Raw genomic sequence first — 112,307 nt, forward strand, 5'->3', positions numbered from 1 at the left:
CACCTCCAACCACCGCGCTGCCCCCGTGAAGGCGTTGGGGCCGAAGTCCAGCAGGGCGGTGAACAGGCCGTTGCTTACCCCCAGGTTGTTGGCATTCACCTGGGGGCCGACCTGGGTGCCTCCTGTGGGGGCATCGTAGAGGCGGAACTGAAAGTCGCAGGTGCCGTTGACGGGGACGCCGTTGTGGAGCACCTGGCCCTGGTAGGTGAAGGCGGTGCCGGGGGTGGAGGCGACGCCTGGGCCGGGGGGTTTAGGCTCGTCGGCCCGCAGGGCGGTGGCCAACACCATCCCGAGGACTAGTGAGAGCCGAACGTCAAAACGCCCAGAAGGAAGCCTCTGCGCCACATAGCACCCTCCTCAACAGGGAGATGACACTGTATATTAGCAAAATGGCGCTGAGGTGTGAGAGAGGTGCAGTTGCGGGGGTGGGGTTAGGCGGTGCGTTTGGCGCGCCTGAGCACGAAGGGTTTCAGGGGCTTGAGGGTGCCGTTCTCGGGGCGGGAGAGGCTCTTGGTGAGCCACACATGGCTGGTGGGGCGGCTAAAGCCGTTCTTCTGGAAGAAGGCCAGGGCCTTGGCGTTGTCCCCCTCGGTGTCCACGATGAGCATGCGCACGCCGGCGTTCCGCATACGCCTCTCGAACTCGCGGAGCAGGCGGCGGGCAACACCTGTGCCCTGGAACTCCTCCTTCACCCCCAGCCAGGCCAGGTAGCCGTAGCGCCACGAGGGGCCGTCTTTGTCCACCGTGCTCCCCAACGCGAAGCCCACGATGGTCCCCTCCTCGTCCTCGGCCACCAGGCAGAACTCGGGGTCGCTGTTGAAGGCGGAGGTAACCTCGTAGGGATCCCAAGTGCGGTAGAGGACAGGGAGCGCCGTGCGGGTGAACAGGCTTTCGCCCAGGTGATAGACGTGTGGCAGGTCATCAATCTCCATCTGGCGGATGGAGATGCGCCGACGGCGTGAGCCGTTCTGGAGGTGTCTTGAACGCATATGCGTGTAGGGGTGTCCCTCCTGCGGGCCAGTGTTGTGAGCGCCCGCATATTCAGCATAGCACAGGAGGGTGGGGGCAGACCAGGGGGGCTAACCGTGCCCCATAGGTTGGGGGCCTTCCCGCAGGAACTTGTCGGGATCTTTCTGGAAGCGCACCTTGCAGCCGGGGGCGCAGAAGTAGTAGGTCTTCCCGTGGTACTCATAGGTGGCGGGGGCCTTTTTGGGGTCTACCTGCATCCCGCAGACGGGGTCAATTGCGGTGGGCTTTTTGCGCAGGAAGAACATGGCGTACCTCCCTCGCAGTGTTAGGAGTGGGAAGAGGGGGTGTTTCTTGCGTCAGGATGCGGGGGCACCTGCCCCATAGGGGCCGCCCCTCCGCGGAAGCGGGGAACCAGGAGAGGCATGAGGATGATGGCGGAGAGGAGGAGCACCCAGCCCGCCCCGATGCCTCGGCTGGCCCAGGAGCCTTCGCCCACCAGCGTAGCCAGGGCGATGAAGCCCCCCGCCATCCCCAGAGCCCCCAGGACAGAGACCAGCACACCCATATTACCTGGCTGCCTCGCCATCGGCTTCACCTCCGGGCGGGCATGGGGGCGGGTGCCTCCTGCCGAGGCGTGATGGGACGCGCCGGGTTGAGACGACGGACAGGGGGCACAAACCCCCGCATGCGTTGGGTGTTGAGGGTCACGGAGAGGGAACTGGTGGCCATCAAGAGGGCGGCCAGTTCGGGGCTGACAATTTGGCGGGTGAACGGATACAGCACCCCCACCGCCAGGGGAATGGCCAGAACATTGTAGCCGAAGGCCCAGAGGAGGTTCTGCTTCACCAGGCGCATGGTGGCCCGCGCCACCTGCAAGGCTACCACCACATCTAGGGGGTCATCCCGCATGAGGATGATGTGCCCCGCCTCTTTGGCCACATCGGTGCCAGCGCCGAGGGCGATGCCCACATCGGCCTGGGCCAGGGCGGGAGCGTCGTTGATACCATCACCGACCATGGCCACCCGATACCCCTGGGCTTGCAAGCGCTGCACTTCCCGCGCTTTGTCGGAGGGGAGCACCTCGGCCAGGACCTGGTCAATCCCCACCTGGCGGGCGATGGCGTGAGCGGTGCGGGGGTTGTCCCCCGTGAGCAGGAGAACACGCATGCCCATGCGCTGCAGTTCTCGCACCGCAAGGGGGGCCGTGGGGCGCAGGGTGTCCGCCACGGCCACCAGTGCGGCGGGACGCCCGTCCACTGCCAGGAACATCACTGTCTTCCCCTCCTGTTCCAACGGGTGGGCTTGTGCGTCCAGGGCATCCAGGGGGATACCCCGCTCCTGCATAAGGCGGCGGTTGCCCAGCAAGAGGATACGCCCTTGAGCGCGGGCCTCCACGCCGCGGCCGGGCAGGGCCTGGAAGGCCTCGGGGTCAGGAGGGGCAAGCCCTTTCTGCTGGGCGGAACGCAGGATAGCCTCGCCCAGAGGGTGCTCGGAGCGCTTCTCGGCGATGGCTGCCAGAAGCAGGGCCTCCTCCGCACGCATCCCCAGGCCTATTACATCGGTGACGGCGGGCGTGCCTGTGGTCAGGGTGCCCGTCTTGTCCAAGACCACGGCATCCACCTTGGTGGCCATCTCTATGGCTTCAGCGCTTTTGAACAGGACGCCATACTCGGCCGCTTTGCCTGTGCCAGCCATAATGGCGGCGGGGGTGGCTAACCCTACGGCACAGGGGCAGGAGATGACTAGCACTGCGATGGACACCAACACCGCAAACCCCACAGCGCTGGCCGAGGCGAGGGTGTAGGGGGTGAGCATCAGGCGGCTGTCCGGGGCGAACCAGAGGGGATAGCCGATGAAGTACCAAAAGAGGAAGGTGGCCAGGGCCAGCCCATGCACCCAGACGATAAACTGGCCAGCCACCCGGTCGGCCAGGCGTTGCAGGGGGGTTTTGGAGGTCTGGGCCTGCTCCACCAAGCGGATAATCTGGGCCAGGGCCGTCTCGTGGCCGACGCGGGTGGCCCGCATGATAAAGGAGCCGGTCTTATTGAGTGTTCCACCGATGACGGCGTCGCCGCCCTTCTTCTCTATGGGTATGCTCTCACCTGTGAGCATGGACTCGTCCACGGCGGAGTAGCCGTCCACCACCACGCCGTCGGTGGGCACCTGCTCGCCGGGGCGCACAATGAGCAGGTCGCCCACCTGCACCTCCTCCACAGGCACTTCGCTCTCCTGTCCGTTGCGGAGGAGGCGTGCGCGGCGGGGTTGTAGGTGCATCAGGCGGCGGATGGCCTCGGAGGCACGCCCCCGGGTGAGGGCCTCCAGATAACGCCCCAGGAGGATGAACCAGGTGAGCAGGGCGGCGGCTTCGTAGAAAGTAGCCATCGGCCCCCCGAAGCCCGCCGTGGGCCAGAAGGTGTTGACGACGGCGATCAGATACGCCGCCCCGATGCCGGTGGCGTAGAGGAGGTTCATATCCGTGATGCCCCGCCGCAGGCCGTTGAAGGCGTGGATGAAAAACTGCCGCCCCGGTCCCAGCACGAGGGGCGTGGTCAGCAGAAAGAGCACGACCTTGTTGTGCAGGATGTCGGGGATGATGCGGGAGAGGCCCCAGTAGGGCTGGAAGGTGCCCAGCATCACCGCCAGGGCTAGGGGCGTAGCCACCAGGAGGTTGATGCCCTGCTGACGCACCTCCCTTTTGCGGGCGTCCCCCTCCTTGTCTCCAGGGGGCGCGGGTGCCTCGATAATGGCTGAATGGCCCAGGTGGCGGAGCACTTCTTGGATGGTTACCAGGGGGGTGATGTCTGGGGCGAACTGCAGCGCAACGCGCCCGGCCGCGGGGTGCACGGTTACCTGGGCGACGCCGGGGAGGGCCAGGAGGGCCTGGGTGAGGCGTGGGGTGTCCTCGGGGGCGGGCGGAGGGATGAGGCGCAGATGGGCTGTCTCGAGGATAATGCTATAGCCTACCTCCTGCACCGCCTGCTGCATGGCGCGGATGGACGCCTGGGCGGGGTCGTAGTCCAAGGAGGCCCGGTGGGTGGCCAGGTTGACGGAGACACGGACAACGCCGGGAACCCTTTGGAGCGCCTCGGTGACGTGCGCAACGCAGGCGGCGCAGGTCATCCCGCGGATAGAAAGGGTGGCTTTTTTCAAGGGGGTGGTCATCGCTGTGCTAGGAGCGGTTGGCCAGGGCGTAAATTTCCGACAGTTCCTTCAGCACCTGGGGGGCACGGTCGCCTCGGATACCCTCGACCACACAGGTTTTCAGATGGTTGTCCAGGATGGTCTGTTCGATCCTATCCAGAGCCCGCTGAACAGCGAAGATCTGCTTGAGGATGTCCACGCAGTAGGCGTCTCGTTCCACCATGCGGCGGATGCCCTCCAAGTGTCCCTGGACGGAGGCCAGGCGCTTGAGGACATCCTCACGGACTTCTGCGAGCATGCTCGCCCTCCCCTCCCCCCTGGGTGGGGGATTCTGCCTCCCAGGGTAACACCTCTAGGGCGCGGAGGCAAGCCCTCGCTGGATGGGGGGCAATGGCTTACGGCTTCGGGGGAGGGTCGCCAGCGGAGGCGGAAGAGGCCTTGCGCCAGGGGGCCAGCAGGCGGGGGAGGAGCCACAGCCCCGCCCATCCCCCCACGAAAGCCCCCAGGGTGTCCACACCCACATCCTCCCAGGAGGGGTACCGGCCCGGGATAAAACCCTGATACCACTCGTCCAGCATGCCCCACAGGCACCCGAGCAGACCGACGAGGACGATACCCAGAAGGGGGTGTACCCTCTGGCGTGCCCAGGGGGACAGGTTCCAGGCTATCAGCAGGCCCAGCACGGCATACAGGGTGAAGTGGACGGCGTAAGGGAGCAACCGATCCAGGAGGGTGGGTGGAGTAATAGGTGCCTGAGGATTGGGCCAGGAGGAGAGGCCTACAATCACGCCCAGCCACAGGAGCAGAAGCAGACGGCGGGGCCAGGTGCGTCCGGCTGGAGGGGACGGAGGTGGAAGCGTCATCTCTCCCCCTTGCACAGGTTTCGGAGCGGTTGTACCCTGGCAGTATCGGATATGCTTTGTGGAAAGGAGGGGTATTTATGCCTGTTGCCTTGTCGGCGGGTGTGAAGGCGTTGTTGGAGAAGCCCGTGTTCGCCCATCTGGCCACCATTATGCGGGACGGCTCGCCCCAGGTCACCCCCGTATGGGTGGACACCGACGGCACCTATATCCTGGTAAACACTGCCCAGGGACGGGTGAAAGAGCGTAATGTGCGCCGGGACAATCGGGTGGCCCTGTCGGCGGTGGATCCTCAGGACCCGTATCGGCGTCTGCAGGTGCGGGGGCGAGTGGTGGAGGTGCGCACCCAGGGGGCGGTGGAGCATATCCATAAGTTGTCCCACAAGTATCGGGGCCAGCCCTACCCCCTCCGCCCCGGGGAGCAGAGGGTCATTCTGGTCATAGCCCCCGAGCACATCAGCGGGAACATCGGGTAAGGGGCCGGCTTACCCTGGGGGCCTAGGGCCACTGCACGAACATGGGCATCACCACATGCACATAGTCGTCCGCCCCGACGGGGCGAAAGACGCCGGGGCTGGAGGGGGTGTTGATGCCGATGCGCACCTGCTCCCCATCTATGGCGGTGAGCACATCCTGCAGGTAACGGCTGTTGAAGGCGATGCGGGCCCCCTCCCCTTCAACGGAGGCCTCCAGTTCCCCTGTGGCGCTTCCCTCCTCCTCAGCTCCGGTGGTGATGGTAACCTTGCCGGGCGGGCCAGGTTCCACCATGAGGCGGACGATTTGGCTCCCCATGCGGGCGAAGGCCGAGCCTGCCTTGACGGTCTGCAGGAAACGGCGGCAGTCCAGCACCACGCGGGTCTGGCTGGCCTGGGGGATCAGTTGGCGGAAGTTGGGGTAGGTGCCCTGCAATAACTGGCTGTAGATCTCTACCCCCTTTAGGCGGAAGAGGATGCCCGCTCCATCCTTGGCGATGTCCAGGGTTACGGGTTCGTCGCTGTCGTCCAGAAGGCTCGCCACCTCTTTGAAGGCTTTGGCGGGGACTACCAGGCCCACGGGCTTCTCCACTGGCTGCAGGAGGCGGCCCGTATGCACCGCCAAGCGAAAGCCGTCGGCAGCGGCCATGGTGAAGCGGTCGCCCTCCAGTTCCAGGCGGATGCCGGTTAGGATGGGGCGGGACTCGTCGGTGGCGGCGGCGAAGGCCACTTGGGAGATGGCCTTGCCCAGGGCTTTATGGCTGATGCGGGCGGTGGTGGCCTCTTTCACCACTGGGAGCGGGGGATAGGCGGAGGCCTCCACGCCTCGCACGACTGCCTTCAGCCAGGCGCAGGAGACCTGCAGGCCCAGGGGGTGCTGGACGCGGGAGAGGTCCACCCGCTCGGGGGGCAGTTGGGCCACGAAGTCCCGCAAGCGTTGGGCAGGGACGGCAATGCCCCCCTCGGCGTCCACCTTGGCCCCCACCCAGACGGTGATGGCCAGTTCCAGGTTGGTGGCCGTCAGGCGGAGCCTCCCCTCATCGGTCTGTACCAGGATGTTCAGGAGCACATCCTCAGACGGCCGGCTGGGCACGGCCCGCGCCACGACCCGCAGGGCTTTGTCCAGGTTCTCTTGAAGGCAGGAGACTTTCATAACCTGTGCACCCCCCTTAGAACGGGGGCCCTCACACTCCTGGGTGGGCCAACCCTTTGGGGAATAGTATAGTCCCCGCTCCCATGCATGGGAAGGGTTGGGGGGAACGGTTGATGTGGCCTTTGTCTAGGTGATAGGGGTGGGGGTGCCCTCAGGGCGGGCCACAGGGATGCGCTGCAGGGCCTGGTCCCACATGCGACAGAAGGCGCAGACGGCGCTGGTGGTGGGCTGGCCACACCGCTGGCACTCCCCCACGGACTGGGTGTCCATCTTGGCCAGGAGGGGGTGCAGGCGCTCCAAGAAGCCCGCCACCAGGTGATGCTTAGATCCGGGGGAGTGGAGTTCTATCTGATTGAGGGCGTCCTTGTACAGTAGGGAGCGTGCCCCCTCCGCATAGGGGCACTCGTCAGGAATATAGTCAATGCGCCGCAGGAGGGCGTAGCTGACCGTCTCTTTCTCGGTCATCAGGAACAGGGGTTTGACCCGCTTCACCAGGCGGGGGTGGTCGGCCTCCAGGACGGGGCTTTGGCGGGCTAGGGCGTCCATCTGCCAGTGGAGCAGGTTGCCCAGCAGGGTGGCCGCCTCGTCGTCCAGGTTGTGGCCTGTGGCCACCACAGTGAAGCCGTGTTCCAGGGCGACGCGGTTGGTAATGTAGCGCTTGCTGAGGCCGCACCCGGAGCAGGCGACGCGCCGCAGGGCCTTGGCCAGTTGGGGGACGCCGAGGCCATAGGTTTCGGCCAGGTTGACGATGAGCAAGGGCAGGCCGCGGCTTTCGGCGAAGGCCTGGGCCTTGGCGCGGGAGGCGTCGGAATACTCCCCGATGCCCAGGTGGATGTGCAGCCCGGTGGGGCGATAGCCCAGGCGCAGGAGCACCTCCCACAGGGTAAGGCTGTCCTTGCCCCCTGAGACGGCCACCAGGATGCGGTCGGCAGGGGTGAACATCTTCCAGCGCTCAATGGTGCGCTGGACCTGGCGCTCAAAGAACTCCAGGTAATGGGGGCCACAGAATGCGGTGTTGTGGCGGCGCAGGTCCACCGCCGCCTTTTGCCCACACTTCTGACACTTCACTGCTGGCCCCCCGAGATGGCGGAGACAATTTCCACGGTGTCGGTGTCCTGGAGCCACTCGTCGGAGGTGAGGAGGTCCTCCCCCCGAATGACCACATGGGATTCGGGGTTGAGGCCCAGTTCCTTGAGGAGGTCCACGACGCGCCGGCGGCCGTGCACCTCCAGTTCGCGCCGGCGGGGGTTGCGGATGATGACTTTCATGGGGAATCCGAGTCTACGGTAGCAGAGGGGGGCGTCAATGCGCAACCCCTAGCCTACCACGCGGGCCGCCTTCCAGCGCACCACCAGGGCGAACAGGAGGGCCAGCAGGGCGTTCACGGCGAACACGGGGCGCAGGCCCAATCCCCCTGCCACCAGTCCCCCCACCAACGGCCCCAACCCGAACCCCAGGGAGTTGGCGCTCTGCAGGAGGCCGTAAGCCGTGCCCATGCGTTCACGGGGGACTACCTGCCCCAAAAGGGCAGAGGTCTGGGCGGCGACAATGCCTTGGCAAATCCCGAGCACGACGATGGCGGCCAGGGCGTGCCACGCCTCCTGGGCTACCAGCAGGCCGATAAACCCCAGCACCGAGACGGCGGGTGCCCCCACCAGCAGGCGGAGCACCCCCACCCGCGCTCCCACGACCCCCGACAGGTATGCTCCCAAGGCCCCCAAGATGCCCAGCAAAGCGAAGGCGCTCCCCGCCAGGGAGGCTTTGGCCTCTGGGGCTAGGGCTCCCAAAAAGAGGGGCAACACGGGGAACATGACATTGGGCACGAACTGCACCAGGAACAGAAGAATGAGCACAACCCCGATGCCGGGCAGGGTGAGTAAGGAGCGGATGTTCTGGACCACGCCTTGCTGGTCCTCTTGACGGGGAGGGGTGAAGCGCTCATCAATACCGAAGGTAACCACCACGCCCATCAGGGCCAGCACGCCTCCGGCCACAAAAAAGGCGCCCCGATATCCTACCCCGTGCACCAGGGCAGCCCCCAGCAGAGGGCCAACGGTGTTGCCCAGGTTCATCATGGCCTGCAGGACACCCATAGCCGTCCCCAGGCGGGGGCGTGGAGCCAAAGAGGCTACCAGGCCCATCATGGCGGGGACGGCCCCCGTCAACAGGCCCATGAGCACCCGCACCGCCACCAGGTGGTAGACATTGGCCACGACGCCGGTGAGCACCATCACCAGCGCCCCTCCATATAAGCCCCGGAGGACGTTCTTTTTGCGCCCGAAGCGGTCGCTGAGGGCGCCCCAAATGGGCGCAGAGAGGAACATGACAATGCCGGCAACACCCGCTGCAATGCCCGACCAAAGGGCTGCACGGCGGGGGTCGGCGATGCCCAGGTCCTGGATGAAGAGGGGCAGGAAGGGGAAGACGAAACTGAAGCCCATGACCGTGATGCCTTGCACCACGGCGGCGATGGCCAGGGTGCGACCCCAGCGGGCGGGCGCAGATGCTGTGCCCGCCGTGTCGGTTGTGTGCACGGCGTGCCCCCAAAAGGGAAGGCCCGACACGCTGGCCGGGCCTGCGCGATGCTCTGCAGGGTTTTCTTTCATACTACCATATAGTGCTATGCGGGGTGAAGGGAGCCGGGCGGGTGTTCGGTAGGGCAGGGGCACTCTGGCGAGGGGGTGTTCCCTTTGGTATGCTGGGGCGTGGGACCGGTGAGGGCTGGTCGTCTGCCCGCCATGTGAGGTGCGTATGGGCCCATTCCCTTCATCGGCGTCCGGCAGTGGCCGCCAGGGGAGTATCCGCCTGCCCTTTGCTGCCCTACGGCATCGGGACTATCGGTTATTCTGGCTGGGCCTGCTGGCCTCGGTGCTGGGCTACCAGATGGCCCAGTTGGGGATGGCGTGGCTGGCCTATGAGTTGACGGGGCGTCCCCGCACCTTGGCCTTGCTGGGGCTGGCCACGGCCGGGCCGGCCATCCTGCTTAACTTGGTGGGGGGAACGGTAGCCGACCGCTGGGATCGGCGCCGGCTCATTGTGCTCACCCAAAGCGCCATGCTCCTCCTGATGGGGGTGTTGGCGGTGCTGACGCTGACGGGGCGGTTGGCGGTGTGGCATTTGCTCACACTGGCGGCGGGTGTGAGCGCCGTGTTTGCCTTTGATGGGCCGGCGCGCCAGGCCTTGTATCCGCGCTTGTTGCCGCGAACGGATTTGACTAGTGGGGTGGCCTTGAATGCGTCGGTGTGGCAGGGGATGCGGGTGGTGGGGCCGGCTCTGGGTGGGGTGCTCATTGCGCGGGCGCATCCGGGGTGGTTGTTTGCGGGGGCAGGTCTGGGGGCGTTGCTCATGGGGTTGGCGGTGCTCCTAATCCGGCCCTTGCCCCCCGAGAAGGGCGTGCGCCAAAGCGCGTGGAGGGAGATTACCGAGGGGGTGCGGTTTGTGCGGGGCAACTCCCTTTTTGCCTTCCTGATTGGCATGGCCTTCTGCAATAGCTTGTTCGGGTTGTCGTATTTCTTCCTGTTGCCGGTGTTTGCCCGGGATGTGCTGGGTGTGGGTGCAGAGGGGTTGGGGTATCTATCGGCGGTTGGGGGTGTGGGGTCGCTGCTGGCGACGCTGGGGTCGGGGGCGTTGGGGAACATCCCGGCGCGGGGGAAGGTGCTCATTGGGGGGGCGGTAGCCTTCGGTCTGTTGCTCATCGCCTTCGCCGTGTCGCCCTGGTATCCCCTGTCGTTGGTGCTGTTGTTTTTGGCGGGGGTGGCGGGGGCGGTGTATATGGTGCTCACCCTGAGCACTTTGCAGGAGCGGGTGCCGGACCGGTTGCGGGGGCGGGTGATGGGCATCTTCAGCATGACCTGGAGCATGATTCCTTTGGGGGCGGTGCAGAGCGGTTTGCTGGCCGATTGGGTGAGCGCACCCTTTGCGGTGGCTCTGGGGGGTGTGCTGACGGTGGTCTTTGCGTTGGTGCCGGCGGTGGTAAGCCCCACTCTGTGGCACCTGCGCCCTTTGGGTGCCGAGCCTGCGCCTATGCCTGCCTCGGCGAAGCGATGACGACCGGGCATCCCTCCGGCCTGCGGGCGTGGGCCCGTTCTGCCTATGAGGGGGTTCTTCTGTGGCAGAGGCGGCATCCCCGGGTGGTGGTGGGGGTGTTTGTGGTGGTGGGGGTGGTGCTGGGGGTGTGGCTGGGATGGGAGGCGGTGCAGGGGGTCTCCTGGCGGGCGACGCTGGCGGCGTTGGGAGGGTTCTCGGCCCTGCATGGGATAGGGGCGGTGGCGTGTTTCCTGGCCAATAACTTCCTGCGCTCCACGGCGTGGTACATCCTGTTTCCCCAGCGTGCGCCCCCGGTGTGGAGGCTGTTTTTGGTGGAGAACACGGGGATTGGGGTGAACAATCTGTTGCCTATGCGCTGGTTCAGTGAGGCGGTGCAGTTCGCCATTTTGCGGGTGCGGGACCAGGTGCCGGAGGGGATAGCCTTGGCCACTTTGGGGATGACGCGCGTCTTGGACTTTCAGGCGAACTTCCTTTTGTTGGCGGTGAGCATGCCGTTGGTGCCGGGGGTGCGGGAACATGTGGCGATGGGGCCTGTGCTGGGGGTGGCTTTCTTTCTGGCGGCGGGGAGCACTCTGGGGCTGCACGGGCTGGGGTGGGCCTATCGGCGGTTCCCGCGCTTCCGCCGGCTGCCGGTGGTGGCTGGGGTGGGGGAGGCGGTGCTGGCTCTGGAGGAGCGCCCGCGCCGGCTGGTGGTTGCCCTGGTGTTGACCCTGGGCCAGTGGACGGCTTTGGGTGGGGCGGCGTGGTTTTTAGCGCAGGGGGTCGACATTGATATCTCCCTGGCAGGGGCGGTGGCGCTGGTCATTCTGGTAACCTTTTCGGCCACCACCATCCCGGGGCTGTTGGGGGGGCTGGGGGTGTTTGAGTTCGCCAGTGTGGGGCTGCTGGTAACCTTTTTCGGGGTGGAGAAGAGCGTGGCCCTCTCCTGCGGACTGCTGATGCACGCCCTGTGGTGGCTCCCCCCGGTGCTCATTGCGTTGGTGATGCTTCCGTTGGAGGGGTGGGGAGCCCTGCAGATGGTGCGCCGGGGGCCACTGCCCGGGACCCACAATGCCCCACCCTAAAGGGTATGGGGCCGGGTGGTTGCACCCCTGGCACCGACTTGATATCGTGAGGGGGAGGGGGCTATGCGCATCGTTTCGCTTCTGCCCAGCGCCACGGAGATCGCCTTTGCCCTGGGTCTGGGCGACCAGGTGGTGGCGGTGAGCCACGAATGCGATTATCCCCCCGAGGTGCGGGGGAGACCGGTAGCCGTGCGGTGTGTGTTTGACCCCTCGGGGATGACGGCTGCTGAGATAGACGCCACGGTGCGCTCGCTGGTGCTGAAGGGGCGGCCGATTTATCAGGTGGAGTGGGGTGTGTTGGAGGCGGTGCATCCTGACCTGGTGCTCACCCAGGGGTTGTGCGAGGTGTGCGCGGTGCCCGAGCGGGAGGTGCTGAAGGGGTTGGAGCGCCTGTATCCCCGGCCACGCATCCTGTCGCTGGATCCCCACGGGTTGGAGGATGTGCTGCAGGACATTCTGCGGGTGGGGGAGGCGACGGGCACCCTCGCCCGCGCCTCTATGGTGGTAGCGAATCTCCGCCGGCGCATCCAGCGGGTGGCGGAGGCGACGCGGGCGGTGGCCACGCGCCCGCGGGTGGTGTGCTTGGAGTGGCTGGATCCTCTGTTTGTAGGGGGGCATTGGGTGCCGGAGATGGTGGCCCTGGCGGGGGGTGTGGACGTGCTGGGGAAGGTGGGGCGTCCGTCCTTTACTGTGTCCTGGGAGCAGGTGGTGGCGGCACAGCCCGAGGTGCTGGTGCTGATGCCGTGTGGATACAGCGCCTCCCAGGCCGCGGAGCAGGTGCACCTGTTGGCGCAGCGGCCGGGATGGGGGGAGTTGCCAGCGGTGCAGGCGGGGCGGGTGTTCGCCACCAACGCCCACGCCTACTATAGCCGTTCGGGGCCGCGCCTGGTGGACGGGTTGGAGATGCTGGCGGAGATGCTTCACCCCCAGGTGTTTCAGGGCTTTCTGGGGCCCGAGCGGGCGTTTGCGGTGCCCCTGCCTGCTCTGGTAAAGTAACGCGCCTCGTCCTCGACGGCGGCGTTGGGTTTTTTTCCTTCCCCTGTGTGCCCCTGCCACCTCCCTCTTCCCCGAGTAGAACACATGTTCTACTGTTGGAGGCGAAGGTGCAACGGAGGTGGCGCTATGGCCTTGACCCTGGCGGAAGCCAGTAAACTCTCCAACGATGTGCTCCTGCGGGGGGTCATTGAGACCATCGTGCAGGAGAGCCCCGTTCTGCAGATGCTCCCCTTTATTGAGGTGGTGGGCAACGGCCTTACCTATGTGCAGGAGAACACGCTCCCCTCGGCCCACTTTTACGATGTGGGCGATACCTGGGCCGAATCCACCCCCACTTTCACCCAGGTAACGGCCACTTTGCGCATCCTGGGGGGTGATGCGGATATCGATAACTTCCTGCGCACCACCCGCTCCAATATCCAGGACCTGGAGGCGGCAGTGGTACACCTGAAGGCCAAGGCCCTGCGCATGCAGTTTGAGGATGCCTTCGTCAACGGGGATACGGCCACCAACCCCAAGGCCTTTGACGGCCTGGATAAACTCACCCCCGCCAGCCAGACCGTTAGCATGGGGGCCAACGGGGGGAGCCTGACCCTGGAGAAACTGGATGAACTGATTGATAAGGTGCGCGGGGGCAAGCCCCACGTGCTCCTGATGTCCCGCCGCTCCCGCCGTAAACTCTCCGCCCTGGCGCGGGGTGCTGGATCCGGCCTGTTGGTCACGGATCGCAACCAGTTTGGCCAGATGGTGGACTTCTACGACGGCATCCCCGTGGCGGTGAACGACTTCATCCCCGATAACAAGACGGTGGGCACTGCCCATGATTGCTCCACGATTTACGCCCTCCAGTTTGGGGAGGGGGCGGTGATGGGTCTGACCGCCCCGGGGGGCCTCACCATTGAGCGGGTGGGCTCCCTGGAGAGCAAGGATGCCACCCGTATCCGGGTGAAGTGGTATGTGTCCATCGCCGTGTTCAACACGCTGAAGGTGGCCAAACTGGTGGGTGTGCGGCCCTAGCCCTAGCCGCCGAGGGGGGCCTGGCGCATCAGCACCACCAGGAGAAAGAGGGCGATGGTGAGCATGCTGAGCACGGTGAGCACCACGGATGCCCCCACCAGAGCAAAGGAGGAGGCCCACCGCATGGGGGGCAGGAGCAGGGGGACGATGCTCACCCCCCACAGGGGGAGGGGCAAACGACGCACCTCCTGGGCCTGGGGGATGAGGGCGAGGAAGGCGCTGGCGGCCCAGAAGGCCAGCCCCGCCGCCAGCACCCCCAAACCCCGTGCCACCACCTCGTCCACAAGGCTGGGGCGCCTACTACCCCGCAGTAAGCGTCCCTGGGCCACAAATAAGGCCCCCCATACCAGCACCCCCCACCCGGCGATGAACAGCAGTGTGGCGAAACTCACAGTGTTAGCATACTCCGCCGCCGACCATCATAGGGAGGTGTCCCATGCCCAATGTGCGCTTGGATGCCAATAGCATCCCCAAGGGGCCGGTGTATGACCCCACCCCCTCAGCCATCCATCGTGCGGGGGTAACAGCAGTCGACACCTCGGATCCCCCAGGCACGGCGGGTGTGGATACCGACGGCTATGAGGAGTGCCGTTTTGACCTGGACATTGGCGGGACAGGGCTTCAGTCCCTGGAAGTGCAGGTGCTGTTCTGGAACCCGCGCCTGAACGCCTGGTTCGGGGGTGGGCGACGTCTCTTTACCGCTCCCGGGCGCTATGCTCTTACGGTTCCTGTGCGCGGGCAAAGGGTGTTCCTGAAGGTAACCGCTTTCACCGGCACATCCTTCTCTTTGAGCGTGGACTACACCTTGAGTTAGGAGGGAGAGCATGCCTCTGCGCTTGGCCGGCGAGGTATTGGAGGTTCACGGGGTTGACTCTGGGGGGTGGCTGCGGGAGGTGCGGAGTTGGGATAGCGCTCCAGGGCTGGTGGTGGACCAGCGGGGATCGGGACGCATCCTGGAGCTGCGCAAGAACGGCGCACCGGTATGGTTCGTGGACAACACGGGGGGCCTGCTGGTGGGGGCAGATAACGCCTATGACATCGGTTCCACGAGCCTGCGCCCCCGCAACCTGTATTGGGGCACGCAGGCTTTAGCCCCCCCAGGCTCTGCCTCGGCCCCCGCCTACACTTTTGCAGGTTCTGCGGGGACAGGGCTGTTCTCCCCTGCCGGCAACACCCTTGCCCTGTCCACAGGGGGGACGGAGCGTTGGCGCATTAGCAGCGCGGGGCACCTGCTGGCCGGGGCAGACAATGCCTATGACATTGGAACAAGCGGAGCCCATCGCCCTAGGGACGTGTTCATCACGGGACGCTTTCGCACAACGTATGTGGGTTCGACGACAGACCCTGCCATCGGTATAGTATGGGGGAGCTCTGCCGCAGGACTAGAGTTCACTCCCGGCGCAGGGATAATGTACCTCGTAGCAGACAACAAGCGCATGATGATGTTTTGGGGGTCGGGGCCACACATTTGGGTATTGAACCCAGGCCCTGCCACATCACACACCCCGATCGTCAATAGTTTCCAGCTTATGTTTTCCTCTAACTACTGGGACGGGACGCAGAGCGTGATGGTGCGCACGGCCATTTTTAGCAGACCCTTTTCCCCCACGGACCACCGCACAGTTTTCGAAGACACAGCAACACACTGGGTTTTCACTATCCGCAATATGCACTCCCTGACGTCCGACGGGCAGACGGTGCTCCATGTCATGCGCCGTGCCGGGGGGAGTAACGCGCTAGTGGAGGTGCGGTGGAAGAACCGTGCAGACTTGGCCGATACGGATAAGGTGCTCATTCTCGCCAGTTAGGGGGTGCAGGATGCCTAAGCACGTGGTCTTTGATGCAGTAGAAGTGGACTACGCACGGGTAGAGGTGCGGGAGGACCAGGTGCGCCTGCTGGTGCACTACGCAGTGAGGGCGTCGGCGACAGGGGAGACCCTCTGGAGGGACCGGGATGTCTCGCACCTGCTGACAGCCGGGGAGAAACAGACCATCCACAGCATGGCCCACAGGCTCCAGCGGGCCCTCGAGGCGGAGGAACTGGCATGAGGCTGGCTCCTCAAGACCTGGTCCGTCTACGCCGGCTCCATTTGGCCGTTCAGGAGGCACGGGTGCGCCTGGCCCAGGCTCAGGTGGAGTGGGATAAGGCCGTAGAGGAGATTGAGGAGGCCTATGGGCTAGTGGGCACCCGCGCCCAGGTGGACATCGCCACGGGGGAGATCACTGAACACCAAGAGGCGTCCAAGGAGACCCCATGACCCTACCTGCTCTGCGTGCCCTGCTCCGTCAAGACCTGCGGGACACCGACCCCACGGCCTACCGCTGGAGCGACGCCGACTTGGACCGCCATCTCCAGCACGCCGCCCGCGATTTGTCCCTGGCGGTGCCCCGGGAGGCCACGGTGGAGTTCACCACCACTCCCGGGAGCCGCACCCTCTCCCTGGCCTCCCTGCCCGACCTGGTGCGGGTGGAGGCGGTGGAGTATCCTGTCGACCGCTGGCCGCCCTCCTATGTCCTTTTCAGCCTGTGGGGGACTACCCTGACCCTCCTGGTGGACACGCCCCCCGCCGGGGCCGAGCCAGTGCGCCTCTACTATGGACGCCTCCATACCCTAACGGCTACCACCTCCACCATTCCCTCCTATCTGGAGGAATTGGTGGTCATGGGGGCCAGTGGCTACGCTGCCTTGGAGTGGGCCAGTTACGCCACCAACCGGGTCAACCCTGGTGGTCCGGAGACCTGGCAGCATTTCCTGACCTGGGGGAAGGAGCGTCTCACCCTTTTCCAGCGCTCCCTGGACCGCCTCTCGGCCCGCAACCGCGTGCGCCCGCGCCGTCTGTACACCCCCGCCCATACCGGTGCGGCCCGCACCCACATCCTCACGGGGTAAAAGCCCCTTTCCCCCCGACCCCGGTGACGGTCGCGGGTGTGCCCTTCCCTACCAAGACGGGAGCCCACGCCGTAGGCGTGCGCCCGTGGCCCCGCGCTTTTCAAACCCCGCCCCATCGGGTATGATACGGGCAAAAGCGCCAGGGGGTGCACCGTGCCCGAGGTAGAACTGCTCCTGACGGGGTTCACCTATAACACCGACCAGGGCAGGTTGGGGTTTTCGACGGTGGTGCTCATCCGGGGCCAACGCACCATCTTGGTGGACACCGGCCCCTTCGGCCGACGCGACCTGCTAATCAACGCCTTGCGTCAGCGGGGCCTCACGCCCGAGGCCATTCAGATGGTCGTCCTCACCCATGCCCACTGGGACCACACCCAGAATGTGGACCTCTTCCCCCGCGCCACTTTTGTGATTCATCCCGCCGAACTGGACTACGCCCGCAACCCCAAACCCACCGACTGGGCCACCGCCCGTTACTTCGTGGATACCCTGCGCGGCAAGCAGATTCGGGAGGTAACCGAAGGGGAGGAACTGGATCCCGGCGTGCGGGTGTTGGAGACCCCCGGCCACACCAAAGGGCACATCTCCCTGCTGGTAGAGACCTCGGGGGGAAAGGTGGCCATCGCCGGCGACGCCATCGGCGATGCCTATGCTGCCCTTCAGGGGAAGCCCTTCCTGATCTTTTGGGACGAGCAGGCAGCCATGCAGAGCGTGCAGAAAATTTTCACCCACACCCGCACCCTCTATCCTGGCCACGACCGCCCCTTCCGCCTCCACGAGGGGAAGGTGGAATACCTGGGTGGGGATACGGGCATCCGCATCTTTGGGAACCTGGGCTGGCCCTATGGCGATGCCCAGGTTACCTTGGGCGCCTTGGTGCCCCCCCGGCAGGTGCTGGTGGTCCGCTAGAGGGGCGTGGGGGCAGGCCCTGGCGCACCTGGTAGACCAGGAACGCCAGCCCCCCGAACACCACTACACTCAGGTAACTGACCGAGCGGTCCAACACCGCTACGGCCACAGCCGACTCTGTGGGCAGGGTGAGCACCAGTAGGCCCACTACCCCCGCCTCCACAAAGCCCAATCCGCCCGGTGAAAGGGGGATGGCGGTAAGCAGAGCGTTGGCCAGCGCCACGAACAGCACCATCCACGGGGAGAGGTCCACCCCCAGGGCGAGGGCGACCATCCCCAGGCGCAGGGCCTCCAACAGCCACCCCACCACCCCCAGGCCCAGCACCGCCCCCATCCGCCACCGCACCCCCTGCAGCGCACCCTGGTGGAACCCTTCATACAGGCCCCGCAAGGCACTGGGGAGGCGGGCGACCAGGCGCATGCCCCACCGGGCCATGGCTGCCAGCACCACCGCCCCGATGGTGGTCAGGCCTGCTCCCACGGCCACAAACCACATCCCCAGGCGTCCGCCCTGATGCAGAAGGGCCAGCGCCCCCGCCGACACTAGCAACAGCACGACCATTGCCCCCAGGTCCATCACCCGCTCCCCAGCCACGGTGCCCAGCACCCGCGCAAAGGGGCTCCCCGAGGAGCGGGCGAAGGCATACGCCCGATAGGGGTCGCCCACCCGCAGCCATCCTACGGCGTTGAGGAACCAGGCCTGCAGAATGTAATACCCCGCCTCCAGCGCCGAGGGGAGGCGTTCCCCCGGCCCCGAGCCGATGCCCGCCCCCTGGGCCATCAGCCTCCACCGCAGACCCCGGGGCAGGAAGGAGAGGTAATACGCTACAAAGGCCAGAGCATACCAGCCGGGGTTACTGGAGCGCACCAATCGCCAGGTGGCCCCCAAGTCCACATCGAAGCGCACCACGAGGAAGCCCAGCACCACCCCCGCCAGCACCAAAGAGACAAGGGTTGGCAAAAGGGTCTTGGCTCCCAGGGCGATGCGGGGGGGCCGTTCCTGGACGGGGGCCGAGGGCCGGCTCACCGGCTCACCCCCAAGGGGCGTTTGGCGGGCATCCCCGCCCGCCGCGGATACCTGGGGGGCGTGGGATGCACCTTCGGCACCACCACCAACACTCGCCCCGGTCCTAGCAAAGAGGGGTCAACCTCCAGCACCTGGGGCACAGCACCCCCCAGGGCCTCTGCAGCGGGGCGGGCCAGGTCAACTTCGCCCGCCCAGTCGCCCTTCTTGGGGAAGACCGCCCTCCCCCCCACTTGGACGAAAGGGAGCACCAGTTCCAAAGCCACGGCCAGGGGCCCCACAGCGCGTGCCACTCCTAGGGAAAAGCCCTCCCGCAGGCCGGGCTGGTGGGCCAACTCCTCTGCCCGCCCGTGGAGCACCTCCACCCGCTCCTCCAGGCCTAAAGCCTCCACACACGCCCGCAGGAAGGCCACCTTCTTCCCTACCGATTCTATCAGGACAACCCCCAGGCTGGGGAAGGCGATGGCCAGGGGCAAGCCCGGGAACCCCGCCCCGCTCCCCACATCCACCAACCGTCCCCCCTCCCGCACCTCCGATGGCATGGCCATGGCTATGGTGAGGGAGTCCAGGAAATGCACCCGCTCCGCCTCCTCTAGGGCCTGGGCAGAGGTGAGGTTGACCCGCTGGTTCCACTCCCGCAGGAGGTCCCAATAGAGGGAGAAGGCATCTACCTGCCCCGAGGTCAAGGGGATGCCCAGGCGGTGCGCCCCTGCACGCAGGGCTGACAAGGGCAGGGGCGCACCAGAAACGCCCATAGGAGAAGGGGGCTGCGACAAGCGCACGCCCTTACAGCCTGCTCATCGGGGCTGGGTGTGCTCAAAGTCCTTTACTGGGCGAGCCACACATCCCAGAAGGTCAGGAAGATGGTGGGCTTGAAGTTCTGCACCTCCTGACGGGAGGCGCGCAGGCCCGCCTGCTCCCCCAGGATAATGTAGGGCACATCCTCCCAAATAGCCCGGGCCAAATCCTTGCTGGCCGCCAACTGGTCTTGCAGGGTCAGGGCGCGGAGGATGGCCTCCCGAGCGCGGGTAACCTTGCCCGTGTCGTCAGCGTAGCGGTTGAACCACCCCATCCGGGCGTGGGTGGGGTTCACCAGGGGATGCACGAAGTGCCAGGTAACGAAGGAGGTGTGGTGAAGTTCCCACAGTTCGGGGTTGGTGCGGCGGGTCTGCACACCAGCCCAGTCCATCACTTGCAGGTCTACCTTGAACCCTAACTGCTCCAACACTTCCTTGGTCACTAAGGAGGGGTTGGCCACGATAGGGTTGTCTTGGGCGCTGATAATGCGCACGGTGGTGCCCTCCAGACCGGCCGTCCGCACCAATTCGCGCGCCTTACTGATATCCTGCACATTGTAGCGGCCGGCCGAGCCTTCCCGCCCCACCTCCTCCCACATGGTGCCGCAGGCGTATGCGCTGGGGCATAGACGCCAGAAGCGGGGGTCGCCGATGGCGGCCCGCATGGCCCTGTCCACCGGGTAGGCCAGTTGCAGGGCCTGGCGTGCTCGCAGGTCGTTGAAGGGCGGGCGGGAGTGGTTCAACTGGGCGACAAGTTTAGGGCCGGGGCCAACCACATGCAGGCGTAGGGCGGGGTTACGCTCCACCTGGGGGGCCAAGTCCGCCAAGAATTCATCCAAGAAGTGGACGAGGCCCGTGTGGATGGCGGCGAAGCGGGTGGCGTGGTCGGGCACCTCCAGGGCCTCTATCCGGTCCACATAGGTGGGGCGGGCACCCGCCAGGCCCGAGGGGGGCTCGGTACGGGACTTATACCCCGGCCAGCGCTCCAACACATACTGGTTGCCCGGCGTCCAGGAGACGAAGCGGAAGGAGCCCGTCCCGATGGCCTCCCGCGCCCCTTGCCGAACGGGGACGCGCCAAATGCGCTCGTGGACGATCACCGAGCGGAAGCCCGAGGGCACCGACAACTGGTTGAGGAGCACACTGGTCGGTTGCTTCAAGCGCATCACGACGGTGCGGTCATCGGGGGTGTCCACCCGCTCAAAGTTTTCCCACATCTCCCGGCCCCAGGCATCCTGGTTGGCCCAGCGTTTGAGGGACTCCACCACATCCAGGGGGCGCACTGGGTCGCCGTTGTGGAAGGTAAGGCCGGGGCGCAGCACGAAGGTCCAGGTAAGGCCGTCCGGGGAGACATTCCACGACTCCACCAGGGCCGGCTGGGGGGTGAAGGTGGCGTCCAAGGCGAACAGGCCTTCGTAGACGAAGTTGGCGAAGTCCTTCACCGTTACCGTGGCCGTTGTCCACATGGGGTCAATGGAGGCCATGCTAGCGTGAGGGATGAAGCGGAGGGTGCCGCCGCGCCGAGGGGCGGGGGTGGGTGTGGGGGGCGGCCCGGCGGGGATAGGCGTAGGTGTGGGCGTAGCTTGCACGATGGGCATGGGCATGGGTGTGGGGCCGGCTGGGGCGGGTGCGGGAGCAGGGGTGGGGGTGGCTAAAGCCACAGGGGTAGGGGTGGGAACAGGTGTGGGGGTAGGAGCCGCCGTCGGGCGACACGAGAGTATGAATACCAATCCGAGAATGATACCGAAAAGCACAAGTATCCCTTGCCTCATGGCTGCCTCCTCAGGCGGTATTGTATACAGTGGCGTAAAGGCTATGTCAATACACCCTGCGGGGAGGGCCTGTGTATGGCGGGGAGTCCTTGACGCGTGTACCCTGCTCGGCTACAGTACAACGGTTTTGCGCTGGAAGGGCCATGGCTTCAAGAGGAAAGGAGGACGCATGGCAGCCCCGGCTGTGCACTTTGTGAAAGGGCCGATAGATTACATCTTACGGCGCGTGGCGGTCTATTTGGGAGTGAAGGAGGCCCTGTTCCCCCACCTCATCGCCCAGGGGGCCCGTGCCGATGGATGGCTGGCGGTGGAGGCTTTCAACGCCCTGCGCCAGCCCTATATTGCCAGCCAATACTTTCAGGATGTGCGCCTGACAGGCGCCACCCAGGGCGGCTCCCCCGACGACCCTGACCTGGAACTGACGGCGCAAGGCCAGCCCCTGCGTTTGCAAATCCGCTCCGTCCCCCTCACCGCCCAACGGCCCCTGGCCTACTACTTCACTACTCCCACGGAGTTGCCCCGCCGTTTCCGCTTCCTCCACGCTCATCCGTCCACCTCTGCCCTCCTGCTGGTGGCCTATCCCCTGCGGATGGACAACCCCGACTGGGAGAACGCCGTCAAGGAGGCGGAGCAGGCTCACCAGGTGCGCCGTCTGGACCAGGTGCAGTTTATCCTGCCAGGGCCGGACCGGGTTACCGTCTCCGTCTGGCGGCACGTCTCGGCGGGCTTCTGAAGGCCTTTAGGTGATGCTCAACCCGCCATCAATGACAAAGGTCTGTCCCGTAACATAGGCTGAGGCGTCGGACGCCAGGTAGGCAGCCAAAAGCCCCACCTCCCGCAGGGTGCCCAGGCGCCCCAGGGGCACCTGCTGGACGGCCCGCTCCTGGCGGCGGCGGTACTCCTCGGGGGGAAGTTGCTCGGGGTCGGGGAACAGGCCGGGGGCGATGGCGTTGACGCGGATGCCATAGGGTGCCCACTCCAAAGCCAAGGAGCGGGTGAACTGGGTGAGGCCCGCCTTGGCGGCGTCGTAGGCGGAGCGCAGGGGGCTCGCCTTATACGCAGCGAAGGAGGAGATGTTGATGACATTCCCCCTGCGCTGGCTCAAGAAGTACGGCCCGAAAGCGCGGCACCCCAAAAAAGCTTCTGTCAGGTTGATGTCCACGATGGTGCGCCAGTCGGCCAGGGTCATGCCCGCCTCGGTGCGTCCCGGCAGGGCGACCACGGGCTTCTGAATGGCATCCCCCACGCAGTTGATGAGCACATCCAGCCCGCCCCACTCGGCCAGGACACGCTGCGCCAGGCGGTCCATATCTTCCTGCTTGGTGGCATCGGCCACCAGGCCCAGGGCACGGCGTCCGCGGCGACGCACCTCCTCGGCCACCCGTTGGGCGTTGGCCTCGGTGAGGGCGGTAACGGCCACGTGGGCACCCGCCTCGGCCAACACCAGGGCGATGCCCTTCCCAATACCGCGCCCCGCCCCTGTGATGAGCACCCGTTTGTCCGTCAGGTCATATTCGGGAAGCATTCTCAACTCCTTTATGAGCCTCTGGGGGCCGGTGTGATCTGTCTTATCCCTCCCGCACCTGGCCGTTGCCCAGCACCACCCACTTGTAGGAGGTGAGTTCCCGCAGGCCCATGGGCCCCCGGGCGTGGAACTTGCTGGTGGAGATGGCCACCTCGGCCCCGAGCCCGAACTGCCCTCCGTCGGTGAAGCGGGTGCTGGCGTTGACCATCACCGCTGCCGCATCCACCTCGTCCAGGAAGCGCAGGGCGGACGAATAATCCTCGGTAATGATGGCCTCCGTGTGGCCCGAGCCATAGCGCTCAATGTGGGCCAGGGCAGCGTCCAAAGAATCCACCACCTTTACCGCCAGGATAAGCGCCAGGAACTCCTTGCCCCAGTCGTCCTCGGTGGCGGGCACCACTTTGGCCTCCTCCAGAGGGCCCAGAATGCTTAGCGCGCGGGTGTCGCACCGCAACTCCACCCCGTCCTGGGCCAGCAGTCGGGCCAGAGCGGGCAGAAACTCTCCCGCGATAGCGCTGTGCACCAGGACGCAGTCTAAGGCGTTGCACACCGAGGGGCGCTGAACCTTGGCGTTCCGGACGATGCGCAAAGCCTTGTCCAGGTCGGCGGAACGGTCCACATAGGCGTGGCACACGCCGATACCCCCGGTAACGGCGGGCATAGTGGCGTGCTGGGCCACGAAGCGGATAAGGTCAGCCCCGCCCCGCGGGATGAGCAGGTCAATGTACTCTTTTGCTTGGAGCATCTGCAGGACGATGCCCCGGTCAGTGCTGGGGATGAACTGCACCGCATCGGCGGGGATGCCCGCGTGGACGATGGCCTGACGGATAAGGGTGGCCAGAGCACTGTTGGAGTGGAAGGCTTCGCTCCCCCCACGCAGGATGCAGGCGTTGCCCGACTTCAGGCACAAGGCGGCGATGTCCACCGTGACATTGGGGCGGCTTTCGTAAATGGCCCCTATGACGCCCAGGGGCACCCGCTTACGCCCCACCACCAGGCCATTGGGCAGGGTGCGCACGTCAAACATCTCCCCCACCGGGTCGGGGAGAGCGGCCACCGCCCGCACATCCCGCGCCAGGCCACGCAGGCGTTCGGGGGTCAGCAGGAGGCGGTCCAGCAGGGCGGGGGACAGGCCCGCTCGCCGCCCCGCCTCCATATCCTTGGCGTTGGCCTCCAGCACCTGCCCCTGCTGGCGCTCCAGGGCCTGGGCGATGGTCTCCAAAGCGGCGTTCTTCACATCGGTGCGCAGGCGTGCCAAGAGGCGGGAGGCGGACCGCGCCGCTTGGCCGATGGTCTCCAGGTCAACGGTGGTCTGCACCATGCTCCACCTCCGTGGGGATGCCGTGGCCCATCAGGAGGGCTTCCACGGGCACCAGGCGCTGGCCTAACGGGTCGGGGGCCAGGGAGAAGGCTGCCAGGGTGAAGGCCCCCAGAAGCATCTGGGCGCCGGGGTCGCCGAAGACCACAATGGTGGTGCGCCGTGCCCCGTCTATGCCCACAACGACCTCGCCAGCCCCCCGCTCTATGACGCGCCCGTCGGCCAGGCGCAGGCGTTGCCGAAAGGAGGGGTGATGTCCCAGGGACTCCAGGATAGGGCTGGGCACCCAGGTATAGGTTGCGCCCGTGTCCACTAACGCTTCTACCGTTACTTGACGGGTCAGGTCGGGGCTATAGAGGGTAATGGGATACAGGAAAGTCGCCATAGAGGGGGCCTGCCTAGCGGGGGAGGCGGGTGAAGTAGGTAACCAACATGGCGGCCAGAAGGGTGGCCCACATGGTCAACTGGATGCCGATGAGCCAGCGGAACATGGAGAACATGTCGCGACGCAGTTCTATCATCTCGCGACGCAAGTCCCGAATCTCCTGGCGCACCTCCCGCAACTCCTGGTCGTGGCTGTCCAGGCGGGCGGTGATGTGTTGTAGGACCTCCCGAAGGCCGACCTCTTGGGCCACCGCGTCCTCCTTCCCGTGGGGGCGGGTTAGAGCAGGGCCATGTTGTTGCTATGCACCACCTCCTGCCCGTAAGTATAGCCCAGGAGGGAGGCGATGCGGTCGGAGCGCTTGCCCTGGATGCGGCGCAGGTCGGGGGCGCTGTAGTTGGCGATGCCTACCGCCACCCGCTTCCCATCGGGGCCCAGGATGGAGATGACCTCCCCCCGGGCGAAGTCGCCCCGCACCTCAATAACCCCCACGGGGAGCAGGCTCTTATGCTGGCGCAGGGCTTCTACGGCTCCTGCGTCTATCACCACGGCGTCCTTGGGGGAGCAGGCTCCCAAGAGCCAGCGCTGCCGACTCTCCCGGTGGTCCACCCGCGGGGGGAAGAAGGTGCCGATGCTCTCCCCTTCGGCCAGGCGCACTAACACCTCAGGCTCTTGGCCGTGGCAGATCACCACCCCCGTGCCGGCGGCGGTGCACAGGCGGGCCGCCTCCAGTTTGGTTACCATGCCCCCCCGCCCGCGACCCGAGGCGGAGCCCCCTGCCATAGCCAGAACCTCCTCGTCGATGTCCTCCACGCGGGGGATGAGGCGCGCATCGGGATGCAGGTGGGGATCGGCGGTGAACAGCCCTGGCACATCCGACAGGAGCACCAGCAGGTCGGCGTCCACGATGGTGGCTACCAAAGCCGACAGAGTATCGTTATCCCCGAACACCTCCCCCTCGAGTTCCTCCACCGCCACCACATCGTTCTCGTTGAGGATGGGCACCACCCGCAGATCCAGCAAGGCCAGCAGGGTGTTGCGAATGTTCAGGTAACTGAGGCGGTCGGTGGTGTCGCGGCGGGTGAGCAGGGCCTGGGCGACGGTGATGCCCTCCCAGGCGAACAGCTGCTCCCAGGCGTGCATCAGTTTGCTCTGACCCACGGCCGCCAGCACCTGGCGAAAGGGGGTATCCCGACGCTTGGCGTCGGTAATGCCCAAGGCGTGCCGGCCGGCGGCCACCGCCCCCGAGGAGACCAGGAGCACCTGCGCCCCCCGACGGTGCAGACGCCCAATCTGGCTCACCAGGGAGGCCATCACGCCGAGGTTGAGGCGCTCTGTCCCGCCGGTGAGAAGGGTGGTGCCTGCCTTGGCCACGATGCGCCGGTAGCGCAGGGGCCGCGTCTGGGGGACGGGAGAGGGATTGGGTTGCCCTTCCATCTGGCAGAGTCCTGTAGGGCCTCTGCCTCTATGATACCAGGGCTACGAAAGGCGATAAGGAAGGCGCTTCGGTGTCTCTCCTACACCGAACACTCCCCCTCGCCCCGCTCCACCTTGAACAGGGTGGTGCGAGCCCAGTCCATATACAGGTCTACCGTGCGGTCGCTGAGCGGGGGGATGTCCTTGAAGGCGGTGGCCACCTCTTCCAAGGGTTTGAGGCCAATTCTGGCTACAAACTGGGGGAACTCCTCCCCTTCCAGGCGCTTCTCCTTGTAGAAGGCCAGCAACGCACGCATAAATTCGGGGACGCGCTTGGCGGGGATTTTGACCCCCGGCAGGCGTTGCCCAAAGCGGGTGCCTTCAATGTCGGCTCCCCCGTACACACCTCCCAAGAACACCTCATAGGCGGGCACCTGCTCCCCCCCGGGCCCTTTCATGGCTGCGCCGTGCAGGCCAATGGAAGCGATGTGGTGCTGGGCGCACCCGTTGGGGCACCCGCTGATTTTGATGTGCAGCTTCTGTATGAGGGGGTCCTCCAAGAGCCCGTTGCTCGAGGCGAAGGTCTCCCGCAGGGCCTTGGCCACTCCCATGGCCGAGGTGATGCCCAGTTTACAACTGTCGGTGGCGGGGCAGGCCACCACATCGGTGATGGTGTTAACGCCCGGCTCTGCCAGGTTGATCTCCTTCAAGGCCTTCCACACGGCATACAAGGAGCCCTCTGGCACCCAGCGCAAAGCCAGGTTCTGCTCCTGGGTTACGCGCGCCCGCCCCCCGGTATACCGGCGCACGATGTCCGCCAGGACGGGGAACTGGGGGGCATAGATATCTCCCAGGGGGATCTTGACGAAGGCCACATAGTAGCCCTTCTGCCTCTGCTCCAGGGTGTTGGTGCGTTTCCACTCTTGGAAGGCGGGGTCATCGGCTCCGTCCGCCTTGCCTGTGGGGGGTGGGGGAGGCGTTTCTCGATACAACTCCTCCACATCCATCAGGGGTGTGGGGTCAATGGGGCCGATGCTCTTGAGTTCCTCCTCCACCAACCCGCGGAAGGCATCTATCCCGATACGGTCTAGGAGTACCTTGATGCGGGCCATCATGCGGTTCTTGCGCAGGATGTCTGCCTTGTTGAAGACGGTCCATACCGCCAGGGCCACCCGCAGGTAATCCTCCACCGGGACGAAGTCGTAGAGGGGCTTAGCCAGACGGGGGAAGATGGAGGTGCCACCCCCCACATACACCTTGAACCCCTTGCGGAGGGTGCCGTTCTCCGGGCGCACCTGGGCCACAAAGGAGAGGTCGTGGATGAGGGAGGCCACGGCGTCGTGGTCGGGGCAGCCGCTGAAGGAGGTCTTGAACTTGCGGGGGAAGTCCTGGGTGATGGGGTGGCGCACGCCGAAGCGCACGTAGGCCACCAGGTAGGGGGTGGGGTCAAAGAGTTCGTCCGGGCAGACCCCTGCCAACGGCGGCCCCACCACGTTGCGCACCGTGTTCCCGCACGCCTCCCGTGAGGTCAATCCCCCCTTCCCCAGGATGCGCATAATCTCGGGCGTCTGCTCCAGGGGGATGTGGTGGAACTGCATGTTCTCCCGGGTGGTGAAGTGGCCCTTCTGGAGGGGGGCGAAGCGCTGGGCCACCTCTCCCAGGGCCTCCAGGGCCTCGGGGGTGAGGATGCCCCCGGGGATTTTCACCCGGAACATCTGGCGGTTGGGCTGGCGCTGGCCGTAGACCCCCTGGCGCAGGCGGAAGCGCATGAAGGTGGCCTCGTCCACCTGCCCCGCCCGAAACTTGGCCACCGCCTCCTCAAAGCGCTCCACCTCCTCCTCCATATAGGGGATGACGGCCTTTTTGGTATGGCGGGCCAGTTCCAGGCTGCGCTGGTAGACCTCCTCCTGGGGGGGACCAGCCAGGGCGGCTATGCCGGCTGGTGTAGCCTCGACGGAGCATCCGCACACCTTGCACATGGTGCACCTCCGTTGCGTTAGATGTGGGGGGCGCTGCTCCCTATGGGCAGGAGGCTCGCGCTCCTTGTGGGCGGGGGGTTGCCGATGCCCGAGCGCTTTTCGGCCCAGGCGATGCGCTCCCGCAGGCGCACCACCTCCCCCACCACCATCACGGCGGGGGCCTGGAGGCTGGCGTTACGGGCCGTCTGTATCGCCTGGCCCAGGGTGGTGACCAGTGTCCTCTGGGAGGGGAGGGTGCCCTGCTCAATGAAGGCTACTGGTGTCCCCTCTGTCCAACCCTGGTGGCGCAGGCGCTCCACCACTTGGGACAGCGCCCCCACAGGCATCAGCACGACGACTGTTTCCTGCTGTGGAGGCAGGGTAGTGCCTGCCCCATGCCCGGCGATAATCCGCAGGCCGGCGGCGTAGCGCCTATCGGTAACGGGGATGCCGGCATAGGCGGGGACGGCGATGGCGGAGGAGACGCCCGGCACCACCTCAAAGGGGATGCCCGCAGCGGCCAAGGCCTCGGCCTCCTCGCCTCCCCTTCCGAACACAAAGGGGTCGCCCCCCTTCAAGCGTACCACCCGTTTCCCCCGGCGGGCGTAGCCTACCAGCAGGGCGTTGATAACCTCTTGGGGGTAGGTGTGGTGGCCGGGCTCTTTCCCCACGGGCACCTTCTCGGCAGCGGGCGGGGCCTCGGCCACCAGGTCGGGATGTACCAGGCGGTCGTACACCACCACCTCCGCCGTGCGCAGGAGGCGTAGACCCTTGACGGTTATCAAGCCCGGGTCGCCCGGCCCCGCTCCCACTATGTAGACCGTCCCCAGCCTCATATCTTCTCTCCCTCCTGGGAAAGGGGGTGTGTGCCCGTCGCGGTCAAACGGGTCAGCAAGTGCTCCCACAGGCCCTCCCAGTCGTGGGCCGACAGCAGGCGTTGGGTCTCCGGACTGTGGAGGGCCTCCTGCCAGGCTTGGGGGGAGGGGTGTATCCCCCGACGGCGCACCTCCCGCCGCAGCAGGGCCACCATGTCCAGCAAAGTTCCCCACTCTTCGGGGAGCAGGTGCTCCAGGCGCTCTCGAATGAAGCGCGCCAGCGCCGGGGAGAGGCCGTTGGTGGAGATGGCGATGGTCAACGCCCCCCGCTGGACAATGGCGGGGGCGATCCAGGTGCACAGGTGGGGTGTGTCCACCACATTCAGGAGCACACCTTCCCTTTGGGCCTCCTGGGCGATGCGGCGGGAGAGGGGGTAGTCGGCGGTAGTGGCAGAGATGGCCAAGAAGGCCCCGCGCAGGTCGCCCTCCTGGTAGGGGCGTTGATGGAGGGTGATGTGCCCCGCCTCGGCCAGAGCCACCAGTCCCGAGGTCGGATGGGGGGTGAGCACCGTAACCTGGGCACCCGCCTCCCGCAAGGCGCGCACTTTACGCTCCACCTCTTCCCCCGTGCCGATGACCACACATCGCCGTCCTTGCAGGTTCAGGAACACGGGGAAGTAGGCGATGTGGGCTGGAGAGGGGGGTAGTTTCCCCCGCTCCCATCGTGTCTGCTCCTGTGTCTCCTGGTGTGCCACGGTGGGCTCCCCACAAAAAAGATTGCGCCCCGCTCTGCCACAAACGCCGAGCGGGGCGCAGCGCTGGTCTTCCCTATGCGCTGGCCCCTATGGAGGGCAACAACACCCTGCAATTCCCGAAAAGCGTGTCAGCATATCAACTACTCTTTACCAGCCCCCACAGGAGCTGTCAATAGCCCGCAGTCATAGGAAAACGCCTCTCAAAGGGCTGATGTAGGTTGTTATCAGCGGAAACGGGGCTATAAAAACGCCTATCGTCGCCACAATAAGTTTGTGTGGAGTATCCTGGAAGACAGGCATGGGCAATGCCTATCCCCGTAGGCCCATCCCCACAGCCCCCCAGGAGGGCACCGCCACACCCAACACCCCTCCAAAGGTTACCCGGGTCATCTGCATACTACACAGCAATGTCTCCTAAGCTGAGCGGAGCAGGACACCATCTTATACAAAGCCCCGCAACTGGATAGCCCGCGCCACACGGCTCACCCCGATGATATAGGCCGCCTCCCGCAGAGAGACACCGTGAAGGCGCGACGCCTCCACAACGGCACGCGTGGCGCGGGTCATCACCTTATACAGTTCCAGGTTGACCTGATCCTCGTCCCAGCGGAACTGCTGGATGTTCTGCGTCCACTCAAAGTAGGAGACCACCACGCCCCCGGCATTCACCAGGATGTCGGGAAGGATGATGGCTCCCCTCTCCCGCAGGATAATATCGGCTCGGGGGGTAAGGGGGTGGTTGGCTGCCTCCACGATGATGCGGGCCTTAATGCGGGAGGCGTTGCCCTCGTGAATCACATGCTCAATGGCGGCAGGAATCAGGATGTCGCAGGGGAGTTCCAGGAAGGTCTGGTTATCCACCGCCTCGGCCTCGGGGAAGCCCACGACCGATCCCGTTTGGCGGGCGTGCTCCAGGAGACGGGGGATGTCTAAGCCGCGGGGGTTATAGACGCCCCCCTGTATATCGGCCACTCCTATCACGGTGCATCCTAAGGAGCCGATGAGGCGGGCCACCCACGAGCCGACTTGCCCAAAGCCCTGGATAAGCACCGTGGCCCCTCGCAGATTGGAGGAGGTGAGGCGGGCCCACTCCTCCATGCAGTTGACTAACCCCCGCCCGGGGGCGGCCTCCCGCCCGGCGGAGCCACCCAGTTCCACCGGCTTGCCCGTAACGATGGCGGGGGTATAGCCGTGCAGTTGGCCGTAGGCATCCATCATCCAGGCCATCACCTGGGCGTTGGTGCCCAGGTCGGGGCCGGGGATGTCCCGATGCACCCCCAGGATGTGGTTAATGCTCTGAATGTAGCGGCGGGTGAGACGATTGAGTTCGGCCGTACTCAACTGACTGGGGTCGCAGGCGATGCCCCCCTTGGCCCCGCCGAAGGGCACATCGGCCACGGCCGTTTTCCAGGTCATCAGAGCGGCCAGAGCGCGCACCTCGTCCAGGTCGGCCTGGGGGTGATAACGCACGCCCCCTTTGTAGGGGCCGCGGGCGGCATTGTGCTGGACGCGGTAGCCTACGAACACCTTCACCTGCCCGTTGTCCAGGCGCACCGGCACCTGCACAGTCAGTTCCCGCCAGGGCAAGCGCAGCATGTCACGCAGGCTGCTCTCTAGACGCAGGCGTTCGGCCGCCTGGTCAAAGAACCAGCACACCGCCTCGAAGGAGGATGCATCATCGGGAGGGGGAACGGACACGGCCATTGCGCTACCCTCTGGGCACGCCCCTCATGCCACACTCCATGCGGGAACGCCCCTCATGGGGGGGGATTATGAGGTGCGGAACTTGTAGGTGAGGGGGTTCTCCTCGGCCCGTAAGCGCTCCAGGGCCTCCTGGGCCGCCTCCCGCACGGTTTCATCGGACGACTTCACAAGGGTGAGGAGGGTCTTTTTGGCGAGGGTGCCGCCGATGGCCCCCAAAGCATGAATGGTGGTGAGACGCACCTCTGGGTCGGTGTCTTGGAGGAGGGGGAGCAGGTGCACCACCAGGCTTTCCTCCCCCAGTTCGGCGCACGCCCCGACCGCCTCTTTACGCATGGCGGGGTCGGTGCTGGAAAGTTCCCTGGTGATGATGGCTTTCCATTGGCCGTCGCCGTTGCGTCCCATGGCGTAGACGGCGCTGCGGCGGAGGCGGGACTCGGCACTGTCGTAGGCCTGGCGGATAAGGTCGTGGACAATCATGTCGGGGAAGACGGCCAGGGATTCCAGGGCACGGCAGCGCACCTCCACCTCCTCCCGGGCGTTGCGGAAAGCGGCGACCAGGGCGTCCAGAATGCGCTTGCCTTCGCTGGAGGGAAGTTTATTCTCCGAGGCCATGCTGGCGAAGGTACCCAACCTCTGGGCGACCGCTGCGCGCACCTCGGAGGAGGTGTCGCACTTCAGGAGGTGCAGCAGGGGTGTAATCAGGGAGCGGTCTTCACACTCCCACAGGCCATGCACAGCCTGGGCACGCACCTGGGGGTCGGGGTCCTTCAGGGCTAGACGAAAGAGGGGGGTGAAGTCCATCTCCACCCGCTCTTCGGCCATGTCGGCAAGGCGCTGGAGGATTTGGCGTCGGCGCTCCAGGGGGATGGTGGGCCACACCCGCTGGATGATCTCCATCTCCTCGGGGGCGAGGCCCGACAGGCTGGCCAGCACGGTCTGTTTGAGGGGGCGCGAGGGATCGCTGATGTCCGCCAAGTATCGTTCCAGCGTCATACGTCGTCCTCCCTACTGCTTCGCTGCCACGGTGACGCCGGCACACACGAGGGTAGGCGTCAGAAGCCCGCCACCTACCCAGCGTCGCTCACGGCTGACGGCGATGAGCCGTTGGAACGCATGATACACATTCCCCGACACCATAGTGTTCTTGACCCGTCCGACCACCTCTCCCTTCTCTAAACGGAAGCCCAGGAGCACATTGGCGGAGAAGTCCCCCGCCAGGACGTTGCCCTGGCCAGCCCCTAGTACCCCCTCCACCATTAGCCCCTCGGGGATACTGCCCAGGGCGTCGGCGAGGGGTGTGTCCCCCTCGGCGATGACCACCACGCTGGCACCCGGGGCGGGCAGGGTGCCCACAGAGCGGGAGGCACTGGCGGTGCTCTTGGTGCGGGCCAGGCTGGCCGTCTGCAGGTCAAAGAGGAAGCCCTTCAGAACCCCCCGTTCTATGAGGGGCAGGGGCTGACTGGGGAGGCCCTCGTCGTCGAAGGGTCGGCTTCCCGGTGCGTAAGGGAGGGTGGGGTCATCCACCAGGGTGAAGCGGGCGTCGGCGATAGGTTGACCCACCTTCCCCTCCAGGGGCGAGGCCTTGCGCACCAAGGTGCGTCCGTTCAGACCCGTCAGCAAGGGCATCATCAGCAGGTTGCCCACGGCTTTAGGGGTGAACACCACGGGCACCCCCCCCTGGGGAGCGGGCACCAGGCGTTGGGCGCCCTGCAACTGGGCGTCCAGCGAGGCCACCACCTCCCGGCTGTGGGGGATGGGCCGACAGGAGACCTGGGACTCCCACACGAACACCATGTCGCCGTCCTGAATCCAGGAGCCCTCCAACACCAGGCTGGTGGTGGTGCGGGTGCAGGTGGCGTGGAGGCCATGGGAGTTCAGGATGGTAACGGTGGAGACGGTCTTGCCCACCCGACACTCCCAGAGCACCTGGGGCCAGCGGGCGTAAAGGGCCTCAATGGCCTCTTGTCCCAGGTCGACCAGGGAACGGGGAGGTAGGGACTCCACCGCCGGGTCGTACAGGGGCACCTCGGGGTAAGTTTGGGGGCCGGGGAGGGTGAAGGTGGCTTCTGGTCCCAGGGCCAGAGTCTCCAGGGCCCGCTCTACCAGGCCTTGAGGGTCGTCCTGGCGGTTGGTGGAGGCCAGGCCGATGCGCCCGCCCTTGAGGATGCGCAAGCCCACTGCCCAGGTCTGGCGTTCTTGCACGCTCTTCAGGCGGTTGGCCTCAAAGTGCACGGGGGTATCGTGGCTGGCCACGGCGAACACCTCGGCCTGGTCGGCCACCCGCTGGGCGCGCTGGAGGATGTCTTCCAGGATGCTCATCGTCCCACCACCAAGACATCACGGATGCGGATGTGGGGACTGCCGTTGGAGACGGGGAGGGGGAACTGCCCCCCCTTGCCGCACCCGCCCCCCTCGTTCATCTCCAGGTCGTTGGCGATGCCATCGATGTGGTGCAGAGTGGTGAACAGGTTGCCCGTGAGCATGACGGGGCGCAGGAGTTCCTCCACCCGCCCGTTGCGGATGCGGTAGGCCTCACCCGCCGAGAAGGTGAACTGCTCCATGCTGGTCATGCCCCCATACCAGTTCTTACAGTAGATGCCGTCCTTGATATCGGCCAGCAGGTCGTCCAGGCGGTGGGGGCCAGGTTCAATGAGGGTATTGGTCATACGCACGATGGGGGGGAAGGCGGCGCTGACGGCCCGGGCGTTGCCGGTGGGCTGTTCCCCCATGCGGGCGGCTGTCTCCCGGGAGTGCAGCCGCCCCACCAATACCCCCTCGCGGATAAGGTAGGTCTTCTGGGCGGGGACACCTTCGTCGTCGTAGGCGTAACTGCCCCGCAGGCCGGGGATGGCTGCTCCGTCCACCACATTCAGGATGGGGGAGCCGAACCGCCGCCCCAGAACCATAATCTGCTGGAGGCGGGGGTCTTCGTAGACATGGTCGGCCTCGGAGAGGTGGCCGAAGGCCTCGTGGATGAACACGCCCGCCAAAATGGGGTCCAGGAGGACGGTGTAACGGCCGGGGGTAATCGGGGGGGCAGAGAGCATGCCCACGGCCTTCTGGGCGATGGCGCGCACCTCCTTCTCCAGGCGTTCCACGATGGAGAAATCCCCCAAGGAGCCGACGCTGATGCCCACCTGTTGCACGTCCCCCCCGTTGCGAGCCACCGCCGTGATGCGCAGGGTGATGTCTATGCGCTCCTGCTGGATGTAGGAGCCCTCGCTATTGGCGAACACTACCTTGCGCCAGGTGTCCACATAGGCGATGGTGGAACTCTGGACGCCCGGGACGCTCCACAGCACTGTGTTGTAGTCGTCCAGGAGGCGCTTCTTCTCGGCAAGGGGGATAGGGCGCGGGTCTTTGACAATGCGGGGGGGCACAACCGCTTGGGCGGGGGGCACCGGGGCAAGCATGGTGCGCTCCCGCCCCACCATGCGGGCGTAGGTAACGGCGGTGGCTACCTTCTCTTTGAGGCTGTGCAGGTCTTGGAAGGAGACAAAGCCCCACCCCCCCGCCACCGCAGCCCGCACGCACCCCATCAGGCCTTGGTTGCGGCCAACCTCCTCCAACTCCCGACTGCGGAAGAGGAGGTGGGAGGAGTCGGTCTGCTCCAGGCGCACCTCTACATAATCGGCCCCGTGCTGGCGCAGGGCCTCGGTGAGGAGATCGCGTAGATGGCCGTCGGTGCTCATAGCATCCCTTTGCAGGTGCTGGTGGGACCACGGGGCGAGGGGTGTTTCCCCGTCTGATACTATACCCTAAGGGAAAGGTCTGGGGAAGGCAAGCCCCCCAATGGCACACCGCCAAGCCGTCGCCCCATCTGCCGACGCCACCGCCCGGGCGGGGGAGGTGCTCCGACGTCTGCAGGATGCCTATGGGCCAGTGGCCTGGCAGCCCCGCATGGCCCCCCTGGACGAGTTGGTCTTTACTATCTTGACCCAGCACACCTCGGATGTCAATGCGGGGAAGGCTTTTCGGCAGTTGCGGGAGCGCTTCCCCCGCTGGGAGGATCTGCTGGAGGCCCCCCTGGACGCCATTGAGGAGGCCATCCGCGTGGCGGGATTGGGACGGCAGAAAGCGCTCCGCATCCAGGAGGCGTTGCGGGGCATTATGGGGCGGCGGGGGCTGTTGGAGTTAGATTTCCTGCGGGACATGCCGTTGGAGGAGGCGAAGGCCTGGCTGAGGGCGTTACCGGGGGTGGGGCCCAAGACCGCCGCCATTGTGCTGTGCTTCGCATTGGGCCGCCCGGCTATGCCGGTGGACACGCATGTGCATCGGGTGGCGCGGCGGTTGGGGCTTCTGCATCCGAAGGATAACGCCGAGAAGGCCCACGCCCTTTTGGAGGGGATGGTGGCCCCGGAGCAGGTGTATCCCTTCCATGTGTACCTGATTACCCACGGGCGGAGGGTGTGCAAGGCCCAGCGCCCCCGCTGTGGGGAGTGTGTGCTGCGGGATATGTGTCCCTCGCGGCGGGTGTAAAAAAAGCGGGGGCGGCGCCTGGCCGCCCCCGCTAGGGTGTGCCCTGGGGGTTAGTATTCCATGTGGGGTGGTGGGGTGGGCGTGGTCTCCTTCTTCTCGGGGATGTCGGTAACCAGGGACTCGGTGGTGAGGATCATGGCGGCCACGCTGGCGGCGTTCTCCAGGGCGGAGCGGGTGACCTTGGCGGGGTCGATGATGCCCCGATCAAAGAGGCGGCAGAACTCGCCCTTCTCGGCGTCGTAGCCCCAGTCCCAGGTGGTGGCCTTGCGGACCTCCTCCAGCACCACAGCCCCTTCGGCCCCGCTGTTCTCGGCGATGACCTTCAGGGGCTCCTCCAGGGCCTTGGCGACGATTTGCACGCCGGTGCGCTCGTCGCCCTCCAGTTTCTTGAGGAGGGGCTCCAGGGCTTTGCTGGCGCGCACGAGGGCGACACCCCCACCGGGGACGATCCCCTCCTCCACGGCCGAGCGGGTGGCGGAGAGGGCGTCCTCCACGCGGTTCTTCTTCTCCTTCAGTTCCACCTCCGTGGCGGCCCCCACCTTGATGATGGCCACCCCACCGGCCAGTTTGGCCAGGCGCTCCTGCAGTTTCTCCCGGTCAAAGTCGGAGGTGGTCTCCTCAATCTGCTTCTTGATCTGCTTGATGCGGGCCTGAATGTCGGACTCCTTGCCGCGGCCTTCCACGATGGTGGTCTCGTCCTTGTTGGCCACCACCCGGCGGGCACGCCCGAGGTCGTGCACCGTGACGCTGTCCAGTTTGCGGCCGGCCTCCTCGGAGATGACCCGCCCGCCGGTGAGGATAGCGATGTCCTCTAGCATGGCCTTGCGGCGGTCACCGAAGCCGGGGGCCTTCACCGCCAGGGCGTTGATGGTGCCCCGCAGTTTGTTGACCACCAAAGTGGCTAGGGCCTCGCCCTCCACATCCTCGGCGATGACCACGATGTTCTTGCTCACCTGGAGGATGCGCTCCAGTGCGGGGAGGATGTCGTTGATGGCGGAGATCTTCTTATCGGTGATGAGGATGTAGGGGTCCTCGACCACGGCCTCCATGCGCTCGGGGTTGGTGATGAAGTAGGGGGAGATGTAGCCGCGATCGAACTGCATCCCCTCCACATACTCCACCTCATACTTGATGCCCTTGGACTCCTCTACGGTGATGACGCCGTCCTTGCCCACCTTCTCCATCACTTCGGCGATGAGTTTGCCAATCTCCTCCTCGTGGGCGGAGAGGGAGGCCACCTGGGTGATTTGCTCCTTGCCCTCCACGGGCTTGGCCATGCGCTTCAGTTCGTTGCGGATGGCGTCGACGGCTTGCTCAATGCCCCGTTTGATGGCCATGGGGTTCGCGCCGGCGGCGATATTCTTGAAGCCCTCGTGCATGATGGCCTGGGCCAGGACGATGGAGGTGGTGGTGCCGTCGCCGGCCACATCGTTGGTCTTACTGGCGGCCTCCTTGATGAGTTGGGCCCCCATGTTCTCGAAGGGGTCTTTGAGCTCAATCTCTTTGGCGATCGTTACGCCGTCGGAGCAGACCTGGGGGGGGCCAAACTTCTTATCCAGCACCACATTGCGCCCCTTGGGGCCCAGGGTGACGCGGACGGCCTGGGCCAGGGTGTCGGCCCCCGTCTTCAGGCGCTTGCGGGCCTCCTCGGCGAATACCAACTGTTTGGGCATACCTCTCCTCCCTTACTTTTTGATTTTGGCGAGGATGTCGGATTCGCGGATGATGAGGTACTCTACGCCGTCCTCTTTGAACTCGGTGCCGGCGTATTTAGCGAAGAGGACGCGGTCGCCCACTGCAAGTTCCATGGGGATGCGCTTGCCATCGTCGGTGAGGCGCCCGGGGCCAACGGCCACCACTTCGCCCTCTTGGGGCTTCTCTTTGGCGGTTTCGGGAAGGACAATCCCACTTTTGGTCATCTCTTCCCGCTCAATGGGGCGCACCACCACGCGGTCGCCGAGAGGTTGGAACTGCCGTGGCATACACCCTCCTTACACCCGTTTTAGCACTCGGCACCGCCGAGTGCTAAATTCTGATTTTTATGCTACCTAGGGGGAGGGGCGTTGTCAAGGGGGTGCCGATGGCGTTGACACCTGGGGGGATGACGACCTAGGATAGGGAGTGAGCCGAGGTAGCTCAGTGGTAGAGCAGCGGACTGAAAATCCGCGTGTCGTCGGTTCGACTCCGACCCTCGGCACCACGGCGTGCGCCCTGCTATCCTTCCGCTTTGTTCCGTCGTCTTGACGTTGTAGTCCCTCTTGGTTACCCTACCCCCTAGCACGGAGGCCCCATGAGCAGTGCGCTGTCCTGGGCCATGCGGGGAGGGTTGGCTCTCCTGCTGGTGATGCCCCTGGTGGTTACCTTCCAGACCATCTTTCCCTATGTGGTGGGCAAGTCCCTCTACGCCCGGGGGCTGATAGAAATCCTGGTTGCCTTATGGCTGGTGCTGGTGATATGGGACCGCTCCTACTTGCCCCAGCGCTCGTGGGTGCTGTTCGCTTTCTACGGGTATGTGCTTGTGGCGCTGATAGCGGGTGCCTTGGGGGTCAACTGGATGCGGAGCCTCTGGTCCACCTACGAGCGCATGACGGGGGTGTGGGATTTGATGCATTGGTTCCTGTTGGTGGTGGTGGCGTCGGCGGTGTTGCGCACGCCCCAGCAGTGGCGCTGGCTGTTGAACATCAACTTGGGGGTGGGGTTGGTGTTGGCAGTAGTGGCCCTGGGGCAGACTGTGGGGGTGCGCCTGCTCCCTACGGTGCTCCCGCGGTGCGATGTGGATGCCACTTTGGGCAACCCTTCCTATCTCGGGGCGGTGATGAGTGTGATGGTGCTGGTGGCGGTGGGAATGCTCGCTCAATCTTTCGCCCCAACGACGGAGGACGGTACCGCTCCCCCACCCAGTCCTTCTCCGCGCCGGAGGCGTGCACACAGGCCTCCCCAGGGGGCTTCGGCCCAGCAGCGATGGGGGGTGCTGGCCTTACGCCTGTTCTGGGGTGTAACAGCGGTGTTGTGTCTTCTGACGTTGTATCAGACGGGGACACGGGGGGGCATGTTGGGGTTGGTGGCCGGAGCGGTGGCGATGCCTTTGGGGGTGCTGTTGTTGGGGAACCGCAAGGCGCTGAAGCCGTTGGCCGTTGGGGGCGGTGCCCTGATCCTTGGGGTGATGGCCCTGTTCGCCCTGGATCGCAGTGTGGGCCTACCCTGGGCGCTCCGGTGTCGGGAGGCGACGGTGGGTGCCCGCGCCGCTGGGCTAGCGGAAGGGGTCCGCACTGGGGGGGCGATGGCCAACGCCAGCCTGGCCACGCGGGTGCTGTCGGCGGGGTATGTGCTCCAGGCGGTGCGGGAGCGTCCCTTGCTGGGGTGGGGGCCGGAGAACTACATCGTTCCCTTTACCCGTTTCGTGGAGCCCCGCTTCTTCCAGTACGGTGCGGAGGTCTTTGACCAGGCCCACAATAAGGTGCTGGAGGAACTGGCGACGAAGGGGATCGTGGGGCTGCTCTCTTACTTGGCCCTTTGGGGTGCGCTGGTGTGGGCGGTGGTGCGGCGGCGGCGTCCTCCACGGGAGGAGGTGCTAGCCTATGCTATCCTGGGGGCGTTAGCGGGGTACTTTGTGCAGAACCTGTTCCTCTTTGACACGCCGGGGATGATGCTCCAATGGGCCATCCTGGTAGGGTGGGTGGTGGCCCAGGAGCGCCCCCCTGCAGACACAGCAAGGCCCGCAGATGATACACCAAAGCCCCTTCTCTCCTCACCCCTTTTGCGGGGGGGTGTGGCAGTCCTCGTGGGCGGCGCTCTGGTCTTCTCCCTCATCTTTTTGAACTATCGGGTGTTTGACAGCGCTCGCTATGTGGTGCGGGCTGTGGCCGAGCCCCGTCCCATAGGGGAGCGCCTCGCTTTGGCCGAGAGGGGGGTTGAGACTTTTCCGCCTTTGGCCAACCTGGGGCGCGCCCTTGTCTTCGAGGCGTTTCTCTCCGAGTGGCCTCGCCTGCCCCCCGAGGAGCGCATGCGCGTCTTCACTTTCATTGTGACCCAGGGCGATCAGGCGCTCCAGGAGGATCCCCGGGATTTCCGTATCTTGGCCGACCTCGTGTACCTGTTGCAGATGACGGCGGGGGCGCCCGAGCAGGTGCAGCAGGTGGAGCCCCTTTTGCAACGGCTGCGCCACCTGGGGCCAGGGAGGCTGGAAACCCACCAACTCCTGGCCAACCAGGAGCTGCTGAAGGGCAACTACGAGGAGGCGTTGAAGATCGTGGATGCCTTTGTCGCACAGGCTCCTACTACGGCCAACCGCTTTGCGAGCATCCGCCGCGCAGCCGAGGAGGGGCTGAACAATCGCCAGGCGCAATGAGGGGTTAGGCGTCGGGCAGAAGTCGGCCCCCCTCGAGGCGAAAACGGGTGCACCCCGCAGGCAAGTCCTCCTCCCGCTGGGTGGAGGTGAGCACCACCTGCTCTGCCCCCTGCACCGCCTCCAGCAGGAGGCGACGCCGATGGACATCCAGTTCCGACAGGGCGTCGTCTAGGAGCAGGATGGGGGTCTCGTGCAAGGTGTGCTCCAGAAAGCGGGCCTCGGCCAGGCGCAGGGCAAGGGCCAGAGATCGGGCCTGCCCCCGCGAGGCGAAGGACGCCTCCCGCCCCTGCAGGCGCAAAAGAATGTCGTCCCGATGGGGGCCGACGAGGGTCTGGCCCAGTGCCCGTTCCCGTGGATGGAGGGCCTCCATCTGGCGGGCCAGGGTGGAGGCGATGGTCTCGGGCGCAAGAGGGACAAGGCCCTCCCCCGCCCACCGGTAGGACACCTCCACCCGCTCCATCCCCGCCAAGCCGCTGTAGGCGGCGGCGATGAGGGGGGCTAACCTTTGCAGGGCCGAGAGGCGTTGGGCCGTGATGCGCCCCCCTTCGGTGCACACCTCTTTGTCCCAGTAGGCCGTCTGGTCAGGGTCGGCTCCGGCCTTCAGCAGGCGATTGCGATGGGCCAGCAGGCGCTGGTAGCGCTGAAGGGCCAGCAGATACCGCCGGTCGGTCAGGGAGAGGAGGATATCCAGCCAACGCCGGCGCAGGGCGGGGGGGCCGAGTACCATATCTATATCGTCGGCCTGGAACAAAACCATGGGCGCTTGTCCCACTGCTTGACTAGCCGGACACACCACCCCATTGAGGCGCACCTGCTTCTGGAAGGGGCGGGCTGTCCCGCGGAGCCCTTCCCCCGACGGGCGCAGGAGCAGGTCCACCCGCATCGTGAGGCGTCCCCCATTGCGCCGTTGGAATGTCCCCTCCACATAGCCCCAGCCGTCCTCCTCCGCTGCCCAGAAAGAGAGCAGGTCTTGGTCGTGGGGGGTGCGGGGGGACTTGGTCAAGGCGAGCAGATACACGGTTTCTAAGAGGTTGGTTTTACCCTGGGCGTTCGCCCCCCAGATCAGGGTGAGGCCACGGGGGAAATCCACCTCCAGGGAGCGGTAGGTGCGGATGTTGCGCACCGAGAGGTGAATGAGACGCACCTTTTCCCCTTCTCCGCCCGATGACCCGTCGCTCCCTTTTATCGTAGCAGGCGTGGCGGAAGGCGGGGGGCTCCGCTTGTACGGCGCGGGGGTGTTTAAACGCAGGGCAAAGTTAAAACTGGAATTTTTTGTCTTCCGTCTAGACAAGTGCTAACCGAATGGATAGCATAATGGGATGTTGACATAAGGGGATGGGGATGCCCCTGGCCCAGGTGTGGGAAGCGGTTGTCCACTTGGTCGCCCCGGCCCGGTGCGTGGGGTGTGGGAGGGGAGGCCCTCTGCTCTGTCCCCTCTGCCTGGAGGCCAGCACGCCACTGAAGGAGCCCTTCTGCATCCGATGTGCCCAGCCCTTGCGGAGTCTATGGCAACGAATGTGTGGCATGTGCGGGCATCTGCAAGCTCTGGATGGTGTGCGTGCCCCTTATGTTCTGGAGGGGCCGATCCGCCGGGCGGTGCACGCCTTCAAGTATCGGGGGATATGGAGTCTAGGGGATGTGCTGGGGGAATTTCTCCTCCCCACAGCCCAGAGCATGCCCGTGCTTCCCCACGTGGTGGTGCCGGTGCCCCTGCATGCCCGTCGGCTCAAGGAGCGGGGGTATAATCAGGCCCTGCTTCTGGCACGGGTGGTGGCGCAAGGCTTGGGCATTCCCCTGGAGGAGGGGATGCTGGTGCGTCGGCGGGCCAGTGTGCCCCTGGCGCAGTTGGCCTCGGCACGGTTGCGTCGGGAGGCGGTGCGGGACGCCTTCGCCTGTACCCGGCAGGGCTTGGGGGGAGTGGCAGTGCTCCTGGTGGACGATGTGTGCACCAGTGGGGCGACGCTGGATGCCTGCGCCTCGGTTCTGAAGGGGGCTGGGGCAGGCCCCGTGTGGGGGCTCACCCTGGCGCGGGAGCCTCTGTAGCAGGGGGCGACGATGAGGAGGGAGCACCCTGGGTTTGTGGAAACCCTTGCTCAGATGACTTTGCTGTGCCTTTTTGTGGCGGTGCTGACGGGGGCCGTGGTGGTGGTTATCAAGGCGAACAGGCCGTCGGGGGTGGAGGTGCTCCTCCCCACGCCGACACCCCAGCCCACCCTGCAGGTGCACATAGCGGGTGCGGTGGCCAAGCCGGGGCGCTACATCCTCCCCCTGGGCGCACGGGTGGGGGACGCTTTGACCGCCGCCGGCGGCCCCTTGGAGGGGGCCGACCTGGAGCAGGTGAACCTGGCCCGTCCCCTATCCGACGGGGAGAAGGTAACCGTTCCCCTTGCAGGGCAAAAAGAGGGCGTCCTGGCACGGGAATCCCTGACCATGATGGAGAGGAATGCTCTGCTGGACCTGAATACGGCCGATGCCAGCGCCCTGGAGGCCCTGCCCGGCATCGGGCCGGTGCTGGCGCAGCGCATCGTGGAGTATCGGATGCGCTATGGCCCCTTCGCCCAGGTGGAGGACTTGCTGAAGGTGCAGGGTATCGGCCCCAAAATTCTGGAGCGCATTCGCCCCCTGGTTACGGTGAGGTGAGGTGTGGGGAGATGGGTGTGGGCGGGGGCGTGGGGTGCGGTGGGGTGGACGGCTGGGCTGGTGCTGGGGGGCATGGCCGCGGTGCCCTGGACAGCCTCCCTGTTGGTAGCGGGCAGTGGGCTGGTCCTGGGCATGCTCCTGGTGGTGGTGGGGCGTCCCCTTGCCCCGGCCATAGTGCTGACCCTAGGGGGCCTGGGCCTGCTGCGGGTGAGCCTCTCCCCTGCGCTTCACCCTCTCCCCGTCTTGCGAGAGGAGTGCCCCGTTGACCTGGTGGTCAGCGCCCATGCCCCCGAGCAGATCGGCGGGCTGTGGCGCTTTCGGGCAACAGTGCACTCCACGCAAGGGTGTCCTCTGAAAACGGGGCAGAAGGTGCTGGTGTATCTGCCTGGTCCTCCACAGGGGCAGAAGGGGCGCTGGCCTCCTCTCCAGCGGGGCGACCTCCTGCGGGTGGTGGGGCGGGTGGGGCCTCTCCCGGAGGGAGGGGCAGGCCGAGCTTTGGCCCAACAGGGCCTTGTGGGGGTGCTCCGCGCTAGGGAGGCTCATCTGCTGAAGGCGGGGGGAAAGGGTCTCCTGGGAGCGGTAGACCGGGTGCGGTGGCATCTGGCATTAGCCCTGCGCCGCGCCCTGCCCCAGCCCGAGGCGGGGCTGGCCCAGGCGCTCCTGTTGGGCCTGCGGGGCGACCTCCTCCCTGAGGAGTGGGAGGCCTTCCGCCAGGCTGGCACAGCCCATCTGCTGGCGGTGTCGGGCCTCCATGTGGCCCTGGTGCTGGGCGTCCTGGAGGCTATAACGGCAGTGGTCTGGGGGCGACGCCCGTGGACGCTGGTGGTTCCTGTGGCGGGGATGTGGGGATATGCCCTGCTCGCAGGCATGGGACCGCCGGTGGTCAGGGCGTCTCTGATGGGGAGTATGGCCCTGGGTGCGCGTGCCCTGGGGCGTCCCTATGCGCCGGTGGCGGCGCTGGCGGTTACTGTGGGGGTGATGGCGGGCCTCTCCCCGAGCCTTTTAGGACAGCCCTCCTTTCAGTTGAGTGTAGCGGGAATGGCGGGGTTGGTGGCTCTGGGGCCACGCATCCACGCCCTCCTGCACCACGCCATCGGCCGGTGGGAGACAGGCAGGCCCTGGTTATCCGCCCTGGTGGGGAGCACGGCGGTCTCCCTGGGGGCGTCTTTGGGGGCGGTGCCGTTGGCAGCCCTGACTTTTGAGCATCTGCCCACCCTCGGGGTGGTGGCGACCCTGGTCTCCCTTCCTCTGCTGTTGCCCTCCCTGGTCTTGAGCGGGGCAACGGCACTGACGGGTTTGGCGTGGGAGCCTCTGGGGGTCGGCGTTGGGTGGGTGGCGTGGCTCATGGTGGCGGGACTGCGCCTGCCTAGCGCCCTGCTCGGGGATATGGCCTGGGCTTCGGTGCAGGTAACGGATGTGGGGGTGTGGGTGTGGGGGTTCTATGGGGTGCTGGTGGTGGTGTGGGCGTGGCCTTTCCTGCGGGAGGCGGTGCCCCAATGGGTGGGAGGACGCCCCTTGGCTTTCCGCTGGGCTTTTCCCCTGCTGACAGGGGCGACGGCGTTGGTGTGGGCCGTCGCCTTCCAATGGCCTCCCCCGCGGCTGACGCTTGAGGCCTTTCCCGATGGCTCCTGGATGCTCATCGGCCCCCGGGGGCAGGCAGTGGTCAGCCTTGGGGGGCCTGATCCCCGCCCCATTCTGCGGGCGTTGGGGAGGGGTCTGCCCTTTTGGGAGAGGCGCATCGTCCTACTTATAGTGGCCACACCCCAGGCGGCCGAGGCAGGACGGGAAATTCTTCGCCGGTATAGCGCAGAAGCCATCATGGTGACCCCTTCCGTGCAGGGGCTGACCTCTGCCGTCCCGCTTCAGAAGGGCCTCTCGGCTGACCTGGGAGGGGGGCTGTGGCTGACGGTGGAGCAGGGCGAGCCGCGGCCCTCCGTGCGTGTGCTATGGGGAAACATCGCTTGGCTTCTGCACGGCTCCTTCAAGACGCACGAGGCGGAGGGGGCGACGCTGGCCCTTCGGCGGGAGTGGGGGGTGCAGGGGCCGTATCTGGTGGTTACAGGTGTCGGACAGGAGTGGAAAGCGCCCCCAGGGGGGACGGTGCGCCTCACCGCCGAGCAGGGGCGCATGTGGGTGGAGGTGCGTTCGGGAGTTCCCTGAGGGGCGGATGTCAGGATAGGATAGAATAAGTCATTCCAGGATGTACCAGGCAAGGGGAACCGCTCTATGCCCAGACGCATTGACGGACGCGCCCCTGATGAATTACGCCCTGTGCGGATTATCCCTGGCTATCTCCTGTATGCGGAAGGCTCTGCTCTGATAGAGACGGGCAACACCCGTGTGCTGTGCGCCGTGTCGGTGGAGGAGCGGGTGCCCCCCTTTCTGAAAGGCACGGGTCGAGGGTGGGTAACGGCCGAGTATGGGATGCTGCCCCGCTCCACCCTGACGCGCACGCCCCGGGAGGCGCAAGGGAGGGAGCGGGGGCGCACCTACGAGATCCAGCGCCTCATCGGGCGGGCTCTGCGGGCTGCCGTGGACCTGGAGGCCCTGGGAGAGCGGACTTTCATTGTGGACTGCGATGTGCTCCAGGCCGACGGGGGAACACGCACCGCCGCCATCACGGGGGGCTATGTGGCCCTTTACCAGGCTTTCCTGAACCTCCTGAAGCGGGATGTGCTCAAGACCCTGCCCATCCGCTCAGCGGTGGCGGCGGTGAGTGTGGGCTTGGTGGACGGGGAGATGCTGTTGGACTTGTGCTACGAGGAGGACTTCCGCGCCCAGGTGGATTGCACGGTGGTGATGAACGAAAGGGGGGAACTGGTGGAGGTGCACTGCGCCACAGAGGGGGCGCCTTTTGCCCCTGCTACTTTACAGGGGCTGCTGGCCCTGGGGGAGCAGGGGGTGCACAGGCTGTTGACCCTGCAAGGGCGGGTTATCCAGACGCTGCAGTAAGGGCAGATTTGGCCACCGCCACCACCTGGGCGAAGGCGGAGGGGTTGCGCACGGCCATATCGGCCAGCACCTTGCGGTTGAGGCGCACACCCGCCTTACGCAGGCCGTTGATGAGGCGGTTGTAGGGGAGGCCCAGGGCGCGGGAGGCGGCGGCGATGCGCAGAATCCACAGACGGCGCATATCGCCTTTGCGGTCCCGGCGGTGCTGGTAGGCGTAGTCCCAGGCGTGGATCAGGGACTCGTGCGCCCGCTTGTAGTGGCGGTGGCGGACGGAGTAGTGGCCCTTGGTTTGCGCCAGGACTTTCTTATGGCGACGGCGTTTGACGACACCCCTTTTCACACGGCTCATAGGCGCGGCTCCTTGCTAAGCGTAGGGCAGGAGGGCGTGGATGCGCCGGGCATCGGCGGAGGAGACGGGGAGTTTCTGGTGATAGGTGCGCTTGGCACGGGGGGACTTGTTGCGGCGCAGGTGGTTGGCCAACTGTTTGCGCCGCAGGAGTTTGCCCGACGCCGTGACCCAGAAGCGTTTGGCGGTGGCGCGGTGGGTCTTGAGTTTGGCTCTAGGTGCCTTCTTGGGCATGGGCCATCTCCTTTGTGGGTGGGCGGGGAGGGCGGGCCTCCCGTTTGGGGAGGGGGGCCAGCACCAGGGTGAGGAAGCGCCCCTCCAGGGCGGGGGGGGTCTCAATTTTGGCCAAGTCTTTCACCTGCTCCACTACCGTCTTCAAGAGGGTCAGCCCCTGTTCGGGGCGTCCCAGTTCCCGCCCCCGGAACATCACCGTCAGTTTCACCTTATCCCCCTCCTCCAGGAACTCCCGCACGCGACGCAGTTTGGCCTGGAGGTCGTGCTCGGCGATGCGGGGGCGCAGGCGGATTTCGCTGATGTCAATCTCTTTCTGGGCCTTACGGGCCTCCCGCTCCCGTTTGGCCTGCTGGTAGCGGAATTTGCCGTAGTCCATCAGGCGGCAGACGGGGGGGACAGCCTGGGGGGCCACCTCCACCAGGTCCAGACCCCGCTCCCGCGCCAGATCCAGAGCCTGGCGGATGGGCATGATGCCCAACTGCTCGCCCGTTTCGCTGATGACCCGCACCTCGCGGACGCGGATTTGCTCGTTGACCCGGTGCTCCCTAGCGATACTGGTATCCTCCCTGCTGGAACTGGAACCTAGTGTAGCATAGCGACGGGGCGTCGTAAAGGGCTCCCGTGCATTGCGGAGGAGCATCCTGCTTGACAGTCCTCTCTCTGCATGCTATGTATGCTATCGTCCCAGTTTGCTAAGGATCCTACTGCTCCGATGGGGATGGAGGTGGCACGATGCGTACTCTGACCCTGGGTGTGCTGCTGGTTGCTGTGTGCATTTTAGTCTCGTGCCGGGGTGCGGCTCCGGCTCCCACGCCAACACCCCCTGCGGCCCCGCGCCCGACGCCCACGCCCCAGGTGGCCGCGCTTCCGACCCCTACGGCGACGCCCACGCCCCGCCCCATCATCGCCCCCCCGACACCCACACCCATCGGGGCTGTGCCGACGCCCACGCCTACACCCGTTCCCGCCGAGCGGCCGCGGCGCGGGGGCATCTTGAACTGGGTGGACTACGCCGACCCGGCTCGCCTGGATGTGCACGGGGAGTCGCCCCTATCGGTTCAGCAAGTTGTGGCCGGCATTCACAGCGGTCTTATCCAGTATGACCCGCGCGACCCCTTCAAGATCGTGCCTGACCTGGCCGAGCGGTGGGAGGTCTCCCGCGATGGGGTAGAATACACCTTCTTCCTGCGCCGGGGGGTCCAATGGCACGACGGCCGGCCCTTCACGGCGGCGGATGTGAAGATGAGCCTGGACCGCGTAGTGGGGAAACTGGATCCCAACTTCCGCAGTCCCCGCTGTGGAGCCATGCTGACCCCCCTGGTAGAAGAGACTTCCATTGTGGATGATTACACCGTCAAGGTGCGCCTGAAGTTCCCCACCCTGGTGTTTATTCCGTCGGTGGCCTCGGCCTGGTGTCGGATTTTGCCCAAGCACATCCTGGAGCGGGATGGCAACTTCCTAGAGCCGAAGAGCCAAATTGGTACGGGCCCCTTCAAGTTCAAGCGCTATGAGCGGAGCATTGTGGTGGAGTGGGAGCGCAACGATAACTACTACGATCGGGAGCTCCCCTATTTGGATGGGGTGCGGCAGTACATTTTGGTCGGCCTGCCGACCCAAGTGGCGGCCATCAAGACGGGGCGGGTGCATCTGGCGCCCAGCACATGGCCCGGCTTCACCAAGAGCCAGGCCCAGGAAATTCGGCGGGTGCGGGGGGCGGATGTGGAGATGTGGCAGTGGCCCATTAACACCATCGCCGCTGTGCAGGTCAACGCGCGCAAGGCCCCCTTTGACAACCGCGACCTGCGGCGCGCGGTGTTCCTGGCTGTAGACCGCCAGGCCATCGTGGAGAAGGTGTGGGAGGGGTCGGGAGTGCCCTGCGCCATCCTGCCTCCCAACCTCTACGGCGAGTATGCGCTACCACTGGAGGAGGTCCTCCAGTCGCCCGGGTGCCGCCAACCCAAGGATGCAGATATCGCCGAGGCGCGGCGATTGGTGGCCAAGCACTATCCCCAGGGCCTGGATATCGAGGTGGCGGTGCGCCAGGTGGGGGATTACTTGGACCGGGTGCAACTGGTGGTGCCCCAACTGGCCGCCATCGGCATCCGGGGCACCATTCGGGTTTTTGAAAGTGCCGCGGGCTTCGCCTACTTCGGCCGGGGCGAGCATACCCTCATCGGTGCCCAGGATACGGCTATGGTCCTCGCCGAGCCCTACAGTGTCTACGCTGCCCAGTTCAGTGTTGGCGGAGGGCAGAACTTCTCGGGCTGGAGGGACGATACGGTGGAGCGGCTTATCGGGGAGGCTCTACGGGAGTTGGACCCCAAGAAGCGGGTGGCCATTTTCCACGAACTGCAACGCTACCTGTTGAACCAGGACGCGCCCCACGCCATTGTGGGGTGGCTGGAGGGGTGGTTCGTGCGCGACCGGCGGGTGCGGGGTTACAAGCCTGCTCCCACCGTGTATGACAACAACACTTTCATGACGGTGTGGCTGGCGGAGTAGCCTGTGCAGGCGTATATCCTCCGGCGCCTCTTGCTGTTCATCCCCTCTTTGGTGGGGGTCACGGTGGTGGTGTTCGCCCTGGTGCGCCTTTTGCCCGGGGACATCGCCACCATCCTAGTGTACCAAGCGGGGGGGCAGTTCGACCGCCCCGCCGAGGAGATGGTGCAGCAGGTGCGGCGGGAACTGGGGCTGGATAGGCCCCTGGTGGTGCAATACGGGCTGTGGGTGTGGGACCTGCTGCGGGGGGACTTCGGCTACTCCTATTGGGAGAAGCGCCCCGTGTGGGACATCATCGTCGAGCGGTTCCCCCGTAGTATGGAACTGACGGTGTTGACTATAGCCCTGGCGATGGTGTGGGCTATCCCTTTGGGGGTGATCGCCGCCGCCAAACGGGACACCTGGATAGACCATGTGGCCCGTCTTGTGACCATCAGCGGGTTGAGCCTGCCCATCTTCTTCATCGGTGTGCTGATTTTGTATGTTTTGGTGCGGGTGTTTCGGTGGATGCCCCCGTTGGAATTCGTCCCTTTGTGGGAGAGGCCGGCCGAAAACTTGATGCACCTGATCTGGCCTGCCCTTGCCCAGGCGTACTACATTAGTGCCCCTGTTACCCGCTTGACCCGCTCCCAGATGCTGGAGGTGATTCGGGAGGACTTTATCCGCACGGCGCGGGCGAAGGGGTTGCGGGAGGTGGTTATCCTCTATCGCCATGCGTTGCGCAACGCCTTGTTGCCGGTGGTTACCTTTTTGGGGTGGTGGGTAGGGCGGGCGATGGGGGGCATCGTGGTGGTGGAGACCATCTTTGCGGTGCCTGGGATGGGGATGGGGCTCATTGAGGCGGTGGCCCACCGGGATTATCCGGCTGTGCAGGCCTACATGCTGGTGCTGACGGTGGTGTTCCTGGTGGTCAATCTGCTGGTAGACCTTCTGTATGCGTGGCTAGACCCGCGCATCCGCTATACCTAGAGGGACGGGGATGGACCGGCCGCGATCCGTTGCCTCGGCCGTTTCGGGGCCTTTGCGGGGGCGCCCGTCTGTGGTGAAGGGGATAGCCCGTTTCCTGCGTCAGAAGCCTGTGGGGGCAGTGGGGGCTGTGCTGGTGCTCCTGCTGGTGGTTACGGCCGTGTTTGCCCCCCTGGTGGCACCCCACGCTCCGAAAGAGACCGCTTTCCCCGCTTACCTTGCCCCCCAGCGGGACTTTTGGATGGGCACCGATAATCTGGGGCGGGATGTGCTGAGCCGTGTGCTCTGGGGGGCGCGTTTGTCCTTGTATGTGGGGTTGGTATCCGTGTTGGTGGGGGTCACGGTGGGTGCCCTATGGGGGGTCATTACGGCCTACTTTGGGGGTGCAATTGATGCGGTGAGCCAACGGGTGGTGGATAGCCTGATGGCCTTTCCGCCTATCCTGCTGGCCTTGGGCCTGATGGCTATCCTGGGCCAGTCGGTGAACAATGTGATCATCGCCCTGGTGGTGTTGCTGGCTCCGACGGCGGCCCGCACGGTGCGCGCTTCGGCCCTGAGTGTGATGGCCATGCCCTATATTGAGGCGGCTCGGGCGATGGGGTGTTCGCCGTGGCGGATTATCTTCCGCCACGTGGTGCCCAATGTGACCGCCCCTTATCTTATCCTGGTGAGCGTCAACATCGGCTACGCCATCGTGGTGGAGGCGTCCCTCAGTTTTCTGGGTGTCGGCGTGCCCCCGGACGAACCCTCTTGGGGGGGTATGGTCACGGCGGGGGCAAAGGTGCTGGAGCGGGCCCCGTGGATCGCCCTCTTCCCTGGGGCTGCTATCAGCCTGACGGTGTTTGGTTTCAACCTGTTCGGGGATGCGGTGCGGGACTATTTTGACCCGCGCCTACGCGGAGCATAAAGGCGCACTCCTACACCCAGGCCGTGCCGGTCGGTAGGGGATCTCTTCGCCCCATTGAGGGGACATCCCCCAACCTTTTGCGCCTCGGTGCGTTATTTTAGAGTGCCAGGAGGGGTTCCTTTCCAAGTGAGCAAGTATGCACAGGTGGTGTGCCCCATGGGCAGGCACTGCTCCTGGATCGGCTCCACCCCCAGGGCGGATGCGATAAGGCCCCGGTCTAGGGCGCAGACGGCGGGATGCCCGCGGGCGACGGCGCGGAAAGGGCAGTTGGCCAGACGGATGCGCACACCGTTGGGGAGGGGTTCCATGTGGGGGGCGAAATGGTAGGCTTGCAGGAGACGATGCAAGGCGCGCAGGCGGTCCAACATGGGAGCATCCGGGGGCAGGGGTTGGAGGAAGGATCCCAGCAGGCGTTGGGCGATGCGCGCCAAGGCGGCCTCCAGGAGCGGAGAGGTATGGGTATTGGCTTGCAGCTCCTCCACCAACCAGGCCAGCAGATCCGGGTAGGCCTTGGGGAGGGCCTCCTGGCCCCGCTCGGTGAGGTAATAACGGTGTTCAGGACGCCCGGTCTTTTGCCTCCCCAGGCGATAGGCCACCAGCCCGTCCCGTTGCAGGATGTCCAGGTGGCGGCGGACTGTGGGGGGCGTCAGCCCGAGACCGCGGGCCAAGTCATCCACGCTGGCGTGACCCCAATACTGGAGGAGTTCCAGGAGGCGCTGGCGGGTGTCTTCCATACAGCCCTGCGGGCGCGGCTGGCAAGGCCAGTATAGCGCCCCCGGGGACGGGTGTCAATAAGAGGGGCTAACAAGGGTTTTTATGAAAAAAGCGTGAAAATGCTTGACAAACTTCTCTCCCCGTGCTAATGTAGGGTGGCTACACACCAAGGGTGGAGGCACCAGGAAAGGAGGTGAAGCATGCGCCCGATGCGGAAGGCAGCTCCTGAACCGGCCCCCGTGGCTGTGGCCGAAGGGGGGTGCAGGCATAAGTGGGTTTTGGAAATTCCCAACGGCCCCACATCTCGCGGCACCTGCCGGCTGTGCGGGGAGGTCCGGGAGTTCCGCAACTACCTCACGTCCTCCTACTGGGAGGACATGACAGTGGCCGAGGAGCGCCCCATCGGGGGGCATCTGCCCATTGAGGTGGACCCCTCCGAGACCGAATAAGGGAGAGGCCTGGCACATCTGCCAGGCCTTTCCCGTTGAAGGCGTCTGTTTATCCCCCGCTTGTCGCCTCTGCCCACCCCCGAGCCCGCTCCACCGCCCGCAACCACCCCCTGTACCACCTCTGGCGCTCCTCACCCGATGCCGAGGGCACATAGCGCCGGGCACACACCCACCGCCGCTCCACCTCCGCAGGCCCCGCCCAGACCCCTACCGCTATCCCTGCTAAGTACGCCGCCCCCAAAGCGGTCGTCTCCTGGACAAGGGGCACCTCCAACGGCACCCCCAAAAGGTCTGCCTGGAACTGCATGAGGAAGGGGTTGCGGCTCCCGCCCCCGTCGGCGCGCAGAAGGCGCACCCCGCGCCCCGTATCGCCCTGCACCGCCTCCATCACATCCCGCACCTGATAGGCGATGGCTTCCACAACGGCCCGCACCAGGTGGGCCTTGCTGGTGCCCTGGGTCAAGCCCACAATCGTGCCCCGCGCATACATGTCCCAATGGGGTGCACCCAGCCCCACAAAGGCGGGCACCACATACACGCCCCCCGTGTCGGCGACGCTCTGGGCTAAAGAGACCGTCTCCTCCGGCCCGCCGATAAGCCCCAGTCCATCGCGGAGCCACTGAATAGCCGCCCCCGCCGTGAACACGCTCCCTTCCAGGGCATAGGCAGGCTTATCCCCCAGGAGCCACGCCACCGTGGTCAGAAGACCGTGTCGAGAGGGGGTGGGTGTCTCCCCCGTGTGGACCAGCACAAAGGCCCCCGTGCCATAGGTTACCTTTGCCATCCCCGGGTGGAGGCACGCCTGGCCAAATAAAGCCGCCTGCTGGTCGCCAATGGCGCTGGCCAGAGGGATGCGCACACCCCCGAACACAGCGGGGTCGGTATACCCGTAAATGACGCTGGAGGGGAGCACCTGGGGCAGAAGGCTGGCAGGAATGGCAAAGGCGTGCAGGAGGTCCTCATCCCAGCGGAGGGTGCGCAGGTTCAGAAGGAGGGTGCGGCTGGCGTTGGAGGCGTCGGTGGCGTGGACGCTGCCCCCGCTTAGGCGAAAAAGGAGCCAGGAGTCCACCGTGCCGAAGCAGAGATCGCCCCGCTCGGCACGGGGGCGCAAGCCGGGCACCGTGTCCAGGAGCCAGCGGATTTTGCTGGCCGAAAAGTAGGCGTCGAGCACCAGGCCGGTGCGCTCCCGTATGAGGGGCTCCAGCCCCTGCTGACGCAGGCTCTCGCAGAGGGGAGCGGTGCGCCGACACTGCCACACGATGGCAGGGGCGACGGGACGCCCCGTCCCCCGCTCCCATAGGATGGTGGTCTCCCGCTGGTTGGTGATGCCGATGGCCGCCACCTGGTGCCAAGTGATGCCCGCTTGGGCAACGGCGGAACGGGCGGCCTGTAGGGTAGCCGTGTAGATGTCGTCGGCATCTTGCTCCACCCAGCCGGGCTGGGGGTAGGTGCACCGCAGGGGGATGTCGGCGGTGGCAACCACCTGTCCTGTCTCGTCCAGGAGGAGGGCGAAGGTACCCCCCGTGCCCTGATCCAGGCCCAAAATGTAGCCCGTGCGGGATGGGGCCACGCTGTGTCCTTTCTAGTCGTCAAAACGGCGAATCACCCTGCCGGGCCTGCGGCCAGTGTATTCGCCGTTGCGCACCACGGGGATACCGTTCACCACCACGTGGGGGATGCCCTGGGGATAGCGATGGGGGTCCTGGAAGGTGGCGGTGTCGGCGACGGTGCGGGGGTCAAAACAGACAATATCCGCCCAGTAGCCGGGGGCGATGCGTCCCCTGTGGGTCAGGCCTAGGCGGGTGGCAGGGAGGGAGGTCATCTTGCGCACCGCCTCCTCCAGGCTGACGCAGCGCCGCTCGCGCCAATAGCGGGCCAGGAAGCGGGGGAAGCACCCATAACTGCGGGGGTGGGGTTTGCCCGCCGAAAGGGGCCCCTCCGCCCGTAGGGAAGAGCCGTCGCTGGCCACCGCCGACCAGGGATAGGCAGCGATGCGCTCCACATCCCGCTCCTCCATCTGGTGGATAATCACAAAGGCTTCCCCCTCTTGGTAGATGCGTAGGGTGGCTTCCACTGGATCGACGCCCCATCTCTCGGCGATCTGGGCGATGCTGAAGCCCTCCAGGTCGCGCCGAGACGGCAGGTAGGCGATGACCACCCGCTCTGCACCCCCGCGACGGGTGTAGTTTTCGGCAGTGGCGGCGCGCAGGCGGGCCTGGAAGGCAGCGTCCTGAAGGTTGTGCAGGAGCGTCTCCCGTCCGCCCACCTGGGCCCAGCGGGGGAAGGCGATGGCGGCCAGATAGGTGCTCCCCGCTGTGTAGGGGTATTGGTCGCCGGCTACATCCACCCCTTCGGCACGCCCCTTCTCCAGGCGTTCCAGAAGCATATCGGCCTTGCCCCAGGCGAAAGGCCCCATGCACTTCAGGTGCGACACCTGCACCCGCACGCCCGCCATACGCCCAATTTCAATGGCCTCCTGCACGGCGCTGAACAGGCCCACGCTCACATCCCCCTCGTCGCGGATGTGGGTGGAGTAGATCTTGCCCCGTTTCCCGGCCTCTTTGGCCAGTTCTATGACCTCCTCCGTGCGGGCATAACTGCCGGGGGCGTAGAACAGGCCCGTGGAGAACCCCAAAGCGCCGGCCTCTAAGCTGTCGGCCACCAGGGAGCGCATGGTATCCAGTTCCTGGGGGGTCGGAGCCCGGTCGGCCCAGCCCAGCACCGCCATGCGCACCGAGCCGTGCCCCACCTGGCATGCCACGTTGAGGGGTGGGCGCGCTTTTTCCACCCGCTCCAGATATTCCCCGAAGGTGGTCCAGTCCGGGGTGAAGGGCACGCCGTAGGCGTTGACCCTGTCCTGCAGGGAACGGCGGGCCTCCCCGATAAGGGGGGCGCCCATGCTCATCCCGCAGTTGCCGGCCAGTTCCAGAGTCACCCCCTGGCGCACCTTGCTCTGGGCGTCGGCGTCCACCAAAAAGGAGATGTCGCTGTGGGTGTGCACATCAATGAAGCCCGGGGCTACCGCCAAGCCGGTGGCGTCTAGGGTGTCGTGGCTGGGGGACTCCAGCAGGCCAATGGCGACGATGCGCCCCCCCACGATGCCAATGTCGGCGCGGAAGGGGGGAGCACCGGTGCCATCGTAGATATCGCCGTTGCGGATGAGCAAGTCGTACGGCATACCCTCCTCCTCAACCTTCCCTCCTCTCTACGGGCTAGACAGACCCATGGGAAGGCCCACACCGTGTTGGCGGGCCTTCCCCCCGAGGGGGATACCTCGTCTTCTCACAGAGAAGGAGGGTCGCCTTACGACAACCCTCCCGAGATGCACCGGAGTGCGCCGATGGTGCTAGCGCACCCGCGCCGTGTTCATGCTCCCGTCGTTGATAGGCTCGTTGATATAGACGTCCCCGTTGCGGATCTTGAGGTTGAAACCGCAGCCGGGGTTGGTGCACACCCACGCCTTGAAGTGAATAGGAGCCCCTTGGCTCCCGAAGTCGGAGAGAGGAACCAGATCACCCACCTCGCACTTGAGACACTTGGGAAAGGTCATATCCACTGATGCCTCCTCCACCTCTGCGGTTGTCATGAGGGTCGTGGATACTATAGCATAGTCCCTTGCCTCTGACAAGGGGCTTTGCTAGGCTGCATGTGTGGCAGTGCCTTCGGTGATGTCCCTGGTGGAGCGCATGCGCAAGGGCGACCACCGCGCCCTGGCACGGCTCCTCTCTCTGGCGGAGCAGGGGGGGGCGGCCACGGCGGAGGTGCTCCAGGCGGTGCACCCGTATACCGGCCGGGCGTATGTGGTGGGTGTTACAGGACCGCCCGGAGCGGGCAAATCCAGCTTGGTAGACCGTTTGATAGCCCTTTACCGCGCCCAGGGTTTGCAGGTGGGGGTGCTGGCGGTGGACCCCACCAGCCCTTTCACGGGGGGGGCGGTGTTGGGCGACCGCATCCGCATGCAGGCGCACACTGGGGATCCGGGAGTGTTCATCCGCAGTATGGCGACGCGCGGCGGAGTGGGGGGGCTGTCGCCCATGGCCCGGGCTGCGGTCAAGGTGCTGGACGCCTCAGGCAAGGACATCGTGTTGGTAGAGACGGTGGGGGTGGGCCAATCGGAGGTGGAGGTGCTGGGGCTGGCCGATACGGTGGTGGTGGTGCTTACCCCCGAATCGGGGGACGCCATTCAGACCCTCAAGGCCGGCCTGCTGGAGACGGCGGATATCTTTGTGGTGAATAAGGCGGATCGGGAGGGGGCGCCCCGCTTGGCCGCCGATCTCAAGGCCATGCTCACCCTGGGGGGGCGTGCAGCGGGGTGGATGCCCCCCATCGTCCTCACCCAGGCTCAGACTGGGGAGGGGGTGCCCCGCCTGGTGGAGGCCATCGCCCAGCATCGCCAGTTCCAGGGGCAGGCAAGCCATCTCCAGGAGCGTCGCCGCCAGCGGGAGGCCCGCGCGTTCCGCAAGGCCCTGGAGACGGGTTTGGCCCAGGTGGTGCAGCACCTCCTCCACCGCAACGGTGCCGTGGCCCAGGCGCTGATGGGGGTGGAGAAGGGGGAGGTGGATGCCTATGCGGCGGCCTATACCCTCCTGGAACGGGGGGGCATCCTGGGGGAATGGTCTGCCCTCCTTCAGGAGCGCAACGCCAAGCCTCCACCCTAACACCCCTGTGTCCGTGTTCTTAGGGATTGACCCCTCCAATGGCTCTGTGCGCCCCTGGGCGTGGGCTGTACTGGATGCCCATCGCACCCTGGTGGACGCCGGATGCACCGCAGGACGCGCCGGCGCCTGGGCGCTGGCTGTGCGCCTGCGCCCGGCGGTGGTGGCGGTGGATGCCCCCCTGGGCCTCCCCCGGGGGATGGACTGCTTAGAAGCCCCGTGCCCGTGTCGGCCGGTGGCACCTCTGGCGGGGCGAGCGTGCGAGCGGGAACTGGCGCGGCGGGGGATGGGCCTGTTTTTTACCACCAAGCGTTCCCTCATCAAGCGCATGGTGTACGAGGCGATAGCCCTGAGCCGTGCCCTGAAGGAGCAGGGCATTCCCGTCATAGAGGTCTATCCCTCTAGCCTGCGCCGGCTCCTGCTGGGACGCCACGCCGTCAAGAAGCAGAGCGTCCAGGGGCAACGCCTCCTGCGGGAAGCCCTGACGCCCTTGGTCGCGGGTCTGGAGCGTCTGCCCCTTTCTTTGGGGCACGATGGGTTGGATGCGGTCGTATCGGCGCTGGTGGGGTGGTTGTGGGCGCGGGGTCTCACTGAGGCTCTGGGAGAGCCCGAGGAGGGGGTTCTCCACATTCCTGTGGATGGTTGGCTGCGCCTATTGGGGTAGTTTTGTACGGGTGAGGGGTTGTCCCCAGGGCGTGGTCCCCGTGGCGTCGGTGGAGCGTGCTTGACACCCTTGCGCACGCATGATAGTTTTGCGGTAGCGTGTGGTGGTAGCCCCTCGCTGTGGTGCACAGAGAGAGAGGAAAACACCGGGGCACGGCCCCGTCGTGGATGAAAGGCGATGACGACGGTCTCCCCTCCTGCCAGTAGCGACCCCCTCTTCAACCTGTGCCAAGAGGTTTTGTCCAAGCGACGCCTCCTGGTGGTGAGTAACCGTGGCCCCCTGGAGTATGTGCTCGGGCCTGACGGGCAACCCCAGCCTCGACGGGGTGGGGGAACCGTGGTAACGGCTCTCTCCTACTTGCTGCAACGCTTCCCCTTTACTTGGATAGCCGGCGCTATGGGCGAAGGCGACCGGAAAATGTTGGAGCAGAACCCAGAGGGGCGGGTGCGTTCACCTCTGCCGGGGCAGAAGGTTACGGTGCGCTTCGTGGCCACCCACCGGCGGGTCTACCACAAGTTCTACAACATCTTTTGTAATCCTCTTTTATGGTTTCTGCACCACTACATGTGGAATGCCCCCCATACGCCCAGTGTGGACGCCGTTGTGCGGGATGCGTGGGAGACGGGGTATGTCCTGGTCAACCGCGCCTTCGCCGAGGCGGTGATCACCGAGGCGGGCCTGGAGGAGCGTCCGTGTCTGGTGATGCTCCACGATTACCATTTGTATTTGGTCCCCCCCCAGGTGCGCCAGGCGGTGCCGTCGGCGGTGGTGCATTACCTGGTGCATTTGCCCTGGCCCGAGCCCCGCATGTGGCAGTTGCTGCCGCGGGATATGCGGGAGGCTATCTTCCAAGGGCTGGTGGCGTCCCACATCGTGGGCTTTCAGACGCGCACGGATATGCTGAACTTCTTGCAGGGGTGTGCGCTGTTTCTGCCCGAAGCGCAGGTGGACTTTGCGGGGCAGACGGTAACCTATCGGGGGCATAGGGTGGTGGTGCGGTGTTACCCGTTGTCCATTGATGTGGAGGAGGTGCGGCGCATTGCCGCCTCGTCCCGCGCCCAGGAGTATTACCAGCGCCTATTGCCCTTGTGTCTCCAGCACACCATTGTCCGTGTGGACCGGGCGGAGCCGTCCAAGAACATTGTGCGGGGCTTCCGTTCCTACGCCCTGCTGTTGGAGAAGCACCCCGAACTGCGGGGGAAGGTGGTGTTTCTGGCTTTTTTGGTGTCGTCGCGCACCCATATTCGCCAGTACGAGCGGTATATGGAGGAGGTGCGTCAGACCATAGACCAGATCAACGCCACCTACGGGGCCGAGGGGTGGAAACCTATCGTGCTGTTTGAGGAGAACAACTATACCCAGGCGGTCGCGGGCCTGCGCCTGTATGATGCCCTGTTGGTGAACCCGGTCAGCGACGGGATGAGCCTGGTGGCGAAGGAGGGGCCGGTGGTCAACGGTAAAGCGGGCGTGCTGGTGCTCTCTGAAACTGCGGGCGCCTATGAGCAGTTGCACGAGGGGGCGGTGGGGGTAGCTCCCGCCGACCTGGAGGGCACTGCCGAGGCCCTATACACGGTGTTGACCATGTCCTCCGAGGAGCGCCAACGCCGCGCCGCTCTGCTCCGCCAGGCGGTGGAGGGGTATGATCAACACCGCTGGTTGCAGGAGCAGTTCACCGACCTTCTCCCGTTGCTGTAGCCGTGTCCCGCGATCCGGGGGAGGCCCGCTTCCTGCCCGTGCGCGTGTCGTATAAGTGGCTCGTCCAAGTGGTGGTGGCGTTGGCCACCTTGACCACCACCCTGGATGGGGGCGTGATGGCCATCGCTTTCCCCGCCCTGGCCCGTGCCTTCCAGACCGATGTCTCGGCCGTCATTTGGGTCAGCATTCTGTACTGGTTGGTGAGCACGGGTCTGGCCTTTACATTGGGATGGATGGGGGATGTGTGGGGGCGCAAGACCGTGTACTTGATGGGGTTTTGGACTTTTACCCTGGCCCTGGGCTTGGCGGCGTCGGCCCAGAACCTCCCGTGGCTATTAGGTGCGCGGGTGCTGCAGGGAGTTGGGGCGTCGGTGCTGGTAGCCAACGGCCAAGCGTTGTTGACGGCTGCTGTCCCCCCTCGCGAGCGGGGGCGGGCGTTGGGCATCAATAGCGGTGTGGTGGGGTTGGGGTTGGGGTTCGGCCCCATTCTGGGGGGTTTTCTGCTGACGGTGGGGGACTGGCGGGCGCTGTTTTGGGCGCGTCTGCCTTTGGCGATGGCCAGTGCCCTCCTGGCAGGTGCGGTGTTGCGGCGGGAGCCTCCTCTGGAAAAGCGGGTGCCTGTGGATTGGTGGGGAGCTGGGCTTCTCTTTGCGGTGTTGGGGGCGTTCCTGTTGGCGGTCAACCGCGCCGGGGCGTGGGGCATTGGTCACCCCCTGGTGTGGGGTTTGGCGGGGGCCACGCTGGCGCTGGTACCGATGCTGGTGTGGGTGGAGCGCAGGGCTGTGCGCCCCGTGGTCGACCTGGCCATGCTGGGCGACCCCGCCTTCGGGTGGGCGATGTTGGCGCTGGTTCTGCACTATTTGGCGTGGGGGGCGTACAACGCGGTGGGGGCGTTTTATTTGCTCGAGGGGCGGGGCTTGTCCCAGGAGGCGGCGGGGGCGGTGCTGGCGGCTCTGCCGTTAGTGCGGGTGGTGGTGGCTCCTTTGGCGGGGATGCTCTGTGAACGCGTTCCTCCGCACTATGTGATGGGTGTAGGCAACCTGTGGATGCTGGCGGGGTTGGCGGTGGTGGGTGGATTGGGGGTGGGGGGTGGGCTGGGATGGGTGGTGTTGGGGTTCGCGATGATGGGGCTGGGGTCGGCCTTCTACGAGCCGTCCTACAGCACACACATTATGAGCGCCGCCCGCCGCGACCGTTTGGGCACGGCCAACGCCTCCATCAGCACCGGGAGGCAGATCGGCTTGTCCGGGGGACTGGCCTTGGCGGGGGCGGTGTATGCGACCCGCTTGGGGGCCTATGTGGACTCTGCTGCCACCGATGCGCGCGCCATCGCCTGGGCGTTTCGGGATGCGTCGTGGGCGTGTGCGGTAACGGCGGTGGGGTCGGTGCTGGCGGTGGGGGCTTTGGTGCGCGCCGTGGCTAGCCCTTCTCCCCGTTCCTCGAGGTGAACAACGTCTCGTAGGCCAGCGCTGCGAGGGACGCTCCCACCAGAGGCCCTACCCAGTAGACCCAATGGTCTGCCCACACGCCGGCGGCCACGGCGGGCCCCAGGGTGCGGGCAGGATTCATGGATGCCCCCGTGAGGGGCACGCCGACCAAAGCGTCCACGACGATGGTGAGGCCAATAGCCAGGGGGGCCAGGGTCTTCGGCCCCCGCCCATCCATAGCGGTAGCATACACCACAAAGGCGATGGCGAAGGTGAACACAGCCTCGGCCAGAAGCCCAGCCCCGGTGCTCATTCCCTCTCCCAAAGTGGTGGCTCCCAGGGACCCCTGCGCAGGCGCGGGGATGACCAGTTTCAGGAGGTAGGCGCCGAGCACCGCCCCTCCCAGTTGGGCGACGATGTAGGCCAGCGCCCGCCCCGCCCCCAGACGGCGGGTCAGGGCTGCGGCGATGGTGATGGCGGGGTTGAGGAACCCCCCCGAGATGTGCCCCGTGGCCCAGGCGAGCAGGGCGATGCCCAAACCGTGGGAGAGGGCGATGGCGATGATGCGGGCGGGGGGAAAGGGGGCCTCCGGCGCAGCCAGGAACATCCCGCTCACCACGGCCGATCCAGCCCCCAGAAAGACGAATAGCAGGGTAGCAATGCCCTCAGCCAGGGCGGCGCGCCAGGTGGACATAGCACCTCCTTCCCCAGAGGCGGAGGATGTGCGGACGGGGATGCGCACCCTCCGGGGGGTTGTGCGGGGGAAAGGGCCAGGGGTGAGCCGCACCAGAACCTCGGGGCGGATGGGCACACGCAGGGGGTGGCCCAAGCTCGTGCTAGGTGCCAAAGCGCACCTGCGCCACGGGGTCCGAGTACTGGACGCCCTTAGTCGCCCAGAAGATTTCGGCGATGCGGTCTACCGCAGCAACCAACTCCTCAGCCGCTTTGCGATCAACGGTCTGCTTGCAGCGAGAGGCCAGTTTGAGGGTCTTCCAGAAGATATCGTGCAAATCGGGATATTTCTGCAGGTGCTCAGGGCGGAAGTAGTCGTGCCAGAGGATGTCCAGTTCCCGCTTACACAGTTCGGCATGGTGCTCTTTGGTGGCGATGTAGCGGGCCAGGGAATTATAGTAGGCCAGCACGGAGGCGGGGTTGTTGGGGTCGGGCTTGGGTAGGGATTCCATACGCATGACCATCTTGAGGACGGTTTGGGCGGCGATCTTGGCGGAGATGGGGTCGTATATGCCACAGGGGATGTCGCAGTGGGCGTGGGCCTCCTGGGCCGGGAGCAGGCGATTGAGTAGGCCAAAGGCCAAGCGCGTGAACATAGGCACCTCCCCCTGAATGCTCACCTGCCAGTTTAGGGCAAAGGCAAGGCTTTAGCAAGGCGGTCGTTTAGCGCCCGAGCAGGCTTTTCACCACCCGCACGATGCGCTCAGCGTTGGGGATATACAGGTCCTCCAGGGGCCGGCTATAGGGGACGGGTGTGTGGGGTGGGGTAACCTTGCGGGGTGGGGCGTCCAGGTAGTCAAAGGCCTCCTCGGCTACCATCGCCTCAATCTCCGAAGCGACGCTGCAGCGGGGGTTGTCCTCATCCACGACCACCAGGCGATGGGTCTTGCGCACCGAGTCCAGCACGGTGTCGTAGTCTATAGGGGCGACGCTCAGGAGGTCTATCACCTCGGCGTCTATGCCCTCTTTGGCTAGGGTTTCGGCGGCCGACAGGCACTCGGAGGTCATAAGGGAGATGCCCACCAGGGTGATGTCCCTCCCCTCTTTGAGCACCCGCGCCTTGCCGATGGGGACAGTATACGGCTCTTCGGGCACTGGCCCTGTGCGCCCGTAGAGTTTCTTGTGCTCAAAGACGATGACGGGGTCGTCGTCGCGGATGGCGGAGATGAGGAGGCCTTTGGCGGTGTAGGGGTCGGAGGGGGCCACCCCCTTCAAGCCGGGGAAGTGGGCGAAGATGCTGTAGAAGGACTCGCTGTGCTGGGCGGCGGAGCCGACCCCCGCCCCGATGCGGGTGATAATGGTCACGGGCACCTTCACCTGGCCCCCATACATATAGCGCATCTTGGCGGCGTTGTTGATGATCTGGTCTAGACAGACGCCTGCAAAGTCCACGAACATCAACTCCACCACAGGGCGCATGCCCACGCTGGCGGCCCCAATCGCCGCCCCGATGAAGCCCGCTTCGCTGATGGGCGTGTCCCGCACCCGTTCGGGGCCGAAGCGGGTGATCAAGCCCTTGGTGACGCGGAAGGCCCCGCCCCAGGCGTCTATGATGCCCAGGTGGGCGCGCCCGGCTCCGCCGGCAATGTCCTCCCCCATAATGAACACGGTGGGGTCGCGCTCCATCTCCTGGCGTAGGGCCTCGTTGATGGCTTCGCGGAAGCGTAGTTCGCGGACGGCCATCCCTCCCTCCTGGGGCAAGGATAGCCCGGCGAGGCGGGGTTGGCAAGGCGGCAGGGAGGGCATTCTCCTGATATCTGTATACAGGGCCTGCCCCATAGTCGTTTCACCTGCTGTGTGGCATCATGGGGGAAAAGGCCTGTGAGGATGCGCCGATGGCTGTAGACGCCGTCTCCCTAGAGGTGTTCCGCAACCTGTTCGCCTCGGTGGCGGAGGAGATGGGGGTCTCCCTGGGGCGCACCGCCTTTTCCCCCAACATCAAGGAGCGCAAGGACTACTCGTGCGCCGTGTTTGACCCCCAGGGAAATATGGTGGCCCAGGCGGCCCACATCCCCGTGCACCTGGGATCCATGCCCGCCTCGGTGCAGGCGGCCATCGCCAACTTCACCTTCTCCCCCGGGGACATCGTCATCCTCAACGACCCATATATGGGAGGCACGCACCTCAACGATGTCACCCTGGTGGCCCCTGTGTTTGTGGGGGATACTCTGGTGGGGTTTGTGGGCAACCGGGGGCATCACGCCGACATTGGGGGGATGACGCCGGGCTCCCTGCCCCTGTCCACCGAACTGTATCAGGAGGGGTTTATCTTCCCACCTATCAAGCTGGCCAAGGCGGGGGTGCTCAACGAAGAGGTGATTACCCTGTTCTGTCGGAACTCTCGCACCCCCGAGGAGCGGAAGGGGGATCTGGCGGCCCAGATCGCCGCCTGTAAGACGGGGGAGCGCCGCCTGCAGGACCTGGTGCACCGCTACGGGTGGGAGACGGTGCGGGAGCATATGGCGGCCCTGTTGGACTACGCCGAGCGCCTGACCCGTGCCGCCATTCGCCAGATGCCCAAGGGCACCTACACCTTCCGCGACTATATGGACGACGATGGACTCAGTGACGAGCCGGTGCCCATTCAGGTAACGGTGCGCATTCTGGACGATACGATAGAGTTTGACTGGACGGGCACCAGCCCGCAGCGCCCCGGGTGCACCAATACGCCGTTGGCGGTGGCAGTGTCGGCGGTGCTGTATGTGGTGCGGTGCATTGTGGGGGAGCAGGTGCCCGCCAATCAGGGTATCCTGCGGGCCGTGCGCATCATCGCTCCCGAAGGGTCGCTGGTGAACCCCCGACCCCCTGCTGCCGTGGCAGGAGGGAATGTGGAGACCTCCCAGCGCCTGGTGGATGTGCTGATGGGGGCCTTGGCCCAGGCCCTGCCCCATCTTATCCCCGCCGCCAGCCAGGGGACCATGAACAATGTGCTGGTGGGAGGGCACGACCCCATTCGCAACAAGTCCTTCGCCTACTACGAGACCATCGCGGGGGGGATGGGAGCGCGCCCCACCAAAGACGGTATCTCGGCTGTGCACACCCATATGACCAACACCATGAACACCCCCATAGAGGCCTTGGAGATGGTGTATCCGATGCGGGTGCGCCGCTATACGGTGCGGCGGGGGTCGGGGGGGCGCGGCAAATACCAGGGCGGGGACGGCATCATCCGCGACCTGGAGTTTTTGGCTCCGGCGACGGTCACGGTGCTGACGGAACGCCGGCGGATGCGTCCGTGGGGCCTGCAGGGGGGCGAGCCGGGCCAGCCGGGGGAGAACATCCTGCTAAAGGGGGGCGAGGAGGAGGTGCGCTTGCCTCCCAAGGTTACCCTGCGGGTGGAGCCTGGGGATGTGTTGAGCATCCGCACGCCCGGAGGCGGCGGATGGGGCACACCTGACGAGCCCACACCAGAGGCAAGGGGTGAAGGATGAGCACCAGCCGTATACGGACTGTTACTGTCCGCTCCCTGTCCAACTATCGGGTGCAGGTAACGGCGCGGGGGCACACCTTTTTGGGGGATGAGCCGCCCCCCGAAGGAGAGGACGCTGGCCCCTCCCCCTACGAGTTTCTCTTGGCCGGCCTGGGCACCTGAACGGTCATCACGCTCCTCATGTACGTGAGGAGGAAAGGATGGGCAGTGGAGTCTATCACCGCCCAAGTGTCTCACCAGAGGGTGCCGGTGGAGCAGAAGGTTCCTTCTGAAGGCCCCCCTCCTCTGGAGGAACTCATTCGCGTGGAAGTAACCGTGCGGGGCAAACTGGACGAGGAGCAGAAGGCGCGCCTTCTGGACATTGTGAAACGGTGCCCTGTGCATCGCACCCTCTCCACTCCCCCACGCTTTGAGGAGACCCTCACAGTGGTCTCGTGAGGCGACAGGTTGCACCCTGGACCGCAGGGCTCTACACTGCAACGGGGGTGCTGGCGTGGCCCGTAATGCACAGCGTTCCCTGGCTGCCCTCCAGGGTCTTTCAGAGGCGTTGGTGGCCCTGGCAGAGCGGGTGCGTCCCTCGGTGGTGAGTCTGCACCTGCTACGCCATCCCCGGCAGGGGGATGAGGAGGCCGTTGTGGGGGCTGGGTCTGGGGTGGTGCTCTCCTCCGACGGCTTTATCCTGACCAACAGCCATGTGGCCCGCTCCGCCTCGGGCTTTCGCGCCCTTTTTACCGACGGGCGCACTCTCCACGCCGAGGTGGTCGGAGCGGATCCCCATACCGACATCGCCGTGTTGCGGGTGCCCGCCAGCGACCTCCAGCCCGCCCAGTTGGGGGACTCCGATGCTCTGCGGGTGGGGGAGATTGTGCTGGCCATCGGCAATCCCCTGGGCCTGGAGGCTACCGTAACCATGGGTGTGGTGAGTGCTCTGGGGCGCTCTTTACGGAGCCTTACGGGGCGCCTTATTGAGAACATTGTGCAAACCGATGCGGCCCTCAACCCGGGGAGCAGTGGGGGGGCTTTGGTGGACACCAAAGGGCAGGTGGTGGGTATTACCACGGCCATCGTGGCGGGTGCCCAGGGGATTTGCTTCGCCATTCCTATCAACACGGCCCAGTGGGTGGCTGGGGAACTGATGCGGGAGGGGCGGGTGCGCCGGGCGTGGCTGGGCATCGCGGTGCATCCCGTTGCCCTGGCCCCAGAGGTGGTGGTGCGTTGGGGCATTCCCGAGCGCACCGGCGTGCGCATCGTGCAGGTGGTGCCGGGTGGCCCCGCCGATCGGGCCGGCCTGGCGCGGGGAGATGTTATCATCGGTTTGGGCGATACCCCCATCCCCAGCGTGGACGCGGTGCATCGCTTGCTCACCCGCAACGCCATTGGAAAGCGCATGCCGGTGGCCATCCTGCGGGAGGGGGAGTTGTTCCGCACCACGGTGGTGCCTATTGAAGAGCCCGTCGAGTAGATGGACGGTGGAAGCCCCGTACCGGGGAGGGAGGTGCATATGGCTTTCGCTCACATCCTGGTTGGTCCACGCTCAGGTGTTGCCGGGGAGCGCCAGACGCCTGCTGCGGCGCGTTTCCTGACCCGGGCGCGCGCACTGGGGCTGGAGGTGCGCCCCCTGGCTCTTACCCTCCTACGCCAGGAGGAGGGCCAGCCCCCTCTGCTTCGCGTCTCCTGGCAGAAGGTTCTCAGTGTGCGCCTGCTGGGCTGGCAGGTGAGCCTGGCTCTGCCCCAGCGGGGGCGTTTCACCTTCCACCCTGTCGACCGCGTGATCGGCACGGTGGAGGCGGAGCGCCTGGCCAGTATGCTGACCACCCTGCCCGAGGTGGACGAGGTGGCGGTGCTGGTGGAGGAGCGGGTGGACCCCATTCTGGCGGTGCGCATTGGGGAGCGGTGGTACGAGTGCTACCGCTGGCTCCGCCGCCCCTACATCGTTACCTCCGAGGAGACCCTCCCTCTGCCCACGCGCGTTTCCTTCTACCAGAGGGCGGCCTAGCCTCGGTCTCCTTTTTCCCCAAGGGGTAGGCAGGTTGCCCCCCGCGTGCCCTCGGGGGGTAGGTGGGGTCTGCCTGGGATGTGTCCCCTAGGGGGAGTGAGCCCTTTCTACGTGGGACGTGGTCAACCGGATGGCGGCGGGCTGTGGGCACCCGGAGGAGGTCTATGAGGGGGTGCACCGATGAAGCCAAAGGCTCCTGGGAGCTGGCAGCTTGTTGGGGGTGCTGTCCAGGAGCACCTGGCGGGCCGTCTGAATCGCCTCTGGGGGTAGGCTCTCCAAAGCGGTCGGGGCCATATTGCGGGCGAGGGTTTTAGTAACGCCCATAGGCCATTCTGGGTAGGACTTGCTGACCTCCGTCAGCCCTTCTACCGTAGCATCCGTTGCTCCTTGTGGGTGTGTCGGGAAAAAGGGGTGCCCCTTCCCGAGGGGGGAAGGGGCACCTAGAAGGGGGTCAGCGGTGCGGGCCGTTAGCGGGCCAGCCACACATCCTGCATGCGCCCGTGGTTATAGAGCACGTGCTGGGGCACGTAGCCCTTCACGTGGGGCCAGAACAGGAAGTAGTCCACAGTCCAGCCCGTCACGGGGCGGGCGCCATCTATCTGCAGTTTCTCGTCAATCTGCCACACCAGTTCGCGGCGCTTCTGGACATCCAAGGTGGCCGAGGCCTCGTCCATCATGCGGTCCACCTCGGGGTTGCAGTAGGCGCTGTAGTTGCGGGGGGAGCCGCAGCGGTAGTTCTCATAGAAGTTGGCGTCGGGGTCGTCAATGCCCACGCCGGTGAGGTTGGTGCCCAGGGTGTATTCCAGGCGGGTGACCTTGGGGTGCCAGACGCCCGTCTCCACCAATTCAATGGTGGTGCGGATGCCCACCTGGCGCAGTTGGTCGGCCACGAAGTTGGCGAAGTCAATGTAGAGGGCGATATTGCGGGTGGACATGACGACATCCAAGCCGGTGGGGAAGCCGGCCTCGGCCAGGAGGCGCCGGGCCTCCTCCTTGCCTGCGCGGGGATCGCCGTAGCCGGGGAGTTTGCGCAAGCGCTCCTCGGGCAGGCCCCAGTAGCCCCAGGGCTGGGGGAGCATGGCTGCACCGATGATGGCCCCTCCCTCCCGCACCGCCTGCACATAGGCTTCGCGGTCAATGGCCAGGGTTACGGCGCGGCGCACGCGGGCGTCGGTGAAGGGCGGGCGCGTGAAGTTGGTGAGGATGTTGTCATAGACATTGGTGGAGACCCGCACCTCTACCATCTGGGGCACCGCCGCCTTCACCGTGTCCCGCAGGGACTTGGTGGTCTCGCCGGGGAAGGCGATATCCAACTGGCCGGCCCGTAGGGCGGCGTAGCGGGTGGCCCGGTCGGTGATGATGATGTAGCGGATGCCGTCCAGGTAGGGTCGGCCGGGCACCCAGTAGTCCTTGTTCTTCTCCAGTTCCAGCAGCTCGCCCGGGCGGAAAGTCTTCAGCTTGAAGGGGCCAGTGCCGATGATGTTGGTGCGCAGGGCATCCAGGCTGCCGGGGTGAGCGGGCATGACGGGCGTGTAGCCCGAGGCCAGCATCTGCAGCAGGGCAGGCTGGGGACGGTTCAGACGGAAGATGACAGTGTAGTCGTCGGGAGTATCTATGCTGGCCACATTGGCATACCAGTCGCGCCGGGGGTTGACGGCGATGCCCCGGTCCAGCCGGATGCTGTCAAAGGTGAACTTCACATCCTTGGCGGTGAAGGGGGTGCCGTCGTGCCACTTGACATTCCGGCGCAGTTTGAAGACCAGGGTTCTCCCCCCATCCTGCCACTCCCAGGACTCGGCCAGTTCGGGGACGATGTTCTCGGGGATGGAGCGGTCCTTGCTCTGGTCAAAGATGACCAGGTTGTTATAGGCGGGCATCACCGGCCAGGAGGTGGAGATGGTCGCCTCCCGGTGAATCAGAAGGGACGGGGGGTTATCCCGGTGCATGGCCCGCAGGATGCCCCCGTAGCGGGGCTGTTCCACCACGGCGGGGGTGGGGGTGGGTGTGGGGAGGACGACGGGTGTGGGGGTGGGGGTAACACCTGGGGCAGGGGCGGGAGCGGGGGCCGGGGCTGGGGTGGGGGTGGCAACGGGGGCGGGGGCCGCCGGTGCCCGCGTCGGGGTCGGGGTGGCAGGAGCGGGCGCCGCCCGACATCCCACCAGCGCCAACAAAGCCAAAGCCAACAGACCGCCCAAAATCACTATCGGGGATAGTCGCGCACGCACCATAGCCTCCTCTCCTGTGGGCATGCAAGCCCTTTTAGTGTAACCCCCCTGGTGCAGGGCGTCAAGCATCGCCTGCGTGCTGTGCCGAGGGCCCGGGGCAAAGCCCTATGGCCGCAGGGAACCTTCCTCTTGTATATACGCCTCAGCGGGCATGGGGGATTTGTGCCGGCCTCACCTCGGCATGCTCGCGTCCCCCTCTAGGATGGCGGGGAAGTGGGTCAGGATAGGCGGAGTGCCCTTCTCCCAGCTTACCGTTACCAGGTCCACCCTCCAATCGCCCGAGAAGCCCAAATCGTGCACCACCTGTTGGGCCGAGCGCAACAGGTGCATCCGCTTGCGGTGGGTGAGGGACTCCTCGGGGGAACCGAAGGCGCGACTGCGCCGTGCCCGAACCTCCACCAGCACCAGCACCGCCCCATCCCACATGACCAGGTCTATCTCCCCCCAGGGGGTGCGATAGTTGCGGGCGTAGGTGCTCCATCCTTGCGCCTCCAGAAAACGGCGGGCCAGGTGTTCACTGCGCTGCCCCAGGGCGAGGCGGGGGGGCTTCATCCCTTGCCTCCAGACAGCTTGACGGCGCGGACGGGGGCGAAGGATGCGCGATGGGCGGGGCAAGGCCCCAAACGGCGTAAGGCGTAAAGGTGGGCGGGTGTGGGGTAGCCCTTGTGTTGCCGGAAGCCATAGCCGGGATACTGGGCATCCAGGGTCTCCATGAGGGCATCCCGTTCCACTTTGGCGATGATGGAGGCGGCGGCGATGGAGAGAGAGAGGCGGTCGCCCCGCACAAGGGGCCAGCAGGGGATACCCTGAACGTCCAGGGCGACAGCGTCTACCAACAGGGCCTGGGGGCGCACGGGGAGTGCGCTGATGGCCCGCTGCATGGCTCTGCGGGTGGCCCCGAGAATGCCCAGGCTATCGATCTCCCCCACGCTGGCGACGCCCACGCCGACCCCGAACGCTGCTTTCCGAATGAGCACGGCCAACGAGGCCCGTCGAGAGGGGGAAAGGCGCTTACTGTCGTCCACCTGGGCCAGCCACGGGGAGCTCCAGCCCGGAGGGAACACCACAGCCGCCGCCACCACTGGCCCCGCCAAAGGTCCCCTCCCTGCCTCGTCTATCCCCGCCACCCAGCGCAGACCATCCCGCCACAGACGCTCCTCCCACGCGAAGGTGGGGCGACTCTGATGCACAGACCTAGCCATGTGAGATGCGCCTCTGCGGGAACAAGCCCTTCAGGTAGTCTATCTGTCCCTGGTGTTCGGCCTCGTGGTGGCTGGCCTGGTAAAGGTAGTAGGCGAGGGTGAACTGGGGGCGGTCGGCACGGGGGGCATAGTCCAGGCGGGAGAAATCCAGGCCCTTCAGCACCGTGATGGCGCTTTGGCGCACCCGCTCCCCATACCGCAGGAGGGTCTCCATCGGGGGAGGCACCCACGCTTCCACATCGGCAGCGGTCCAGGAGTTGCCCGTCGTCCAGACGGGGTCAACCCCAGGGGAATGGGGGGGCAAGAGGATGTGCCGTTCCCATCCCTCTTTTGTCCACACCTCCCCCTCCGCTGAGAGCCAGCGGTGAAAGTAACGGTCCTCCACACGGAAGATGTGGAACACCAGGAAGGCGATGGAGTTGGCCCCTGGGTAGGGACGCCAGTGCCACTGCTCGGGTGTGAGGCCTTGGAGGGCTTGAAGGGTGCGCTGGCGCGTGCGTTCCAGAGACGCCCGCACAAACTCCCGCAGGTCCATAGGGCCTCCCAAGGGGAGTTGCCTTTACTCTAGCATAGCTCCTTCGGAGGGTGAGGTGCCCATAGCAGGGGTTAGGAGGCCCCGACGGTGCAGACCCCTGCCGAAACTGACGGTGCAGGGGTATCCTGGGGGTAGGGGCTGGCGATGAACCCCCCTCCCAGGACACGCTCCCCCTCGTAGAACACTACCGCCTGCCCTGGGGTGATGGCCCTCTGAGGCTCGTGGAAGGCGACCATGGCGGTATCGGAGCCGATGGGGGTGATGGTGGCCGCTACGGCCGGGGCCTTGTAACGCACCTTGACCTGGGCCTCAACGGGGGCTCCAGGAGGCCCCTCCACCCAGTTCACGCCCTCAGCCCGCAGGCTCTGCTGGTAGAGGGCCTCCTCTGGCCCCACGATGACCCGGGCGCGTGGGGCGTCGATGCCTACTACATAGAGGGGCGTGCCACGGGCCACGCCCAGCCCACGCCGCTGGCCGATGGTGAAGAACTCCACCCCCTCGTGGCGCCCTAGCACGCGTCCCTCGGTGTCCACGATGTCGCCTGGGCGTCCCACGCCGTGCTGACGCAGGAACTCCCGGTAGTCCCCGGAGAGGACAAAGCAGATTTCCTGGCTGTCGGGCTTGCGGGCCACGGGCAGGCCGGCCGTCTGGGCTATCTGGCGCACCTCCGCCTTGCTGTACCAGCCGATAGGGAACAGCAGGCGGGCCAACTGCTCCTGCCCGAGGCCGAACAGCACATAAGACTGGTCTTTGCTCTCGTCCACTGCCTTGAGGAGGGAATAGACGCCGTGGCGCTCTACCACACGGGCATAGTGGCCTGTGGCCACCAGGTCGGCCCCTAAAGCCATGGCCCGCTGAAGAAGGAAGGCGAACTTAATGCGGTCGTTGCAGGCGATACAGGGGTTGGGCGTGCGCCCCCGCTGATATTCACCAACGAAGTAGTCCACCACAAAGGTGCGGAACTCCCGCTCGGCGTTCAGCACATAATGGGGGATATCCAACACCTGGCACACCCGCCGGGCGTCGTGGATGTCCTCCAGGGAGCAGCAGGAGCGACTGAGGGGGGCGGCGGTGGGCCGATAGAGGGTGAACAGGCGCAAAGTCACCCCCACCACCTGGTAGCCCGCCTGCTTAAGGAGCAGGGCGGCCACCGAGGAGTCCACCCCACCGCTCATGGCGACAATCACGCGCTTCTGGGACATAGCCGTTGTTCCCCTTTTTAGGATAGCATGGATACTATCGGTAGCGCTGGGGGCGGACAGGGGGGAACCCCACCCATGCCCCAGGCGTTTTCTCAGGGGAAGGGGAGCGATGCGTGCTCTAGTGCTTAGCGTGTTGCTGGGGTGCGTGGTCCTGGCTCTGGGCTGGACGCCCCACCCCCAGCAGCCCCCGAGCATCACTCTCACTGTGGACAGGGAGTGGGTGTCGGCCGTCGCCGGGGGCTCCAGCGCTCAGTTCACGGTTACGGTGCGGGCTCCGGGGGCCAACCAGCGCCCCGATGTGGTGGATGCCCTGGGTGTGGTTGTGCGCAACCTGGACTTGGGTCTGGCGTGGACGGTGGTAGCCCCGGAAACCGGCCCCAATACGGGCGTGTTCCAGGCCCAGGTAACAGTGCGCAATCAGGTGGCGGGCCTGCAACCGACAGAGGTTGGGGGGTTCCATCTCAACACCTTGGAGGTCTTCTATCCCGGGGCTGCGGGGGCACGGGTGCGGGTGGACGACCAGCCCCCTTTAGTGCGGGTGGTGTCCCCGCCCCCTGGGGCCATTCTGCGCCCTGGGGAGGTGCAGATGGTGGTGGAAGTGGCGGATGCTTTGTCTGGCTTCCCCACTACCGTGGAGGCCCTGCAGGCCAACGCCGTGCGGCGCGCGCCGGGCTTTATCACCCTGGAGGTGGGGGCCCAGCCCTTCCTGCCGTCTGCCTTGGCTCTGGAGCGTATCCCGCAGGGGTGGCGGGTGCGCCTCACCCTCTTTATTGGAGGGCCAGGCTCGGTGGTGAGCTTGCCCTGGAGTGTGGTGGCGTTGGACTTGGCGGGCAACCGGGGCGGGCCGACGGAGGCCCTGCGGAGCGTCAGCACTGTTGACGGCTCCCCCGACGGCACCTCTTTGGTAGATGCCAACTGGGTGGGCACCCGCACCGAGTTTTGGGTGGGACGCCAGGTGCAGGTGCTGACGGGTCCCGCGCGGGGCCAGGTGCGCACCGTCTCCGCCTTCACGCCGCAAGAGGGGCGTCTCACCTTCGCTCAGCCGTTCACCGACCCCTCGGGACGCCCCGTCCCTATCGCGGCGGGTGTGCTCTACGAGTTCACTCAGACCTTGCTCCTCTCGGTGGACGGGGTGCCCCCCATTCTGGTGTCGGCCGAGACAGGCTCCTGGTGGGATGCCACGGCTCCCCCGGGCGAGCGCCTGAAGCGCCAGGCCGATGCCAGGCGCACCAGCATCCGCTTGACCTTCTCCGACGATAGTGGGCTGGACGAGGCCAGCATTCTGCCGCGCCTGTTCCGTGTGGGTGGGGAGACCCCCATTGGGGTGCAAGTGGTGGACATCCGCAACGAGTCCCTGCCCAGCCCCCAACGCCTGCGCCCTCTGGATGTATTCCTCACCCTTCCCCGCCCCCTGCCCTCGGATGCTCTGCCTGTGGTGACCATCGCCGAAGGCATCAAGGACAAGGCGGGGAATGTGGCCTCTGTGGGGCAGGTGGTGGCCAATGATGGTATCGGCCCCAGCCTGACGGCCACGGTGGATAAGACCCTGACGCGGGACAGCGTGACCATCCGCGTGGTGGCCGATGAGGCTCTGCGGGGTGTGCCCCAGGTGGTGTTGGGTGCCCAGCAGGATGCGGCGGGTACGGTGGCCCCGGCGGCTCCCCTGGCGATGACGCCCGCAGGGGGTGGGGCCTACACCCTGCAAGTGGTGGGAAGTGCCCACCCCTTGGGCAACGCCGTGCCCCAGCGGGTGCATGTCCTGGTGCAGGCGGTGGACATCCCCGGCAACCCGGGCTGGGCAGGTTCCTCTAGGGTAGGCCCCTCGGCGCTAGTGTACGAGTTTGACCCTGTGCTCAATGGGGGGAGGGAGCCAGTGGTGAAGGTGGGCGACACAGTGGTAGAGGGGGGACGGTTCCCCACAATCGCCCTCTCCGACCCCTTGTTTATCAGTGTGGACTGGTCAGCGGAGGGGGCGGAATACCTTGGGGACTCCCATGCCCGTGTGGAGATGGTCGGTGTGGATGTGCGGATAGGGGATACGCCCCTGTCGGCCGCTGTGAGCACTCAGGACGGGGTGCGCTACCTGATCGTGGTGGCTAATCCCCAACCTGGGGACTATATCCTGGCATTTAGCGGGCGCGATGCGGCGGGGAATCAGTCCCTGTTGCCCGGAGGGCCAGAGACGACGGTCTTTCGGCGGACGTTTCGCCTGCAGGTGCCCACGCCGATGGTGATTCCACTGACACCGGGCTGGAACATCATTAGCCTGCCCTTTGCCCCCGCCTCCCGTGCTGTCAACTCGGTGCTGGCTGATACGGATGTGGATATGGTGATGACCTGGGACGGGGTGGCGGGGACATTTCTGGTGGCCCGGCGCAACCCGACGACACGCCTCTTTGAGGGGGATATCTCCACTCTAGAGGTGGGGCGGGGTTACTATGTGCGCTCCACTTCCTTCCGTCCCTTACGCTTGACCCCCGCCCCGGCTGGGCCTGGCGGCCCTCCCCCCCAGCCCCCAGCGGCCATTAGCCTGCGCTCCGGCTGGAACCTTATCGGCATCGTGAGCGGGGCGCGCCCTCCTGTCGCATCGTTGCCCGCCGATGCCTACTTTGCCACCCTGCGGACAGCGGCGGGCACACCCGCCTGGAGCCGTGCCTACTGGTATGACAGTGTTACCCAGACCTGGCACTCCCTCACGCCGGGGCAGGTATGGCCAGCGGGGAGCATCCATCCCTGTACGGGGGTGGTGCTGACCGCTCCCCAGCCGGCGGAGGTGTGTGTGGGGAAAGGCTATTGGGTATTCGTGCCCCAGGACAGCATCCTTGTGCCGTAGAGGGGGGTGGCGGGCGCGCTATGTGCCCGGCGCGCTGCGCGCTGTCAGGACCACCACTTGAGGCTCGGAGGGTAGGGAGGAACGGCTGACCGCCAGGCGCGGCTGGGGTGTCGGGGTGCCGACCCCCGCCTCTTTCAGGAAAGGCTCCAAGGGGTGCAGGGAGACCGCCACTCCCGGCAAGGCGTAATGCATGGGGATGATCGCCCGCGCCCCCAGTAGGCGGGCTGTCTCCACCGCCTCCCGGGGGGAAAGGGTGCACATGCCACCCACCGGCACCAGCAGGATGTGGACACCTCCTATCTCCTCCACGAGATGGCTGGCCGGCACGGATGCCAGGTCGCCCAGGTGGGCGATAGCCAATCCTTCCATTTCGATGACGAACACGGTGTTGCGGCCGGAGGGGCCCGCCTTTTTGGACAGGGGTGTGCGGTAGCCACGGATATATACCCCCGCCACTTCGTATTCCCCCGGCCCCAGCAGGGCCTTATAGTTTCCTTGGCATGCCTCCAGCCAGCGATGATGGGGATGATCGTGGCTAGAGGTTACGATGCGCACCTCCAGGGGGGACAGGCTCCACCCCAAGGAGGGGGCAAAGGGATCGGTAACCAGGGTGACCTCGCCCGATCGGATCAGGAAGCAGGAATGGCCCATCCAGAGAATGTCCACGGCGCTTCTCTCCTATGGAGAGAGTCATTGGCTTCAGTATATACCGTGTGCTCAGTGGGGGGCGTGCGTGGGGTGCCCTGTGGGTTGGGGCGGAGAAGGGGGTAGAGCGCCCCGCGGGGGGTGCGCGCACGTGGGGGACATACACGCCAAGTCGGCCTCTGTATGGTATCCTAAAAGGTCTACTGCACCACACTAGGGGGTGGCGTGTGTGTGGCATCGTCGGCTACACGGGCGCGCGCGCGGCCGCACCCATTCTTCTGGAGGGTTTGGGCCGACTAGAATACCGGGGCTACGATAGCGCCGGCCTGGTGGTGGTGTCGCCCACGGGTGCCCTGACCGTGCGGAAGACACCGGGGAAACTGGTCAACCTCGTTGCGGCTTTGCACGAGGGAGGGATGCCCGTGGGCACCTGGGGTTTGGGCCACACCCGTTGGGCTACCCACGGTGCCCCTACCGAGGTGAACGCCCACCCCCATCTGGACTGCACGGGCACCATCAGTGTGGTGCACAACGGCATCGTGGAGAACGCGGGCGAACTGGCCCGCCAGTTGGAGGACGCGGGGCACCGCTTCGTCTCGGAGACGGATACCGAGGTGATCGCCCACCTGCTGGAGCAGGCCATTCGGGACGGGAAAACCTTGGAGGATGCCCTCCGCTGGACCGCCCAGCGCCTGCGGGGGGCCAATGCCATCGCCGTGCTCTGGGCACACCAAGCGGGGCATGTGGCAGCGGTGCGCCTGGGCTATGCGGGGGGCATCATAGTCGGCTATGGGCAAGGGGAGATGTTCCTGGCCAGCGATTTACAGGCCCTTCTCCCCTATACGCGGCGCGTGGTGCACCTGGCGCATGGAGAGATGGCCATCGTCACGCCCAGCGGGGCTTCCTACTGTACCCTGGACGGGCGTCCCTTGCAGAAGGAGCCGGTGCTGGTCCCGTATACGGTCGCCACCTCGGGCAAAGGTTTCTACCGCCATTTCACTTTAAAGGAAATTTGCGAACAGTCGGAGGCCATGACCAGTGCCTTGCGGGGACGCCTGCACCTCCACGCCCGTGCGGATGTGGCGCTGGAAAGGGAGATGCATCCTTTGGAGGCCGTACTGCCCCATGTGTCGCGGGTGGTGTTGGTGGGGATGGGTACCAGTTTCCACGCCTGCCAGGTGGGGCGGGTCTTTGTGGAGAACCTGGCGGGTATCCCCGCCGAGGCCGACAACGCCTCGGAGTTCCGCTACCGTAACCCCGTTCTGGACCGCCGAACCCTGCTGGTGGCCGTGACCCAATCGGGGGAGACGGCCGATACCCTCAGTTGCATGGCCGAGGCCCGCCAAAGGGGGGCTTCGGTGCTGGCCCTGTGCAATGTGGAAGGCTCCGAGGCCACCCGCCAAGCTGATGGGGTGCTCTACCTCAAGGCGGGGCTGGAGGTGGGTGTGGCCTCCACTAAGACCTTTCTCAACTCGCTCCTGACCCTCTATTTGCTGGCGCTGCACCTGGGCAAGGTGCGGGGCACCCTCTCAGCTGCCTCCCGGAGCGAGGCCATTGGGCACCTCATACGCTTGCCGGCCCTTGTGGGGGAGTTGGTGGAGAACACCCAGGCCGTGTGCCAAGCCTTGGCCGAGCGTTACTTTAAATACCACTCCTTCCTGTATCTGGGGCGGGGGGTGTTGTATCCCATTGCGTTGGAGGGGGCTCTCAAACTGAAGGAGTTGAGTTACATTCACGCCGAGGGCTACGCCGCCGGGGAGATGAAGCACGGCCCCATCGCCCTATTGGATCCCGAGGTGCCGGTGGTGGCCCTGGCCCCCCAGGGGCGCCTATACCCCAAGATGCTGTCCAACATTGCGGAGGTGCGGGCGCGGGGAAGCCCCGTCATCGCCATCGGCACCCAGGGCGATACGGCCCTGGCCCAGAAGGTGGAGCACTTCCTGCCCATTCCACCAGTGCCCGAACTGCTGACGCCCTTTGTGGCCGTGGTGCCCCTGCAACTGCTGGCTTATTACATCGCCGTGCGGCGGGGATGTGATGTGGACCAGCCCCGTAACCTGGCCAAGTCTGTTACGGTGGAGTAGGGGCCAGCCTGAGGTGTCCCTCGGGCTTCCCCGGGATGGGGTGAGGGCCCCCCTTGACAATGTTGATTTGTTGACGCATTATTCCTTTGTAGGAGTGTGAATGCTTCTGGACGGGGGGAGGGCGTATGCGGGTCTCTATGAAGGTGGACTACGGGGTGCGGGCGTTGGTGGAGTTGGCCCAGCGCTACGGCGAAGGGCCCGTGCCCACGGCCGATGTGGCCGCCCACCAGAATATCCCGGAGCCCTACCTGGACCAGCTGCTGAGCATCTTGAACAAGTCGGGGTTTGTGCGGAGCCGGCGCGGCCCCCAGGGGGGGCATATGCTGGCCCGCCCACCCCACGAAATCACATTGGAGATGGTGATGCGCACTCTAGAAGGCACGGCGGCCCCGCTGGACTGTTTGGACGAGCCCTCGGAGTGTATCCTCTCCAGCGCCTGCGCCCAGCGGCAAATCTGGCGCTCGGTAGAGGAAGCGGTCCAGAGCGTGCTGAGTTCCACCTCTATCGCCGACCTGGCCAACCGCCAGAGGCAGCTGTCCACCCGGGGTCTGTATCAAATCTAACCTCTCGGCACAAGCCGGTGCCCCGCTTCCCGCGCCAGCCCGCGCTGGGGACGGGGCTTTTTCCTTGTCAACGAGGTGAGGGGAGATGACAACGCAGACCACCCAGCCTATGATCCTGACCCCCGAGCAGGTGAAGCGCTATAGCCGGCATATCATCATGCCCCAGGTGGGGAGCGCCGGCCAGCGCAAAATCCGCCAGGCCCGGGTCCTCATCGTGGGGGCAGGCGGACTCGGCTCCCCCGCTGCCGTCTACCTCGCCCTGGCGGGTGTGGGCACCCTGGGCATCGTGGACTTCGATGTGGTGGATCTGTCCAATCTCCAGCGCCAAATCCTCCACCATACCGATGATGTGGGGCGCCCCAAAGTCCTCTCGGCAGCCGAGAGCATCCGCGCCTACAACCCCGATGTGCAGGTGGAACTTCATGAGACCCGCCTCACGTCGGAGAACGCTTTGGACATCATCGGGCGCTATGACATCGTGGTCAACGGGGCCGACAACTTCCCCACCCGTTACCTGCTCAACGACGCCTGCTACTTTCTGAGGAAGCCCTTGGTGGACGGGAGCATCCTGCTCTTTGATGGCACCGCCACGGTGTTCGTGCCGGGGAAGGGGTGCTACCGCTGCCTGTTCCGCAATCCGCCCCCGCCGGGGGCTGTGCCCAACTGCGCCGAGGCGGGGGTGTTGGGAGCCATGACGGGCATCGTGGGGAGCATCCAGGCCGCCGAAACCCTCAAACTGATTCTGGGCATTGGCCAGCCCCTGGTCTCCCGCCTGCTCCTGATTGACGCCTTGGCTATGGAGTTCCGCATCATCCGCCTACGGCGGGACCCCACCTGCCCCTTGTGCGGGGACAACCCCACCGTTACCCAGTTGATTGACTACGAGGAGTTTTGCGGACTGCGCCCGCCCACCAGAGAAGGGACGACGGGATAGAACGATGACTGCAGCGGCACGCTTCACTCCCGACCTGGCCGGCTTCCGCAGTGGTCTGCTGAAGCGGGACATCTTGGACGCTATCGGCAATACGCCGATGGTGCTCCTGCGGCGCATCAGCCCCAACCCCCGGGTGCGCATCTTCGCCAAACTGGAGGGGCAGAACCCTTCGGGAAGCGTCAAGGACCGCATCGCCAAGTATATGATTGAGCAGGCCGAGGCCCAGGGCCTCTTGACGCCTGACAAAATCGTTTTGGAGCCCACCAGCGGCAACACGGGCATTGCCCTGGCCATGGTGTGCAAAGTGAAGGGCTATCGTATGGTGGCGGTGATGCCCGAGTCCGTCAGCCCGGAGCGGGTGCAACTCCTCCGGGCCTATGGGGCCGACATCGTGTTTACCCACGGGAGCCGGGGCACCAACTACTCCATCTTGGTGGCGCGGGAGATGGTGGAGCGGGAGCCGGAGAAGTACTTTATGCCCTACCAGTATGGCAACGAGGCTAATCCCCGCGCCCACTATGAGACCACCGGCGCTGAGATCCTGTCCGCCTTGCCGGAGGTGGATGTGTTCGTGGCGGGGCTGGGCACAGGGGGCACCCTCATGGGCGTGGGACGACGCCTGAAGGAGCATAACCCGTCGGTGAAGGTGGTGGCCGCTGCCCCCGACCCGGAGGAGACCATTGAGGGCCTGCGCCGCCTGGAGGACGGCTTCGTGCCGCCCATTTTGGACCTCTCCCTGCTGGACGGGCGCATTATGGTGAAGAGCCAGGAGGCCTTCGCCACCACCAAGGAACTGATGGACAAGGAAGGCATCTTCGCCGGCGTCTCCTCGGGTGCGGTGGTGGCGGTGGCCAAACGCCTGGCGACCCGTATGCAGGGGGGAAACATCGTCTGCTTGTGCGCCGACGGGGGCTGGAAGTATCTGAGCACCAGCCTGTGGACGCGGGAGTATTCCGCCCTGGAACCCGAGGTGCGGGGGAAGGTATGGTGGTAACCCCTCCGATGGGCACTCCTGGTAGGAGCGTGCGCCCCTTGAGGGGGCCCGCAGACACCCCTCCTCCACCCGTGTGGGGGATACAGGTGAGGGGAATGCTTTCCTCCCCGTGCACAGAACACATCAGGAAAGGAGGGAACATGGGCCTCTGTTGTAGGTGTTGTGGCGTTGCCAGGGGGCCATAAGGCGGGCGCTTGGGCGTAGCGCCTTTGGGCCCCCGAAGCACCCTTCGGGGGCTTGCTGTTTCTTAATGCAACTCACATCACGCAAAGGAGGCGTGGATGACAACGCAGGTCAACGAGCATCAGACCGTGGACACCTCCGGCACCTTGTGTCCTCTGCCGGTGATCGCCGCCAAACAGGCCATGGATAAACTCGGCAAGGGCCAGGTGCTGAAAATCATCGCCACCGACCCCGGCGCCAAAGCCGACATTCCCAGTTGGGCACGGGCGTCGGGGCATACCCTCCTCAAGCAGGAGGTGCAAGGCAAGCGGTTCGTCTTCTGGGTGCAGAAGGGATAGGAGGTGCCTATGGCCACAGCCGTGCAGACAAGACCCCTACAGGAACTCCTGGAGCAGTTCGCTGCGCTCCACCGCCAGGCCCACGAGCAGGAGACCAAGCGGGTGGCCATCGTGGCCTCAAAGGGCACTCTGGATATGGCCTATCCTGCCCTCATCCTGGCCACCACGGCCGCCTCTATGGGGATGGAGAGTGCGGTCTTTTTTACCTTTTATGGATTGAACATCCTGCACAAGCGCAAATCCCGCTCCCTGCGGGTGGCCCCTCTGGGTAATCCTGCTGCCCCCATCCCTGTGCCCAACATCGTCGGGGCCATTCCCGGCATGACCCAAGTGGCCACCTGGGTGATGCAGTGGATGATGCGTCGGCAGAACATGCCCTCGGTGCAGACCTTGCTGCAGACGGCCAAGGGCATGGGCGTCAAGCTCATCGCCTGCTCTACCACTATGGGCGTGATGGGGGTAAAGGAGAGCGACCTGATAGACGGGGTGGACATCCAGGGGGCGGCATCCTTCCTGGAGTTCGCCTCCAAGGCGCACATTACACTGTTCATCTAGGCTACACACAAGGGAGGGAAACATGAGTACCACTGCCGGCTATGCCCATCCTGTCTTGGTGGAGACCTCGTGGGTCGCCGAGCATCTCAACGACCCGAAGGTGCGCATCGTGGAGGTGGATGTGGACACCTCCGCCTACGAGCAGGGGCACATTCCCGGGGCGGTGGGCTGGAACTGGAAGACCCAATTGCAAGCCTCGCCCCAGCGGGATGTGGTCTCCAAGGAGGGGTTTGAGGCCCTCTGCCGCGCCTCCGGCATCGCCAACGACACCCTGGTGGTCTTCTACGGGGATAACAACAACTGGTTTGCTGCCTACGCCTACTGGCTGGCCCGTTATTACGGGCATCCCCGGGAACTGCTGCGCCTGCTGAACGGCGGACGGGCCAAGTGGGTGGCCGAGAAGCGCCCCCTGACGCGGGAGGTCCCCTCGTATCCGCCCACCACCTATACCGCCCAGGCCCCCGACTTCACCGTGCGGGCCTTCCGGGACTATGTGTACCTGTCGGTGGTCAATAAAGCGCAGGTGGCGCTGGTGGATGTGCGCTCGCCACGGGAGTACTCGGGGGAGTTGCTGGCGCCCGAGAACCTGCCCCAAGAGGGCTCCCAGCGGGGAGGCCACATCCCTGGGGCGATCAACATCCCCTGGAGTCTGGCGGTGCGGGAGGACGGGACCTTCAAATCGGCCGAGGAGCTGCGGGCGCTGTATGCGGGGCGGGGCATCCTCCCCGACAAAGAGGTGGTAACCTATTGCCGCATCGGCGAGCGGAGCGCCCACACCTGGTTCGTGCTCCAGGAGTTGCTGGGCTACCCCAAAGTGCGCAACTACGACGGCTCGTGGACGGAGTGGGGGAGCGTGGTGGGGGCCCCCATCCGCACCGGCCCCCAGCCCTAAGGGGCAGAGAGGGGTGCGCTTCTCCGCACGGGGAGGAGCGCACCCCCCTTCGTCCTACGGATGCGGGGTGGTGGCGTAGGACAGAGTGCGCTGGCGCACGGCGTCCATGTCCACGATACGGGCTTGCACCAAACTCTCCAGAAAGGCGGCGCGTTGGGTAACCTCGGCGCACAAGGCGGGATGGGTGAGCCCTAGCCGCTGGGCCCAGACTCGCCCCGGGGGGCCGTCCACAGCGTGGCGGAAGGTGGATGCCCGTCCATCCCACCAGGCTAGTCGCGCCGTGGGGGGGTACCGACTGGATGGGGTCGGGGGGAGCACAGCATACACTTGGGACAACCGACGGACGATGCCTCTCGGCTCGTAGACCACATCCACAAAGCCCAACAGGTGCAAGGAAGAGGCCAACTCGCAACTGACGCTGTTGGGCAAACCCATCAGTTGTTCAAAGACCTCCTGGGGGGTGGTGGCGTGCATGGTGGCACCCAGGGAGTAGCCCTTGCTCAGGGCCTCAAAGACGCGCCGCACCGCCGGCCCCCACAGGTAGGAGGGAAGATGGTCGCTAATCTCATTCACCATAATGTAGGTGCGGGCGGGGTCGGTCTCCTGAAGCCAGGCGAAGTCCTCCCGCCAGCCCCAGGTGTAGACCACTTCGTAGTGAGGGGGGAGGAGGGCAATCAGGGCGGTGAGGAGGGTGGTCTTGCCGGCCATTGGGGGCTCGGAGGCGAAGATGAGGGAGGCCTTGCGCTCCACCGCCAGCCACAGGAGGGCGGCCAAAGGGGTATCTAAGGTGCCAGCCTGCACCAGTTCCACGATGGAGAGGGGTTGGGCCAGCCAGGCGTGGCCCCCCCACCAGCCATACGGCCGATGCCACCGCTTTCCGGCGTGCACCCTGCCCCCTTTTAGCGCACCACCCGTTTGCGCCGATTGACCACATAGTCCACAAGCACATACTGGCCCAAGCGATCCGGCGTGGTGTAAAAGGCCCGCCCCCGGTTGATGCGGGTCATCCGCTCCACGAAGTGCACCAGGTGGTAGTTGCTCTCCAGCATGAAGGTGTTGATGATGATGCCCTCCTGGGTGCAGCGGCGCACCTCCTTGAGGGTCTCCTGAATGGTGCGCCACGAGGGGGGATAACTGAACCAGGCCTGCCCCTCTTCTATGTGGGCTGTGGGTTCCCCGTCGGTGATGACCACAATTTGACGGGTGGCGCTCTTGTGGCGGGTGAACAGCTTGCGGGAGAGCATGAGCGCATGGTGCAAGTTGGTGCCCGACACCCAGGCGTTCCAGGTTATCTGGGGTAGGTCTTCGGGTTTGATCTGCATGGCATAGTCGGAGAAGCCGATGATGTACAGGACGTCTCGGGGGTACTGGGTGCGAATGAGGGTGGAGAGGGCTAGGGCGACCTTTTTGGCAGCCTGGAAGGAGCCGAACAGGCCCATGCTCCGGCTCTGGTCGAGGAGGAGGCAGGTGGCGGCCTGGGTGAGGTGCTCCCGTTCGTTGACCTCGAAGTCCTCCACGCGGAAGCGGACGGGAAGGGTGGGGCCAGTGCGCCGCAGGGCATTGAGGATGGACTTGCCCAGGTCAATATCCAGGCCGTCGCCGAACTGGTAGGGGCGGGTGCTCCCGCTCAGGTCGGGGCCGGTGCCTTTGCACACCACGTGATGCCCGCCGGGGCGGTCCTTCTTCAGGTGCAGGAACACCTCTTTCAGGGCCTTCTGCCCGATGCGGCGCATGCCCTTGGGGGTCAGTTCCAGCCGCTTGCCCCTGTGCTGCAGGTAGCCTTCCTCCGCCAGTTGCCGGAGGATGCGGTGCATCTCCTCCACGATGCGGCGGGCATGGGGGCCCAGCACCTCCTCCACCTGGTCCAGGTCTATCCTGTCCAGGTCGCCCGTGCGCATGGCCTGCTGGATGTGCTCCTCCAGTTCGTCCATTGCGTGGAGGGTGCGCATCATCTCCATGGCCTGGTCCAAATCCAGGCTCTCGTCGCCTGAGAAGGAGAAACGGTGCCCCCATTCGTCCACGGGGAACAGGGCGTTCAGGTAAGCCGCCAACTCGGCCAGGTCGCGCATGGTGGCCTCGTCCAGGACGGAGCGCAAAAGGTCGTCCAGTTCCTGGCGCTGGGCAGGGGAAAGGCTCTCCAAAAGGGATCGGGCCATAGCCATCTGGCGAGCCAGGCGCTCCAGCAGTTCGTCCAGGGAGCGGGGGGGATTGGGGCCGAAGAAGTGGCCGAAGCGGCGCATAAACCCCTGAAAGTCGGGCTCCTGGCCCTGTGCCCGCTGGCGGAGCATCTGGTTGAGGGCCTGGAGCATCTCGCGGATTTGTCGCCACTGCTCGGGGGTCATGCCCTGCAGGGCTTGACGCAGGCCCTGGACGAAGTTGTCCAGAACCCGCCCGCGCAGCATCTCCAGCAGCTCCTGGAACTCCCGCTGGGCTTCGGGGGAGAAGAACTCGTAGGAGGAGAGTTGCTGGATGGCCCCCGCCAGGCTCTTAGGGAGATTGTCCAGGAATTCCCTGCTCTTTTGGGCGCGGGCCAGCACCATATCCCGCATGCGTTGGGCCAGGGGGTCGTCCTTCTGCTGGTCGGCCTTGCGGGTAACCTCGTCCACCCTCTGGTCAATGGCGTGGCGCTCGGTCTGCAGGATGTGGTCCAGACGCGTGCGCAGATCCTCCAGGATGCTGTCCAGGTTGTAACGCTGGAGGCGCTCCTGGCGCAGACGGCGGAGGCGCTCCAACAGGTCGCGTAGCCCCTCAAGACGCTGTCCTTGAGGGTCGCCGATGCCGAGCCGAAGCAGGTCGGTTAGGGCGCGGGACAGGTCGCCGTGATCCAGGTAATCCTTAGCCAACTTGTCCAGAACCTGCTCCAAATCCGGGGCGAACACCTGCTGGGTGCCATCCCATCGTGCATAGCGATAAAAAGTCGGCATACCCCACCCCGCCTTTGGGAGATGTGTTGGCAGGCCTAGGCCTGAGGCTATGATACTCCGTATGCTCGCCCTGTCAATGGGCGTGAGACGTCGCCGTGCGCTGTTGCGGATGCTCCGTATCCGTAGCGCACTTTACCCACGCCCACCCGTGACCTGTATATCCATGCTGATATCTAGGGCTTTGGCCGAGTGGGTCAAGGAGCCGGAGGAGATGAGGTCTACCCCCGTCTCGGCCACGGCCCGCACCGTTTCCAGGGTAATGCCCCCCGAGGCCTCCAGGACGGCCCGCCCCTTGGCCAGGGCTACTGCCTTGCGCATATCCTCCAACGTCATGTTGTCCAACAGAATGAGGTCGGCTCCCGCTTCCAGAGCCTCGTGCACCTCTGCAAGGGAGGTAACCTCCACCTCCACGCGGAGGGTGTGGGGGGCATAGCGGCGTGCGCGCTGGACGGCGTCCCGCAGGGACAAGCCCTGGGTGCGCAGGACGGCCAGATGGTTGTCCTTGATGAGTATCCCATCCCCCAGGTTCATGCGGTGGTTGCGCCCGCCGCCGATGCGCACGGCGTATTTCTCCAGCAGGCGCAGGCCGGGGACGGTTTTGCGGGTATCCACAATACAGGCCTTGGTGCCGCGGAGGGCCTCGGCGAACTGGGCGGTGGTGGTGGCGATGCCGCTGAGGTGCTGGAGGAAGTTCAGGGCTGTGCGTTCCCCTTTCAGGAGGGAGGCCACCCGCCCCCGCACTTCCAGAATGCGCTGGCCCGGCCGCAGGCGCTCTCCATCCCAGGCGAGGATGGTGCCCTCCACCTCGGGGTCAATCTGGCGGAACACGGCTAACGCGATGTCTACACCGCACAGGACGCCCTCTTTTTTGGCGAAGACGATCCCTGTGCCCCGCAAGTCGGGGGGGATGAGGCAGTCGGTGGTGGGGTCGCCCAGGCAGAGGTCCTCCTGGACGGCGCGCCGCACCAGGTCTTGGACTTCGGGAAGGCCCAGGAGCCACACGGTCCACCTCCTCACTGCACCAGAACGATGTGCTTCTGCCAGGCGGGGTCGGTGTGGGGGTAATCGGTGCGGAAGTGGGCGCCACGGGACTCGGTGCGGCGCACAGCCGCCTCGGCCATCAGCCGTCCCACGACCACCATGTGAGCCAGTTCCTGGCTGTGGCGTTCGGTGGGTGGGGGAAGGGTGCGCTCCCAGGCGGCCAGGACACGGCACGCCCGCAGGAGGCCTTCGCCGTTGCGCACCAGGCCCACCATCTCCCACATCAGATCCTGCAGGTGGCGCAGGGTCAAGGGGGGGATGTCGGCACAGGGGACATCCCGGCGCTCCAGGCGGTAGACCACCTCGGGGCGGTGGTGCGGAGGGGCGTCGGCCCCCTCGCCCAGGGTGCGGCGGACTACGCGGTGGGAGAACACCACTGTCTCCAGCAAGGAGTTGCTGGCCAGGCGGTTGGCCCCGTGCACGCCCACACAGGCGCACTCCCCACAGGCATACAGGTTGGGGATGGTGGTCTGGCCCCACAGGTCGGTCTTCACCCCGCCCATCATGTAGTGGGCGGCGGGGGCCACGGGGATGGGCTGACGGGTGATGTCCAGGCCGTACTGCAGGCATGTGCGGTAGATGGTGGGGAAGCGGGAGGTGATGCGTTGGGGGGGCAGGTGGGTGATGTCCAGGAGCACGTAGGAGGTGCCGGCCTTCTGCATCTCGGTGAGGATGGCACGGGCGACCACATCGCGGGGGGCCAGATCGCCCTGGGGGTGGTAGGCGTGCATGAAGGGGGTGCCGTCGGGGGTGCAGAGGCGTCCCCCCTCGCCCCGCACCGCCTCGGAGATGAGGAAGGGGGGTGCCCCGGGCAGACGCAGGGCGGTGGGATGGAATTGAAAGAACTCCATATCCATCACCTGGGCACCGGCGCGGAAGGCCAGGGCCACGCCATCCCCGGTGGCCACATCGGGGTTGGTGGTGTAGCGGAAGAGGCGCCCCGCTCCCCCAGTGGCCAGGACGATGTGTCGGCCCCGATACTCCTGGCGCACACCCGTGCGGGAGTCCATCGCCTCTACCCCGATGGCTACCCCGCTGGCCTCGTCCACCAGGATGCGGGTTACCATGCTCTGCTCCACGATATGGACGGTGTGTCCCCGGATGGCCCCCACCAGGGTCATCTCTATGTAGGCTCCTGTGGCGTCGCCCCCGGCGTGGAGAACGCGGGGTCTGCTGTGGGCACCCTCGCGGGCGAGGGCAATTTCCCCGTGCAAAGTGTCAAAGGGCACGCCCAGGCGAATCAGGTCGGCGATGCGCTGGGGGCCTTCTGTGACCAGCACCCGCACCGCTTCGGGGTCGCACAGGCCCGCCCCGGCCTGAAGGGTGTCCTGCATATGCATGTCTGGCGAATCGTCGGGACCCAGGGCAGCGGCGATACCCCCTTGCGCCCAGCGGCTGTTGTTGTCCTCCAGGTTGCCCTTGGTGATGACGAGAACTCTCCCGTGCTCCCGGGCGTGGAGGGCGGTAAAGAGACCAGCAATCCCGCTCCCGATGATGATGTAGTCGTAGGACGGGGGCATGGGGCCTCCTGGGTACGAGTACGCCTCGGCGGACAGCCCTGCCGATATCTTCTAGACCACCTGGAGCATCTTGTCCAGGGCCACCTTGGCCCAGTAGGCGATGTGGGGGGGAACCAGGATTTCGTTGACCACCTCGCCCCGCAGGAGGGCATCCGTTACCCACAGGAGGTAGGCGGGGTGGATGCGGTACATGGTGGAGCAGGGGCAGATGATGGGGTCCAGGCAGAAGACGATCTTATCGGGGTTCTCCTGGGCGATGCGGGTTACCAAGTTGATCTCGGTGCCCACGCCCCACACGGTCCCCGGCGGGGCGGAGGAGATGGTCTTGACAATATACTCGGTGGAGCCCACATAGTCGGCGCTTTGCACCACTTCCATGACGCACTCGGGGTGAACGATGATCTTGATATTGGGATACTTGGCTCGCGCTTGGCGGATCTGCTCCACCGTGAAGCGGGTGTGGACGGAGCAGTGGCCCTTCCAGAGAATGAGTTTGGCGCGCCGAAGGGCATCGGGTGTGAGGCCTCCCAAGGGCTTGAAGGGGTTCCACACGACCATATCGTCCAGGGAGAGGCCGAACTTGAGGCCGATGTTGCGTCCCAGGTGCTGGTCGGGGACGAACAGCATGCGGGGGGCCTGGGCGTAAGACCACGTGAACACCGCCAGGGCGTTGGAGGAGGTGCACACGATGCCCCCGTTCTCCCCGCAGAGGGCTTTGATGGCAGCGGTGGAGTTCATGTAGGTAACAGGGAGCACCTGGCCGGGGCCCAGCACCTCCTGGAGGCTCTGCCAGCAGTCGTAGACATCCTCGGTGGGGGCCATGTCGGCCATACTGCACCCCGCCATGAGGTTGGGGAGGATGACCCGCTGGTGGGGACGGCACAAAATACGTGCCGTTTCGGCCATGAAGTGCACGCCGCAAAAGATGATAAACTCGGCCTCCTCCTGCTGGGCGGCCAGTTGGGAGAGTTTGAAGGAGTCGCCGCGGAAATCGGCGAACTGGATAATGTCGGGGCGCTGATAGTGGTGGCCGAGGATGACCACCCGTTTGCCCAGTTTGCGGCGGTTGTCCCGAATGCGGGCGACCAGTTCCTCGGCAGTAAGGTTCATATACTCGGGGGGGAGGCGTTGCCAGCGGACACCCGCCTTCCACTCCTCCTTGAGGGGGAGGGTTTTCAGGTCGTCGGTGCGGCAGAAGGCCGATTGTTCCAGTTCCGTCAGGGGCACCCGGGGCGTCTTGACCCGCACTTCTACAGCCATGCCGACCCCCCTTTTTACCGTCCAGCGCCCACAGGCTCTCCCTGCAAGGCCCAGGGGCTGGTCTTGGTAATGCGCACATCCACCAGTTTGCCCAGGTAATCCCGTTGCCCGTCGGCGAAGAACACCAGTTTATCGGTATCGGTGCGCCCGCGCCACTTGCCCCGCTCCTGGCCGTCCACCAGCACCTCTACCGTCTTGCCCAAGTAGCGGGCGTTGAGGGAGGCGGCGATGCGCTCCTGCAGGCGCTCCACCTCTTGGACGCGGCGGCGCTTCTCCTCGGGGGGCACATCGTCGGCCATCTTGCGGCTGGCGATGGTGCCCGGGCGCTCCGAATAGGGGGCAATGTGCACCTTATCAAACTGCACCTGGGCCAGCAGGTCCAAAGTCCGCTGGAACTGGGCCTCCGTCTCCCCGCAGAAGCCCACGATCACATCCGTAGAGAGGGCCACAGCGGGAACGGCGGAGCGGATGCGCTCAATGAGGCGCAGGTAGTCGTCTCGGGTGTAGCCCCGATGCATGCGGGCGAGAACCTCATCGTCGCCCGCCTGGACGGGGATGTTGATGTGCTTGCACACCTTCTCCAAGCGGGCAACGGCCTGAATGATGCGGTCGGTCATGTCGGCGGGGTGGGAGGTGAGGAAGCGGATGCGCGCGATCCCAGGGACGGCGTGCACCGCTTCCAGAAGGTCGGCCAGGTCGGGCTTGCCGGGGAGGTCGTGGCCGTAGCGGTCCACGATTTGCCCCAGGAGCACCACCTCCCGCACGCCCCGCTGGGCCAGCAGGTGCACCTCCCGCACCACCTCCTCCAGGGGACGGCTCACCTCCCGCCCCCGCCGATAGGGGATGATGCAAAAGGTGCACATGCGGTCGCACCCGTGGATCACCGGGATGTAGGCGCTGACAGTCGGGCGCGGGGGAACGAAGGAGGTGAGGCATCCCTCCCAGGCGATTCCCAGGCGTTGGCTCACCAGATCTAGGATGGGCTTATACTCTTGGGGGCGTGCAAACACATCCACGTAGGGGAACCTTTGGCGGAGGGCGTCGGTTTTCGGGCCGACCATACACCCCATGAGGGCGATGATACGGTGGGGGAAGCGCTCCTTGAGGGGCTTGACCAGGCCCAGGGTGCCCACCACCTTGTCCTCGGCGCTCTGCCGCACCACACAGGAGTTGAGGACGATGACATCGGCCTGGCGCAGGTCGGGGGCCTCCTCCAAGCCCAGTTGGAGCAGGGCGCTGGCCAGGCGCTCCGAATCCGCCTTGTTCATCTGGCATCCGATGGTCCAGATGGCGAAGGTGCGCAGATGCCCCAGGCCAGGGGAGGCCGGGGCCTCTGCGCCAGAGGCAGGGGTGCGCCACTGTAGGGGGGTACTCATCCCCATCCTCGTCCACAGCGGAGGTGGCGGAGGGAACGGGATTCGAACCCGTGAGGGGCCTTTTGGGCCCCCAAGCGCTTAGCAGGCGCCCGCACTAGACCACTATGCGATCCCTCCGCTACAGCCAGGATAGCAAGGGCCAGGCCCCCTGGCAATACCGATTTCGTAGGCAATTTCGTATCTGGGATGGTGCGTTCTTTCACAATCCAGGGGCGTAGGGGTGTCCGTCTGGGGAGGGGGTGCTTCCCCGTCGGCTTCCAGGGCTGCGGAGGCCCCCTGTGGGCGGCCAGATGCCCTTGGGGCTGGCTTGTCCGTTCCCCGTGTTCGTCGGTGCGTGACGACGGTTTTCGGACTTCTATGACGCTTGGAGGTGCGCAGTCTGTGGGAAGGGGTGCTCCCGGCGTCGGAAGCCTTGACAAGGGGGCGGGAGGGTGTTATTCTACACTCGGCGTCACGGGATGGCTGGGGGTGGAGCGCGCCGCGGCGGGCCATCTGCCGAGGGGGCTTCCCCAGGAGGGCATCCCGTGAGGCCACCGGGGGATACGGCCCTCAGGTCTCGCACAGGAGGCCCGGGCCCGTCGGCCTGGGGTGCGGGGGAAGCGCCGAGACGCCGACAGGGGCGGAGCGCGGGGACACGCACGGCGGACCTTGGGGCACGGTCTCCCTCCCTGCGGGGTGGGATGCCCCGCAGGTCTTTTTCGCCCCTGCGTCCCGTATCTGCTACCCTTGCCAACCCCTACCTGTGTGCCGCGCCCAGTCCTGCACCACCCGCTCGTCCCGGGGGAAGGCCAGCATCGGCAAAGCGTAGGGCGGGAAGAATCCCAGCGCTTCCACCTCGGGGCCGGGGGACAGGCTCCCCCGCACCACGCGGGCCAAGTACACGGCCAGCACGACGGGGTTGCCCTCCTCCGAGTAGAGCCCCAACAGAGGGCCCACCTCAATCTCCAGGCCGGTCTCCTCCCGCACCTCGCGGCGGGCCGCCTCCTCCACCCGCTCCCCTCGGTCTACATACCCGCCGGGCAAAGCCCACAGCCCCGCCCCTGGCTCCGTCTTCCTGCGGACGAACAGCAACGCCCCGTCGCACTCGACCAGGGCCACCGCCACCAGTTTGGGGTCTTGCCAGCAGACGACCCCACAGGCGGAGCAAACCATGCGCTCCCGCCCATCCACGACCTTTCCCCGCAGGGGGGCTCCACACTGCTGGCAGTAGACAGGCGGTGGGGGTGTCATATCGCCCCTACTCCTCGTCTTCCTCCTCTTCTTCCTCGGAGCGGGCGGCGGTGGGCACAGTTACCTGGGGGAGGAGCGGATGGGGGCGGTCCTTGGACGGACGGCGATGGGCAAGGCTCTGCAGGCGCTGGCGCAAATCCTGGAGGGCCGCCGGCTTCATCTGAGCGCACGAGACCACCACCCCGCTGATGCCTATATCCCGCAACGTCTCCAGTTCCCATGCCGAAGGGGGATGCTCTACCGGCACTAGCACCGGGCGCGGGATTTTCCCCCGCCACACGGCCAACTCCACCGCTGTTGCCAGGGAAAGGGGGGGCTTCACCGGCTCCGCCAGGATCACCCCATCCACAGGGAGGGGTTCCAAAGCGTTGGCCACCTCCTCGGGCACATCCTTTGGAAGGTGCACCACCCGTCCCAGGTCCTCGTGGTTCAAGGCCTCCAGGGGGGCACCCATGTCCACCACCAGGAAATCGGCGCCGTGCTGCAGGGCCTTCTCGGCCAGGGAGGCAGACCACGGCACAACCTCTACCCCCCAAGGGATACCCTGCGTCGCCTCCGCAAGGGCCTCTAACCCTTGCGGTGTCGGGGAGGGGAACAGGAAGGCATCGGGGTGTACGGCTCGAGCAGCGGACATGTCTTCGGGGTGGGACGCCGCAAGGATCAACAGGATGGGGGGAATCCGCTCCTCACGGCGAGTGGCAAACCCCAGCGGAGCGGGGGTGCCCTTGCTTGCCTGCTCTATCTTCTGAAACAGTTTGCTCATCCCTGGGCTCCGTTGGTGGACAACAAAGCCACCGGTCGGATTCGAACCGACGACCCGCGGTTTACGAAACCGCTGCTCTGCCGCTGAGCTACGGTGGCGTGTGGGAGAGGTTTTCCCCCTTGCTCATCATATCACCCCTGTGATGCGTTCGGAAAGCGTGTTCCCCTCCACGGTTTGAGGGGTCCTGAAGGCATCCTTGCACCCGTTCCCACGCCTCCCACAGGCCGGGCACCGTGGGCAGGGTGCGTATCGCCTCGGGGTCCACCCAGCGCATCTCCGTATGCTCCCAGTTCAGGCGGATGGGTGTGGGGTCGGCGATGCGGAAGGCGAAGGGGTGCACCCGCCACGCCCCTCCCTGTTCATGCTGCACTGTGAGGGGTGTGCCCTGGGCGCATAGGGTCAACCCCTCTGGGAGGAGGCCGGTCTCCTCCTGCACCTCCTGGTAGGCCTGGGCGAGGGGGTCAACCCCTGGCGGGATGGAACCACTCACCCCCGCCCACCTGCTGGGGCAGGTGCGCACCAGGGCGCTGCGGCGGAGCAGGAGCACTTTTCCCCCGTGAACCAGGAAGGCGGTAACCACGGGGCGTGGGCTGGTCTGGGAGCACATGCCTTTCTCTACTCCTTGCCCAGGAAGTCCAGAAGGAGGCGCGCGAAGGTGTGGGGTTCCTCGTAGTGGGGCCAGTGCCCGCTTTGGGGGAAAATGACTACCTGAGCATGGGGGGCTATCTCCCGCACGCGGAGGGCCTGGCGTACGGGGAAGATAACATCCCTCCCGCCCCAGACCACCAGAAGGGGGCAGGCCACCTCCCGCAGGCGATGGGCGAGGAGCACGTGCCGTTTCACACCCCAAAGATTGATACCATAGCGGAGGGCTTCCAGCACCGTCTCCCGGGCCCCGGGGCGGGCGCGGACGCGAGTGAGTTCGTCCACCAGGGCGGGGGTGATGTGGCGTGGGTCGGCGAAGATGAGGCGACGCAGAAGGCGCACCGTTCCCTGACGGGAGGGCTTTTCCAGAAATGCGCCCATGCCGGGCAGAGTTGCGAGGCGTAACGCCCAGGCCACCTCCCGACCCAATCCGGCGGGGTCCACCAAGATCAGATGGGAGACCTGCTGGGGGTGGTCGAGGGCGAAGCGCAGGGCGATGAGGCCACCCAAGGAGTTGCCCATCAGGGCGATACGGGGGATATCCAGAGCGTTCAAAAGGTCTTCCACCCAGGGGGTGGCGTAATCCAGGCGATAGGGATGGAAGGTCTCCGAGTCGCCGTGGCCAGGCAGGTCGGGGGCGATGAGGCGGCAGCGAGGGGTGAGCAAAGGGAAAAGGGGTTGCCACGTGATCCAGGATGCCCCGAGCCCGTGCAGGGCGAGGAGGGGACGCCCCGCCCCCTGGGCGACCAGGTGCACCTTGCGTCCCAGGAGGGTAACCTGGTGGTGGGCCTCAGCCGGGAGAGATATCGCAGCCATAGGGGTGGGGTGCCTCTGGGGGCAGGCCCCCTTGACAGGCGTCCCTCGCCCTCCTAGTGTACTAGATGGAGCGGGCGGGCGTAACTCAGCGGCAGAGTGTCTGCTTCCCAGGCAGAAAGTCGGGGGTTCAAATCCCCTCGCCCGCTCCACTGTCTTTTCCCCTTGTCTCTTGCCCCCGTCGCCTGACAGGAGGGCAATCCATCGTTCTATAGTGTTCGGCTTTTCAATCCCAGCATGGTTGGATGGGCGCGGGATTCACACCCCGGCGCGCTGCACGAGGCGGTCAGAAGAGACTGGGGGAGCCAGCGCTGACAGGAGGCGCAGGTGCTTTTACCCATGAGGCCAGGGGTGGGGAGGGGGTGCTCCGCCGCGCCTCTGGTCATCCCTTTGCTGGCTAGGAAGGTGAGAGAGTTCTCCGTGGGATGCGCACCGTGCCCCCCACCCGGAAAGTGGGGGAATGCCCTGGGCAAGGTAGCGGTAGACCGTCTCGGGGGCTATCTGGAGAAGGTCGCTACCTTTTCAGGGGTCAGGAGCACAGTGTCCAGGAGCACAAGGTCTTTGACCATAATTGTTTTTGTTTGCCCCCTCCGAAAGCAGACATACTTCGTTGGGTCGTGGGGATCTTTCAGTTTTTTCAAGCATTTGTCTCCACGATCGGAACGAAGAACAAGGAAGATGAGCCAGGAAGATGGGATTTAGGATGGCCCCGTCCAAACCACATAGCCGGCGCAGATGGTCAACCACAACCCTGGGGATCGGGAGCAGCGCACCAGTAGGGACGCCTCCATGGGCTAAACCCGTAACGCTTCACCATCCTCAGGCGAGGCCTCTCGCTTGTGCGCCTGTCTGAAACCCCACAGAGGGGCACTCAGCCGCCAGTGTCCCCTACTAAGCGCTCCCCCCTGTTACAATACCCCAGCAGGAAGGTTCGTTTATGCTCTCCTCCAAGCGCCTGGACATCGTCCGCCGGTCCAAACTCCTCCTCCCTGCCTCTGCCCTGGTGCGCACCCCTCTCCACCACCTGCGGGGCAACGCCGACGCCCTTATCGTCGACCTTCGCGACGCCCTGGACACCCGCCCCCTTATGGAAGAAGTCGCCTCCCGCCTGCGCGCTGTTGCTGGCCTGGGAGTAGACCTGTTCGTGTGCATTCCCTACGATGGCTTGTCTCGTGCCCTGGACCGTTTGGGCGGTGTGCGCCTGGACGGAATAGCCCTCTCCGCTCGTTCGCCCTCTGCCGTCCAGGAGGCCGACCGTGTCCTGTCTGCCTATGATGTCCCCGGCACTCCGCCCTTGCAGATAGACCTTTTCCTGGATACCCCCGGTGCCCTCCTCAACCTTTACGAGACGGCTACCGCCAGCGCGCGGGTGGTCTCCTTGACCGTGGACGAAACCGCTTTGGCACACGCCCTGGGTATCACCCCCTCGGCGGACATAGACCAGTTCTTTTACCCCCGAGGGCTGGCCCTGCTGGTGGCCCGCCTGGCCGATGTGCAGGCGCACGGTTTAGCCTTCGTCCCTCCTCATGCCGACGGCTCCCCTCCCTCCCTGGAGGAGCGGGCGGTGGTCGCCCGCAAGATGGGGCTGACCGGTGCCCTGTGCTCGACTCCCGAGGAAGCGGTCATCCTAAACCGTGCCTTTACTCCACCTGTGGAGGAGGTGCAGTGGTGCAGGAAGGCCCTGTGGGTGCTGGAGGACGCCCTGCGCCACGGCCTCGGCTCGGCCACCCTGGACGGCAAGGAGATGGTGGACATCGCCATGCTGAAGCACATCCGCACCCTCTTGGCACGAGAGTCGGCCATCTGTCGCAAGGACGCCCAGAAGGCCTGGGCTTTGGGGGAATAGGCGTGTCTCCCCTGCGCTCTTTGGTCCTGGTACCCGCCCACCAGACGGCACAGGTGGACTCCGTCCTCACCTGGGGAGCCGATGGTGTCGTGTTGGACTTGGATACCCTCGTCCATCCTCAACGCCGAGAAGAGGCGCGACGCCAGGTGGCCCGGCGTCTCCACAACCCCCCCGCAGCAACCGCTCTGTGGGTGCGCCTGCCCGCCGAGGCGTCGGCCGAGGATTGGCAGGCGCTACAGGGCAAGGGATTGGAAGGGGTCATCCTTGGGTGTGTAGAGGAGGTCTCCCAGGTAGCCACTGGTGCTGACCGCCTGCAGGTGCTGGAGAGGGAACATGGCCTGCCCCCGCACGCCGTCAGCCTTTTCCTTTCTCTGGACACGGGCAAGGGCTTGTGGCATCTGCCTGACCTGGTGCGCGCCAGTGCACGGGTGCGGGGGGTGGTGCTGGGCCTGGGCGACTGCGCTTATGACCTGACCGATGCGGAGGAGCCTGTGCCCTTCTACCGATTGCCTTTCCCCCGCTACGCTGCGCCCCTGTTCGTCTACAGCCGAACGGTTTACCTGGCCTGCGCTTTGGGCATACAAGGCTTTGTCTGTCTGGGCACTAGCATGGCCCCCACTGCCCCCGACAAGGGGCTTCTCGAGGCAGGGGCGCGGCGCGCAGCTGCCCTGGGCTTTACGGGGGCCCTGACCCTCCACCCCGAAGGGGTTATGGCATGCCACACCGCCTTTCCACCCCGCTAAACTGGGAACCAGGAGGCCAGCGATGGCCCAGAACCTCCCCCGCGTTCGACGCTCAGTCCTCATCATGCCGGTGAATGTGCCCCGCTTCATAGAGCGCGCCTGGACACGCAACGCCGACGCTATCACTTTAGACCTGGAGGACGCCGTCGCCCCCACGCAAAAGGCCCATGCGCGCACCTTAGTGAAGGATGCCATCCCCACCGTGGCCGCCGGCGGGGCCGAGGTGGGGGTGCGCATCAACCACGGCACGCCCCGCGAGGATTGCCAGGCCTCGGTGTGGCCCGGCCTCGCCTATATCGCCTTCCCCAAAGCCGAGTCCGCCCAGGAGGTGCACAGCCTGGACGCCATCCTCACCGCCCTGGAGCAGGAGCGGGGCCTCCCCCCTGGCTTTATAGAAATCCAGGCCATGATTGAAACGGCGCAAGGGGTCTGGAACGCTTACGCCATCGCCAGCGCCAGCCCCCGCATCCGCCAGTTTGGGGGCGTCTCCCCCGGGGATCTCACCGCCGACCTAGGCATTCACTTGGAGGCAGAGGTGGATGTGCTGGCCTTCGCCCGGGGGTGGACCGACCTGGTGGCCCGTGCGGTGGGGAAGGAGGTTACTAGCGGGGTGTGGTCGCCCGGCCCCCCTTTCGGCTACGCCGACCGGGAGGCCCTCCGGAAACGGGAGGAGGTTAAGCGCCGCGCCGGCTTCCGCACCGGTGGGGGCATTCACCCTGCCCAGGTAGAGGCGGCCAACGCCGGCCTCACCCCCACACCCCAGGAGGTCGCCCAGGCCCAGCGCATCCTGCACGCCTTTGCGACGGCCTGGGCACAGGGCGAGGCCTATGCTGTCGTGGATGGACGTCTGGTGGACAGGCGCGTCGCCGAGGCGCTACGCGAGTATCTCGCCTTCGCCCAGGCCTGTGCCCGCAAAGATGCGCACAAACGCCAGATGCAAGAGGCCATGCGCCAGAAGGAGAAGGCATGACCGACGGTCTTGTCAGCGATCTGCGGGTATTAGACATGTCCCAGGGCATTGCTGGCCCTCTGGCGGGCAAACTCTTGGCTGACCAGGGAGCGGAGGTGGTCAAGATAGAGCCCCCCGAAGGCGACTACGCCCGCCGGCGAGGCCCCTTCCCGCATGATATCCCCCACCCCGAAAAGAGCCTCACCTTCGCCTACTACAACACCGGCAAGAAGGGCATTACTCTGAACATCCGCACTCCCACAGGGGCCACCCTGCTGAAGGAGTTGGTGCGTCAAGCCGACATCCTCATAGAAGACCTGCGCCCGGGGGAGTTGGCGTCTTTAGGTCTTGGCTATGAGGCGTTGGCCCAGGTGAACCCCCGTCTGATTCTGGTGTCGGTTACCCCCTTTGGACAGTATGGCCCCTATAAGGACTTCGCTGCTGAGGACATCACCCTTCAGGCCATCAGCGGGTTCCTCTACCTCAGCGGGGATGCCGACAAGCCCCCTGTGCAGGTGGCCCTGGAGCAGGCCCAGATTATGGGCGGGCGGTGCGCCGCCATCGCCACCATGCTGGCGGTGATGGAGCGCTGGGCCTCGGGGCGAGGCCAGCATGTGGATGTCTCCATCGCTGAAGCGGTGGCTAGCCAGCCCCCCATGCACATCGTCCAGTACGCCTACGTGGGGGTGGTAACCACCCGCGGTCCCCGCACCCCTAATCCCACCGACGGCGACTACCTGCCCTGCAAGGATGGCTACATCTGTCTGACTACGGGCGGGGGCAACCCCTGGGAGAAATTCGCCCAGTTGTTCCAGGCTCCGGAGCTTTTGGACCCCCGCTTCGCCACGCGGGAGGGGCGCGCCCGCCACGGGGCCGAAATCCAGCGTCTTCTGGTGGAGCGCCTGCGGGAGCGGGGCAAGTATGAGGTGTTCCACACGGCGATGCAAGACCGTTTCGTCTTGGGGGTGGTGCAGACGCCTGAGGAGGTGCTGGCCTGCCCCCATCTCAAGGAGCGGGAGGCGTGGCAGGAGGTGAGCCACCCCTTTTGGGGCACCCTGCGCTACCCCCGTAACGGCTTTCGCCTCAATGGACGGCCCGCGGGGGATATCCGCCCCGCCCCCCTGCTGGGCCAACACAACGCCGAGGTGTTCTGCGAGTGGGTGGGACTGCCTCGAGACATCCTCCCCCGCCTGCGGGCGGAGGGCATCATCTAACAGACTTTCAAGGGCGCAATGAGACCAATCCTAGCGTGAGGGAGCACAGCATGATCGGTCAGGGCCAGACCACTGCCCCGTTGCAAGGGGTTCGCATCGTAAGCGTGGAGGACTACCTGCAACTCCCCTGGTGCACCGTCCTTCTGGCCGATATGGGGGCGGAGGTGATACGGGTGGAGTCCCTGGCGCGGGGCGAGACGCGCACGATGGGGCCCTATCCCGATAACCGCATCGGCCAGCGCTTTTGGGACCAGGGGGGCATCCATCATCTGTGGAACCGTAACAAGATGAGCCTCACCCTAGACCTCACCACACCCCAGGGGGTAGAGGCCTTCAAGGCTCTGGTGGCCATCAGCGATGTGGTGGCCGAGAACAACCGCGCTGGCGTGATAGAGCGCTTTGGTTTGGACTACGAGGCCCTGCGCCGCGTGCGCCCCGACCTGATTATGCTCCGCACCACCGGCTACGGGCAGACGGGGGCCTGGCGGCGGTATGGGGCCTTCGCCCGCACAGTGGACGCTGTTACGGGTCTTTCCCACCTGACGGGATATGCCGGAGGCCCCCCAGTGCGGGCCAATCCCTCCTATATGGACATCACCGCCGCCTGGAACAACGCCCTGGTCATCCTTATGGCTCTGCACTACCGCCGCCGCACTGGGCGAGGGGTGTTTATAGACATGTCTATGTATGAGACCGGGATTACCTGCATCGGGGTGGCCTTGCTGGAATGCCAAGCCTCTGGCACCTACCCGCCCCGCATAGGCAACGGGCACCGCTGGATGGTGCCCCACGGCTGTTACCCCTGCGCCGGGGAGGACGAGTGGGTTACCCTGGCCGTCCGCACCGAGGAGGAATGGCGCCGCCTCTGCCAGGTGATGGGTCGCCCCGACCTGCTCACCGACCCCCGTTTCGCCACATACCCTGCCCGCTGGCAGAACCGGGAGGCGTTGGATGCCCTCATCGCCGCGTGGACGCGCACCTTGGATAAGCGCACGGTGATGCATCGCTTGCAGGAGCAAGGCATCCCCGCCGCCGCCGTGTTCCACGCCAAAGACCTGCTGACTGACCCCCACTTCCGTCAGCGGGGCTTTTTCGAGCGCTACACCCACCCTCCCGAGGTGGAGGGGGTAGGCACCCGTGTCTACACGGGGCGTCCCTATCAGTTCTCCCGCTCTAAGGGCTCCATCCGTTTCATCGCCCGTCTGGGGGAGCACAATCACCCCATTTTGGGCGACCTGCTGGGTCTGGATGCCGCGCGCATTACGCAGATGGAGCGGGAGGGGATTATCGGCACCGTGCCGGTGGATGCAGAGCGCCTGCGCCCCAAGCCCGCGCCCCCCGAAGAGCAGGTGCGCATTGGAGGAGTTGCCTTCCGCGACCCCCAGTACCGCACCGTTTTGGGATTAGACCAGGGATAAGGAGGTGTCTATGATGGCCAAACCCAAGGTCGTGGTGCGTCCCGAGGAGTTCCGTGGGGGAGCCCCCATGGAGGCCCGCCCTGGGGTGCGGGATCTCAAACTCATCTACCCCGAACTGGGGGTGCCCACCAAGACCCTCATTATGGGCATTGTGGAGATTGCCCCCGGTGCCCACTCCCCTCTGCACAAGCATAACTGCGAAGAGGTCTACTATGTGCTCCAGGGACGGGGGGTGCTGGAGAGCGGGGGGGAGCGCTATGACATCGCCCAGGGGTATGCTGTCTACAACCCGCCCGATGTGCCCCATCGGGTGTTCAATACCGGCGATATCCCCATACGGCTGGTGGTGGTGGCGGGCATCATGTTTGTGGGGCTTCTCCCCGAGTGGCCCACTCCAAGTCCCTATGTCATCCTAGAGAAGTGATGCACCTGGCGGCCTGTGCTCACATGCGCCCCCGCAGTTTGGGGTCCAGCAGGTCGCGCAGAGCATCGCCGAACAGGTTAGCTCCGAACACGGCGGCGCTGATGGCGATGCCGGGGAAGATGGCCAGCCAGGGCATCAGTTCAAAGTAGCGCAGGGCCTCCAGGGAGAGCATGCGTCCCCACGAGGGGGCTGGCGGAGGCACCCCCATCCCCAGGAAACTCAAAGACGCTTCAGTGAGGATGGCTGTGCCCAGCCCTGCGGTGGCGTAGACAATGAGCGGGGCCAGACAGTTGGGCGCCATATGCCGAAACATCTGGCGGAGGGGGCTGGCTCCCACTGCCCGCGCCGCCTCCATATAGTGGGCCTGGTTGACCGCCAGGGCTACAGACCGCACCAGGCGCACCGTCCCCGGGATGCGGGGGATGGTGATGGCGACCAGCACATTGTTCAGAGAGGGCCCCAGCATGGCCACGATGGCCAGGGCCAGCACCAACGGCGGCAAAGTGAATACAATGTCCATCAAACGTTGGATGATGTTGTCCACCCACCCCCCATAGTACGCGCTCACGAGCCCCAGCACCAGGCCCAGCATCGTTACCAGCACTGTGGATACTATCCCTACATACATGGAGATGCGTGCCCCATACACCACCCGGCTATACAGATCCCGCCCGAAGGTGTCTGTGCCGAACCAGTGGGTTGCCGAGGGGGGCTGGAGAATGCGGGTGGCATCCTGGCGGTTGGGGTTGCCCGCCCCGAAGAGGCCGGGAGCCAGGGCCATCAGGGTGAACAGGAGTAACACGCACGCCCCCGCAGCGCCCAATGGCTTGCGCCGGGCGAAGCGCACCAGCGCCCCTGCCCACTTCCACCGCCGTTGCAATGCCAGGACGCTCTCCCCCTGTGCCTGAACCGGCGCTCCCGCCATCCCCGCCTCCTAGCGATAGCGGATGCGCGGGTCCAGCCACGCATACACCAGGTCCACCACAAGGTTCACCACCAGCACAAACAGGGCAAACACGAACACCAGCGCCTGCACCGAGGGGTAATCCCGATGGAAGATGGCGTCCACCAGAAAACGCCCCATCCCCGGGATGGTGAACACCGTCTCCACGATGACAATGCCCCCGAACAGGGTGATGACCTCTAAACCGATGAGGGTAACCACGGGGATAAGGGCGTTTTTGAGGGCGTGGCGGGAGACCACCACCCGCTCCCGCAGGCCCTTGGCGCGCGCCGTGCGAATGTAGTCCTCCCGCAGGACCTCCAGCATACTGGAGCGGGTCAAGCGCGCCCCCACTGCCGACAGCCGATATCCCGTGATCAGGGCGGGAAGCATCAGACGCTGGAAGTTCAGCCACGGGTCTTCCCAGAGGGGGCGATACTCTAACGGGGGTGTCCAGTGGAACAGGAGCACCAGCCCCACAATCGCCAAAATGGCCAGGAAAAAGTTGGGGATTGACAGCCCCGCAATGGTGAAGATCCGCAAAAGGTAATCCACCCAGGTGTCCTGCTTGAGGGCCATCAGGATGCCTGCGGGCAATGCAATGGCGACGGACACCGCCAGGCTCACTACCAGCAGGCTAATAGTAACCGGGTAGCGCAAAGCGAACTCCGTCCTGATGGGTTGGCCCGTCCAGAGGGAGTGGCCGAAGTCAAAGCGTAGCGCCCGGCTGAACCAGTCCCAAAACTGCACGGGAAGGGGACGGGTCAAGCCCAGCTGCTCCCGCAGGCGGGCGATGTGTTCTTGGGAGGCGGCGCTTTCGCCCCCGGGCACCAACACGGCCACCACATCCCCGGGCAACAGGCGCATCAGCACAAACACCAGCACCACCGCCCCGAGGAAGGTGGGAACGGCGAGCAGAAGGCGCTGGAGGATGTAGATGTGCACCGCACCTCCCGCCCACGGCGGTTAGGCTACTGGCAGCGGCCCCCCAGACACCAGACGGTCTCCAGACGCCGGAAGTTGAACACCTGGTCGCCTGTGGTCAGGCGCCACCCCTGCACCCGGTTCCAGTAGGCCATCGCCGCCACCCAGTAATAGGTCCGCACATCAGGCACATCCTCCAGGAGGATGCGCTCCAGTTGGCGGGTGAGCAAGGCGCGCTTGGCGGGGTCCAGTTCCTTATTCTGCTCTGCCCAGATGCTGTCGAACTCGGGGTTGCAGTAGCGGGTGATGTTCACCGAGGGAGGCTGGGTGCACAGGTAGGAGAAGGTGTAGGCGCTGGGGTCATCCACCACCGTTACGGCCGCTGCGTGAGCGGAGATAACGAAATCCCCGCGCATATTCAAGTCGCTGAAGGCGGCCGTGTCCAGCATGCGGATGTTCAGGCGCACCCCCACCTCCTCCATATCCGCCTGGTAGACGGGGTAGGCGCGGTGATACAAGGCTCCGGCGCGGGCGTTCATCTCAAAAGTGGAGTTGTCGGGCAGGCCCGCCTCCCGCAGGAGTTGACGGGCTTTGGTGCGGCGGGCGGCCATATCGGTGCTGAAGAGGGGGTGCTGGAGGAGTTCCGCCTCGGGCAGAGCGTAGGGGGTCAAATGGGGAGGGATATACCCGCCCAAAACGCCCCATCCGTCGGAGACCTTTTGGATGGCTGCCCGCTGGTCAATGGCATAGGCGAAGGCCTGGCGCACCCGCTTATCGTTGACGGGGGGCTTCTGCGTGTGGAAGAGGATGACATGCCAGGCCCCGCGGGGGGCTGTTTCATACATCGCCTCGGGGTAACGACGCTTCAGGATCTCCGCTTCGCTGGGCTCCAAGTTGCGGGCTATGCCTGTTACCGTCAACTTCCGTGTGCGGAAGGCGGCGAAGATGGCCGAGAGATCCGGCATAATCACCACATGCACCTGGTCCAGGTAGGGCATGCGGTTGCCCAGGGTGTCGGTTTTCCAATAGTTCGGGTTGCGCTTGAACCAGTAGTCCACTCCCGCTGTCCAGCGCTCGAATACAAAGGGGCCGGCCCCCACCAGCACCTTTTCGGGGGTTTTGGCCAGGGTTGAACGGGGGCGCCCTTCGGCGCGCAGGGCGTCGGCGATGGCCTTGCGGTAGATGGCTGTTCGGCTTCCCCCCAGGGCGGGGAGGAACATGGCATTGGGCTCCTTCAGAGTAACCACCAGGGTCGTGGCGTCGGAGCACTCCACCGACCCTATCCCCAGATAGGGATGCAATGTGGAGATGGCCGTATCGGACATGGCCTCTAAGGAGGCTTTGGCATCGGCGCAGGTTACGGGCGTGGCGTCGTGGAAAAGGACGCCTTGTCGCAGGGAGAAGGTATAGGTCTTGCCGTCGGGGGAGACCTCCCAGCGGGACGCCAGTTCGGGCTGGAGGGTGCCGGGGCCGATGAAGTTGTCAATCACCAGGAGGCTGTTGTGGGCCAAGGAGGCGGCCTGCACGACAATGTTGCTCCCCTCCCAATACATGTCAAAGGAGGGTGCCTGCTCCTGTAAGGGGAAGGTGAACACCCCGCCGTAGTCTATCTTGGCGGTGGGGGGCAGGGGGGTCGGCGTGGGATAGGGTGTGGGGGTGGCCAGCAGGAGGGGGGCAGGGGTAGGCGTAAGCTGAGCGGGGGCGGGTGTAGGGGTAGTGAGGGGTGCAGGGGCAGGTGGGGGTGTGGGTGTGGGCACCCGCGGGGTGGGGGTAGGAGCCGCCGCCGGCCGACACGCCACGCTGAGAAGGAGCACTATGAGGGTCGCCGGGATGCTCACCCAAGCTCCTATGCTCTGCCGGGGGTGCGCTCTGCGCATACCTGGCCTCCTCGGGAACGGGGAGAGCGCCCCTCAGTATACCATGCTTTGGGGGGCCACAGGGTATCCCCAAAGGGGTGCTGGGGCCCCCTTCAAGTTCTGGGGGGTTGCGCCGGATGCTCGGCAGAGGCGCACCGCGGGTCTACCCTCAGGGGAGAGCGCAGGGGGCTTTCCCTCCCAGCGTGGTGCGATTGACACGTGTAACTCACGGGATTGCGACGTGTCTCTAAGCCTCTTTCCATCCCAGCATGGTTGGATTGGCATTCTTTCCCATACCTGTGCACATCCGCGTTGGGGGAAAGTATACAGATAAGTACCGCTTGGAGGAGCCACTGGTGTGTGGCGAGGCCAAAATCTTGTGCCGGGTGGTGATGTGGGCCAGCAAGAAGGAACCTATAAAGTGGGGGCTGTTCCTCTTGGGGGTGCCGTACAGGTAGGGGAAACCTCGTTATCCTTGTTGCCACACTGCATCCGCTATGCAGTGAACTGTAGGAAAGCCTTCGAGGCTCCCTTTGCGCTGTAATCCACTCCTTGTGCTACCATGCTTGTGGCGTAGCCTGTCACCCTTTTTGGAGGTGCGCCCCGTATGCATGTCGCCGAGTTTCTGACCCTCACGGCCGCCATCGTCCCTGACCGGGAGGCCATCGTCTTTGAGGGCAAGCGTTTCACCTTCGCCAACCTGCAGGAGCGCGCTAACCGTCTGGCCAGTGCTCTGGCCAGCCTGGGCGTTGGCCGGGGCGACCGCATCGCCACCCTGCAGGTCAACTGCAACGCTCTGGTAGAGACCGTGTTCGCCGCCGCCAAGTTGGACGCCGTGTTCGTCCCTTTGAACTTCCGCGCCAAGGCCGACGAGATTACCTACATGGTCAATCAGAGCGAACCCAAAGTGCTCCTGGTGGGGCGTCGGTATTATGACCTGGTCAACGGCATACGCTCCCACCTGCCTTCTGTGAAGCACTACATCGCCCTAGAAGGCCCCTATCAGGATTGGCCCCTCTACGACGCTTTGGTGGAGAGCGCTGATCCCCAGGAGTTCTTCCCAAACGGGGGAGATGACGACCTGGTGGTGCTGATGTTTACGGCGGGCACTACAGGCACCCCCAAGGGCGTCATGCTGACCCATAACAGTTTCTCCTCCTACATCCTGAACAATGTGGACCCCGCCGACCCGGAGACAACAGAGAAGAACATCCTCACGGTGCCGTTGTATCACATCGCGGGCCTGCAGGCGGTGATGGCGGCGGTATATGGGGGGCGTACCCTGGTCATCCAGCGCCAGTTTGAGCCGGTGGAGTGGATGCAACTGGTGCAACGGGAGCGGGCCGACCGCGCTATGATGGTGCCCACGATGCTCAAGCAGTTGATGGACCACCCCGAATTCCGCAAGTATGACCTGTCCAGTCTGAAGGTCATCACCTATGGGGCGGCCCCCATGCCCCTGGAGGTCATTAAGCGTGCCCTGCGGGTGTTTCCCCACACCCGCTTCATCAACGCCTTCGGCCAGACGGAGACGGCCGCCACCATCACCATGCTTGCCCCTGAAGACCACATCATCCCGCCGGGTCTGCCCCCCGCCGAGGAGGAGAAGCGCCTGAAGCGCCTGGCGTCCATCGGCAAGCCTTTGCCCGATGTGGAGGTGCGCATTGTGGACGAGAACGGGGAGGAGGTGCCGCCGGGGGTGGTGGGGGAAATCGTGGCGCGCGGCCCCCGCCTGATGAAGGGCTACTGGAAGCAGGAGGAGGCCACCAAGCAGACCATCCGCGGGGGGTGGCTCTACACCGGCGACCTGGGCTATCGCGACGAGGAGGGGTATATCTACCTGGCAGGGCGGGCAAAGGACTTCATCAAGCGGGGTGGGGAGATGATCTCCCCCGAGGAAGTGGAGCAGTGTCTGATGTCCCACCCGGCAGTGGACGATGCGGCGGTGATCGGCGTGCCCGACGTGGACTGGGGGGAGCGGGTGCGGGCCATCGTGGTGCTCAAGCCCGGGGCGCAGGCAACGGAAGCAGAACTCATCGAGTTCTGCCGCCAGCGCCTTGCCAGTTTCAAGAAGCCCGAATCGGTGGTATTTGTGGACGAGCTGCCCCGCAACCCGATGGGGAAGGTGCTCAAGCGCGTCCTGCGGGAGCAGTATGGCCAGCCGATTAAAGGGTAGGAGGCGCCATTGCTGGGGGTGGGGGGCCTATGGGCCTTGCGGAGGTTGATGTAACGCTGACCAATCGCTTGGACGGGCAAGGAGTTACCGTGCGTATGTAGGTGAACACGGGCGCAACCTTCCTGGGAGTACCCGAGGGCTTGGCCTGCCACTTACGGCTCCCCCGCCGGGGAACCCCAACCACCACTATCGCTCACGGGAAGGTAACTTTTGACCGCTCCCTCGCAACGCTACAAGTTCAGGAGAGAACTCCGGACAGCCCTGTTCTCATCAGCCCACTTATTGACAGAGTCTTGCTGGGGGTGCTTACACTAGAGGCGCTGGGCCTCAAGGTAAATCCCGTGACGGGCACCCGGGAAGATGCAGAGGTGGTGCTGTTGAAGGTTTAGCATTTGGGCAGGTAGTATCCCTGCCCAACACAGTGGGTATCGGTATTATCAGATTGGTAGCGGCGGAAGAAAATGGCGGATTGGCTTATATTTGCAGGCACTTTACTTCTGGCAGTCCAAGTTTGGGTCTGGTTCGGTGGTTTCGCATTCTTGATGTTTTATCCATTGCACCAGTTAATTGATAGTGTGAATTCGCGTCTGCAAGCACGAAAAGAAGCGTTGAAAACACGCGGCAATAAGTTAACTGGGGGAATGTTACAAATTGCCAAAATGTGCTTTATTCTTGCAATAGTGATTGTTCTTCCGGTCGTAATCTTGATGCTTATATTCGCATTGATCGATTTTCGATCACAGCGTTAGACAAGAGACTAACTGAATATACCAATAAACGCTTAATGAAATACCGCAAAAGCCTCACAATAGGCTTTCGTATAGGAGCCAAGATGTATCCGACTCCTCGTCGGGCGAAAAGGATCATCGAACGGGGGCTTCCAGAACCATTCTTACAAAGAATACTTGATCAACAGAATATACCTTATAGTGGCATTATTGGTGTGCTATGCATACTTGTTGGATTTGCCCTTAATCAATTCTCACGCTGATATGGCCTGTGGGGAGGTCTCCCCCTACACCACCACCCGCAGGCGCCGCCCCTCTAGCCACGCCCGGATGTTCTCCACCACCATCGCCATCCCTGCCGCCGTCGCCTCGGGCGTCATTCCCCCCGTGTGGGGCGATAGCACCACATTGTCCAAGCGGCAGAAGGGATGCTCCGGGGGCAACGGCTCCCGCCCAAACACATCCAGTCCCGCCCCTGCGATGCGCTTCTGCGCTAGCAGGTCGGCTAGGGCCTCCTCGTCCACCACAGGCCCCCGTGCCGTGTTCACCAGAATGGCCGTGGGCTTCATCATCTCCAGTAGGCGGCGGCTCACCAGCCCCCGGCTCTCGGGCGACAGGCGCAGGTGCAGGCTCACCGCATCGCTCTGACGGAAGAGGTCCTCCAGCGAGACGAACTCCACACCCAGGCGTTGGGCGCGCTCGGGTGAGGGGTGGAAGGTCCACGCCACCACCCGCATCCCCAGGGCCTTCCCCAGGGCCGCCACCCGCTCCCCAATAGGCCCCAGCCCCACCACCCCCAGCGTCTTCCCCGCTAGGAGGGTGCGATAGCCCCGTTCAGCCCACCGCCCCTGGCGAATCAAGCGGTCGTGCACCACTAGCCTATTGGCCACCGCCAAGAGCAAGGCGATGGCCAGTTCCGCAACGCTATCGGCCGAATAGCCCGGCGTGTTGCTGACCACAATGCCCCGCCGCCGGCACGCCTCCAGGTCAATGTTGTCCACGCCAATGCCGTACACGGCGATGTGGCGCAGGTGGGGGCACTGGGCCAACACCGCCTCGCTGAACCTGCTGGACGAGCGGATGTTCACGGCCACATGGGCGTCCCGCAAGCGCTGGGCCAAATCCGCCTCCGAAGGGGGCAGGGTATCGTAGATGATCAGGTGGCCCAGGCGACGCAACTCCGCCTCGGCGGGCGTGCCCCGTAGGGCGGGCGGGGCATCGTCGGGAACTACTATGCGCACCTTTACCGTTTCCATCCCACAATCAGATCTCGCGGGCCGTGCAGAATGCGCACCGTGCAATCGGTAAAGCCCGCCTCCTCCAGCCACTGCTGGTATTCGCTGGCTGTGTGCTCCTCACCCCCTGTGGACACCAGGTCATGCAGGTTGAGCAACGCCGTCAGCAGGGGCCCGGTGCGCCCCTCGTCTAGCACCTTCTCGCATACCAGGATGGCACCCCCCGGGGCTAGCACATCATAGCAGTTGCGCAACACCTGGCGGGCCTGGGACGGGGTCAAATCGTGCAACACCCATCCCAAAGCGACCACATCCGCACCGGATGGCATCGTCTCCTTGCGGAAGAAGTCTCCCTCCACCACGGTTACTCGCCCCGCCACACCGTGCGCCTCCAGGTTCTCCCGCGCCACGGCCGCCACCAAAGGCTGTTCCAAGACGATAGCCCGCAGATGCGGATAGCGTTGCACAGCTGCAATGCACAGCGCCCCCGACCCGCCACCCACATCGAGTAACAGGTGGTGGGGAGTGAAGTCGTAGGCTTGCACTATCTCCTGGGCCGTGGGCAAGGTCAGGGTAATGCCCTGCACGAAGGCTCGCAACCGCTGGGGGTCGGCCGCCAGGGCTTGGAACAGGTCAAAACTGGGGCCGAACACCTGCTTCACGCGCGGGGTATTCTCTCGGATGGCGTCGGGCAGGTATTCCCATAGGCGCCAGTGCAAGCGGGCCATATGCTCCACCGGCCCTCCCAGGTAGGTGGGACGCCCCTTCACAAGGTAGGTGTCAGCCTCCAGGGTGTTGGCATAGCGTCCATTGTCGCGGCGCAGTAACCCCAGGGCCACCAGCGCGTTCAGAAGCCGTTCCAACGCGCGGGGGTGCAAACGCATCCGATAGGCCAACACCTCGGCGCTGGCCGGCCCTTTGGACAGTTCGTCAAAAATGCCTAACTCCACCCCCGTGAACAGGGTGCGGGACACCCAGAAGCCGATAAGCATCTGCTGGATGCGGTCGGGCGACGGCAGAGCCTGCTCGGGCATCCTGATGCTCCTTACCCCTCGCGGCGCACCGCCCCTACCGCTTGGTGGAGGGCCGCCAGCACCTGCTGCAGGGCCTCCTCCACCTCCTCGGCGGTGAGGGTGCGCTGGGGCGACTGGAAGGTGATACGATACGCCAACGAGCGCTTGCCCGCGGGCACGGGGGGCCCTTCGTACACATCAAACAGCACGCACCCCGCCACTAAGGGGTGGCGCTGGATCACCTCGGCCACCGTGTGGGCGGGTATGGTGCGATCCACCACCACCGCCAGGTCGCGCCGGGCGCCAGGGTAACGGGGCAGGGGACGATAGCGTCGGGTGGCCGCGGGGAGCACATCAACCAGGTGATGCAAGGTGATCTCGAACAGGGAGACGGTCTGGCCCCCCAGGTCAAACCGCTCCGCAACCTGGGGATGCACCTCCCCCAGGATGCCCACTACCCGCCCTCCTGCGTGTATGTGGGCGCACCGTCCGGGCAGGAAGAAGGCGTCGGATGTCGGGGTGAAGGTGGCGTCGAGGCCCATGGAGGTCAACACCTCCTCCACAACTCCCTTGGCGTCGTAAAAGCCCAGGCCTCCTTCATCCCTCAGCCAGGCCACGGGGCTACGGGGGCCGGCCATCACCCCGATAATCACCTCCTGCTCCTGGGGAAGGTCTGCGGGACGGGGAAGGTACACGCGGCCTATCTCGAACAGGCGTAACGGCCCCTCGGCGTGGGGGATATTGTGGGCAAGGGTTTGCAGGATACTGGGCCGCAGGGTGGTCCGTAGGTATTCCCACTGGGGATTGAGGGGATTGAAGACCCGCAAGGCTTCCGTGGGCGACGCACCCCCCCTCTCCAGCGCCTCCTTGCTCACCAAGGAGTAGGTGATCACCTCCTGCATCCCGCAGGAGACCAACAGGGCGCGCACCTGCTCCTTGCAAGCCAGCACAGGGTCCGGGCGATAGGGGGGGATGGGCGTAGACAGGGTCTTGGTGGGGAGGGTATCGTAGCCCAGGATACGGATCACCTCCTCCACCAGGTCGTCCTCTATAGTGATGTCGCTCCGCCAGAAGGGGGGATGCACCGCCAACGCCTCCCCATTGGCCGAAACAACCTGAAAGCCCAACGACTCCAGAACGGCGCGTGCCTGTGGCAGGGGCACCTCCATGCCCAATACCTGGCGCAAGCGGCGGGCCGTCAGGAGCAGGGGTGTCTCCTCCCTACGCCCCGGCCAGGCATCGGCGATGCCGGGGGCCGCTGTGCCTCCCGCCACCTGGAGTAGTAACTGCACTGCCCTGCGGAGGGCGACAGGAGGCAGGTGGGGGCGTAGGCCTTTTTCGAAGCGTGTGGAGGCTTCGGTGCGCACCTTCAGGGCCTGGGCAGTGCGACGGGTGTTGAAGGGTTCAAAAGCGGCGGATTCCAACAGGACAGTAGTGGTGCGCTCGGTTACCTCACTGTTGGCCCCCCCCATGATCCCCGCCAGGGCAATAGCCCGCTGGGCATCGGCGATGACCAGCATGGGGGGGGCAAGGCGTCGCTCCTGCCCGTCCAGGGTTACCAGCGTCTCCCCCGGGCGGGCCTGACGCACGATGATGGTGCTCTGGGCCAAAGTGTCATAGTCAAAGGCGTGGAGGGGTTGGCCGTATTCCAGCATCACATAGTTGGTGATGTCCACCACATTGTTGATGGGGCGCATGCCGGCGCGGTGGAGGCGTTCCTGGAGCCAGCGGGGGGACGGCCCCACACGTACCCCCCGCACCAGGGCCGCCGTGTAGCGGGGGCACAGGGTGGAGTCCCAGACCTCGACGCGCACCAGGCGTTGGAGAGGTTCTCCACTCGTGGGAAAGGCCAGGTCAGGCATGCGCACCCGTTGGCCTGTAAGGGCCCCCACTTCCCATGCCACCCCTAAGATGGACATGGCGTCGGGGCGATTGGTGGTAACCTCAATCTCCAAGACGGTGTCGCCCAAGGCCTCGGCCAGGGGGGTGCCTACGGGGAGGTCCTCGGGGAGCACCAGGATGCCCGTGTGGTCGTCTCCCAATCCCAGTTCCCGTTCGGAGCAGATCATCCCCTCAGAAAGGACGCCCCGAATGCGGGCGGGGCGAAGGGTCTCCACCTTACCCGTGCGGGGGTCCAACAGGCGTGCCCCCACCTTGGCGAAGGCGATCTTCTGCCCTTCGGCCACGTTGGGGGCTCCGCACACCACTGTCCAGCGCTCGCTGCCCAGGTCCACCTCACAGAGGCGCAGGCGGTCGGCGTTGGGATGGGGCAGCACCCGCCGCACCAGACCGACGAACACCTGCTCCCATTCCCTGCCCAGGTGCTCGATCTCCCCTACCTCCAATCCCGCCATAGTGAGACGATGGGCCAACTCCTTTGGGGCAAGGGTCAGGGGCACGAACTCCTTCAGCCAGGAGAGGGGAATGCGCATCTAGTGCTGTCTGCTCCTTGGGTGTGGTGTGCTGGGCAATGCTAGTGAGCGGTGCACAGATTTTATTATACGCCTGAGGGCACCTGGGCACGCTGGCCCAGAGTCGCCAGCACCTCTGCGAAAGTCGCCACCTTCCCGCCTTGCCGCCGTATCTCGGCGATGGCCCTCTCCGAGTCCCCCGGCTGGAGGTCTACGCCCCGGCTGGCGTCGGCCAGAAGCCACACGGCGAAGCCGTGGCGCAGGGCGTCCAGGGCGCTGTGGCGTACGCAGTAGTCCGTAGCCAGGCCCCCGATGAACAGACGCTCCACCCCCAACTCCCGTAGCACCTGGATGAAGGGCCTCCCTTGGGGATCAGTGCCCTCAAAAACGCTGTACCCGTGCTGATCGGGTTCCACACCTTTGGAGATGATAATGGCCTCTTTGGGCAGACGCAACTGGGGATGAAACTCGGCCCCCGGGGTTGCTTGGATACAGTGAATGGGCCAGGGACCTCCAAAGGGCTGAAAATGGCGGCTCACTGCAGGATGCCAATCCCGTGAGGCGAAGATGGGCAAGCCCAGGCGTTGGAAGAAGTTTATGTAGGCGTTCAGGACGGGCACAATGACATCGCCAGAGGGCACGGGCAGTGCTCCCCCCGGGCAGAAGTCGTTCTGCACATCCACCACCAGAAGGGCATCGTGAGGCATACCCACCACCTCCCGTACGGCTTATGGCGCCTGCTCGGGGAGCCAGCCCCAGGGGCGGGGGCCCCAGTCCAGGGGGATAATTTCTCCCGCCCGCACACACAGCACCGGCACCAGGGCCTTCTCCCCCTGCAGCGTTTCTCCCTTCGTATCGCGGAACAGGAAGCGTCCCGACACGAGGCGCAGCACGGTGATATCGGCCTCCCGCCCTACGGCCAGGCTCCCCACTGGGTCAGCCATGCCTATAGCCTTGGCGGCGTTGACGGTTACCATCCGCACCACATCCTCCAGGGTGAAGCCCAAGGCCAGGAACTTGGACATCAGTTCCGTCAGGGAACCGACAGTGGTGTGCCGGCCGGGCAGGGTCATATCGGTGGAGATGGTATGGGGGATAACCCCCTGGTCCAGCAGGCGGCGGGCGCTGGCGAAAGAGAAGTTCATCCGCCCGTGGGCAGTGTCCAGCCAGACGCCGCGGGCGACAGCCTCCGCCACCTCGGGCCAGGCTCTTCCCGTTTCGTCCAGTAAACCCCCGGGGTTGCCTGTAAAGGCGTGGGTAACGATATCGCCGGGGCGCAAAAGGGTGAGCAGTTGGCGGGTCACCTCGGGGCTCACCTCGCCCCCGGGGTCGCCGATGTGCACCATCAGGCGCGTGCCCGTCTCCTGGGCGGCGCGCAAGGCGCGGCGGATGGCCTCGGCTCCCATAGCCGCCACCCCTGGACCCACCAGGCGTAGTTTCACCCCTTGCACCACCGGCCGCCCGTCCTGAATGGCACGGATGGCCGCATCGGCATCCGCGTCGTCGGGCGAGCGGATTTCGGGCATCTGGGCCAGGCCGGTGCGGGCGATGT

Annotated in this window: 110 protein-coding genes, 4 tRNA genes and 2 pseudogenes (1 of these 116 running past the window's edge); 49 read left to right on the forward strand and 67 right to left on the reverse strand. The window is 65.4% G+C overall.

Features of this window, described 5'->3' with window-relative positions; genetic code table 11:
• The 7 genes from NZ951_01265 to NZ951_01295 all read right to left on the reverse strand — a co-directional run.
• Window positions 1-345, reverse strand: a 345-nt coding sequence (locus tag NZ951_01265) for a hypothetical protein (protein MCS7206556.1), incomplete at its 3' end; no start/stop codon positions are given.
• 86 nt (window positions 346-431) lie between these two features.
• Window positions 432-989, reverse strand: a complete 558-nt coding sequence (locus tag NZ951_01270; protein ID MCS7206557.1) for a GNAT family N-acetyltransferase — start codon at window positions 987-989, stop codon at window positions 432-434.
• A gap of 90 nt (window positions 990-1,079) precedes the next feature.
• Entirely contained in the window at window positions 1,080-1,274 is a 195-nt protein-coding gene (locus NZ951_01275) for a YHS domain-containing protein (GenBank protein ID MCS7206558.1), read from the reverse strand.
• Window positions 1,275-1,294: 20 nt separating this feature from the next.
• Window positions 1,295-1,555, reverse strand: coding sequence for a hypothetical protein (locus NZ951_01280; GenBank protein ID MCS7206559.1), 261 nt, complete (start codon window positions 1,553-1,555; stop codon window positions 1,295-1,297).
• Window positions 1,556-1,560: 5 nt separating this feature from the next.
• Window positions 1,561-4,131, reverse strand: coding sequence for a heavy metal translocating P-type ATPase (locus NZ951_01285; protein MCS7206560.1), 2,571 nt, complete (start codon window positions 4,129-4,131; stop codon window positions 1,561-1,563).
• A 7-nt stretch (window positions 4,132-4,138) separates the two neighbouring features.
• Window positions 4,139-4,408 (reverse strand): metal-sensitive transcriptional regulator, encoded by a 270-nt coding sequence (locus NZ951_01290; protein MCS7206561.1) that lies wholly within the window; start codon window positions 4,406-4,408, stop codon window positions 4,139-4,141.
• 97 nt (window positions 4,409-4,505) lie between these two features.
• The gene (locus NZ951_01295; protein MCS7206562.1) at window positions 4,506-4,973 is read right to left on the reverse strand and encodes a VanZ family protein; all 468 of its coding nucleotides are present in this window, start codon (window positions 4,971-4,973) and stop codon (window positions 4,506-4,508) included.
• 77 nt (window positions 4,974-5,050) lie between these two features.
• Here NZ951_01295 and NZ951_01300 point away from each other — a divergent pair, with 77 nt between their 5' ends.
• Window positions 5,051-5,446, forward strand: coding sequence for a PPOX class F420-dependent oxidoreductase (locus NZ951_01300; protein MCS7206563.1), 396 nt, complete (start codon window positions 5,051-5,053; stop codon window positions 5,444-5,446).
• Between the two features lie 22 nt (window positions 5,447-5,468).
• Here NZ951_01300 and dnaN read toward each other — a convergent pair whose 3' ends face one another.
• From dnaN to NZ951_01320, 4 genes are all read right to left on the reverse strand, one after another.
• Complete coding sequence (dnaN, locus tag NZ951_01305) at window positions 5,469-6,596, reverse strand: DNA polymerase III subunit beta (protein ID MCS7206564.1); 1,128 nt, start codon at window positions 6,594-6,596, stop codon at window positions 5,469-5,471.
• A 126-nt stretch (window positions 6,597-6,722) separates the two neighbouring features.
• On the reverse strand, window positions 6,723-7,664 hold the full coding sequence (locus NZ951_01310) for a TIGR00269 family protein (GenBank protein MCS7206565.1): 942 nt from the start codon (window positions 7,662-7,664) through the stop codon (window positions 6,723-6,725).
• Entirely contained in the window at window positions 7,661-7,864 is a 204-nt protein-coding gene (locus NZ951_01315; GenBank protein ID MCS7206566.1) for a MoaD/ThiS family protein, read from the reverse strand. Before NZ951_01315 ends, NZ951_01310 begins: the two co-directional genes overlap by 4 nt.
• 48 nt (window positions 7,865-7,912) lie before the next feature.
• Window positions 7,913-9,130: an MFS transporter gene (locus NZ951_01320; GenBank protein MCS7206567.1), complete on the reverse strand. Its 1,218-nt coding sequence runs from the start codon at window positions 9,128-9,130 to the stop codon at window positions 7,913-7,915.
• A 217-nt stretch (window positions 9,131-9,347) separates the two neighbouring features.
• Between NZ951_01320 and NZ951_01325 the strand changes: the two genes are divergently transcribed.
• The 4 genes from NZ951_01325 (at window position 9,348) to NZ951_01340 (ending at window position 13,720) form a co-directional block, all read left to right on the forward strand.
• On the forward strand, window positions 9,348-10,643 hold the full coding sequence (locus NZ951_01325; protein MCS7206568.1) for an MFS transporter: 1,296 nt from the start codon (window positions 9,348-9,350) through the stop codon (window positions 10,641-10,643).
• Window positions 10,640-11,707, forward strand: coding sequence for a flippase-like domain-containing protein (locus NZ951_01330; GenBank protein MCS7206569.1), 1,068 nt, complete (start codon window positions 10,640-10,642; stop codon window positions 11,705-11,707). Before NZ951_01325 ends, NZ951_01330 begins: the two co-directional genes overlap by 4 nt.
• A 63-nt stretch (window positions 11,708-11,770) precedes the next feature.
• Window positions 11,771-12,703 (forward strand): cobalamin-binding protein, encoded by a 933-nt coding sequence (locus tag NZ951_01335; protein ID MCS7206570.1) that lies wholly within the window; start codon window positions 11,771-11,773, stop codon window positions 12,701-12,703.
• A gap of 126 nt (window positions 12,704-12,829) precedes the next feature.
• Complete coding sequence (locus tag NZ951_01340; GenBank protein MCS7206571.1) at window positions 12,830-13,720, forward strand: phage major capsid protein; 891 nt, start codon at window positions 12,830-12,832, stop codon at window positions 13,718-13,720.
• A gap of 2 nt (window positions 13,721-13,722) precedes the next feature.
• On the opposite strand, the gene NZ951_01345 is transcribed toward NZ951_01340, so the two are convergent.
• Window positions 13,723-14,112: a hypothetical protein gene (locus NZ951_01345; GenBank protein ID MCS7206572.1), complete on the reverse strand. Its 390-nt coding sequence runs from the start codon at window positions 14,110-14,112 to the stop codon at window positions 13,723-13,725.
• A 44-nt stretch (window positions 14,113-14,156) separates the two neighbouring features.
• On the opposite strand from NZ951_01345, the gene NZ951_01350 reads away from it, so the two are divergent.
• From NZ951_01350 to NZ951_01375, 6 genes are all read left to right on the forward strand, one after another.
• The gene (locus NZ951_01350; GenBank protein MCS7206573.1) at window positions 14,157-14,534 is read left to right on the forward strand and encodes a hypothetical protein; all 378 of its coding nucleotides are present in this window, start codon (window positions 14,157-14,159) and stop codon (window positions 14,532-14,534) included.
• A 10-nt stretch (window positions 14,535-14,544) separates the two neighbouring features.
• Window positions 14,545-15,528, forward strand: coding sequence for a hypothetical protein (locus NZ951_01355; protein MCS7206574.1), 984 nt, complete (start codon window positions 14,545-14,547; stop codon window positions 15,526-15,528).
• Between the two features lie 10 nt (window positions 15,529-15,538).
• Window positions 15,539-15,769, forward strand: coding sequence for a hypothetical protein (locus NZ951_01360; GenBank protein ID MCS7206575.1), 231 nt, complete (start codon window positions 15,539-15,541; stop codon window positions 15,767-15,769).
• Window positions 15,766-15,978 (forward strand): hypothetical protein, encoded by a 213-nt coding sequence (locus NZ951_01365; GenBank protein ID MCS7206576.1) that lies wholly within the window; start codon window positions 15,766-15,768, stop codon window positions 15,976-15,978. The genes NZ951_01360 and NZ951_01365 overlap by 4 nt, the downstream gene beginning before the upstream one ends.
• Window positions 15,975-16,610, forward strand: a complete 636-nt coding sequence (locus tag NZ951_01370; protein ID MCS7206577.1) for a hypothetical protein — start codon at window positions 15,975-15,977, stop codon at window positions 16,608-16,610. The genes NZ951_01365 and NZ951_01370 overlap by 4 nt, the downstream gene beginning before the upstream one ends.
• 153 nt (window positions 16,611-16,763) lie before the next feature.
• The gene (locus tag NZ951_01375; GenBank protein MCS7206578.1) at window positions 16,764-17,519 is read left to right on the forward strand and encodes an MBL fold metallo-hydrolase; all 756 of its coding nucleotides are present in this window, start codon (window positions 16,764-16,766) and stop codon (window positions 17,517-17,519) included.
• On the opposite strand, the gene NZ951_01380 is transcribed toward NZ951_01375, so the two are convergent.
• The 4 genes and pseudogenes from NZ951_01380 to NZ951_01395 all read right to left on the reverse strand — a co-directional run bounded on the left by NZ951_01380 (window position 17,470) and on the right by NZ951_01395 (window position 20,992).
• Window positions 17,470-18,546 carry a flippase-like domain-containing protein gene (locus NZ951_01380; protein ID MCS7206579.1) on the reverse strand — a complete coding sequence of 359 codons (1,077 nt, stop codon included), beginning with the start codon at window positions 18,544-18,546 and terminating at the stop codon, window positions 17,470-17,472. The two genes, NZ951_01375 and NZ951_01380, sit on opposite strands and share 50 nt — an antisense overlap.
• Window positions 18,543-19,298, reverse strand: coding sequence for a 16S rRNA (guanine(527)-N(7))-methyltransferase RsmG (gene rsmG, locus NZ951_01385; protein MCS7206580.1), 756 nt, complete (start codon window positions 19,296-19,298; stop codon window positions 18,543-18,545). The genes NZ951_01380 and rsmG overlap by 4 nt, the downstream gene beginning before the upstream one ends.
• A 71-nt stretch (window positions 19,299-19,369) precedes the next feature.
• Complete coding sequence (locus NZ951_01390; protein ID MCS7206581.1) at window positions 19,370-20,806, reverse strand: ABC transporter substrate-binding protein; 1,437 nt, start codon at window positions 20,804-20,806, stop codon at window positions 19,370-19,372.
• A gap of 51 nt (window positions 20,807-20,857) precedes the next feature.
• Window positions 20,858-20,992: pseudogene (locus tag NZ951_01395) on the reverse strand (signal recognition particle-docking protein FtsY).
• 289 nt (window positions 20,993-21,281) lie between these two features.
• On the opposite strand from NZ951_01395, the gene NZ951_01400 reads away from it, so the two are divergent.
• Window positions 21,282-21,845, forward strand: coding sequence for a hypothetical protein (locus tag NZ951_01400; protein ID MCS7206582.1), 564 nt, complete (start codon window positions 21,282-21,284; stop codon window positions 21,843-21,845).
• A 6-nt stretch (window positions 21,846-21,851) separates the two neighbouring features.
• Here NZ951_01400 and NZ951_01405 read toward each other — a convergent pair whose 3' ends face one another.
• From NZ951_01405 to NZ951_01460, 12 genes are all read right to left on the reverse strand, one after another.
• Window positions 21,852-22,637: an SDR family oxidoreductase gene (locus NZ951_01405; protein ID MCS7206583.1), complete on the reverse strand. Its 786-nt coding sequence runs from the start codon at window positions 22,635-22,637 to the stop codon at window positions 21,852-21,854.
• A gap of 43 nt (window positions 22,638-22,680) precedes the next feature.
• Window positions 22,681-23,958 (reverse strand): glutamate-5-semialdehyde dehydrogenase, encoded by a 1,278-nt coding sequence (locus NZ951_01410; protein MCS7206584.1) that lies wholly within the window; start codon window positions 23,956-23,958, stop codon window positions 22,681-22,683.
• Window positions 23,939-24,340 carry a hypothetical protein gene (locus tag NZ951_01415; GenBank protein MCS7206585.1) on the reverse strand — a complete coding sequence of 134 codons (402 nt, stop codon included), beginning with the start codon at window positions 24,338-24,340 and terminating at the stop codon, window positions 23,939-23,941. Before NZ951_01415 ends, NZ951_01410 begins: the two co-directional genes overlap by 20 nt.
• A 13-nt stretch (window positions 24,341-24,353) precedes the next feature.
• Window positions 24,354-24,590 (reverse strand): hypothetical protein, encoded by a 237-nt coding sequence (locus NZ951_01420; protein MCS7206586.1) that lies wholly within the window; start codon window positions 24,588-24,590, stop codon window positions 24,354-24,356.
• A 26-nt stretch (window positions 24,591-24,616) separates the two neighbouring features.
• Window positions 24,617-25,774 (reverse strand): glutamate 5-kinase, encoded by a 1,158-nt coding sequence (gene proB, locus NZ951_01425; GenBank protein ID MCS7206587.1) that lies wholly within the window; start codon window positions 25,772-25,774, stop codon window positions 24,617-24,619.
• Window positions 25,775-25,854: 80 nt separating this feature from the next.
• Window positions 25,855-27,441 (reverse strand): nitrite/sulfite reductase, encoded by a 1,587-nt coding sequence (locus tag NZ951_01430; protein MCS7206588.1) that lies wholly within the window; start codon window positions 27,439-27,441, stop codon window positions 25,855-25,857.
• Between the two features lie 308 nt (window positions 27,442-27,749).
• Window positions 27,750-28,547: a uroporphyrinogen-III C-methyltransferase gene (cobA, locus tag NZ951_01435; GenBank protein MCS7206589.1), complete on the reverse strand. Its 798-nt coding sequence runs from the start codon at window positions 28,545-28,547 to the stop codon at window positions 27,750-27,752.
• Window positions 28,544-29,281, reverse strand: coding sequence for a bifunctional precorrin-2 dehydrogenase/sirohydrochlorin ferrochelatase (locus NZ951_01440; protein MCS7206590.1), 738 nt, complete (start codon window positions 29,279-29,281; stop codon window positions 28,544-28,546). The genes cobA and NZ951_01440 overlap by 4 nt, the downstream gene beginning before the upstream one ends.
• Before the next feature lie 441 nt (window positions 29,282-29,722).
• A complete protein-coding gene (locus NZ951_01445) occupies window positions 29,723-30,985 on the reverse strand; it encodes a glutamate dehydrogenase (protein MCS7206591.1) in 1,263 nt (420 codons plus the stop codon).
• Window positions 30,986-31,051: 66 nt separating this feature from the next.
• Entirely contained in the window at window positions 31,052-31,978 is a 927-nt protein-coding gene (locus NZ951_01450) for a HEAT repeat domain-containing protein (GenBank protein ID MCS7206592.1), read from the reverse strand.
• Between the two features lie 12 nt (window positions 31,979-31,990).
• Complete coding sequence (locus tag NZ951_01455; protein ID MCS7206593.1) at window positions 31,991-33,304, reverse strand: TldD/PmbA family protein; 1,314 nt, start codon at window positions 33,302-33,304, stop codon at window positions 31,991-31,993.
• Window positions 33,301-34,677, reverse strand: coding sequence for a TldD/PmbA family protein (locus tag NZ951_01460; GenBank protein MCS7206594.1), 1,377 nt, complete (start codon window positions 34,675-34,677; stop codon window positions 33,301-33,303). The genes NZ951_01455 and NZ951_01460 overlap by 4 nt, the downstream gene beginning before the upstream one ends.
• Before the next feature lie 100 nt (window positions 34,678-34,777).
• Here NZ951_01460 and NZ951_01465 point away from each other — a divergent pair, with 100 nt between their 5' ends.
• Window positions 34,778-35,464, forward strand: coding sequence for an endonuclease III (locus NZ951_01465; protein MCS7206595.1), 687 nt, complete (start codon window positions 34,778-34,780; stop codon window positions 35,462-35,464).
• A 50-nt stretch (window positions 35,465-35,514) separates the two neighbouring features.
• On the opposite strand, the gene groL is transcribed toward NZ951_01465, so the two are convergent.
• Entirely contained in the window at window positions 35,515-37,137 is a 1,623-nt protein-coding gene (gene groL / locus NZ951_01470) for a chaperonin GroEL (GenBank protein ID MCS7206596.1), read from the reverse strand.
• Between the two features lie 12 nt (window positions 37,138-37,149).
• A complete protein-coding gene (gene groES, locus NZ951_01475; GenBank protein MCS7206597.1) occupies window positions 37,150-37,446 on the reverse strand; it encodes a co-chaperone GroES in 297 nt (98 codons plus the stop codon).
• A gap of 143 nt (window positions 37,447-37,589) precedes the next feature.
• Between groES and NZ951_01480 the strand changes: the two genes are divergently transcribed.
• Together NZ951_01480 and NZ951_01485 are read left to right on the forward strand one after the other, a co-directional pair.
• Window positions 37,590-37,664 (forward strand) — tRNA-Phe (locus NZ951_01480).
• Window positions 37,665-37,754: 90 nt separating this feature from the next.
• Complete coding sequence (locus NZ951_01485) at window positions 37,755-39,812, forward strand: O-antigen ligase family protein (protein MCS7206598.1); 2,058 nt, start codon at window positions 37,755-37,757, stop codon at window positions 39,810-39,812.
• Window positions 39,813-39,816: 4 nt separating this feature from the next.
• Here NZ951_01485 and recF read toward each other — a convergent pair whose 3' ends face one another.
• Window positions 39,817-40,956, reverse strand: coding sequence for a DNA replication and repair protein RecF (recF, locus tag NZ951_01490; protein MCS7206599.1), 1,140 nt, complete (start codon window positions 40,954-40,956; stop codon window positions 39,817-39,819).
• A gap of 197 nt (window positions 40,957-41,153) precedes the next feature.
• On the opposite strand from recF, the gene NZ951_01495 reads away from it, so the two are divergent.
• The 4 genes from NZ951_01495 (at window position 41,154) to rph (ending at window position 45,404) form a co-directional block, all read left to right on the forward strand.
• Window positions 41,154-41,855: a double zinc ribbon domain-containing protein gene (locus NZ951_01495; protein MCS7206600.1), complete on the forward strand. Its 702-nt coding sequence runs from the start codon at window positions 41,154-41,156 to the stop codon at window positions 41,853-41,855.
• A gap of 36 nt (window positions 41,856-41,891) precedes the next feature.
• Window positions 41,892-42,452 carry a helix-hairpin-helix domain-containing protein gene (locus NZ951_01500; protein ID MCS7206601.1) on the forward strand — a complete coding sequence of 187 codons (561 nt, stop codon included), beginning with the start codon at window positions 41,892-41,894 and terminating at the stop codon, window positions 42,450-42,452.
• Window positions 42,453-42,455: 3 nt separating this feature from the next.
• Window positions 42,456-44,612, forward strand: a complete 2,157-nt coding sequence (locus NZ951_01505; protein ID MCS7206602.1) for a ComEC/Rec2 family competence protein — start codon at window positions 42,456-42,458, stop codon at window positions 44,610-44,612.
• 66 nt (window positions 44,613-44,678) lie between these two features.
• The gene (gene rph, locus NZ951_01510) at window positions 44,679-45,404 is read left to right on the forward strand and encodes a ribonuclease PH (protein MCS7206603.1); all 726 of its coding nucleotides are present in this window, start codon (window positions 44,679-44,681) and stop codon (window positions 45,402-45,404) included.
• Here the strand turns inward: rph and rplT are convergent.
• From rplT to infC, 3 genes are read right to left on the reverse strand one after another with little or no spacing between them, the layout of a single operon-like run.
• Window positions 45,385-45,753, reverse strand: coding sequence for a 50S ribosomal protein L20 (rplT, locus tag NZ951_01515; GenBank protein ID MCS7206604.1), 369 nt, complete (start codon window positions 45,751-45,753; stop codon window positions 45,385-45,387). The two genes, rph and rplT, sit on opposite strands and share 20 nt — an antisense overlap.
• Before the next feature lie 15 nt (window positions 45,754-45,768).
• Complete coding sequence (gene rpmI, locus NZ951_01520) at window positions 45,769-45,984, reverse strand: 50S ribosomal protein L35 (GenBank protein MCS7206605.1); 216 nt, start codon at window positions 45,982-45,984, stop codon at window positions 45,769-45,771.
• The gene (infC, locus tag NZ951_01525) at window positions 45,965-46,537 is read right to left on the reverse strand and encodes a translation initiation factor IF-3 (GenBank protein ID MCS7206606.1); all 573 of its coding nucleotides are present in this window, start codon (window positions 46,535-46,537) and stop codon (window positions 45,965-45,967) included. The genes rpmI and infC overlap by 20 nt, the downstream gene beginning before the upstream one ends.
• 278 nt (window positions 46,538-46,815) lie before the next feature.
• Here infC and NZ951_01530 point away from each other — a divergent pair.
• From NZ951_01530 to NZ951_01545, 4 genes and pseudogenes are all read left to right on the forward strand, one after another.
• Window positions 46,816-46,956 (forward strand): annotated as a pseudogene (locus tag NZ951_01530) (adhesin).
• 153 nt (window positions 46,957-47,109) lie between these two features.
• Complete coding sequence (locus NZ951_01535) at window positions 47,110-48,486, forward strand: ABC transporter substrate-binding protein (GenBank protein MCS7206607.1); 1,377 nt, start codon at window positions 47,110-47,112, stop codon at window positions 48,484-48,486.
• Between the two features lie 3 nt (window positions 48,487-48,489).
• Complete coding sequence (locus tag NZ951_01540) at window positions 48,490-49,452, forward strand: ABC transporter permease (protein MCS7206608.1); 963 nt, start codon at window positions 48,490-48,492, stop codon at window positions 49,450-49,452.
• A gap of 10 nt (window positions 49,453-49,462) precedes the next feature.
• The gene (locus tag NZ951_01545; GenBank protein MCS7206609.1) at window positions 49,463-50,356 is read left to right on the forward strand and encodes an ABC transporter permease; all 894 of its coding nucleotides are present in this window, start codon (window positions 49,463-49,465) and stop codon (window positions 50,354-50,356) included.
• 92 nt (window positions 50,357-50,448) lie between these two features.
• On the opposite strand, the gene NZ951_01550 is transcribed toward NZ951_01545, so the two are convergent.
• The gene (locus NZ951_01550) at window positions 50,449-51,090 is read right to left on the reverse strand and encodes an ArsR family transcriptional regulator (protein MCS7206610.1); all 642 of its coding nucleotides are present in this window, start codon (window positions 51,088-51,090) and stop codon (window positions 50,449-50,451) included.
• A 180-nt stretch (window positions 51,091-51,270) separates the two neighbouring features.
• Here NZ951_01550 and NZ951_01555 point away from each other — a divergent pair, with 180 nt between their 5' ends.
• Entirely contained in the window at window positions 51,271-51,519 is a 249-nt protein-coding gene (locus NZ951_01555; protein MCS7206611.1) for a hypothetical protein, read from the forward strand.
• Window positions 51,520-51,568: 49 nt separating this feature from the next.
• Here the strand turns inward: NZ951_01555 and glpK are convergent, their stop codons facing one another.
• The 3 genes from glpK to NZ951_01570 form a co-directional block, all read right to left on the reverse strand.
• A complete protein-coding gene (glpK, locus tag NZ951_01560; protein ID MCS7206612.1) occupies window positions 51,569-53,089 on the reverse strand; it encodes a glycerol kinase GlpK in 1,521 nt (506 codons plus the stop codon).
• A gap of 12 nt (window positions 53,090-53,101) precedes the next feature.
• Window positions 53,102-54,697, reverse strand: a complete 1,596-nt coding sequence (locus tag NZ951_01565; GenBank protein MCS7206613.1) for a D-aminoacylase — start codon at window positions 54,695-54,697, stop codon at window positions 53,102-53,104.
• Window positions 54,698-54,865: 168 nt separating this feature from the next.
• Window positions 54,866-55,069, reverse strand: coding sequence for a hypothetical protein (locus tag NZ951_01570; protein MCS7206614.1), 204 nt, complete (start codon window positions 55,067-55,069; stop codon window positions 54,866-54,868).
• A 100-nt stretch (window positions 55,070-55,169) separates the two neighbouring features.
• Here NZ951_01570 and meaB point away from each other — a divergent pair, with 100 nt between their 5' ends.
• The 4 genes from meaB (at window position 55,170) to NZ951_01590 (ending at window position 59,981) form a co-directional block, all read left to right on the forward strand.
• On the forward strand, window positions 55,170-56,177 hold the full coding sequence (gene meaB / locus NZ951_01575) for a methylmalonyl Co-A mutase-associated GTPase MeaB (GenBank protein ID MCS7206615.1): 1,008 nt from the start codon (window positions 55,170-55,172) through the stop codon (window positions 56,175-56,177).
• A gap of 7 nt (window positions 56,178-56,184) precedes the next feature.
• Window positions 56,185-56,838, forward strand: a complete 654-nt coding sequence (locus NZ951_01580; protein ID MCS7206616.1) for a DUF429 domain-containing protein — start codon at window positions 56,185-56,187, stop codon at window positions 56,836-56,838.
• 177 nt (window positions 56,839-57,015) lie between these two features.
• A complete protein-coding gene (locus tag NZ951_01585) occupies window positions 57,016-58,533 on the forward strand; it encodes a trehalose-6-phosphate synthase (GenBank protein ID MCS7206617.1) in 1,518 nt (505 codons plus the stop codon).
• Window positions 58,534-58,571: 38 nt separating this feature from the next.
• The gene (locus NZ951_01590) at window positions 58,572-59,981 is read left to right on the forward strand and encodes an MFS transporter (protein MCS7206618.1); all 1,410 of its coding nucleotides are present in this window, start codon (window positions 58,572-58,574) and stop codon (window positions 59,979-59,981) included.
• Here the strand turns inward: NZ951_01590 and NZ951_01595 are convergent.
• The 3 genes from NZ951_01595 to NZ951_01605 form a co-directional block, all read right to left on the reverse strand.
• The gene (locus NZ951_01595; protein ID MCS7206619.1) at window positions 59,953-60,654 is read right to left on the reverse strand and encodes an aquaporin; all 702 of its coding nucleotides are present in this window, start codon (window positions 60,652-60,654) and stop codon (window positions 59,953-59,955) included. The genes NZ951_01590 and NZ951_01595 overlap by 29 nt on opposite strands.
• Before the next feature lie 142 nt (window positions 60,655-60,796).
• Window positions 60,797-61,288, reverse strand: coding sequence for a superoxide dismutase, Ni (sodN, locus tag NZ951_01600; GenBank protein MCS7206620.1), 492 nt, complete (start codon window positions 61,286-61,288; stop codon window positions 60,797-60,799).
• A gap of 67 nt (window positions 61,289-61,355) precedes the next feature.
• A complete protein-coding gene (locus NZ951_01605; protein ID MCS7206621.1) occupies window positions 61,356-62,375 on the reverse strand; it encodes an alpha-ketoacid dehydrogenase subunit beta in 1,020 nt (339 codons plus the stop codon).
• A 152-nt stretch (window positions 62,376-62,527) separates the two neighbouring features.
• Here NZ951_01605 and NZ951_01610 point away from each other — a divergent pair, with 152 nt between their 5' ends.
• From NZ951_01610 to NZ951_01630, 5 genes are read left to right on the forward strand one after another with little or no spacing between them, the layout of a single operon-like run.
• Window positions 62,528-64,123, forward strand: coding sequence for a hydantoinase B/oxoprolinase family protein (locus tag NZ951_01610; GenBank protein ID MCS7206622.1), 1,596 nt, complete (start codon window positions 62,528-62,530; stop codon window positions 64,121-64,123).
• The gene (locus NZ951_01615) at window positions 64,120-64,284 is read left to right on the forward strand and encodes a hypothetical protein (GenBank protein MCS7206623.1); all 165 of its coding nucleotides are present in this window, start codon (window positions 64,120-64,122) and stop codon (window positions 64,282-64,284) included. Before NZ951_01610 ends, NZ951_01615 begins: the two co-directional genes overlap by 4 nt.
• A gap of 18 nt (window positions 64,285-64,302) precedes the next feature.
• Window positions 64,303-64,560, forward strand: a complete 258-nt coding sequence (locus NZ951_01620) for an OsmC family protein (protein ID MCS7206624.1) — start codon at window positions 64,303-64,305, stop codon at window positions 64,558-64,560.
• A gap of 55 nt (window positions 64,561-64,615) precedes the next feature.
• Window positions 64,616-65,584 carry a trypsin-like peptidase domain-containing protein gene (locus tag NZ951_01625; GenBank protein ID MCS7206625.1) on the forward strand — a complete coding sequence of 323 codons (969 nt, stop codon included), beginning with the start codon at window positions 64,616-64,618 and terminating at the stop codon, window positions 65,582-65,584.
• A 39-nt stretch (window positions 65,585-65,623) separates the two neighbouring features.
• The gene (locus tag NZ951_01630) at window positions 65,624-66,118 is read left to right on the forward strand and encodes a hypothetical protein (protein ID MCS7206626.1); all 495 of its coding nucleotides are present in this window, start codon (window positions 65,624-65,626) and stop codon (window positions 66,116-66,118) included.
• Between the two features lie 467 nt (window positions 66,119-66,585).
• Here NZ951_01630 and NZ951_01635 read toward each other — a convergent pair whose 3' ends face one another.
• The 5 genes from NZ951_01635 to mnmA all read right to left on the reverse strand — a co-directional run bounded on the left by NZ951_01635 (window position 66,586) and on the right by mnmA (window position 71,477).
• Complete coding sequence (locus tag NZ951_01635; GenBank protein MCS7206627.1) at window positions 66,586-68,346, reverse strand: ABC transporter substrate-binding protein; 1,761 nt, start codon at window positions 68,344-68,346, stop codon at window positions 66,586-66,588.
• Between the two features lie 168 nt (window positions 68,347-68,514).
• Window positions 68,515-68,895 (reverse strand): YraN family protein, encoded by a 381-nt coding sequence (locus NZ951_01640; protein MCS7206628.1) that lies wholly within the window; start codon window positions 68,893-68,895, stop codon window positions 68,515-68,517.
• Window positions 68,892-69,545, reverse strand: a complete 654-nt coding sequence (locus tag NZ951_01645; GenBank protein ID MCS7206629.1) for a ribonuclease HII — start codon at window positions 69,543-69,545, stop codon at window positions 68,892-68,894. Before NZ951_01645 ends, NZ951_01640 begins: the two co-directional genes overlap by 4 nt.
• On the reverse strand, window positions 69,538-70,080 hold the full coding sequence (locus NZ951_01650; protein MCS7206630.1) for a DinB family protein: 543 nt from the start codon (window positions 70,078-70,080) through the stop codon (window positions 69,538-69,540). The genes NZ951_01645 and NZ951_01650 overlap by 8 nt, the downstream gene beginning before the upstream one ends.
• Before the next feature lie 71 nt (window positions 70,081-70,151).
• On the reverse strand, window positions 70,152-71,477 hold the full coding sequence (gene mnmA, locus NZ951_01655; GenBank protein ID MCS7206631.1) for a tRNA 2-thiouridine(34) synthase MnmA: 1,326 nt from the start codon (window positions 71,475-71,477) through the stop codon (window positions 70,152-70,154).
• Here mnmA and NZ951_01660 point away from each other — a divergent pair.
• Complete coding sequence (locus NZ951_01660; protein MCS7206632.1) at window positions 71,392-74,115, forward strand: hypothetical protein; 2,724 nt, start codon at window positions 71,392-71,394, stop codon at window positions 74,113-74,115. The genes mnmA and NZ951_01660 overlap by 86 nt on opposite strands.
• Window positions 74,116-74,133: 18 nt before the next feature.
• On the opposite strand, the gene NZ951_01665 is transcribed toward NZ951_01660, so the two are convergent.
• On the reverse strand, window positions 74,134-74,781 hold the full coding sequence (locus NZ951_01665; GenBank protein ID MCS7206633.1) for an MBL fold metallo-hydrolase: 648 nt from the start codon (window positions 74,779-74,781) through the stop codon (window positions 74,134-74,136).
• A gap of 206 nt (window positions 74,782-74,987) precedes the next feature.
• Here NZ951_01665 and glmS point away from each other — a divergent pair, with 206 nt between their 5' ends.
• The 7 genes from glmS (at window position 74,988) to NZ951_01700 (ending at window position 81,303) form a co-directional block, all read left to right on the forward strand.
• Window positions 74,988-76,844 carry a glutamine--fructose-6-phosphate transaminase (isomerizing) gene (gene glmS / locus NZ951_01670; protein MCS7206634.1) on the forward strand — a complete coding sequence of 619 codons (1,857 nt, stop codon included), beginning with the start codon at window positions 74,988-74,990 and terminating at the stop codon, window positions 76,842-76,844.
• A gap of 125 nt (window positions 76,845-76,969) precedes the next feature.
• Window positions 76,970-77,407: an Rrf2 family transcriptional regulator gene (locus NZ951_01675; protein MCS7206635.1), complete on the forward strand. Its 438-nt coding sequence runs from the start codon at window positions 76,970-76,972 to the stop codon at window positions 77,405-77,407.
• Window positions 77,408-77,492: 85 nt separating this feature from the next.
• Window positions 77,493-78,341 carry a molybdopterin-synthase adenylyltransferase MoeB gene (gene moeB / locus NZ951_01680; GenBank protein MCS7206636.1) on the forward strand — a complete coding sequence of 283 codons (849 nt, stop codon included), beginning with the start codon at window positions 77,493-77,495 and terminating at the stop codon, window positions 78,339-78,341.
• Between the two features lie 4 nt (window positions 78,342-78,345).
• Window positions 78,346-79,335, forward strand: coding sequence for a cysteine synthase family protein (locus NZ951_01685; protein ID MCS7206637.1), 990 nt, complete (start codon window positions 78,346-78,348; stop codon window positions 79,333-79,335).
• A gap of 281 nt (window positions 79,336-79,616) precedes the next feature.
• Window positions 79,617-79,856 carry a sulfurtransferase TusA family protein gene (locus NZ951_01690; GenBank protein ID MCS7206638.1) on the forward strand — a complete coding sequence of 80 codons (240 nt, stop codon included), beginning with the start codon at window positions 79,617-79,619 and terminating at the stop codon, window positions 79,854-79,856.
• A gap of 9 nt (window positions 79,857-79,865) precedes the next feature.
• Window positions 79,866-80,411 carry a DsrE/DsrF/DrsH-like family protein gene (locus NZ951_01695; protein MCS7206639.1) on the forward strand — a complete coding sequence of 182 codons (546 nt, stop codon included), beginning with the start codon at window positions 79,866-79,868 and terminating at the stop codon, window positions 80,409-80,411.
• Window positions 80,412-80,433: 22 nt separating this feature from the next.
• Window positions 80,434-81,303 (forward strand): sulfurtransferase, encoded by an 870-nt coding sequence (locus tag NZ951_01700; GenBank protein MCS7206640.1) that lies wholly within the window; start codon window positions 80,434-80,436, stop codon window positions 81,301-81,303.
• Window positions 81,304-81,357: 54 nt separating this feature from the next.
• Here NZ951_01700 and NZ951_01705 read toward each other — a convergent pair whose 3' ends face one another.
• From NZ951_01705 to NZ951_01760, 12 genes are all read right to left on the reverse strand, one after another.
• The gene (locus NZ951_01705) at window positions 81,358-82,191 is read right to left on the reverse strand and encodes a hypothetical protein (GenBank protein ID MCS7206641.1); all 834 of its coding nucleotides are present in this window, start codon (window positions 82,189-82,191) and stop codon (window positions 81,358-81,360) included.
• Between the two features lie 11 nt (window positions 82,192-82,202).
• A complete protein-coding gene (locus NZ951_01710) occupies window positions 82,203-84,227 on the reverse strand; it encodes a VWA domain-containing protein (protein ID MCS7206642.1) in 2,025 nt (674 codons plus the stop codon).
• A gap of 132 nt (window positions 84,228-84,359) precedes the next feature.
• Window positions 84,360-85,229: a carboxylating nicotinate-nucleotide diphosphorylase gene (nadC, locus tag NZ951_01715; protein ID MCS7206643.1), complete on the reverse strand. Its 870-nt coding sequence runs from the start codon at window positions 85,227-85,229 to the stop codon at window positions 84,360-84,362.
• 11 nt (window positions 85,230-85,240) lie between these two features.
• The gene (nadB, locus tag NZ951_01720; protein MCS7206644.1) at window positions 85,241-86,788 is read right to left on the reverse strand and encodes an L-aspartate oxidase; all 1,548 of its coding nucleotides are present in this window, start codon (window positions 86,786-86,788) and stop codon (window positions 85,241-85,243) included.
• A gap of 51 nt (window positions 86,789-86,839) precedes the next feature.
• Complete coding sequence (gene nadA / locus NZ951_01725; protein MCS7206645.1) at window positions 86,840-88,048, reverse strand: quinolinate synthase NadA; 1,209 nt, start codon at window positions 88,046-88,048, stop codon at window positions 86,840-86,842.
• Between the two features lie 14 nt (window positions 88,049-88,062).
• Window positions 88,063-89,424 carry a tRNA (N6-isopentenyl adenosine(37)-C2)-methylthiotransferase MiaB gene (gene miaB, locus NZ951_01730; GenBank protein ID MCS7206646.1) on the reverse strand — a complete coding sequence of 454 codons (1,362 nt, stop codon included), beginning with the start codon at window positions 89,422-89,424 and terminating at the stop codon, window positions 88,063-88,065.
• 24 nt (window positions 89,425-89,448) lie between these two features.
• Window positions 89,449-89,541: transfer RNA gene (locus NZ951_01735), tRNA-Ser, on the reverse strand.
• 603 nt (window positions 89,542-90,144) lie between these two features.
• Window positions 90,145-90,654, reverse strand: coding sequence for an NUDIX hydrolase (locus NZ951_01740; GenBank protein ID MCS7206647.1), 510 nt, complete (start codon window positions 90,652-90,654; stop codon window positions 90,145-90,147).
• A 7-nt stretch (window positions 90,655-90,661) separates the two neighbouring features.
• Window positions 90,662-91,417: a hypothetical protein gene (locus tag NZ951_01745; protein MCS7206648.1), complete on the reverse strand. Its 756-nt coding sequence runs from the start codon at window positions 91,415-91,417 to the stop codon at window positions 90,662-90,664.
• Between the two features lie 26 nt (window positions 91,418-91,443).
• Window positions 91,444-91,515 (reverse strand) — tRNA-Thr (locus NZ951_01750).
• Window positions 91,506-92,024 carry an NUDIX pyrophosphatase gene (locus tag NZ951_01755; GenBank protein MCS7206649.1) on the reverse strand — a complete coding sequence of 173 codons (519 nt, stop codon included), beginning with the start codon at window positions 92,022-92,024 and terminating at the stop codon, window positions 91,506-91,508. Before NZ951_01755 ends, NZ951_01750 begins: the two co-directional genes overlap by 10 nt.
• 8 nt (window positions 92,025-92,032) lie before the next feature.
• On the reverse strand, window positions 92,033-92,878 hold the full coding sequence (locus NZ951_01760; GenBank protein MCS7206650.1) for an alpha/beta fold hydrolase: 846 nt from the start codon (window positions 92,876-92,878) through the stop codon (window positions 92,033-92,035).
• A 74-nt stretch (window positions 92,879-92,952) separates the two neighbouring features.
• Here NZ951_01760 and NZ951_01765 point away from each other — a divergent pair.
• From NZ951_01765 to NZ951_01795, 7 genes are all read left to right on the forward strand, one after another.
• Window positions 92,953-93,027 (forward strand) — tRNA-Gly (locus NZ951_01765).
• Window positions 93,028-93,812: 785 nt separating this feature from the next.
• Entirely contained in the window at window positions 93,813-94,721 is a 909-nt protein-coding gene (locus tag NZ951_01770; GenBank protein ID MCS7206651.1) for a hypothetical protein, read from the forward strand.
• Between the two features lie 2 nt (window positions 94,722-94,723).
• Window positions 94,724-95,464 carry an aldolase/citrate lyase family protein gene (locus NZ951_01775; protein MCS7206652.1) on the forward strand — a complete coding sequence of 247 codons (741 nt, stop codon included), beginning with the start codon at window positions 94,724-94,726 and terminating at the stop codon, window positions 95,462-95,464.
• Between the two features lie 22 nt (window positions 95,465-95,486).
• The gene (locus NZ951_01780; GenBank protein MCS7206653.1) at window positions 95,487-96,434 is read left to right on the forward strand and encodes an aldolase/citrate lyase family protein; all 948 of its coding nucleotides are present in this window, start codon (window positions 95,487-95,489) and stop codon (window positions 96,432-96,434) included.
• A complete protein-coding gene (locus NZ951_01785) occupies window positions 96,431-97,627 on the forward strand; it encodes a CoA transferase (GenBank protein MCS7206654.1) in 1,197 nt (398 codons plus the stop codon). Before NZ951_01780 ends, NZ951_01785 begins: the two co-directional genes overlap by 4 nt.
• A 50-nt stretch (window positions 97,628-97,677) precedes the next feature.
• Window positions 97,678-99,045, forward strand: coding sequence for a CoA transferase (locus tag NZ951_01790; GenBank protein ID MCS7206655.1), 1,368 nt, complete (start codon window positions 97,678-97,680; stop codon window positions 99,043-99,045).
• 10 nt (window positions 99,046-99,055) lie between these two features.
• Window positions 99,056-99,469: a dimethylsulfonioproprionate lyase family protein gene (locus NZ951_01795; protein ID MCS7206656.1), complete on the forward strand. Its 414-nt coding sequence runs from the start codon at window positions 99,056-99,058 to the stop codon at window positions 99,467-99,469.
• 19 nt (window positions 99,470-99,488) lie between these two features.
• Here the strand turns inward: NZ951_01795 and NZ951_01800 are convergent, their stop codons facing one another.
• The 3 genes from NZ951_01800 to NZ951_01810 are packed head-to-tail and all read right to left on the reverse strand — an operon-like array spanning window position 99,489 to window position 103,174.
• Window positions 99,489-100,394: an ABC transporter permease gene (locus NZ951_01800; protein ID MCS7206657.1), complete on the reverse strand. Its 906-nt coding sequence runs from the start codon at window positions 100,392-100,394 to the stop codon at window positions 99,489-99,491.
• A 9-nt stretch (window positions 100,395-100,403) separates the two neighbouring features.
• Complete coding sequence (locus NZ951_01805; GenBank protein MCS7206658.1) at window positions 100,404-101,357, reverse strand: ABC transporter permease; 954 nt, start codon at window positions 101,355-101,357, stop codon at window positions 100,404-100,406.
• 26 nt (window positions 101,358-101,383) lie between these two features.
• Window positions 101,384-103,174 carry an ABC transporter substrate-binding protein gene (locus tag NZ951_01810; GenBank protein MCS7206659.1) on the reverse strand — a complete coding sequence of 597 codons (1,791 nt, stop codon included), beginning with the start codon at window positions 103,172-103,174 and terminating at the stop codon, window positions 101,384-101,386.
• 625 nt (window positions 103,175-103,799) lie between these two features.
• Here NZ951_01810 and NZ951_01815 point away from each other — a divergent pair.
• Window positions 103,800-105,368 (forward strand): long-chain-fatty-acid--CoA ligase, encoded by a 1,569-nt coding sequence (locus tag NZ951_01815; GenBank protein ID MCS7206660.1) that lies wholly within the window; start codon window positions 103,800-103,802, stop codon window positions 105,366-105,368.
• A gap of 1,015 nt (window positions 105,369-106,383) precedes the next feature.
• Here NZ951_01815 and NZ951_01820 read toward each other — a convergent pair.
• The 5 genes from NZ951_01820 to NZ951_01840 form a co-directional block, all read right to left on the reverse strand.
• Window positions 106,384-107,352 carry a glycerate dehydrogenase gene (locus NZ951_01820; protein MCS7206661.1) on the reverse strand — a complete coding sequence of 323 codons (969 nt, stop codon included), beginning with the start codon at window positions 107,350-107,352 and terminating at the stop codon, window positions 106,384-106,386.
• A complete protein-coding gene (locus NZ951_01825) occupies window positions 107,340-108,365 on the reverse strand; it encodes an acetylserotonin O-methyltransferase (GenBank protein MCS7206662.1) in 1,026 nt (341 codons plus the stop codon). The genes NZ951_01820 and NZ951_01825 overlap by 13 nt, the downstream gene beginning before the upstream one ends.
• Window positions 108,366-108,376: 11 nt before the next feature.
• On the reverse strand, window positions 108,377-110,776 hold the full coding sequence (gene pheT, locus NZ951_01830; protein MCS7206663.1) for a phenylalanine--tRNA ligase subunit beta: 2,400 nt from the start codon (window positions 110,774-110,776) through the stop codon (window positions 108,377-108,379).
• Between the two features lie 65 nt (window positions 110,777-110,841).
• Window positions 110,842-111,462, reverse strand: coding sequence for a nicotinamidase (locus tag NZ951_01835; GenBank protein ID MCS7206664.1), 621 nt, complete (start codon window positions 111,460-111,462; stop codon window positions 110,842-110,844).
• A gap of 21 nt (window positions 111,463-111,483) precedes the next feature.
• Window positions 111,484-112,307, reverse strand: partial view of an amidohydrolase/deacetylase family metallohydrolase gene (locus NZ951_01840; protein ID MCS7206665.1) — the 3' portion only. It continues 379 nt past the right edge of the window; only the last 824 of its 1,203 coding nucleotides appear in the window; its start codon lies beyond the right edge, outside the window; the stop codon is at window positions 111,484-111,486.

It is taken from the genome of Dehalococcoidia bacterium (genome assembly GCA_025060295.1).
Taxonomy (GTDB): domain Bacteria; phylum Chloroflexota; class Dehalococcoidia; order Lucifugimonadales; family HRBIN23; genus HRBIN23.

What these genes read in the sequence shown, in the direction of transcription:
- NZ951_01280 (MCS7206559.1), bottom strand. Translation starts at nt 1,555, where the DNA reads ATGGCGAGGCAGCCAGGTAATATGGGTGTGCTGGTCTCTGTCCTGGGG.
- NZ951_01290 (MCS7206561.1), bottom strand. Translation starts at nt 4,408, where the DNA reads ATGCTCGCAGAAGTCCGTGAGGATGTCCTCAAGCGCCTGGCCTCCGTC.
- NZ951_01270 (MCS7206557.1), bottom strand. Translation starts at nt 989, where the DNA reads ATGCGTTCAAGACACCTCCAGAACGGCTCACGCCGTCGGCGCATCTCC.
- NZ951_01565 (MCS7206613.1), bottom strand. Translation starts at nt 54,697, where the DNA reads ATGCCGTACGACTTGCTCATCCGCAACGGCGATATCTACGATGGCACC.
- NZ951_01415 (MCS7206585.1), bottom strand. Translation starts at nt 24,340, where the DNA reads ATGGCGACTTTCCTGTATCCCATTACCCTCTATAGCCCCGACCTGACC.
- NZ951_01335 (MCS7206570.1), top strand. Translation starts at nt 11,771, where the DNA reads ATGCGCATCGTTTCGCTTCTGCCCAGCGCCACGGAGATCGCCTTTGCC.
- NZ951_01690 (MCS7206638.1), top strand. Translation starts at nt 79,617, where the DNA reads ATGACAACGCAGGTCAACGAGCATCAGACCGTGGACACCTCCGGCACC.
- NZ951_01340 (MCS7206571.1), top strand. Translation starts at nt 12,830, where the DNA reads ATGGCCTTGACCCTGGCGGAAGCCAGTAAACTCTCCAACGATGTGCTC.
- NZ951_01595 (MCS7206619.1), bottom strand. Translation starts at nt 60,654, where the DNA reads ATGTCCACCTGGCGCGCCGCCCTGGCTGAGGGCATTGCTACCCTGCTA.
- NZ951_01360 (MCS7206575.1), top strand. Translation starts at nt 15,539, where the DNA reads ATGCCTAAGCACGTGGTCTTTGATGCAGTAGAAGTGGACTACGCACGG.
- NZ951_01445 (MCS7206591.1), bottom strand. Translation starts at nt 30,985, where the DNA reads ATGGCCGTGTCCGTTCCCCCTCCCGATGATGCATCCTCCTTCGAGGCG.
- NZ951_01295 (MCS7206562.1), bottom strand. Translation starts at nt 4,973, where the DNA reads ATGACGCTTCCACCTCCGTCCCCTCCAGCCGGACGCACCTGGCCCCGC.
- NZ951_01350 (MCS7206573.1), top strand. Translation starts at nt 14,157, where the DNA reads ATGCCCAATGTGCGCTTGGATGCCAATAGCATCCCCAAGGGGCCGGTG.
- NZ951_01650 (MCS7206630.1), bottom strand. Translation starts at nt 70,080, where the DNA reads ATGGACCTGCGGGAGTTTGTGCGGGCGTCTCTGGAACGCACGCGCCAG.
- pheT (MCS7206663.1), bottom strand. Translation starts at nt 110,776, where the DNA reads ATGCGCATTCCCCTCTCCTGGCTGAAGGAGTTCGTGCCCCTGACCCTT.
- nadA (MCS7206645.1), bottom strand. Translation starts at nt 88,048, where the DNA reads ATGGCTGTAGAAGTGCGGGTCAAGACGCCCCGGGTGCCCCTGACGGAA.
- NZ951_01495 (MCS7206600.1), top strand. Translation starts at nt 41,154, where the DNA reads ATGCCCCTGGCCCAGGTGTGGGAAGCGGTTGTCCACTTGGTCGCCCCG.
- NZ951_01660 (MCS7206632.1), top strand. Translation starts at nt 71,392, where the DNA reads ATGCGTGCTCTAGTGCTTAGCGTGTTGCTGGGGTGCGTGGTCCTGGCT.
- NZ951_01545 (MCS7206609.1), top strand. Translation starts at nt 49,463, where the DNA reads ATGGACCGGCCGCGATCCGTTGCCTCGGCCGTTTCGGGGCCTTTGCGG.
- NZ951_01770 (MCS7206651.1), top strand. Translation starts at nt 93,813, where the DNA reads ATGCTCTCCTCCAAGCGCCTGGACATCGTCCGCCGGTCCAAACTCCTC.
- NZ951_01620 (MCS7206624.1), top strand. Translation starts at nt 64,303, where the DNA reads ATGTACGTGAGGAGGAAAGGATGGGCAGTGGAGTCTATCACCGCCCAA.
- NZ951_01745 (MCS7206648.1), bottom strand. Translation starts at nt 91,417, where the DNA reads ATGAGCAAACTGTTTCAGAAGATAGAGCAGGCAAGCAAGGGCACCCCC.
- rplT (MCS7206604.1), bottom strand. Translation starts at nt 45,753, where the DNA reads ATGAGCCGTGTGAAAAGGGGTGTCGTCAAACGCCGTCGCCATAAGAAA.
- NZ951_01610 (MCS7206622.1), top strand. Translation starts at nt 62,528, where the DNA reads ATGGCTGTAGACGCCGTCTCCCTAGAGGTGTTCCGCAACCTGTTCGCC.
- NZ951_01390 (MCS7206581.1), bottom strand. Translation starts at nt 20,806, where the DNA reads ATGTGGACAACGGCCACGGTAACGGTGAAGGACTTCGCCAACTTCGTC.
- NZ951_01685 (MCS7206637.1), top strand. Translation starts at nt 78,346, where the DNA reads ATGACTGCAGCGGCACGCTTCACTCCCGACCTGGCCGGCTTCCGCAGT.
- dnaN (MCS7206564.1), bottom strand. Translation starts at nt 6,596, where the DNA reads ATGAAAGTCTCCTGCCTTCAAGAGAACCTGGACAAAGCCCTGCGGGTC.
- groL (MCS7206596.1), bottom strand. Translation starts at nt 37,137, where the DNA reads ATGCCCAAACAGTTGGTATTCGCCGAGGAGGCCCGCAAGCGCCTGAAG.
- NZ951_01825 (MCS7206662.1), bottom strand. Translation starts at nt 108,365, where the DNA reads ATGCCCGAGCAGGCTCTGCCGTCGCCCGACCGCATCCAGCAGATGCTT.
- NZ951_01640 (MCS7206628.1), bottom strand. Translation starts at nt 68,895, where the DNA reads ATGAAGCCCCCCCGCCTCGCCCTGGGGCAGCGCAGTGAACACCTGGCC.
- nadB (MCS7206644.1), bottom strand. Translation starts at nt 86,788, where the DNA reads ATGCCCCCGTCCTACGACTACATCATCATCGGGAGCGGGATTGCTGGT.
- NZ951_01755 (MCS7206649.1), bottom strand. Translation starts at nt 92,024, where the DNA reads ATGTGCTCCCAGACCAGCCCACGCCCCGTGGTTACCGCCTTCCTGGTT.
- rpmI (MCS7206605.1), bottom strand. Translation starts at nt 45,984, where the DNA reads ATGCCCAAGAAGGCACCTAGAGCCAAACTCAAGACCCACCGCGCCACC.
- NZ951_01835 (MCS7206664.1), bottom strand. Translation starts at nt 111,462, where the DNA reads ATGCCTCACGATGCCCTTCTGGTGGTGGATGTGCAGAACGACTTCTGC.
- NZ951_01630 (MCS7206626.1), top strand. Translation starts at nt 65,624, where the DNA reads ATGGCTTTCGCTCACATCCTGGTTGGTCCACGCTCAGGTGTTGCCGGG.
- NZ951_01285 (MCS7206560.1), bottom strand. Translation starts at nt 4,131, where the DNA reads ATGACCACCCCCTTGAAAAAAGCCACCCTTTCTATCCGCGGGATGACC.
- NZ951_01785 (MCS7206654.1), top strand. Translation starts at nt 96,431, where the DNA reads ATGACCGACGGTCTTGTCAGCGATCTGCGGGTATTAGACATGTCCCAG.
- NZ951_01300 (MCS7206563.1), top strand. Translation starts at nt 5,051, where the DNA reads ATGCCTGTTGCCTTGTCGGCGGGTGTGAAGGCGTTGTTGGAGAAGCCC.
- NZ951_01410 (MCS7206584.1), bottom strand. Translation starts at nt 23,958, where the DNA reads ATGGTGCAGACCACCGTTGACCTGGAGACCATCGGCCAAGCGGCGCGG.
- NZ951_01460 (MCS7206594.1), bottom strand. Translation starts at nt 34,677, where the DNA reads ATGAGCACCGACGGCCATCTACGCGATCTCCTCACCGAGGCCCTGCGC.
- NZ951_01275 (MCS7206558.1), bottom strand. Translation starts at nt 1,274, where the DNA reads ATGTTCTTCCTGCGCAAAAAGCCCACCGCAATTGACCCCGTCTGCGGG.
- NZ951_01370 (MCS7206577.1), top strand. Translation starts at nt 15,975, where the DNA reads ATGACCCTACCTGCTCTGCGTGCCCTGCTCCGTCAAGACCTGCGGGAC.
- NZ951_01820 (MCS7206661.1), bottom strand. Translation starts at nt 107,352, where the DNA reads ATGGAAACGGTAAAGGTGCGCATAGTAGTTCCCGACGATGCCCCGCCC.
- NZ951_01780 (MCS7206653.1), top strand. Translation starts at nt 95,487, where the DNA reads ATGGCCCAGAACCTCCCCCGCGTTCGACGCTCAGTCCTCATCATGCCG.
- NZ951_01795 (MCS7206656.1), top strand. Translation starts at nt 99,056, where the DNA reads ATGATGGCCAAACCCAAGGTCGTGGTGCGTCCCGAGGAGTTCCGTGGG.
- NZ951_01455 (MCS7206593.1), bottom strand. Translation starts at nt 33,304, where the DNA reads ATGAGCATCCTGGAAGACATCCTCCAGCGCGCCCAGCGGGTGGCCGAC.
- NZ951_01465 (MCS7206595.1), top strand. Translation starts at nt 34,778, where the DNA reads ATGGCACACCGCCAAGCCGTCGCCCCATCTGCCGACGCCACCGCCCGG.
- NZ951_01485 (MCS7206598.1), top strand. Translation starts at nt 37,755, where the DNA reads ATGAGCAGTGCGCTGTCCTGGGCCATGCGGGGAGGGTTGGCTCTCCTG.
- NZ951_01355 (MCS7206574.1), top strand. Translation starts at nt 14,545, where the DNA reads ATGCCTCTGCGCTTGGCCGGCGAGGTATTGGAGGTTCACGGGGTTGAC.
- NZ951_01315 (MCS7206566.1), bottom strand. Translation starts at nt 7,864, where the DNA reads ATGAAAGTCATCATCCGCAACCCCCGCCGGCGCGAACTGGAGGTGCAC.
- NZ951_01790 (MCS7206655.1), top strand. Translation starts at nt 97,678, where the DNA reads ATGATCGGTCAGGGCCAGACCACTGCCCCGTTGCAAGGGGTTCGCATC.
- NZ951_01570 (MCS7206614.1), bottom strand. Translation starts at nt 55,069, where the DNA reads ATGACCTTTCCCAAGTGTCTCAAGTGCGAGGTGGGTGATCTGGTTCCT.
- sodN (MCS7206620.1), bottom strand. Translation starts at nt 61,288, where the DNA reads ATGTTCACGCGCTTGGCCTTTGGCCTACTCAATCGCCTGCTCCCGGCC.
- miaB (MCS7206646.1), bottom strand. Translation starts at nt 89,424, where the DNA reads ATGAGTACCCCCCTACAGTGGCGCACCCCTGCCTCTGGCGCAGAGGCC.
- cobA (MCS7206589.1), bottom strand. Translation starts at nt 28,547, where the DNA reads ATGAGGCTGGGGACGGTCTACATAGTGGGAGCGGGGCCGGGCGACCCG.
- NZ951_01710 (MCS7206642.1), bottom strand. Translation starts at nt 84,227, where the DNA reads ATGCCGACTTTTTATCGCTATGCACGATGGGATGGCACCCAGCAGGTG.
- NZ951_01740 (MCS7206647.1), bottom strand. Translation starts at nt 90,654, where the DNA reads ATGACACCCCCACCGCCTGTCTACTGCCAGCAGTGTGGAGCCCCCCTG.
- NZ951_01555 (MCS7206611.1), top strand. Translation starts at nt 51,271, where the DNA reads ATGCGCCCGATGCGGAAGGCAGCTCCTGAACCGGCCCCCGTGGCTGTG.
- mnmA (MCS7206631.1), bottom strand. Translation starts at nt 71,477, where the DNA reads ATGCTCGGGGGCTGCTGGGGGTGGGGCGTCCAGCCCAGAGCCAGGACC.
- NZ951_01635 (MCS7206627.1), bottom strand. Translation starts at nt 68,346, where the DNA reads ATGGTGCGTGCGCGACTATCCCCGATAGTGATTTTGGGCGGTCTGTTG.
- NZ951_01675 (MCS7206635.1), top strand. Translation starts at nt 76,970, where the DNA reads ATGCGGGTCTCTATGAAGGTGGACTACGGGGTGCGGGCGTTGGTGGAG.
- NZ951_01585 (MCS7206617.1), top strand. Translation starts at nt 57,016, where the DNA reads ATGACGACGGTCTCCCCTCCTGCCAGTAGCGACCCCCTCTTCAACCTG.
- NZ951_01325 (MCS7206568.1), top strand. Translation starts at nt 9,348, where the DNA reads ATGGGCCCATTCCCTTCATCGGCGTCCGGCAGTGGCCGCCAGGGGAGT.
- NZ951_01645 (MCS7206629.1), bottom strand. Translation starts at nt 69,545, where the DNA reads ATGGCTAGGTCTGTGCATCAGAGTCGCCCCACCTTCGCGTGGGAGGAG.
- NZ951_01700 (MCS7206640.1), top strand. Translation starts at nt 80,434, where the DNA reads ATGAGTACCACTGCCGGCTATGCCCATCCTGTCTTGGTGGAGACCTCG.
- NZ951_01695 (MCS7206639.1), top strand. Translation starts at nt 79,866, where the DNA reads ATGGCCACAGCCGTGCAGACAAGACCCCTACAGGAACTCCTGGAGCAG.
- NZ951_01615 (MCS7206623.1), top strand. Translation starts at nt 64,120, where the DNA reads ATGAGCACCAGCCGTATACGGACTGTTACTGTCCGCTCCCTGTCCAAC.
- rsmG (MCS7206580.1), bottom strand. Translation starts at nt 19,298, where the DNA reads ATGGGCGTTTCTGGTGCGCCCCTGCCCTTGTCAGCCCTGCGTGCAGGG.
- moeB (MCS7206636.1), top strand. Translation starts at nt 77,493, where the DNA reads ATGACAACGCAGACCACCCAGCCTATGATCCTGACCCCCGAGCAGGTG.
- NZ951_01815 (MCS7206660.1), top strand. Translation starts at nt 103,800, where the DNA reads ATGCATGTCGCCGAGTTTCTGACCCTCACGGCCGCCATCGTCCCTGAC.
- groES (MCS7206597.1), bottom strand. Translation starts at nt 37,446, where the DNA reads ATGCCACGGCAGTTCCAACCTCTCGGCGACCGCGTGGTGGTGCGCCCC.
- NZ951_01450 (MCS7206592.1), bottom strand. Translation starts at nt 31,978, where the DNA reads ATGACGCTGGAACGATACTTGGCGGACATCAGCGATCCCTCGCGCCCC.
- NZ951_01550 (MCS7206610.1), bottom strand. Translation starts at nt 51,090, where the DNA reads ATGGAAGACACCCGCCAGCGCCTCCTGGAACTCCTCCAGTATTGGGGT.
- NZ951_01330 (MCS7206569.1), top strand. Translation starts at nt 10,640, where the DNA reads ATGACGACCGGGCATCCCTCCGGCCTGCGGGCGTGGGCCCGTTCTGCC.
- NZ951_01400 (MCS7206582.1), top strand. Translation starts at nt 21,282, where the DNA reads ATGGCAGCCCCGGCTGTGCACTTTGTGAAAGGGCCGATAGATTACATC.
- rph (MCS7206603.1), top strand. Translation starts at nt 44,679, where the DNA reads ATGCCCAGACGCATTGACGGACGCGCCCCTGATGAATTACGCCCTGTG.
- NZ951_01405 (MCS7206583.1), bottom strand. Translation starts at nt 22,637, where the DNA reads ATGCTTCCCGAATATGACCTGACGGACAAACGGGTGCTCATCACAGGG.
- NZ951_01605 (MCS7206621.1), bottom strand. Translation starts at nt 62,375, where the DNA reads ATGGCCGTCCGCGAACTACGCTTCCGCGAAGCCATCAACGAGGCCCTA.
- NZ951_01365 (MCS7206576.1), top strand. Translation starts at nt 15,766, where the DNA reads ATGAGGCTGGCTCCTCAAGACCTGGTCCGTCTACGCCGGCTCCATTTG.
- NZ951_01800 (MCS7206657.1), bottom strand. Translation starts at nt 100,394, where the DNA reads ATGGCGGGAGCGCCGGTTCAGGCACAGGGGGAGAGCGTCCTGGCATTG.
- NZ951_01760 (MCS7206650.1), bottom strand. Translation starts at nt 92,878, where the DNA reads ATGGCTGCGATATCTCTCCCGGCTGAGGCCCACCACCAGGTTACCCTC.
- proB (MCS7206587.1), bottom strand. Translation starts at nt 25,774, where the DNA reads ATGGAAGGGCAACCCAATCCCTCTCCCGTCCCCCAGACGCGGCCCCTG.